The sequence below is a fragment of the Rhodococcus sp. GQ147 genome (genome assembly GCF_059759155.1).
The window spans coordinates 56,434-159,729 of record NZ_JCAXDU010000015.1 but is presented as its reverse complement, the minus strand read 5'-3'; the positions used below and the strand labels follow the sequence as shown (position 1 = coordinate 159,729).

Annotated in this window: 94 protein-coding genes, 2 tRNA genes and 2 pseudogenes (1 of these 98 only partly in view); 38 read left to right on the top strand and 60 right to left on the bottom strand. The window is 68.1% G+C overall.

What is annotated here, in order from left to right:
- Positions 1–407: 407 nt before the first annotated feature.
- The 3 genes from AC6CID_RS17885 to AC6CID_RS17875 all read right to left on the bottom strand — a co-directional run bounded on the left by AC6CID_RS17885 (position 408) and on the right by AC6CID_RS17875 (position 2,196).
- A complete protein-coding gene (locus tag AC6CID_RS17885) occupies positions 408–605 on the bottom strand; it encodes a hypothetical protein (protein WP_006552400.1) in 198 nt (65 codons plus the stop codon).
- A gap of 265 nt (positions 606–870) precedes the next feature.
- A tRNA-Thr gene (locus AC6CID_RS17880) sits at positions 871–946 on the bottom strand.
- A 62-nt stretch (positions 947–1,008) separates the two neighbouring features.
- Positions 1,009–2,196, bottom strand: coding sequence for a DNA polymerase III subunit delta' (locus AC6CID_RS17875; protein ID WP_006552401.1), 1,188 nt, complete (start codon positions 2,194–2,196; stop codon positions 1,009–1,011).
- Positions 2,197–2,286: 90 nt separating this feature from the next.
- On the opposite strand from AC6CID_RS17875, the gene AC6CID_RS17870 reads away from it, so the two are divergent.
- A complete protein-coding gene (locus AC6CID_RS17870; RefSeq protein ID WP_232512430.1) occupies positions 2,287–2,454 on the top strand; it encodes a VOC family protein in 168 nt (55 codons plus the stop codon).
- A 166-nt stretch (positions 2,455–2,620) separates the two neighbouring features.
- Here the strand turns inward: AC6CID_RS17870 and AC6CID_RS17865 are convergent.
- From AC6CID_RS17865 to AC6CID_RS17850, 4 genes and pseudogenes are all read right to left on the bottom strand, one after another.
- Positions 2,621–2,797 (bottom strand): annotated as a pseudogene (locus AC6CID_RS17865) (DUF6597 domain-containing transcriptional factor); the annotation flags it as partial.
- Positions 2,798–2,916: 119 nt separating this feature from the next.
- Entirely contained in the window at positions 2,917–5,886 is a 2,970-nt protein-coding gene (topA, locus tag AC6CID_RS17860) for a type I DNA topoisomerase (RefSeq protein ID WP_415915320.1), read from the bottom strand.
- A 93-nt stretch (positions 5,887–5,979) separates the two neighbouring features.
- Positions 5,980–6,585: a hypothetical protein gene (locus AC6CID_RS17855; RefSeq protein WP_019290213.1), complete on the bottom strand. Its 606-nt coding sequence runs from the start codon at positions 6,583–6,585 to the stop codon at positions 5,980–5,982.
- A 162-nt stretch (positions 6,586–6,747) separates the two neighbouring features.
- On the bottom strand, positions 6,748–6,951 hold the full coding sequence (locus tag AC6CID_RS17850; protein WP_003935252.1) for a cold-shock protein: 204 nt from the start codon (positions 6,949–6,951) through the stop codon (positions 6,748–6,750).
- 435 nt (positions 6,952–7,386) lie between these two features.
- On the opposite strand from AC6CID_RS17850, the gene AC6CID_RS17845 reads away from it, so the two are divergent.
- The gene (locus AC6CID_RS17845; protein ID WP_498354264.1) at positions 7,387–9,735 is read left to right on the top strand and encodes a DEAD/DEAH box helicase; all 2,349 of its coding nucleotides are present in this window, start codon (positions 7,387–7,389) and stop codon (positions 9,733–9,735) included.
- Between the two features lie 164 nt (positions 9,736–9,899).
- Here the strand turns inward: AC6CID_RS17845 and AC6CID_RS17840 are convergent, their stop codons facing one another.
- The 7 genes from AC6CID_RS17840 to ssd are packed head-to-tail and all read right to left on the bottom strand — an operon-like array spanning position 9,900 to position 14,510.
- Complete coding sequence (locus tag AC6CID_RS17840; RefSeq protein ID WP_024102822.1) at positions 9,900–10,259, bottom strand: Rv3654c family TadE-like protein; 360 nt, start codon at positions 10,257–10,259, stop codon at positions 9,900–9,902.
- Complete coding sequence (locus AC6CID_RS17835; RefSeq protein WP_100167921.1) at positions 10,256–10,630, bottom strand: TadE family type IV pilus minor pilin; 375 nt, start codon at positions 10,628–10,630, stop codon at positions 10,256–10,258. Before AC6CID_RS17835 ends, AC6CID_RS17840 begins: the two co-directional genes overlap by 4 nt.
- Positions 10,631–10,639: 9 nt before the next feature.
- Positions 10,640–10,858 (bottom strand): DUF4244 domain-containing protein, encoded by a 219-nt coding sequence (locus tag AC6CID_RS17830; protein WP_050993523.1) that lies wholly within the window; start codon positions 10,856–10,858, stop codon positions 10,640–10,642.
- Between the two features lie 46 nt (positions 10,859–10,904).
- On the bottom strand, positions 10,905–11,480 hold the full coding sequence (locus AC6CID_RS17825; protein ID WP_039586754.1) for a type II secretion system F family protein: 576 nt from the start codon (positions 11,478–11,480) through the stop codon (positions 10,905–10,907).
- Entirely contained in the window at positions 11,477–12,274 is a 798-nt protein-coding gene (locus AC6CID_RS17820) for a type II secretion system F family protein (protein WP_064061131.1), read from the bottom strand. The genes AC6CID_RS17825 and AC6CID_RS17820 overlap by 4 nt, the downstream gene beginning before the upstream one ends.
- Positions 12,271–13,443 carry a TadA family conjugal transfer-associated ATPase gene (locus AC6CID_RS17815; protein ID WP_498354263.1) on the bottom strand — a complete coding sequence of 391 codons (1,173 nt, stop codon included), beginning with the start codon at positions 13,441–13,443 and terminating at the stop codon, positions 12,271–12,273. The genes AC6CID_RS17820 and AC6CID_RS17815 overlap by 4 nt, the downstream gene beginning before the upstream one ends.
- Entirely contained in the window at positions 13,440–14,510 is a 1,071-nt protein-coding gene (gene ssd, locus AC6CID_RS17810; protein WP_064061132.1) for a septum site-determining protein Ssd, read from the bottom strand. The genes AC6CID_RS17815 and ssd overlap by 4 nt, the downstream gene beginning before the upstream one ends.
- A 341-nt stretch (positions 14,511–14,851) precedes the next feature.
- Between ssd and AC6CID_RS17805 the strand changes: the two genes are divergently transcribed.
- On the top strand, positions 14,852–15,706 hold the full coding sequence (locus AC6CID_RS17805) for an HAD family hydrolase (RefSeq protein WP_498354262.1): 855 nt from the start codon (positions 14,852–14,854) through the stop codon (positions 15,704–15,706).
- A gap of 448 nt (positions 15,707–16,154) precedes the next feature.
- Here the strand turns inward: AC6CID_RS17805 and AC6CID_RS17800 are convergent, their stop codons facing one another.
- Entirely contained in the window at positions 16,155–16,904 is a 750-nt protein-coding gene (locus tag AC6CID_RS17800) for a Fic family protein (protein ID WP_033097956.1), read from the bottom strand.
- Between the two features lie 198 nt (positions 16,905–17,102).
- Between AC6CID_RS17800 and acs the strand changes: the two genes are divergently transcribed.
- The gene (acs, locus tag AC6CID_RS17795) at positions 17,103–19,034 is read left to right on the top strand and encodes an acetate--CoA ligase (protein ID WP_006552416.1); all 1,932 of its coding nucleotides are present in this window, start codon (positions 17,103–17,105) and stop codon (positions 19,032–19,034) included.
- A 60-nt stretch (positions 19,035–19,094) separates the two neighbouring features.
- Here acs and AC6CID_RS17790 read toward each other — a convergent pair whose 3' ends face one another.
- On the bottom strand, positions 19,095–20,465 hold the full coding sequence (locus AC6CID_RS17790; RefSeq protein WP_006552417.1) for an MFS transporter: 1,371 nt from the start codon (positions 20,463–20,465) through the stop codon (positions 19,095–19,097).
- Between the two features lie 200 nt (positions 20,466–20,665).
- Between AC6CID_RS17790 and nhaA the strand changes: the two genes are divergently transcribed.
- The 3 genes from nhaA to AC6CID_RS17775 are packed head-to-tail and all read left to right on the top strand — an operon-like array spanning position 20,666 to position 23,359.
- Positions 20,666–21,892: a Na+/H+ antiporter NhaA gene (gene nhaA, locus AC6CID_RS17785; RefSeq protein WP_041803540.1), complete on the top strand. Its 1,227-nt coding sequence runs from the start codon at positions 20,666–20,668 to the stop codon at positions 21,890–21,892.
- Positions 21,892–22,407, top strand: a complete 516-nt coding sequence (locus AC6CID_RS17780; protein WP_006552419.1) for a phage holin family protein — start codon at positions 21,892–21,894, stop codon at positions 22,405–22,407. The genes nhaA and AC6CID_RS17780 overlap by 1 nt, the downstream gene beginning before the upstream one ends.
- Before the next feature lie 16 nt (positions 22,408–22,423).
- The gene (locus AC6CID_RS17775; RefSeq protein WP_498354261.1) at positions 22,424–23,359 is read left to right on the top strand and encodes an alpha/beta fold hydrolase; all 936 of its coding nucleotides are present in this window, start codon (positions 22,424–22,426) and stop codon (positions 23,357–23,359) included.
- A 27-nt stretch (positions 23,360–23,386) separates the two neighbouring features.
- Here AC6CID_RS17775 and AC6CID_RS17770 read toward each other — a convergent pair whose 3' ends face one another.
- From AC6CID_RS17770 to nth, 4 genes are read right to left on the bottom strand one after another with little or no spacing between them, the layout of a single operon-like run.
- Complete coding sequence (locus AC6CID_RS17770) at positions 23,387–24,574, bottom strand: MarP family serine protease (protein ID WP_064061134.1); 1,188 nt, start codon at positions 24,572–24,574, stop codon at positions 23,387–23,389.
- Positions 24,571–25,269, bottom strand: a complete 699-nt coding sequence (locus AC6CID_RS17765) for an NUDIX hydrolase (RefSeq protein ID WP_498354260.1) — start codon at positions 25,267–25,269, stop codon at positions 24,571–24,573. Before AC6CID_RS17765 ends, AC6CID_RS17770 begins: the two co-directional genes overlap by 4 nt.
- Positions 25,266–25,937: a TlpA family protein disulfide reductase gene (locus tag AC6CID_RS17760; RefSeq protein WP_064061135.1), complete on the bottom strand. Its 672-nt coding sequence runs from the start codon at positions 25,935–25,937 to the stop codon at positions 25,266–25,268. Before AC6CID_RS17760 ends, AC6CID_RS17765 begins: the two co-directional genes overlap by 4 nt.
- 4 nt (positions 25,938–25,941) lie before the next feature.
- Positions 25,942–26,736, bottom strand: a complete 795-nt coding sequence (gene nth / locus AC6CID_RS17755; protein ID WP_006552424.1) for an endonuclease III — start codon at positions 26,734–26,736, stop codon at positions 25,942–25,944.
- 72 nt (positions 26,737–26,808) lie between these two features.
- Here nth and AC6CID_RS17750 point away from each other — a divergent pair, with 72 nt between their 5' ends.
- Together AC6CID_RS17750 and AC6CID_RS17745 are read left to right on the top strand one after the other, a co-directional pair.
- A complete protein-coding gene (locus AC6CID_RS17750) occupies positions 26,809–27,081 on the top strand; it encodes a hypothetical protein (RefSeq protein WP_183070632.1) in 273 nt (90 codons plus the stop codon).
- A 191-nt stretch (positions 27,082–27,272) separates the two neighbouring features.
- The gene (locus AC6CID_RS17745; protein ID WP_006552426.1) at positions 27,273–27,947 is read left to right on the top strand and encodes a Crp/Fnr family transcriptional regulator; all 675 of its coding nucleotides are present in this window, start codon (positions 27,273–27,275) and stop codon (positions 27,945–27,947) included.
- An 82-nt stretch (positions 27,948–28,029) separates the two neighbouring features.
- Here AC6CID_RS17745 and AC6CID_RS17740 read toward each other — a convergent pair whose 3' ends face one another.
- From AC6CID_RS17740 to sp36, 3 genes are read right to left on the bottom strand one after another with little or no spacing between them, the layout of a single operon-like run.
- Complete coding sequence (locus AC6CID_RS17740; RefSeq protein ID WP_120281217.1) at positions 28,030–28,818, bottom strand: MBL fold metallo-hydrolase; 789 nt, start codon at positions 28,816–28,818, stop codon at positions 28,030–28,032.
- Between the two features lie 58 nt (positions 28,819–28,876).
- Positions 28,877–29,341 carry a RidA family protein gene (locus tag AC6CID_RS17735; protein ID WP_159416880.1) on the bottom strand — a complete coding sequence of 155 codons (465 nt, stop codon included), beginning with the start codon at positions 29,339–29,341 and terminating at the stop codon, positions 28,877–28,879.
- Positions 29,342–29,344: 3 nt separating this feature from the next.
- Positions 29,345–29,509 (bottom strand): Sp36 family protein, encoded by a 165-nt coding sequence (gene sp36 / locus AC6CID_RS17730; RefSeq protein ID WP_006552429.1) that lies wholly within the window; start codon positions 29,507–29,509, stop codon positions 29,345–29,347.
- 50 nt (positions 29,510–29,559) lie between these two features.
- Here sp36 and bagA point away from each other — a divergent pair, with 50 nt between their 5' ends.
- Both bagA and bagB read left to right on the top strand, forming a co-directional pair.
- Positions 29,560–30,576, top strand: coding sequence for an ATPase BagA (gene bagA, locus AC6CID_RS17725; protein ID WP_372474249.1), 1,017 nt, complete (start codon positions 29,560–29,562; stop codon positions 30,574–30,576).
- Positions 30,573–31,703: an ATPase BagB gene (gene bagB, locus AC6CID_RS17720; protein ID WP_060653845.1), complete on the top strand. Its 1,131-nt coding sequence runs from the start codon at positions 30,573–30,575 to the stop codon at positions 31,701–31,703. The genes bagA and bagB overlap by 4 nt, the downstream gene beginning before the upstream one ends.
- Before the next feature lie 47 nt (positions 31,704–31,750).
- Here the strand turns inward: bagB and AC6CID_RS17715 are convergent, their stop codons facing one another.
- Entirely contained in the window at positions 31,751–32,074 is a 324-nt protein-coding gene (locus tag AC6CID_RS17715; protein ID WP_006552432.1) for a WhiB family transcriptional regulator, read from the bottom strand.
- A gap of 293 nt (positions 32,075–32,367) precedes the next feature.
- Here AC6CID_RS17715 and AC6CID_RS17710 point away from each other — a divergent pair, with 293 nt between their 5' ends.
- Entirely contained in the window at positions 32,368–34,794 is a 2,427-nt protein-coding gene (locus AC6CID_RS17710) for a penicillin-binding protein (RefSeq protein WP_120281215.1), read from the top strand.
- A 20-nt stretch (positions 34,795–34,814) separates the two neighbouring features.
- Here AC6CID_RS17710 and AC6CID_RS17705 read toward each other — a convergent pair whose 3' ends face one another.
- The gene (locus AC6CID_RS17705; RefSeq protein WP_120281214.1) at positions 34,815–35,291 is read right to left on the bottom strand and encodes a GatB/YqeY domain-containing protein; all 477 of its coding nucleotides are present in this window, start codon (positions 35,289–35,291) and stop codon (positions 34,815–34,817) included.
- Between the two features lie 66 nt (positions 35,292–35,357).
- Between AC6CID_RS17705 and AC6CID_RS17700 the strand changes: the two genes are divergently transcribed.
- The 4 genes from AC6CID_RS17700 (at position 35,358) to AC6CID_RS17685 (ending at position 39,592) form a co-directional block, all read left to right on the top strand.
- Positions 35,358–36,311 (top strand): metallophosphoesterase, encoded by a 954-nt coding sequence (locus AC6CID_RS17700; RefSeq protein ID WP_120281213.1) that lies wholly within the window; start codon positions 35,358–35,360, stop codon positions 36,309–36,311.
- A 54-nt stretch (positions 36,312–36,365) separates the two neighbouring features.
- Positions 36,366–36,439 (top strand) — tRNA-Pro (locus AC6CID_RS17695).
- Positions 36,440–36,913: 474 nt separating this feature from the next.
- Positions 36,914–37,435 (top strand): YdcF family protein, encoded by a 522-nt coding sequence (locus AC6CID_RS17690; RefSeq protein WP_498354265.1) that lies wholly within the window; start codon positions 36,914–36,916, stop codon positions 37,433–37,435.
- A gap of 138 nt (positions 37,436–37,573) precedes the next feature.
- A complete protein-coding gene (locus AC6CID_RS17685; protein ID WP_498354259.1) occupies positions 37,574–39,592 on the top strand; it encodes a TerD family protein in 2,019 nt (672 codons plus the stop codon).
- A gap of 18 nt (positions 39,593–39,610) precedes the next feature.
- On the opposite strand, the gene AC6CID_RS17680 is transcribed toward AC6CID_RS17685, so the two are convergent.
- The 11 genes from AC6CID_RS17680 to AC6CID_RS17630 all read right to left on the bottom strand — a co-directional run bounded on the left by AC6CID_RS17680 (position 39,611) and on the right by AC6CID_RS17630 (position 52,853).
- A complete protein-coding gene (locus AC6CID_RS17680) occupies positions 39,611–41,359 on the bottom strand; it encodes a cholesterol oxidase substrate-binding domain-containing protein (protein ID WP_498354258.1) in 1,749 nt (582 codons plus the stop codon).
- A 76-nt stretch (positions 41,360–41,435) separates the two neighbouring features.
- The gene (locus AC6CID_RS17675; protein ID WP_230792513.1) at positions 41,436–42,269 is read right to left on the bottom strand and encodes a metal-dependent hydrolase; all 834 of its coding nucleotides are present in this window, start codon (positions 42,267–42,269) and stop codon (positions 41,436–41,438) included.
- A 331-nt stretch (positions 42,270–42,600) separates the two neighbouring features.
- Complete coding sequence (locus AC6CID_RS17670) at positions 42,601–44,061, bottom strand: catalase (protein ID WP_498354257.1); 1,461 nt, start codon at positions 44,059–44,061, stop codon at positions 42,601–42,603.
- Between the two features lie 94 nt (positions 44,062–44,155).
- Positions 44,156–44,590 carry a Fur family transcriptional regulator gene (locus AC6CID_RS17665; protein WP_024102806.1) on the bottom strand — a complete coding sequence of 145 codons (435 nt, stop codon included), beginning with the start codon at positions 44,588–44,590 and terminating at the stop codon, positions 44,156–44,158.
- A 59-nt stretch (positions 44,591–44,649) separates the two neighbouring features.
- Entirely contained in the window at positions 44,650–45,282 is a 633-nt protein-coding gene (locus tag AC6CID_RS17660; protein WP_455409454.1) for a hypothetical protein, read from the bottom strand.
- Positions 45,275–46,987, bottom strand: a complete 1,713-nt coding sequence (locus tag AC6CID_RS17655; RefSeq protein WP_192378616.1) for an FAD-dependent oxidoreductase — start codon at positions 46,985–46,987, stop codon at positions 45,275–45,277. Before AC6CID_RS17655 ends, AC6CID_RS17660 begins: the two co-directional genes overlap by 8 nt.
- On the bottom strand, positions 46,984–48,489 hold the full coding sequence (locus AC6CID_RS17650; RefSeq protein ID WP_498354256.1) for a flavin-containing monooxygenase: 1,506 nt from the start codon (positions 48,487–48,489) through the stop codon (positions 46,984–46,986). The genes AC6CID_RS17655 and AC6CID_RS17650 overlap by 4 nt, the downstream gene beginning before the upstream one ends.
- Entirely contained in the window at positions 48,486–49,064 is a 579-nt protein-coding gene (locus tag AC6CID_RS17645) for a TetR/AcrR family transcriptional regulator (protein WP_159416888.1), read from the bottom strand. Before AC6CID_RS17645 ends, AC6CID_RS17650 begins: the two co-directional genes overlap by 4 nt.
- Before the next feature lie 142 nt (positions 49,065–49,206).
- Positions 49,207–50,238 carry an aspartate-semialdehyde dehydrogenase gene (locus AC6CID_RS17640; RefSeq protein ID WP_159416889.1) on the bottom strand — a complete coding sequence of 344 codons (1,032 nt, stop codon included), beginning with the start codon at positions 50,236–50,238 and terminating at the stop codon, positions 49,207–49,209.
- 2 nt (positions 50,239–50,240) lie between these two features.
- Positions 50,241–51,506, bottom strand: coding sequence for an aspartate kinase (locus tag AC6CID_RS17635; protein ID WP_120281204.1), 1,266 nt, complete (start codon positions 51,504–51,506; stop codon positions 50,241–50,243).
- A gap of 78 nt (positions 51,507–51,584) precedes the next feature.
- Entirely contained in the window at positions 51,585–52,853 is a 1,269-nt protein-coding gene (locus tag AC6CID_RS17630) for a glycoside hydrolase family 183 protein (protein ID WP_159416890.1), read from the bottom strand.
- Positions 52,854–53,198: 345 nt separating this feature from the next.
- Here AC6CID_RS17630 and leuA point away from each other — a divergent pair, with 345 nt between their 5' ends.
- Positions 53,199–55,010, top strand: coding sequence for a 2-isopropylmalate synthase (gene leuA / locus AC6CID_RS17625; protein WP_120281202.1), 1,812 nt, complete (start codon positions 53,199–53,201; stop codon positions 55,008–55,010).
- A gap of 233 nt (positions 55,011–55,243) precedes the next feature.
- Positions 55,244–55,618, top strand: a complete 375-nt coding sequence (locus tag AC6CID_RS17620; RefSeq protein ID WP_159416891.1) for an SHOCT domain-containing protein — start codon at positions 55,244–55,246, stop codon at positions 55,616–55,618.
- 22 nt (positions 55,619–55,640) lie between these two features.
- Here the strand turns inward: AC6CID_RS17620 and AC6CID_RS17615 are convergent, their stop codons facing one another.
- Positions 55,641–56,537 (bottom strand): LysR family transcriptional regulator, encoded by an 897-nt coding sequence (locus AC6CID_RS17615; RefSeq protein WP_498354255.1) that lies wholly within the window; start codon positions 56,535–56,537, stop codon positions 55,641–55,643.
- Positions 56,538–56,609: 72 nt separating this feature from the next.
- On the opposite strand from AC6CID_RS17615, the gene AC6CID_RS17610 reads away from it, so the two are divergent.
- The 3 genes from AC6CID_RS17610 to AC6CID_RS17600 are packed head-to-tail and all read left to right on the top strand — an operon-like array spanning position 56,610 to position 59,498.
- Positions 56,610–57,647 (top strand): EamA family transporter, encoded by a 1,038-nt coding sequence (locus AC6CID_RS17610; protein ID WP_159416893.1) that lies wholly within the window; start codon positions 56,610–56,612, stop codon positions 57,645–57,647.
- Positions 57,542–58,795 carry a Mur ligase family protein gene (locus AC6CID_RS17605; RefSeq protein WP_230792119.1) on the top strand — a complete coding sequence of 418 codons (1,254 nt, stop codon included), beginning with the start codon at positions 57,542–57,544 and terminating at the stop codon, positions 58,793–58,795. The genes AC6CID_RS17610 and AC6CID_RS17605 overlap by 106 nt, the downstream gene beginning before the upstream one ends.
- Positions 58,788–59,498, top strand: a complete 711-nt coding sequence (locus AC6CID_RS17600) for a type 1 glutamine amidotransferase (protein ID WP_230792118.1) — start codon at positions 58,788–58,790, stop codon at positions 59,496–59,498. The genes AC6CID_RS17605 and AC6CID_RS17600 overlap by 8 nt, the downstream gene beginning before the upstream one ends.
- 4 nt (positions 59,499–59,502) lie before the next feature.
- Here the strand turns inward: AC6CID_RS17600 and AC6CID_RS17595 are convergent, their stop codons facing one another.
- The 3 genes from AC6CID_RS17595 to AC6CID_RS17585 all read right to left on the bottom strand — a co-directional run bounded on the left by AC6CID_RS17595 (position 59,503) and on the right by AC6CID_RS17585 (position 61,696).
- A complete protein-coding gene (locus AC6CID_RS17595; RefSeq protein ID WP_159416896.1) occupies positions 59,503–60,345 on the bottom strand; it encodes an alpha/beta fold hydrolase in 843 nt (280 codons plus the stop codon).
- A gap of 224 nt (positions 60,346–60,569) precedes the next feature.
- Positions 60,570–61,040: a rhodanese-like domain-containing protein gene (locus tag AC6CID_RS17590; protein WP_120281195.1), complete on the bottom strand. Its 471-nt coding sequence runs from the start codon at positions 61,038–61,040 to the stop codon at positions 60,570–60,572.
- Entirely contained in the window at positions 61,037–61,696 is a 660-nt protein-coding gene (locus tag AC6CID_RS17585) for a TetR/AcrR family transcriptional regulator (RefSeq protein ID WP_060653889.1), read from the bottom strand. The genes AC6CID_RS17590 and AC6CID_RS17585 overlap by 4 nt, the downstream gene beginning before the upstream one ends.
- 233 nt (positions 61,697–61,929) lie before the next feature.
- On the opposite strand from AC6CID_RS17585, the gene AC6CID_RS17580 reads away from it, so the two are divergent.
- The gene (locus AC6CID_RS17580) at positions 61,930–62,865 is read left to right on the top strand and encodes a metal-dependent hydrolase (protein WP_271038771.1); all 936 of its coding nucleotides are present in this window, start codon (positions 61,930–61,932) and stop codon (positions 62,863–62,865) included.
- Entirely contained in the window at positions 62,865–64,013 is a 1,149-nt protein-coding gene (locus tag AC6CID_RS17575) for a DUF7802 domain-containing protein (protein WP_498354254.1), read from the top strand. Before AC6CID_RS17580 ends, AC6CID_RS17575 begins: the two co-directional genes overlap by 1 nt.
- A gap of 48 nt (positions 64,014–64,061) precedes the next feature.
- Here the strand turns inward: AC6CID_RS17575 and AC6CID_RS17570 are convergent, their stop codons facing one another.
- From AC6CID_RS17570 to AC6CID_RS17555, 4 genes are all read right to left on the bottom strand, one after another.
- Entirely contained in the window at positions 64,062–64,610 is a 549-nt protein-coding gene (locus AC6CID_RS17570) for an Rv1363c family protein (protein ID WP_159416899.1), read from the bottom strand.
- A 146-nt stretch (positions 64,611–64,756) separates the two neighbouring features.
- Positions 64,757–66,355 carry a fatty-acid--CoA ligase FadD5 gene (gene fadD5 / locus AC6CID_RS17565; protein WP_159416900.1) on the bottom strand — a complete coding sequence of 533 codons (1,599 nt, stop codon included), beginning with the start codon at positions 66,353–66,355 and terminating at the stop codon, positions 64,757–64,759.
- A 309-nt stretch (positions 66,356–66,664) separates the two neighbouring features.
- Complete coding sequence (locus AC6CID_RS17560) at positions 66,665–67,444, bottom strand: enoyl-CoA hydratase (RefSeq protein WP_159416901.1); 780 nt, start codon at positions 67,442–67,444, stop codon at positions 66,665–66,667.
- The gene (locus AC6CID_RS17555) at positions 67,441–68,430 is read right to left on the bottom strand and encodes an NAD(P)H-dependent flavin oxidoreductase (RefSeq protein ID WP_120281189.1); all 990 of its coding nucleotides are present in this window, start codon (positions 68,428–68,430) and stop codon (positions 67,441–67,443) included. Before AC6CID_RS17555 ends, AC6CID_RS17560 begins: the two co-directional genes overlap by 4 nt.
- A 254-nt stretch (positions 68,431–68,684) precedes the next feature.
- Between AC6CID_RS17555 and AC6CID_RS17550 the strand changes: the two genes are divergently transcribed.
- From AC6CID_RS17550 to AC6CID_RS17540, 3 genes are read left to right on the top strand one after another with little or no spacing between them, the layout of a single operon-like run.
- Positions 68,685–69,962: a TetR/AcrR family transcriptional regulator gene (locus AC6CID_RS17550; protein ID WP_498354253.1), complete on the top strand. Its 1,278-nt coding sequence runs from the start codon at positions 68,685–68,687 to the stop codon at positions 69,960–69,962.
- On the top strand, positions 69,959–71,083 hold the full coding sequence (locus AC6CID_RS17545) for an NAD(P)-dependent alcohol dehydrogenase (RefSeq protein ID WP_230792116.1): 1,125 nt from the start codon (positions 69,959–69,961) through the stop codon (positions 71,081–71,083). Before AC6CID_RS17550 ends, AC6CID_RS17545 begins: the two co-directional genes overlap by 4 nt.
- The gene (locus tag AC6CID_RS17540; RefSeq protein ID WP_120281186.1) at positions 71,080–71,556 is read left to right on the top strand and encodes a DUF4334 domain-containing protein; all 477 of its coding nucleotides are present in this window, start codon (positions 71,080–71,082) and stop codon (positions 71,554–71,556) included. Before AC6CID_RS17545 ends, AC6CID_RS17540 begins: the two co-directional genes overlap by 4 nt.
- 66 nt (positions 71,557–71,622) lie before the next feature.
- Here AC6CID_RS17540 and AC6CID_RS17535 read toward each other — a convergent pair whose 3' ends face one another.
- Together AC6CID_RS17535 and AC6CID_RS17530 are read right to left on the bottom strand one after the other, a co-directional pair.
- Positions 71,623–72,480, bottom strand: coding sequence for an oxygenase MpaB family protein (locus AC6CID_RS17535; RefSeq protein WP_159416904.1), 858 nt, complete (start codon positions 72,478–72,480; stop codon positions 71,623–71,625).
- Positions 72,481–72,560: 80 nt separating this feature from the next.
- Entirely contained in the window at positions 72,561–73,310 is a 750-nt protein-coding gene (locus AC6CID_RS17530) for a GntR family transcriptional regulator (protein ID WP_225623698.1), read from the bottom strand.
- Between the two features lie 130 nt (positions 73,311–73,440).
- On the opposite strand from AC6CID_RS17530, the gene AC6CID_RS17525 reads away from it, so the two are divergent.
- Together AC6CID_RS17525 and AC6CID_RS17520 are read left to right on the top strand one after the other, a co-directional pair.
- Positions 73,441–74,976: an aldehyde dehydrogenase family protein gene (locus AC6CID_RS17525; protein ID WP_064061161.1), complete on the top strand. Its 1,536-nt coding sequence runs from the start codon at positions 73,441–73,443 to the stop codon at positions 74,974–74,976.
- Between the two features lie 4 nt (positions 74,977–74,980).
- Positions 74,981–75,946, top strand: a complete 966-nt coding sequence (locus AC6CID_RS17520) for an oxygenase MpaB family protein (RefSeq protein WP_006552468.1) — start codon at positions 74,981–74,983, stop codon at positions 75,944–75,946.
- 97 nt (positions 75,947–76,043) lie between these two features.
- Here AC6CID_RS17520 and AC6CID_RS17515 read toward each other — a convergent pair whose 3' ends face one another.
- The 5 genes from AC6CID_RS17515 to AC6CID_RS17495 form a co-directional block, all read right to left on the bottom strand.
- Positions 76,044–77,522: an MFS transporter gene (locus AC6CID_RS17515; protein WP_064061162.1), complete on the bottom strand. Its 1,479-nt coding sequence runs from the start codon at positions 77,520–77,522 to the stop codon at positions 76,044–76,046.
- A 95-nt stretch (positions 77,523–77,617) separates the two neighbouring features.
- A complete protein-coding gene (locus AC6CID_RS17510; protein ID WP_498354252.1) occupies positions 77,618–78,217 on the bottom strand; it encodes a TetR/AcrR family transcriptional regulator in 600 nt (199 codons plus the stop codon).
- Entirely contained in the window at positions 78,214–78,822 is a 609-nt protein-coding gene (gene recR, locus AC6CID_RS17505) for a recombination mediator RecR (protein WP_019290261.1), read from the bottom strand. The genes AC6CID_RS17510 and recR overlap by 4 nt, the downstream gene beginning before the upstream one ends.
- A gap of 9 nt (positions 78,823–78,831) precedes the next feature.
- Positions 78,832–79,155, bottom strand: a complete 324-nt coding sequence (locus tag AC6CID_RS17500; protein ID WP_019290262.1) for a YbaB/EbfC family nucleoid-associated protein — start codon at positions 79,153–79,155, stop codon at positions 78,832–78,834.
- Positions 79,156–79,259: 104 nt separating this feature from the next.
- Complete coding sequence (locus AC6CID_RS17495) at positions 79,260–79,694, bottom strand: SRPBCC family protein (protein ID WP_006552473.1); 435 nt, start codon at positions 79,692–79,694, stop codon at positions 79,260–79,262.
- 148 nt (positions 79,695–79,842) lie between these two features.
- Between AC6CID_RS17495 and AC6CID_RS17490 the strand changes: the two genes are divergently transcribed.
- Positions 79,843–81,303 carry an FAD-binding oxidoreductase gene (locus AC6CID_RS17490; RefSeq protein WP_033097925.1) on the top strand — a complete coding sequence of 487 codons (1,461 nt, stop codon included), beginning with the start codon at positions 79,843–79,845 and terminating at the stop codon, positions 81,301–81,303.
- Positions 81,300–82,607 (top strand): class I SAM-dependent methyltransferase, encoded by a 1,308-nt coding sequence (locus AC6CID_RS17485; protein ID WP_019290265.1) that lies wholly within the window; start codon positions 81,300–81,302, stop codon positions 82,605–82,607. The genes AC6CID_RS17490 and AC6CID_RS17485 overlap by 4 nt, the downstream gene beginning before the upstream one ends.
- Before the next feature lie 93 nt (positions 82,608–82,700).
- On the opposite strand, the gene AC6CID_RS17480 is transcribed toward AC6CID_RS17485, so the two are convergent.
- The 4 genes and pseudogenes from AC6CID_RS17480 to AC6CID_RS17465 all read right to left on the bottom strand — a co-directional run.
- On the bottom strand, positions 82,701–84,848 hold the full coding sequence (locus AC6CID_RS17480) for a 3-hydroxyacyl-CoA dehydrogenase NAD-binding domain-containing protein (protein ID WP_019290266.1): 2,148 nt from the start codon (positions 84,846–84,848) through the stop codon (positions 82,701–82,703).
- A gap of 23 nt (positions 84,849–84,871) precedes the next feature.
- The gene (locus AC6CID_RS17475) at positions 84,872–86,086 is read right to left on the bottom strand and encodes an acetyl-CoA C-acetyltransferase (protein WP_231782119.1); all 1,215 of its coding nucleotides are present in this window, start codon (positions 86,084–86,086) and stop codon (positions 84,872–84,874) included.
- Positions 86,061–86,723, bottom strand: a complete 663-nt coding sequence (locus AC6CID_RS17470; protein WP_064061164.1) for a hypothetical protein — start codon at positions 86,721–86,723, stop codon at positions 86,061–86,063. Before AC6CID_RS17470 ends, AC6CID_RS17475 begins: the two co-directional genes overlap by 26 nt.
- Before the next feature lie 41 nt (positions 86,724–86,764).
- A pseudogene (locus tag AC6CID_RS17465) lies at positions 86,765–87,758 on the bottom strand (FAD-dependent oxidoreductase); the annotation flags it as partial.
- Between the two features lie 16 nt (positions 87,759–87,774).
- Here AC6CID_RS17465 and AC6CID_RS17460 point away from each other — a divergent pair.
- Complete coding sequence (locus AC6CID_RS17460; protein ID WP_498354251.1) at positions 87,775–88,491, top strand: GntR family transcriptional regulator; 717 nt, start codon at positions 87,775–87,777, stop codon at positions 88,489–88,491.
- Positions 88,492–88,499: 8 nt separating this feature from the next.
- Here AC6CID_RS17460 and AC6CID_RS17455 read toward each other — a convergent pair whose 3' ends face one another.
- From AC6CID_RS17455 to AC6CID_RS17445, 3 genes are all read right to left on the bottom strand, one after another.
- Complete coding sequence (locus AC6CID_RS17455; RefSeq protein WP_498354250.1) at positions 88,500–89,150, bottom strand: response regulator; 651 nt, start codon at positions 89,148–89,150, stop codon at positions 88,500–88,502.
- Positions 89,147–91,078 (bottom strand): sensor histidine kinase, encoded by a 1,932-nt coding sequence (locus tag AC6CID_RS17450; RefSeq protein WP_498354249.1) that lies wholly within the window; start codon positions 91,076–91,078, stop codon positions 89,147–89,149. Before AC6CID_RS17450 ends, AC6CID_RS17455 begins: the two co-directional genes overlap by 4 nt.
- Positions 91,079–91,148: 70 nt before the next feature.
- Positions 91,149–91,844, bottom strand: a complete 696-nt coding sequence (locus AC6CID_RS17445) for a hypothetical protein (RefSeq protein WP_498354248.1) — start codon at positions 91,842–91,844, stop codon at positions 91,149–91,151.
- 623 nt (positions 91,845–92,467) lie between these two features.
- On the opposite strand from AC6CID_RS17445, the gene AC6CID_RS17440 reads away from it, so the two are divergent.
- Positions 92,468–94,066 (top strand): FUSC family protein, encoded by a 1,599-nt coding sequence (locus tag AC6CID_RS17440; protein WP_033097930.1) that lies wholly within the window; start codon positions 92,468–92,470, stop codon positions 94,064–94,066.
- A gap of 40 nt (positions 94,067–94,106) precedes the next feature.
- Here the strand turns inward: AC6CID_RS17440 and AC6CID_RS17435 are convergent, their stop codons facing one another.
- Positions 94,107–95,753 (bottom strand): TRAP transporter large permease, encoded by a 1,647-nt coding sequence (locus tag AC6CID_RS17435; RefSeq protein WP_033097931.1) that lies wholly within the window; start codon positions 95,751–95,753, stop codon positions 94,107–94,109.
- A 326-nt stretch (positions 95,754–96,079) separates the two neighbouring features.
- Here AC6CID_RS17435 and AC6CID_RS17430 point away from each other — a divergent pair, with 326 nt between their 5' ends.
- On the top strand, positions 96,080–97,552 hold the full coding sequence (locus AC6CID_RS17430; protein WP_498354247.1) for an MFS transporter: 1,473 nt from the start codon (positions 96,080–96,082) through the stop codon (positions 97,550–97,552).
- Here AC6CID_RS17430 and AC6CID_RS17425 read toward each other — a convergent pair.
- Positions 97,539–99,191: a PucR family transcriptional regulator gene (locus tag AC6CID_RS17425; protein ID WP_498354246.1), complete on the bottom strand. Its 1,653-nt coding sequence runs from the start codon at positions 99,189–99,191 to the stop codon at positions 97,539–97,541. The two genes, AC6CID_RS17430 and AC6CID_RS17425, sit on opposite strands and share 14 nt — an antisense overlap.
- Positions 99,192–99,519: 328 nt before the next feature.
- Between AC6CID_RS17425 and AC6CID_RS17420 the strand changes: the two genes are divergently transcribed.
- The 5 genes from AC6CID_RS17420 to AC6CID_RS17400 all read left to right on the top strand — a co-directional run.
- The gene (locus AC6CID_RS17420; RefSeq protein WP_498354245.1) at positions 99,520–99,969 is read left to right on the top strand and encodes a GlcG/HbpS family heme-binding protein; all 450 of its coding nucleotides are present in this window, start codon (positions 99,520–99,522) and stop codon (positions 99,967–99,969) included.
- A gap of 41 nt (positions 99,970–100,010) precedes the next feature.
- Positions 100,011–100,730, top strand: a complete 720-nt coding sequence (locus AC6CID_RS17415) for an iron-containing redox enzyme family protein (RefSeq protein ID WP_006552489.1) — start codon at positions 100,011–100,013, stop codon at positions 100,728–100,730.
- Between the two features lie 84 nt (positions 100,731–100,814).
- The gene (locus AC6CID_RS17410; RefSeq protein ID WP_051121625.1) at positions 100,815–101,201 is read left to right on the top strand and encodes a Rieske (2Fe-2S) protein; all 387 of its coding nucleotides are present in this window, start codon (positions 100,815–100,817) and stop codon (positions 101,199–101,201) included.
- A complete protein-coding gene (locus AC6CID_RS17405) occupies positions 101,198–102,421 on the top strand; it encodes an NAD(P)/FAD-dependent oxidoreductase (RefSeq protein WP_039958159.1) in 1,224 nt (407 codons plus the stop codon). Before AC6CID_RS17410 ends, AC6CID_RS17405 begins: the two co-directional genes overlap by 4 nt.
- Positions 102,418–103,296 carry the 5' portion of an aldehyde dehydrogenase family protein gene (locus AC6CID_RS17400; RefSeq protein WP_041803530.1) on the top strand. The gene runs 576 nt beyond the window's last position, so the window shows 879 of its 1,455 coding nt (coding positions 1–879); the start codon lies at positions 102,418–102,420; its stop codon lies beyond the right edge, outside the window. The genes AC6CID_RS17405 and AC6CID_RS17400 overlap by 4 nt, the downstream gene beginning before the upstream one ends.

Here is a 103,296-nt window from a genome sequence, read left to right as displayed (position 1 = left end):
TGATCATCCCAGACGGAAGAATGAGACGATCAGCAAATACCCACCCCATCGAAACGATGGAGCGGAGTACCAAAAATATTTGGCACTGACATTCATCGGCACACTGTTGAGTTCTCAAAGAACACGCACACACCATCGCTCCCGAACCTTCCGGTTCGTTCACTCCGGGGTGACTGTTCATCCAAGGGCCTTCCGGCTCTCGGGCACGGCTCCAAACCTTACCAGAAGGTTTCGAACCAGTGAAATCTGCAGGCGCCTTCGTCCAACCTCGTTGTCCCGTTCCTCTCGGCCCGGGTCGGTGTCCGTGTCGCTCTGACCTGGAATAAGTTACGCGAACATCTCCGAGAACACCAAATCGCCAGGTCAAAGCTGGTTTATCGACTTACGAAGCGTCGTTGTGAGGGTGTTCAGGGGACCCAGTACTTCGCCGCGAGGTGCTGGACGATCGGATCGTCCTCGCCGGCCTGCTCCAGCATCGCGAGGTCGCTGCGGAGATCCATGAGGCGAGGGTCGTCCCCTTCGGCGTCGCCGATCGGCCGGCCTCCGTCCTCGGCGCGCTGCCGCAGGATCTTCTCCCGAACCCGGTCCTTCAACGACTCAGCCATGAGAGAAGCATGCTGCGCGGTGACGGGGTTGTCGAGGATTTCGGCGCCGTGTCCGAGACCGCTCTCGTGCGCGCCGATAGTCGCGGTCGCTTCGCGTCAACGGTCCTTGTCCCGGAAGACCCGGACGGCCATGGGCAGCACCACGGCGAGAGCACCGATGATCAGGACCAAGGAGAACAGTTCCATCAACATGTCTCCATCATCCGTGCGAATCGCACAGCGCGCAGAAACGTCGAAGGCCCCTCACCGTGGTGAGGGGCCTTCGTGGAGCTGCCTGTCGGAATCGAACCGACGACCTTTTCATTACGAGTGAAATGCTCTACCGACTGAGCTAAGGCAGCGAGCCTTTCGGCGTCCGAAGTCTAGCGGACTACCCCCACCCCGACGCAAACCGGCACTTCGGCTACCGGAACGCCGAGCTCAACCGGGCTGCGAGCGCCGCGAGAGCGAAGCGGGGTTTGACGTTCTGGGCGAGCGCCTCCCGGCAGTCGAGGATGGCCTCGATGCACTCGAGCAGCGACTCCGGCCGGGTCCTCGACGCGAGGTCGACCGCACGATCCGACATGTCCGGATGGTTGAGCGTGACCCGCGATCCGAAGGCGTGCACCAGTGCGTCCCGGTAGAGACCGGCGAGATCGATCAGGGCTCGGTCCATGATGTCGCGCTCGGTTCGCGTCTTCCGCGACTTCTGAGTGCGTTCGAGTTCCTTGAGGACCCCGGCCGAACCGCGAAGCGCACCCGCGGCACCCTTGCCGGTACCGCCGGCACCGAGCGCGGTCTTCAGCTCTTCGGTCTCGTGCTCGTCGCGCTCCGCACTGATCTCCTTCGCCTCGGTCTCGGCGCTGCGGCCGAGGTCGTCGGCTGCGGAGTAGGTGGTGGCGGGGCGAAGGACCGCGCCGGCGACAGCGAGGGCACGTGCCCGGTTGTCGCGGGCGCCCTCGTCGGTGGCCAACCGTCGGGCCCGGCCGACGTGGCCTGCGCTGACGGATGCGGCCCACTGCGCCGTCTTCGGATCGATGCGGTCGGTGGCCTCGAGGACGCGCGCGATGGCGTCGGCGCTGGGAGTGACCAACCCGATGTGACGGCAGCGCGAGCGCAGCGTCACCGAGATGTCCTCTGGATCGACCGACGGCGCACACAGGAGGAAGACCGTTCGCTGCGGAGGTTCCTCGACCACCTTCAGCAGCGCGTTCGCGGCGCCTTCGGTGAGACGGTCGGCGTCCTCGATCACCACGACCTGCCATCGGCCCGTGCTGGGACGCCGCGACGCGACCTGCACGATGTCGCGCATCGACTTGACGCTGATCGTCAGTCCCTCGGGCACGACCCGCCGTACGTCGCCGTGGGTGCCGGCCATCGTGGTGGTGCAGGCGTGGCATCGCCCGCAGCCGGAAGTTTCCTCGTCGGTGCACTGCAGGGCGGCGGCGAAACACAGCGCCGCGACCGAGCGACCGGACCCGGGAGGACCGGTGAACAGCCACGAGTGCGTCATCGCCGACCCGGTGTCGCCCCGACGGGCAGCTACCGCGGCCGCGACGAGTTCGGTCTCGACATCGCGTTGACCGACGAGACGATCGAAGACCCCGGGCATGCGCTCAGCCTAACGACCGGGTCCGACGGGTCCGGATCACGTGTCCGAAACGTTCAGGACGGCTGCACGTCCTCGGTCCCATCGTCGGCCATGACCATTCATTTCTCCGCCGTGGGGCTCGCCGTCGCCGATCTCGATCGGTCCTTCGCGTGCTATCGCATGCTCGGCCTCGACCTGCCCATCGAAGCACCCGAGGTACCGCCGAGCGACGACGCAGTGTCCTGTCGCTCCAGCCGAGGGTCGCGGCGACTTCCGTGACGGCCGTGCCGGCGGCCAGCGCCCGCGCGAGGTCGGCCATCGGATCGTGTTCGTCGACCGCGCCCCGCACGGCGTCGACCAGTGCAGCGACGGGATCGTCCTCGGCTCGAACCGCGAGGAGACGCACACGACGTGACGGCCACAGATCGTCGAGCGGAACCCGTCGATCGGTCAGCTCGCTCGCGTCGACACCGAAGAACCGCGGCCCCAGGCCGGGTTCGAACCGGACGGCCGTCAGCGGTCGATCCGCCATCAGATCGGAGAACTGGGACGTCGTGTCCGGGCCGGCGACGAGGAAGCCGTCGGCGTGCCGAATGAGGTCCATGTAGCCGTCCGGCAGCACGTGGGTTCCGCCCACGCGGGCACCGGACGGCCCGGACCGCCACAGTGTGACGCCGAGGATTCCCGACGGCAGTTCGCGGTACACACCGTGAGGCTATCCGCGTACCCCGACGGGAACCGTCAGTCCGTCGTCTTCTTCGCGGCAGCCTTCTTCGTCGTCTTCTTCGCCGCCGTCTTCTTGGCGGTGGTCTTCTTGGCGGTGGTCTTCTTGGCGGCAGTCTTCTTCGCCGCTGTCTTCTTCGCGGTCTTCTTGGCCGGACCGCGTGCCCGACGGTCGGCGAGCAGTTCGGATGCCCGCTCGTCGGTGATGGACTCGACCTCGTCGCCCTTGCGCAGGCTCGCGTTCGTCTCACCGTCGGTGACGTACGGGCCGAACCGGCCGTCCTTGATCACCATCTGCTTGCCGCTGACCGGGTCGGTGCCCAGCTCGCGCAGCGGCGGCGTGGCGGCGGCCTGCCGGCCGCGGCGCTTCGGCTCCGCGTAGATCTTCAGCGCCTCGTCGAGCGTGATCGTGAAGATCTGCTCCTCGTTGGCGAGCGACCGCGAGTCGCTGCCCTTCTTCAGGTACGGACCGTAGCGGCCGTTCTGGGCGGTGATCTCGTCGCCGGACTCCGGATCGACACCCACCACGCGCGGCAGCGACAGCAGTTTCAGGGCGTCTTCCAGGGTGACCGTGGACAGGTCCATCGTCTTGAACAGCGAACCCGTGCGCGGCTTCGGACCGGTCTTCTTCGCGGGAGCCTTCTTCGCCGCCTTCTTGGCGACGGCCTTCTTGGTGGCGGTCTTCGTGCCGCCCTCTCCCTCCGAGCCGAGTTCATCGACGGGGATGGGCGTGACGTCCGGCTCCGGTTCGGGCTCGGGTTCCGGATCGGGGATCAGCTCGGTCACGTAGGGACCGAAGCGACCCTCCCGCGCGACGATCTCGTAGCCGGTCGACGGATCGACACCGAGGACACGTCCCTCCTGCGGCGTCGAGAAGAGTTTCTCGGCGTACTCGAGGGTGAGCTCGTCCGGCGGCAGGTCGTCGGGCAGGTTCGCGCGCTGCGAGGTCGGCTCGGCGTCGGGGTTGTTCGGGTCGGTGACCATCCGTTCGAGGTACGGACCGAAGCGGCCCACACGCACGTGGATCTCGCGACCCTCGGAGTCGTCGAACAGGCGGATGGAGTTGATCTCGCGGGCGTCGATGTCCTCGAGGTTCTCCCCCACCAGCTTCTTCAGGCCGCCCTTGCGCGCGACCGACTCCTCGTGACCGTCGTCGCTGCCGAAGTAGAACCGCGTCAGCCAGTCGGTGCGCTGCCGGTGACCGGAGGCGATCTCGTCGAGATCGTCCTCCATCCCGGCCGTGAAGTCGTAGTCGACGAGCTGGGCGAAGTGCGCCTCGAGCAGGCCGATGACGGCGAACGCCACCCACGACGGGACGAGCGCGCTGCCACGCTTGTAGACGTAGCCGCGGTCGAGGATGGTCTTGATGATCGACGCGTAGGTCGAGGGCCGGCCGATCCCGAGCTCTTCGAGCGTCTTGATCAGGCTCGCCTCGGTGTACCGGGCCGGCGGGTTGGTGGAGTGACCGTCCGGATCGAGCTTCGTCGCGGTGACCGAGGCACCCTCGGACAGGTTCGGCAGGCGCGACTCCGCGTCGTCCGACTGACCACCGGCTTCCTCGTCGACACTCTCGACGTATGCCTTGAGGAAGCCCGGGAACGTGATGGTGCGGCCCGACGACGAGAAGGTGCACTCCTCGCCGGTGCCCGCGGTGCCGGTGATGCGCAGCGTCAGCGTGGTGCCCCGCGCGTCGGCCATCTGGGAGGCGACGGTGCGCTGCCAGATGAGCTCGTAGAGCTTGAACTCGTCGCCGTCGAGGCGCGCGTGCAGCTCGCCGGGGGTCGCGAAGACGTCGCCGGCGGGACGGATCGCCTCGTGTGCTTCCTGCGCGTTCTTGACCTTACGGGTGTACTGGCGCGGCGTCGGATGGACGAACTCGGCACCGTACAGCTGGGTGGCCTGTGCGCGGGCCGCCGCGATCGCCGACTCGGACAGCGTCGTCGAGTCGGTACGCATGTAGGTGATGTAGCCGTTCTCGTACAGACGCTGCGCGGTGCGCATGGTGCGCTCGGACGAGAACCGCAGCTTGCGGCCCGCCTCCTGCTGCAGCGTCGACGTCATGAACGGCGCGTAGGGCTTGCGGGTGTACGGCTTGCTCTCGGCCGACGACACCGTCAACGCGACACCGGCGAGTGCCTCCGCGAGGCGGCGGGCGCGGTCCTCGTCGAGGACGACGACACCGTTCGACTTCAGGTTCCCGTCGGGCCCGAAGTCGCGACCCGAGGCAACACGGGAACCGTCGACGCTGACCAGGCGGGCACCGAACGACCGGGGGCTCGCGTCGGCGCCGGCGTCCATCGTGGCCGCGATGTCCCAGTACTCGGCGGACTTGAACGCCATGCGCTCGCGTTCGCGCTGCACGATCACGCGGGTCGCCACCGACTGCACACGACCCGCCGACAGACGGGGCATGACCTTTTTCCACAGCACGGGACTGACCTCGTAGCCGTAGAGACGGTCGAGGATGCGGCGGGTCTCCTGCGCGTCGACCAGGTCGTTGTCGAGGTCGCGGGTGTTCTCGGCGGCCGCGCGGATAGCGGGCTCGGTGATCTCGTGGAAGACCATGCGCCGGACCGGCACCTTGGGCTTCAGGGTCTCGAGCAGGTGCCAGGCGATGGCCTCGCCCTCGCGGTCGGGGTCGGTGGCGAGGTAGAGCTCGTCGGCGTCCTTGAGCAGGCTCTTCAGCTCCGAGACCTTGGTCTTCTTGTCGGCGCTGACGACGTAGAGGGGTTCGAAGTCGTGATCGACGTCGACACCGAGGCGCGCCCACGACTCGCCCTTGTACTTGGCGGGGACGTCCGCGGCACCGCGCGGCAGGTCGCGGATGTGACCGACCGATGCCTCGACGACGTAGTCGCGGCCGAGGTAGGGGGCGATCTTCCTCGCCTTGGTCGGGGACTCGACGATCACGAGCCGACGCGTGCCCGACGAACCGCCCGCAGTGCTCTTCTCCCGTGCTGCCACCGTGCCGCCCGCACCTTCCCTCATTGCCGACATGTCGCCTTGTTCGAAGACATGTATACCGACCCGTTCCCCAGACGCGGCCACACACAGGGTCGCACATCCTCGGGGAACGGCTCTTCACAAGTGATGATCACCCGGTTCCACGTGCGGCCAGATCCGTCGTGCCGCGTCGGCGTCCGGAGGTGCACCGATGTTCTCGACGAGCCTCGTCAGACGCCTCCGGCCGGAGATCCTCAACCCCGGTCCACCGGTGCCGTGCGTACCGATCAGGGTCGGTGCGATGCCGGCGCGCATGAGCGCCTGCGCCAGAACTGCATGAGTGTCGGGAGCCGTCGCATCCAGACCGAGAACATACTGTGCTCCCTCGACCTCCATGCGACCGGACGCGAGGAACCACGCCCGCTGGGCCCGCGAGGACGGGACCCAGCCGGTCGGGACCGTCTTGCCGTCGTCGCTGCTCCACTGGGTCGCGAGCGGGACGAGAGCGGGGTCGACGGATGTGCTGACGGTGAACAGCTCGCCGTCGACGGCGATGTCCGCCTCGACTCCCGTGTCGGTCACGAGCTGCCCGATCGCACGGGCGCGCCATTCGGCGTCGACCTCCACGGTCAGCACCGCGCCGTCGTCGGTGAGACGCGCACGTCCGTGTGCCGCGAGCAGGCCGCTCAGGTCGGCCAGGGCCGGCGGCATCGTGTCGGCCCCGAAGAAGGACAGTTGACTCACGGGTCCTCCTCTCCCGGCTCCGTGAGCGCGACGAGGCGGTGAGGTCCCACGACCGGTTCGCGCACACGTCCCGGAAATGCATCGTCCCCCATCACCTGAGGCGACGGGGGACGATCGGGCGAGGTGGTTGACCTTGCCCGGTTGCTCGCTCGAGCGGGTGGATCAGAGTGCGCGCACGCCGGTGGCCTGCGGGCCCTTGGTGCCCTGACCGACCTCGAACTCGACTCGCTGGTTCTCCTCGAGGGTGCGGAAGCCGGAACCCTGGATCTCGGAGTAGTGAACGAACACGTCGGCGGAGCCGTCCTCAGGAGCGATGAAGCCGAAGCCCTTCTCCGCGTTGAACCACTTCACAGTGCCCTGTGCCATGCTTTTCCTTCTCTTTCTAACACCGGATTCGACGAACCGCCGGGTACGCGATCCGCCAGGTCCCGGTTCCGACCGCTGTACTTCTCGAGTCCCCCGTTGGAAGAGCTAAAGCACCGCGCTCGCAACCATCGATCCTGCGAGCGTGCACTTTTCCAAGTCTACGAACACAGAAGCTGCGACCGGGTGTCAGTCAACCACGTTCTGGGCACGCGCAACAGTAGGAATGGGCACAAACGTGCCAATTCCCTGATCTTGTTCATGTCTCGGTAGCATTACCCACGGGTAGCTGTTGCTCCCATGTTACGGGAGGCCACTGTGGCCCCACTCGTCCCGGACCCGGGTCTCCCGCATCCGACACAGCCTCGCCGTATCCGACACATTCCTATCCGACAGACGTTTTCGACAGACACCTCGTCCGACCCAGCGGAGTACTGCGTGACCGGCTCGCCCTTCCTCCACAACGGCGACGCCACCGCCCCCACCTACGGTCGCGAGCTGCTCGACCGGCTGCTCGCCGGCACCCCGACGGGCGAGTCACCGCTGACCCACGTCGCAGAGATCCCGGCCCGGCCCGCCCACCACAGCGACTGGCCGCAGTGGGCGCACGAGGACGTCGTCCGGGCCTTCCGCGACCAGGGCGTCGAGCGTCCCTGGCACCACCAGGCGAGCGCCGCCGACATCGCGGCCGGCGGGGAGAACGTGGTGGTGTCCACCGGCACCGCGTCGGGCAAGTCGGTCGCCTACCAGCTGCCCGTCCTGAGCGCGCTCGCCGACGACCCGCAGGCCACCGCTCTCTACCTGTCGCCCACCAAGGCTCTCGGCGCCGACCAGCTGCGCGCGGTCACCGAACTGACCTCCGACATCGACGGCCTGTCGACCGTGTGCGCGTGTGCCTACGACGGCGACACCTCCACCGAGATCCGGCAGTGGACGCGCCGGCACTCGCGCTGGATCTTCACCAATCCCGACATGCTGCACCTGTCGCTGTTGCCCGCCCACGCACGATGGGCCCGGCTGTGGCGCCGCCTGCGGTACGTCGTCGTCGACGAATGCCACTCCTACCGGGGTGTGTTCGGCTCGCACGTCGCCCTGATCCTGCGTCGGCTCCGGCGCGTGGCCCGCCGGTACGGCGCCGATCCCGTCTTCGTCCTCGCCTCCGCGACGACCGCGGAACCGGGGGCAGCGGCGTCCCGGCTCATCGGAGCACCCTGCCGCGAGATCACCGAGGACGGCTCGCCGCACGGACCCCGCACGGTCGCGATGTGGGAGCCGCCCCTGCTGCGCGAACTCACGGGCGAACACGGCGCCCCGGTGCGGCGGGCCGCCGGGACCGAGGCCGCGCGCCTTCTCGCCGACCTCGTCGTCGAGGGTGCCCGCACCCTGGCGTTCGTCCGGTCGCGTCACGGCGCCGAGCTCACGGCCATAGGTGCACGTCGGCTTCTCGCCGAGGCGGCACCGGATCTCGTCGACCGGGTGGCGGCCTACCGGGCGGGCTACCTCGCCGAGGACCGGCGCGACCTCGAGGCCGCGCTCTCCGACGGCCGTCTGCTCGGCGTCGCCAGCACCAACGCCCTCGAACTCGGCGTGGACATCGCCGGTCTGGACGCGGTGATCGTCGCCGGATTCCCGGGCACGGTCGCGTCCTTCCGTCAGCAGGGCGGTCGCGCCGGTCGCCGCGGGCAGGGTTCGCTCGTCGTGCTGGTCGCGCGGGACGATCCGCTCGACACCTATCTCGTGCACCATCCGCAGGCACTGCTCGACCGGCCGGTCGAGGCGACGGTCACCGATCCGAACAATCCGTACGTGCTCGGGCCCCAACTTCTCTGCGCCGCATCGGAACTGCCGATCAGCGATGCCGAGGTCGAGGAGTTCGGCGCGCTCGACGTCCTCACGGACCTCGCGGAGCAGGGACTGATCCGCCGCCGCCCGCACGGCTGGTTCGTCACCCCGGGAACGCAACCGCACGGCGATGTCGAGATCCGCGGCGGGATCGGCCGCCAGGTCTCGATCGTCGAGGGCGACACCGGTCGCATGCTCGGCACCGTCGACGCCGCCCGCGCCCCCGCGACCGTCCATCCCGGAGCTGTGCACCTGCACCAGGGTGAGACCGTCGTCGTCGACGAGTTGTATCTCGAGGACGGCATCGCCCTCGTGCACGCCGAGGACCCGGAATGGTCGACGAGCGCACGCGAGATCACCGACATCTGTTGCATCTCCGTCGACGAACACCGCGAGTTCGGACCCGTCACCGTCGCGTCCGTGGGCGTCGAGGTGACGCACCGGGTGGTCGGCTATCTGCGCCGCCTGCCGTCCGGAGAGGTGCTCGACCAGATTCCCCTCGACATGCCCGAGCACACGCTCGACACCCGCGCGGTGATGTACACGATCGACCCCGACCTGCTCGACCGGATCGGGGTGACCCCCGATCGCGTGCCCGGGGCACTCCACGCCGCCGAGCACGCCGCGATCGGCCTGCTCCCCCTGCTCGCGACGTGCGATCGGGGCGACATCGGCGGCGTCTCCACCGATCTGCATCCCGACACCGGGCTGCCCACCGTCTTCGTCTACGACGGACAGCCCGGCGGCGCCGGATTCGCCGACCGTGGTTACCACCGGATCGTCGAGTGGCTCAGCGCCACCCGCGATGCGGTCGCGGCCTGCGAATGTGCCGCCGGATGCCCGTCGTGCGTGTACTCCCCCAAGTGCGGGAACGGCAACGATCCGCTCGACAAGACCGGGGCGGTCGCCGTCCTCGATGCCGTCCTCGCTGCGATCGAGGGGTGACGGCGATTCAGGCCACCGGCGCGCCTACTCGGCCGGATCCGGGACGGGAACGGCTGCCAGCAGCCGCTTCGTGTACGGGTCGGGCGGCAACCGCTGGATGCGAGCACAGGCAAGCAACGAGCGCGAATGCGCTGGATACGGCCGCGAGCGACCGCCGACGGGCCTCATCGGGCAGGACCGGCTCGCGCGACGGCCGTCGCCTCCTTCCCGCCGAAGAGAGCCGACACCTCAGCGGTGACCTCGACGAGCGCATCCCACTCTTCGATCTCGCAGCGCCGCAATCGTACTCGCATCCGTGTGGTGATCGCCTCGCTCGCCTCGCAAGCCTCCACGACCCCGCGGTCCAGTGCCGAGGCGACCGCCACCGCCGCCAGGTCGGCCGCCGCCTGCGCACGATGACGTGCGACGACGACCGACCCGACGTGCAGCAACGTGGCCGTGATCGCGATGAGTCCGGCCATCACGGCGCAGCCGATCACACTCGCGCTCCCGTCGTCGCCGAGGAGGGACGGGCCCGACCTCATCGCGTTCCTTCCGGCTCGCGCACCGCCACCGCCTCGGCCGTGAGGGTCAGCAACGGGAGCAGCGGACTCTCCGCGGTCACGACCGCCACGATCAGATCTCCTTCCTCGCGTACCGCCACGCGTGCGTCCGGAGGCGCGACTCGCGTAGCCACATCGACCGCCCTCGCTTGATCTCCCCGCGCGGCGAGGCGGGCGGCTTCACGGGCGGCGTCATGGCACCGCACCTGGTACGCGATGCCCAGCACCGCGCCGAGGCACAGCACGAGCACCGTGACCAGGCTTGCGACGGCGAGAGCCGCTTCGACGGTGACCCCGCCTTCGTCCTCACGAACGAAAGCGCGTAACCAGCGTCGTCCGAGCATCTTTCGCATGCGTCGGTATCACACCGCCGTGTTCAGGGCACGCTCGACGATGCCCGTCAGCGCGGACACGATCGAATCGCCGGTCACCACGGTGTACAGCACCGCCCCGAAAGCCGCCGCCGCAATGGTCCCGATCGCATATTCCGCCGTCGACATGCCGTCGTCCTGCACGACGAGCCCGCCGAGGCGACCACGCAGACCGTGTGCGAACGCTTCGGTCACTGTTCGTTTCCCCATCTTCCGCCCCTCCCATCCGAGCGGCGCGGACCGTCCGCGCCGACGTTCACATCAGCCCCGCACCCAGGACGTCCCGCGCCAGGCCGACGACGACCGGCACGATGCCCAGGCACACGAAGGCAGGCAGAAAGCACAGACCGAGCGGCCCGCTCACGAGTACTCCGGCCCGATCGATCTCGGCGGCGACCCGGTCCTCCGTCTCGGCGCGATGCCGGACCGCGAGTTCGGCGACGGTGTCCGACAGGGGCGCACCGGATTTCGCGGATCGTCGTGCCGCGCGGGCGAAATCGTCCAGCGCGTCGACCGCTCCCGAACCTCCCCACGCATCGGCCGGATCGGCTCCGAGCGCCAATCGGTCGGCACCTCTCCGCAACGCCGCCGCGAGGTCGGGTGGAGCGGATTCCGCGACGACCCGCGCCGCAGAACCGGCGGGCATCCCTGCGCGCAGGCACGCCGCGAAGAGATCGAAGGCAGCGGGAAACGCGTGCGGGTCGGTCTCGGGTTTAGTTGTATCCGACTCGGCAGCAAGGGTTCTCGTGGAGAACAAGCGGGTGGTTCCACGAGGGGTCGGTGCGACGACGAGAGAGGCCGCTCCCAGCAACACCGCCCACGTCGCGCTCATGCCCTCACCCGTGCCGCGATCCGGTCCGTCCACAGCAGACCCGCACAGACCAGCGCAGTGCCGACCACGAGCATGATGCCGCCGAGCCCACCGGCGAGGAGGATGCCGAGCGGAGCAGCGCCCATGAGTTGCCCGAGACCCACCCCGAGCACCGGCAGTCCCGCCAGAACCGTCGCCGTGGCCCGAGCACCGGCAAGTCCGGCCTCCGTACGGGCACGGATCCGCATACGCGCGGCCAGATCGATACGCGCGGCCCCGAGCAGTTCGGCGAGGGCGAGACCGTGGCGGTCGGAGACGGCCCACGCATCGGCGACACGACCCAGACTGTCGGCGACACCATTCGAGGATGCTGTGGCCGAACGTAGTCCGTGTGCCGCCGACCCGCCGAGTCGCGCCCGGGCCGCAGCGACCCGGAAGGCACCGGCGACGGACCCGGCCGTCTCCCGGGCCGCCGTCTCGCACGCGTCGGCGGGATGCGTCCCCACCCGCAGATCGGCGATCACGGTGTCGAGTCCCGACAGCAACATCCGTCGTTGCCGATCGAGCTCAGCAGCGCGGCGCCGGGCTCGGCGACGCCACACCGCGGTCGTCGCGACGGTCGCGCCGGCCACAGCCGGTGTGATTCCCGCCCACACCACAACCGTCGCGAGCACGACGACCATCACCCCGACGACTAGGGCGCGCGGTATCGGGCGCGGCGCCGCGTCGGGCACCCCGCGTCGCAGTCGACGGCGGGCCGAGGACGACGGCAGGACGAACAGCGCCGCCGCGAGGCACAGGATCGTCGCGTTCACGGCGCATCCCGTCGACGCAGGATCCGCTCGAGGGCGTCCATGCCGTGCTCGTCGCCCCTGTCGTGGGTCCATGCCGGTGTGACGATCACGCCTGCGACGGGGTCTCGCTCGACCACGCCGATCCCCACGAGACGTCGCGCTCCGTCGCTGCCGCGGTGGACGTGCAGGATCACCTGCACCGCGGCGACGAGCTGGCTGTGCAGCGCCGCTCGATCGAGGCCGCCGAGTGCGGCGAGAGCCTCGAGTCGCGCGGGCACCTCGTCGGGCGAATTGGCGTGCACGGTCCCTGCGCCGCCGTCGTGACCCGTGTTCAGCGCGGTCAGAAGATCGACGACCTCGGCGCCTCTCACCTCGCCGATGACGATGCGGTCCGGTCGCATCCGCAGCGCCTGCCGCACGAGATCGCGGACGGTGACCTCGCCGACGCCCTCCACGTTGGGTGCCCGTGCCACGAGGCGCACCACGTGCGGGTGGGCCGGGACCAGTTCGGCGGCGTCCTCGACACAGACGATGCGTTCGGTCGGATCCACCGCGCCGAGCAGCGCCGCGAGCATCGTCGTCTTGCCCGCACCCGTGCCACCGACGACGAGGAAGGCCAGGCGCGCGCGGACGATGCGCAGCAGCAACCGATAGGCGACCTCGGAGACCGCACCGCGATCCCGCAGTGCTTCGAGTCCCTGGGTCGTGGGCCGCAGGACCCGCAGTGACAGGCACGTCCCGGCCTGCGCGACCGGGGAGAGCACCGCGTGCAGCCGGACACCGAACTCACCGTGCCCGGGCAACCTGCCGTCGACCCACATCTGGGCGTCGTCGAGCCGACGCCCGGCGAACAGCGCCAATCGCTGCGCGAGTCGTCTGACCGCGGCCTCGTCGGGGAAGGTGACCTCGGTCAGGTGCAGCCCGTTGCCACGATCCACCCAGACGCGATCGGGCGCGGTGACGAGCACGTCGGTCACGGCCGGGTCTGCCAGCAGATCCTCGAGCGGGCCCGCACCGGTCAGTTCGGTCTGCAGATGCCGCAGTGCCGCAAGCAGATCGCAGTCTCCGAGTACTCCACCGGATTCCGCGCGCAGGGCTGCGGCGACGCGGGTCGGAGTGAGCTCCCCGGTCTCGTCGGCCAGCCGGTCGCGGACCCGCGAAAGGAGGTCGTCCCCGAGGGTCCCGGTCATGCCGCACGTCCCGGGCCGGCGCGGTCGGCCCCGACGGCCGCCAGCACGTCGTGCGCCGCACCGAGCAACGGCGAGCGTGACCGCAGCCGCAGGCCCCCGCGTTCGAGCATCTCGCTCAAGCCCGGCTCGGGACGCATCGAGGTGAGCACGTCCAGGCCCACCGCGTCGGACACATCGACGGCTCGCAAGCCACCGGGTGCGGGCCCGCGGACGACGACTCCGGCCGGTTCACCCCGCGCCGCGAGCGTGCGGGCGACCCGGGCAGCGGAGAGCACCGCACCGATCCGGGCCGGCACGACGACGACGGTGAGGTCGGCCAGTGCGATCACCGCGTCGGCGACCGGGTCGAAGCTGCGCCCCACATCGCAGACGACGGTTGCTCCCGCTCCGCGCACCCCGTCGACGACCGACTCTGCGGCGACGGCGGTGAGCCGATCGGTGTTCTCGCGGTCGGTGGACAGGACGCCCACCCCGGATGCCCATACGGGCACGGCGTCGCGCAGGGCACGCGCCGAGACCCGTCCGCCGTCGACGGTGAGACCGGACCACCGCACTCCCGGACACTCCTCGAGACCGGTCAGGACGTCGAGTCCCGCGCCGAACGGATCGGCGTCGACGAGCAGGGTGTCGCGTCGTTCGTCGTTCCCCGCGGCCCAGGCGAGTGCGGCGGCGAAGGTCGACGCGCCCGCTCCCCCGCATCCTCCGACGACCGCGAGGACGGTGCCGGCACCCGTCGAGGGCTCGTCAGCGGCCGCGACGATCGAGAGCAGTTCCACCTCCTCGGAAGGGAGGGCGAGGACGTGTTCGGCGCCGACGGTCGCGGCGGCCTGCCAGTCCGCCAGGCCGGCCGTCCCGCTGCACACGAGGATCACGCCGGGGCGGCGGGGATATCCGGCCGCGCATGCCGCTGCGGCGGACGCATCGAGGACGACGATCGCCGCGTCGGTCCACGCCCTGCGGGGCACCGGCACGGACATCTCGTGCAGTGTGCGGTCGGCCGCCGCGACCACACGATGGAGGTCGGCGACCAGCGCGGGATCGTCGACCAGTCCGAGGATGTCGTTCATGCCCGACAGGCTGCCCCGCTACGGGGTCGTGAGTGTCGCGGAAACGGCCTCGGAAGCCCCGCCTGTGGATGGATCAGGGGCCTGTGGACAACCCGGCCATGCGCACCCTCGTCGCACCTGTGCGCAGGTCGGCGGGTGTAGAAGACAGTACGGAGACGTGCGGAAAAGGCCTCGGAAAGCGACAGCCCTCGCCAGGGGGGAGGAGGCGAGGGCCGTCTGCGTTCAGCCCCGGGGGGTCGGGCTGAACACAACCCGAGTATCGACCCGGGCATTCGCGATAGTACACCGCTAGGCGCGACTGCTTGCAACTTCAAACACCGGCGCGGCGCGCCCCTATTGTGGTGGTCGTGACCGATACGTCCGTGAATCCGTCCCGACCGGCCCCGTCGACGGGGGGCTCACCGGACTCGGCTCGCATCGCAGCGTTCTTCGATCTCGACAAGACCGTCATCGCCAAGTCGAGCGTGCTGGCGTTCACCCGGCCGTTCTTCGAGGAGGGTCTCCTCAGCCGCCGGGCCGTGCTGCAGAGCACCTACGCCCAGCTCCTCTACCTGTTGTCGGCGGCCGATCAGGGCCGGGTGGACCGGATGCGAGAACACATCGCGCACATGTGCAAAGGATGGGATGTCGAGCAGGTCGGATCGATCGTCGAGAAGACCCTGCAGGACGTCGTGACACCGCTCGTCTACGCGGAGGCGAAGGATCTGATCGCCGATCACCGGGCCCGCGGTCACGACGTGATCATCGTGTCCGCATCCGGCCAGGAAGTGGTGACTCCGATCGCCCGGACACTCGGTGCCTCCCACAGCACGGGGAGCCGGATGCGGATCGTCGACGGCCGCTACGCCGGCGAGCTCGAGTTCTACTGCTTCGGGGAGGCGAAGGCGGTCGCGATCCGCGAGCTCGCCGAGCAGTACGGTTACGATCTCTCCCGCAGCTACGCGTACTCCGATTCGGCCACCGACCTGCCGATGTTGCTGGAGGTCGGCAATCCGCGCGCGGTCAACCCCGACCGCCCGCTGCGCCGGGAAGCAAACGAAAACGGTTGGCCTGTTCTCACTTTCGCCCGGCCCGTACCGCTCGGACGTCGTGCCCGTCCGTCGCCGCGCGCCCTGGCGACGCTCGCCGCGACCCTTGGAGCGACCGCACTGATACTGGGTGCCACCCGCCGACTGGCCGAGCGCCGGATGCGTTGACACTCAGGGTCACTCGCCGCGAAATCGAGAACAAACATTGCCGTCGGGGGCTTGCCGACATCTCGTGGACGGGGTAGAAAGGAGTTACGGAAGGACGGAAGGCCAAGACCGAATCGGAAGAGAAGATTCGATCTCCCGACTGTTCTTCCCAGCACGGACACCGAGTACCCACGCGAAGCCGATGCCACTATAAGGGCACGAGTGTTGTGGGCCTGCGAGTTCCGGATTTTCGAAGACGAGTACCCCGCACCCGTTGCGAGGACGAATCGACGATACCCGGATCATCGCCGAGGCCGTTGAATCACAACCCATTTCAGCACGCATGGTAACTCGGACCGCCCGTGCTAGCGGGTGGCGGAATCGATCTCGATCGATATGCCACCCGCTTTCGCGTGCAGGGGGTTTCGCGCACAGGCCGCGATTCGGCCGGCGAAGCCCCGCCCGGCACTCAGCCGGCGAACGCCTCGGCGATCGAGCCGGCCTCACGAGCCCCGGCCTCGAGCGACCCACAGCAGAAGAGCACCCAGCCGCCGACGCCCTCCACGGTTCCCGCCCCGAATCCGGCGACCCCGTCGCGGTAGGCCTGCAACCGGCGCATCCAGTGGACCTCCGGTACGCCCAGATTGCGCGTATCGAGTCCGGACGCGACGCACACGAGCCGGGACGCGGCCCGCGCCACGATGCCGTCGGCGACCCCGAAGGGCTTCAGGACGGACAGTTCACCGTGCACGACCGCAGCGAGAACGGGCGCCGGGGCGTTCGTCCCCCCGGTGACGAGTTGCGCGAGCCCGTCGAGACGCTCGGCGACCCCCGGCTCCGTCCGCGGACGACCCAGCTCCTCGGCGTCCTCCACGAGATCCGCGGCAGCGAGAAGGTGCAGGCGGGCCAGTGCCTGAAGCGGGGCACGTCGCCACGTCGCGACCATGTTGTCGAGCGCGTCGCCGTCGAGCGACTGCGCGACCCGCAGCGCTCCGGCCAGGATCGGATCGCCACTCTCCCCCGGCTGCGGAAGTTCCATCGACCCGCCGTCGATCGACGCCGAGGCGCGGGCGGCCCGCACCGATGCCTCCGCGGCGGTGTTCGCCCAACCACGCCGATTGGTTCGATGACGATGCACCTCCGCGAGCGCGTCGCGGGCACGGTCGGCGGCGTCGCGTACGCCCGGAAGGTCGACGAGAGGCTGAAGAGGGTCGGTCACGCCGACGACGGTACCGGCGCACACGCGGTGGACGGACGAGAGGTTCACCGGTCGTGCCCGAATGCCGTTCGTCGCTCGAATTCGACCGATGAGCGAAAGTGACGGGGTTGCATATCGATGCAACGGTGCGGCGCCGGTCACAGATGATTACGCTCACAAGAGCCCGAATGGAACCATCCCGGAAAGAGGCCCTGCACCATGACGAGCGCAGCCCAGGAGCACGAATCGAAGGCGTACCCGCCGAGCCCGGAGTTCACCGCCACGGCCAACGCCGGTCCGGAACTGCAGGCCGCGGCCGACGCCGATCGGCTCGGATTCTGGGACGAACAGGCGAAACGACTCGACTGGGCGGAGCCCTGGACGGAAGTGCTCGACTGGTCGAACGCTCCGTTCGCGAAGTGGTTCGTCGGCGGCAAGCTCAACGTCGCCTACAACTGCGTCGACCGGCACGTCGAGGCCGGTAACGGCGATCGGGTCGCCATCCACTTCGAGGGCGAGCCCGGCGACAGCCGGTCGCTGACCTACAACGACCTCCTCGCCGAGGTCTCCCGCGCCGCGAACACCTTCACCGAGCTCGGCCTGGTCGCCGGCGATCGCGTCGCGATCTACATGCCGATGATCCCCGAGGCCATCGTCACCATGCTCGCGTGCGCGCGCCTCGGCCTGACCCACTCGGTGGTGTTCGGCGGCTTCTCGTCGTCGGCGCTGCGGTCGCGCATCGACGATGCGCAGGCCAAGCTGCTCGTCACCGTGGACGGGCAGTGGCGGCGCGGCCAGGCCGCGCCGCTCAAGAACGCCGCCGACGAGGCCGTCGCCGACGCAAAGTCGATCGAGCACGTGCTGGTCGTCGCGCGCACCGGCATCGACGTGGAGTGGACCGAAGGGCGAGACCTGTGGTGGCACGAGACCGTCGAGAAGGCCTCCCCCGAGCACGAAGCGCAGCCGTTCGACTCCGAGCACCCGCTGTTCATCCTGTACACCTCGGGCACCACGGGTAAGCCCAAGGGCATCATCCACAGCTCGGGTGGCTACCTGACGCAGGCGTCGTACACCCACCACTACGTCTTCGACCACAAGCCGGGCAAGGACGTCTACTGGTGCACCGCCGACATCGGCTGGGTCACCGGCCACAGCTACATCGTCTACGGCCCGCTGAGCAACGGTGTCACCCAGGTCGTCTACGAGGGCACCCCCAACTCGCCGAACGAGCACCGGCACTTCGAGATCATCGAGAAGTACGGGGTGTCGATCTACTACACCGCCCCGACGCTGATCCGCACGTTCATGAAGTGGGGTCGCGAGATCCCCGACGCCCACGACCTGTCGTCGATCCGTCTGCTCGGCAGCGTCGGCGAGCCGATCAACCCGGAGGCGTGGCGCTGGTACCGCGAGGTCATCGGCGCGGATTCGGCCCCGATCGTCGACACCTGGTGGCAGACCGAGACCGGCGCGATCATGATCTCGCCGCTGCCCGGCATCACGGCCACCAAGCCCGGCTCGGCGATGGCGCCGCTGCCCGGTATCTCCGCGAAGATCGTCGACGACGAGGCCACCCCGCTCGGCGCGGGCGGTAACGGCTACCTGGTGCTCGATCAGCCGTGGCCGGCGATGCTGCGCGGCATCTGGGGCGACGAGCAGCGTTACCGCGAGACCTACTGGTCGCGCTACGCCGAGCAGGGCTGGTACTTCGCCGGCGACGGTGCGCGTTACGACGACGACGGAGCGCTGTGGGTGCTCGGCCGCGTCGACGATGTCATGAACGTCTCCGGTCACCGCATCTCCACCTCGGAGGTCGAATCCGCGCTCGTGTCGCACCCGTCTATCGCCGAGGCCGCGGTCGTCGGCGCGGCGGACGAGACCACCGGCCAGGGCATCGTCGCGTTCGTGATCCTGCGCGAGCACGTCGAGAACACCGGCGACACGCTCATCAAGGAACTGCGCGATCACGTGGCGGTGGAGATCTCCCCGATCGCCAAGCCCCGTCAGATCACCGTTGTGCCGGAACTGCCGAAGACCCGGTCGGGCAAGATCATGCGCCGCCTGCTGCGCGACGTCGCCGAGGGCCGCGAGCTCGGCGACACCTCGACGCTCGTCGATCCGGCCGTCTTCGACGCGATCCGCGGCAAGTAGCCGACCGCGAAAGGCCCCTTCCGGATCGGATCCGGAGGGGGCCTTTCGCGGTCGGTACGACTACACCTCGTCGAGCGACCGGTCGCGGGTCTCCTTGACGACGAGCAGCGCGACGAAGGTCGTCGCCGCGGCGATCAGCAGGTAGATGCCCACCCAGCCGACGCCGTAGCTCGTGGCCAGCCACGTCGCGATGAAGGGGGCCACCGCGGCACCGAGGATGCTCGACACGTTGTACGAGATTCCGGAACCCGTGTAGCGGACGTTGGTCGGGAACAGCTCGGGCAGGATCGCACTCTGCGGCCCGAAGGTCAGACCCATGAGCAGCATGCCGACGATGAGGAAGAACAGCATGCGTCCGGAGCTCATGCCGTCGCTCGACAGCAGGAACTGGAAGCACAGGCCGAACACCATGATCGCGCCCGTGACGACCAGCAGGGTCGAGCGGCGACCGTAGCGGTCGGCGAGCCACCCGGCGACGGGAACCGCCGCGGCGAAGAACAGCACCGCGACCAGCTGCAGCACGAGGAAGTCCGCGTACTGGAAACCGGCACCGTGGCCACCTTCCTCGGGGGTCTTGCCCGTTCCGAAGCTCAAAACCCAGGTGGTCATGATGTAGAAGAGCGTGTACGTCGCGAGCATGACGAAGGTGCCGATGATCAGCTCACGCCAGCTGTTCTTGAACACCTCGGCGAGAGGCGTCTTGACCTTCTTGCCCTCGGCGACGGCCTTGGCGAAGACCGGCGTCTCTTCGAGCTTGAGCCGCACGTACAGCCCGATGATCACCATGATCGCGCTGAGCAGGAACGGAATGCGCCAGCCCCATTCGAGGAAGGCGCTCGACAGGTCGGGGTCGCCGTTGTCGTGGCCGAGCGCCAGCGTGATGATCAGGAACAGGCCGTTGGCGCCGATGAAGCCGATGGGTGCGCCGAGCTGCGGCCACATCGCCGCCCAGGCGCGCTTGCCGGGTTCGGCCGTCTCGGTGGCGAGCAGCGCCGCACCCGACCACTCCCCACCGAGACCCAGGCCCTGGCAGAAGCGCATGAGCGCCAGCAACGCCGGTGCGATGAGCCCGGCCTGGTGATAGGTCGGCAGCAGGCCGATGAGGAAGGTCGCGATGCCCATCGTCAGGAGCGAGCCGACGAGCGTGACCTTGCGGCCGATGCGGTCGCCGAAGTGCCCGAAGACGACGGATCCGACCGGGCGGGCGACGAAAGCGATACCGAAGGTCGCGAGGGAGGCGAGCAGCGCGGTCGTGCTGTTGCCCTGCGGGAAGAACAGGTGCGGGAAGACCGAGACGGCGGCTGTCGCATAGATGTAGAAGTCGTAGAACTCGATGGACGTGCCGACCATGCTGGCGACGACGATGCGCCGGCGCGGAACGCCTGCGACGAGCGAGGAACCCCCGTCCTCGACTCCGACCGATGTGCTCACTGAACCATCCCCACTACTCCACTCACATTCTGAGACCAGATCCCACTTACTAGGAAAGTGAACACCCGAGTTTCCGCCCACCGCAAATCGGACACCCCTACGGACGCCCTCCGTCCGGCGTTAGACTCTTCCCCGGTGTACCGGGAAGTCTGGTCGGCGACGGTTCGCCCGTGCCCGTATCCGCCCAGCGAAAGACGCCCGTGTCCGACACCTCCTCACCCACCTGGACCGCACCTCTGGGTCGCTTCCTCCGCACCGAGACGGTCGGCGGTTCACTGCTGCTCATCGCCGCAGCGATAGCGCTGATCTGGGTCAACTCCCCCTTCGGCGACTCCTATCTCGCTCTGCGGGACTTCGAGATCGGCCCGGAGTTCCTGCACCTGCACCTCTCGGTCGGCGACTGGGCCAAGGACGGCCTGCTCGCCGTCTTCTTCTTCGTCGCGGGCCTCGAACTCAAGCGCGAACTCGTCACAGGCGAACTCGCCGATCGCAGGAAGGCGATCCTGCCCGTGATCGCCGCATGCGGCGGCGTGATCCTTCCTGCCGTCATCGCAGCCGTCGTGGGCTGGGGTGCGCCGGGAATGGACCGGGGTTGGGCGATCCCCGTCGCGACCGACATCGCCTTCGCTCTCGGCGTGCTCGCCCTCACCGGTTCGCGCATCCCCACCAGCGCCCGGGTGTTCCTGTTGAGCCTGGCGGTCGTCGACGACCTCATCGGCATCGCGCTCATCGCGATCCTGTTCACCTCGGGACTCGCCGTCGCGTGGCTGCTCGCCACAGTGGCCGCAGCGGCGGCATACTGGTTCGCGCAGCAGAAGCGCATCACCACGCCGTGGTTGTATGTGCCGCTCGCACTGTTCACCTGGTACGCCATGCACAACGCAGGCATCCACGCGACCGTCGCCGGGGTCCTCCTCGGCCTGCTCACCCGTGTCCGCACCGATCCCGGGGAGGACTACGCACCCGCCGAGCGGCTGGTCCACCACATCCAACCGTGGTCCGCCGGTCTGTGCGTCCCGCTGTTCGCCCTGTTCGCATCCGGTGTACCCATCGGTGCGGAGATGCTCGGCCAGGTGTTCACCGATCCTGTCGGCCAGTCCGTCGTCCTCGGACTGCTCCTCGGCAAGACCGTCGGGATCTTCGGCGCCACCTGGATCTCGATCCGGCTCGGTCTCGCCACCCGCCCGACCGGGCTGATGTGGGGAGACGTGCTCGCGCTCGCCGTGATCGGCGGCATCGGGTTCACGGTGAGCCTGCTCATCGCCGAACTTTCGCTCGGCGACATCCACGGTGGCGAGCCCGCCGAGATCGCCAAGGCCGCCGTGCTGGTGACATCATTGATCGCCTCTGTCCTCGGGTCGGCGCTACTGTTACGGCGTGGGCGCGCCCACCGCCAACGGAACGAACCAACCGAAGGGGTCGAGTAGTGAGCGTGACGAACGCGAATCGTCCGGAGAACGGAGTCCCGTCGAGCATTTCGGGCATCCCGTTGACGAAGGTGGACGCTCCGACACCCCGCGATGCCAGTGTGGGCGAACTGGTACGCGACGCAGCGACACAGCTGTCCACACTGTTCCGCGCCGAAGTCCAGCTCGCCAAGGCCGAGGTGACCGGCGAGGTCAAGAAGGGCGTGCAGGGCAGCCTGTTCTTCATCCTCGCGCTCGCCGTGCTGACCTTCAGTTCGTTCTTCTTCTTCTTCTTTCTCGCCGAACTCCTCGATGTCTGGGTGGCGCGCTGGCTCGCCTTCCTCATCGTCTTCCTGATCATGCTGGTGGTGACGGGCCTGCTGGCCCTGATCGGCTATATGCGGGTCCGGAAGCTGCGCGCACCGAACAAGACCATCGACTCGCTCAAGCAGACCGCGTCGATCCTCCCGAGCAGCCAGGACGGACACGATGCGGACGGCCCGCGCCACGCCGCGCCGCGCCGCGTCACCCGCTGACGAACCGGAAGAGCCAGTGCCCGTCCCCGACCCGTCCACGGTCCGGTATCCCGGACCGTGGACGCATCGAGACATCCACGCCAACGGCATCCGCTTCCATGCCGTCGAAGCCGGTCCGCACGACCCGGACACACCTCTCGTGGTGTTCGTGCACGGCTTCGCCGACCTGTGGTGGTCGTGGCGTCACCAGCTCACCGCCTTCGCCGATCTCGGCTACCGGGCGGTCGCGGTGGACCTGCGTGGTTACGGCGACACGGACAAGCCGCCCCGCGGATACGACGGCTGGACGCTCTCGAACGACATCGCGGGACTGATCCGCGCGCTCGGGCACACCGAGGCGGTCCTCGTGGGCCATGCCGACGGGGGCCTCGTGTGCTGGGCGACCGCGGTGATCCATCCGCATGTCGTGCGGGCCATCGCGGTCGTCGACTCCCCGCACCCCATCTCGCTGCGCGACGCGACCCTGCGCGACCGCGCGCAACGCAAGGCTCTGGTGCCGACCTTCCTCGCCTACCAGCTGCCGTGGCGTCCCGAACGGAAGCTGGTTCGCGACAATGGCCTGGAGATCGAACGGCTGATGCGTGTGCGGTGCGGCCCGGACTGGCGACGCACCGACGAGTTCGCCGATGTCGTCGACCGGCTGCGCACCGCGATCCGCATCCCGGGCACGGCGCACCTGACCCTCGAATACCAGCGCTGGGCGTTCCGCAGCCAGTGGCGTCCCGACGGTCGCCGCTTCATGAAGGCCATGGACGTCGAGCTCACCCTGCCGATCCTGCAGCTGCACGGCGCGCTGGATCCCTACGTGCTCGCCGCGACCCTCCGACGCTGCGTGCGGCACGCCCCCGGACGGATCCTGAGATTCGTCGACGGGGCCGGCCACTACGCCCATCAGGAGAAGCCCGAAGCGGTGACGGCACTGCTCGCCGACTTCGTCCGCGGACTCGACTGATCTGCCCGTCTTCCGGACGGGCCGGCGTCAGACGATGCAGGCGCCGGTCGCGACCGGCTGATTCACCCCGGCCATCTCCAGCTGCCGGCTCACCTCTGCACCGGTGAGAACGAAACCGGTGTCGGTGTTGTCGACCGCCGCGCCGAAGACCATGCCGAGGACATCGCCGGACGGATCGACCAGCGGACCCCCCGAGTTGCCCTGCCGGATCGTGCCGCGCACCGTGTACACCTCGCGTTCGACGGTGCCGCCGCGGTAGATGTCCGGGCCCTGCAGGTCGAGCGTCTCGCGGATCCGCGCCGCGCTCGCTGTGTACGGACCGCCGCCCGGGTAGCCGAGCACGATCGCGTCGTCACCCGACTCCGCCGGCTCCGGGGCGAAATCCAGCGGCTGCGCGGTCAGTCCCGGCACCGCGAGGATCGCGACGTCCACCTCCGGATCGAACAGCACGACGGTCGCTTCGAGCGGGCCGCCGTCCGTATCGACGGTCACCGCTGCGGTTCCGGCCACGACGTGCGCGTTCGTCATCACCCGTTCGGGGGCCACGACGAAACCGGATCCTTCCAGTGCCTTCTGGCAGCTGGGTGCGACACCGTTGATGCGCAGCACGCTCGTCTGCAGCCGGGCCGGGACCGATCCTTCGAGGAGACCGCCGTCGGGTGCCTCCACCTCGGCGATCGGGGTACGCCCGAACGGCCCGATCACCTCGGGCAGACCCGAGGTGTCGAGCAACGCCGAGAACTCGTTGGGGATCGCACGCATCCAGTCGGGGGCGACATCGTCGACGGTCCCGAGCACCTGGGATCCCCGCACGGCTGCGGAGACGGCGGGCTGGGTCGTGGCGGTCAGCGGGATGGCGAGCAGCCACGCGGCGACGAGCACCGCGACCGATTGCAGACCGGCACCGACGACGCTGTCGACCGCCCGCGCACCCGGACTGTGGATGCCGCTGCGCGCGGCACGTCCGAGCACCATGCCGGCCACCTCGCCGATCACCACCAGCACCACGATCAGACCGATGCCGGCAAGGATGCGCATGCGCGCATCGTCGATGTGCACGAGCACGTGCGGGGCGATGAGGATGCCCGCGACCGCACCGAGCAGCACACCCAGGAAGGCCAGCGCCGAGGCGACGGCGCCCTGCCGGAGCCCGGAGGACGCGGCGATCAGGACGATCACCACGATGATCAGATCGATCCAGCCCGATCCGGTCATGATTCGACCACCCCCGTCTCCAGTTCGGCGAGTACGACGTCGAGGTCACGGACGTCGTGGTGATCCCACTCGATCTCCCACCCCGATACCGCGAACAGACCCGCGAGCACACCCGCGGTGAAACCCCAGACCAGCATCCCGTCCACCTGGAAGGCCGGGCCCTGATAGCCCAGACGGTGCCGGACCTGGAAACGGTTGTCGGGGTCGAGCAACTCGTGCAGCGACACCCGGACCACGCGGGTCGCCTCCTTCGGATCGACCACTCCGACCGGGCTCGGGGTCTCCCAGTAGGCGACCACGGGAGTCACGTCGAAGCCGGAAGGCGGGATGAACAGTTCGGGGAGCACGGCGAGCGGCCGGACCCCGGACGGATCCAGGCCGGTCTCCTCCTCCGCTTCACGAAGTGCGGTGTGGATGGCGCCGTAGTCCTCGGGATCGGCGGCGCCTCCGGGAAAGGCCACCTGCCCGCTGTGCTGCCGCAGCGTCGCGGCGCGCTGGGTGAGCAGGACGTCGGCGTCGGCGGGAAGTCCGCCGCGGGCCATCGGATCGGCCTCCGGCGACCCGCCGAACAACACCAGCACCGAGGCCTGCCGCACCCGCGCGTCGCGCGGGGCGCGACGGTTCAGGATCGGGTTGAGACCGTGCGGGTCGGTCGGCGACACCGAGGCGACACGCCGGAGCCATTCGGGGATCATGCGGCCACCCCCAGATGCTCCTCGACGACCGAGGCGACCTCGTCGGCCGACCGGAACGGGATGGGGAGCACGGCGGCGACCGACCCGTCGGCGCGGAGCAGCACCGTCACGGGAAGGACGGCGGGCGCGCCGACCGCGGCCTGTACGCGACCCGAGCCGTCCTGCACACCCGGCAGGTGCACGTCGTAGTCGGCGAGCCGGCCGAGGGCGTTCGACTCGTTCGGGTCGGTGTGGACGGTGACGACGGTGACCTCCTCGCCCACCCGGGCGGCGTAGTCCTGGAGGACCGGCAGTTCCTCGGCGCAGGGAGCGCACCACCAGGCCCACAGGTTCACCACGGCGGGCTTTCCGGCGAGGGCGGCCGCGAGGTCGACGGAGGATCCGTCGCTCACGCACTCGAAGACCAGACCGGCGAGCGGACCGGCGGGAGCGGGCGTGGACCCGCCCGGCTGCGGGCACGGATCGAGTGCGGCGGTCTCCCGCAGCGGAGCGAGGGCCTGCGCGCCGTCCTGGGGCCGGCGGTCCATGGGTGCGGTCGAGGGTGCGGCCGGTCCCGGGCCGGTGGCCGGCGGAGGGTCGCTGCGGTCGCGCGGCCAGATGGCGACGATCAATGCGATGACGACGACGAGAGCTGCCAGGCTCCAGCGGCCTGCTGTGGAAGGACGCACTCCGTCACCGCCCGGCCAGCTCGAGCAGGTGCTCGGTCTCCGGTCCCTTCACCAGCGTGGCCGCGGTCTGCGGATCGGTGGGCCCGGTCCCGTAGGAGGGGCAGTCCTTCGCGAGGACACACACCCCGCATGCCGGCTTGCGTGCGTGGCACACGCGCCGACCGTGGAAGATCACGCGATGGGACAGCAGCGTCCATTCCTTGCGCTCGATGAGCACACCCACCGCGTGCTCGATCTTGACCGGGTCGGTCTCGTCGGTCCATTCCCAGCGACGCACGAGCCGCTGGAAGTGGGTGTCGACCGTGATACCCGGCACATCGAAGGCGTTACCGAGGATGACGTTGGCGGTCTTGCGGCCGATGCCGGGCAGCGCGACGAGATCCTTCAGCCGGGCCGGAACCTCGCCGTCGTGCCGCTCGAGCAGAGCCTGGCCGAGACCGATGAGCGAGTTGGCCTTGTTGCGGTAGAAGCCGGTCGAGCGGATGTACTCCTCGAGCTCGGCGCGGTCCGCCTCCGCGTACGCGCGGGCGTCGGGATACCGGGCGAACAGAGCGGGGGTCACCTGGTTGACCCGCACATCCGTGCACTGCGCCGACAGGATCGTGGCGACGGCGAGCTCGAGCGGATTCGTGAAGTCCAGTTCGCAGTAGACGTGCGGAAAAGCCTCGGCGAGGCGCCGGTTCATCCGTCGCGCGCGACGGACGAGGGCCAGTCGCGACTCCGGTCCGCGAGCCTTTCCGTTCACTCGGCGCGGGGCCGTCTCGGGGCTCTCGGACTGGGAGGCATGCACCTGATCCACTCTACGTAAACACTCTCCCCAGGATCCGGCCCCGTGTCTCTTCCGAGATCTTTCCGGTGTTTACTTCCGGGTATGCAAGCTCTTGCTGTCGTCCTCTTCCCGGTGCTGCTCATGTTGTTCGCACTGTCCATGGAACGTGTCGAAGCGCGCTTGAGTCGGTTGTCCGTCCGTGAGCAGGAAGTGGAGGAGTTCCTCGACAAGGCGGACCAGGCCGATGTCGCGGCACTCGCTCGGGAAGGTTTCCCCGGGGCCCTGGCCCGCTTCCAGCGTCGCCGGCGCCGCGGACCGAGCGCCGACGGAGCGGATGATTCGGACGACCATCTCCGCGCGCGCCGCGCCAGCTGAACGACTACCTGCCGGTAGCCTCGAAGTGCCGATGATCGGTTTCGTCGACCGCTTCCGTGGTATCGGTCACTCACTCGTGCAGCGCGCACGATAGACTGGGCGCTCGTACGCCTGACAGGTGACCTGCCCGGGAAGTCCGTCGACGTGCAGACCCGGCAGTAGATGACGAATCATTCCCAAAAGGAGCGCACGTGGACGAGGTCCTGGCCAGAGCAGGCATCTTCCAAGGAGTCGAGCCCTCGGCGGTTGCGGCGCTGATCAAAGAGCTTCAGCCTGTAGATTTCCCGCGCGGCCATGTCATCTTCAACGAGGGTGAACCCGGCGACCGGCTGTACATCATCGTCTCCGGCAAGGTGAAGCTCGGGCGTCGCTCGCCCGACGGCCGCGAGAACCTCCTGACGATCATGGGCCCGTCCGACATGTTCGGCGAGCTGTCGATCTTCGACCCGGGTCCACGCACCTCCACCGCCACCACCGTCACCGAGGTGCGTGCCGTGAGCATGGACCGCGACGCGCTCAAGGCATGGATCGACCAGCGCCCCGAGATCGCCGAGCAGCTCCTCCGCGTGCTGGCCCGTCGTCTGCGTCGCACCAACAACAGCCTCGCCGACCTGATCTTCACCGACGTCCCCGGTCGTGTCGCCAAGGCGCTGCTGCAGCTCGCTCAGCGTTTCGGCACCCAGGAGGCCGGCGCCCTGCGTGTCACGCACGACCTGACGCAGGAAGAGATCGCGCAGCTCGTCGGCGCGTCCCGCGAGACCGTGAACAAGGCCCTCGCCGACTTCGCGCACCGCGGCTGGCTGCGTCTCGAGGGCAAGAGCGTGCTGATCTCCGACTCGGAGCGTCTGGCGCGTCGCGCTCGCTGACCCACGGATCGCCGAAAGGCCGGGACGCTCTGCGTCCCGGCCTTTCGTGTGTCTCACCTCAGCCGGCCGTGGTTGCTCCGGTTCAGCTGTGGCTGCGCAGGTACTCCAGCTGCACGTTGACCGACTTCTCCGCCGCACCCCACAGCGAGGGGTCGACGTCGGCGTAGACGTGCTCGACGACCTGCCGCGCGGAGGCGTCGGTGCCGAGGGTTCGCAGTGCACCGCGCACCTGCTCGAGCCGGCCTTCCCGGTGTGCGAGGTACTCCCGCGCGATCGTCTCGAGGTCGGGCAGCTCGGGGCCGTGCCCGGGCAGCACCGTGTAGCCGCCGCCGAGTCCGATGAGCGACCTCAGCGACCGCAGGTAGTCGCCGAGGTCGCCGTCGGAGTCGTCGAGCACGGTCGTACCGCGGCCGAGGATGGTGTCGGCAGTGAGCACACTGCGGTCCTGTTCGATCACGAACGACAGCGAGTCGGCGGTGTGCCCCGGGGTCGCGACGACCCGGATGCGCAGACCCGCCGCCTCGACGACGTCGCCGTCGGACAGTTGCTGCCCACCGCCGTGGCGGTGTTCCGGCAGCACCGCGTGCACCGGGCATTCCGCGAGCTGCGAGAAACGCTCGGCACCCTCGGTGTGGTCGAAGTGGCGGTGACTGATGAGGGTCGCCGCCACCGGCACCTGCGCGATCCGCTCGAGATGCCCTTCGTCGAGGGGACCCGGATCGACCACGACGCACTCGTCGCTGCCGGGCGCCCGGAGGATCCAGGTGTTCGTTCCCTCGAGGGACATGATCGAGGGGTTCTCGGCCAGGATCACCGCGGCGTTCTCGGTGACCTGCCGCAACTGCGCGTAGGCGGGGTGGACCAGCGCCATCACTTGTGCCTCTCGTGTCGGGTCCGTCGGGAGCCGCCCTCGGTCGGGGAGGGTGGCGTCAGCGTACTTCCACCATCAGCTCGACCTCGACGGGAGCGCCGAGGGGCAGTTCGGCGACGCCGACGGCCGAGCGGGCATGCGCACCGACCTCACCGAAGATCTCCCCGAGCAGTTCCGACGCGCCGTTGATGACGCCGGGCTGACCGGTGAAGCCCTCGGCGGACGCCACGAAGCCGACGACCTTCACGACGCTCGCGATGTTGTCGAGTCCGACGAGAGCATCAACGGCGGCGAGCGCGTTGAGCGCGGCGGTGCGGGCCGCGGTCTTCGCCTCCTCCGCCGACACTTCGGCACCCACCTTGCCGGTGTGCGTCAGCTTCCCGTCGACCAGCGGCAGCTGACCGGAGGTGTAGACGACGTCGCCGTTGCGGACGGCGGGCACGTAGGCCGCCACCGGGGCGGCGACCGGCGGCAGGGTGATGCCGAGTTCGGTCAGGCGTGCGCTCCAGGTGTTGTGCGACACGGGTCAGCCCTTCGGACGCTTGAGGTAGGCGACGTGCTGCTCACCGGTGGGGCCGGGCAGGACGGTGACGAGCTCCCAGCCGTCGGCACCCCACTGGTCGAGGATCTGCTTGGTCGCGTGCGTGAGCAGCGGCACGGTTGCGTATTCCCATGTGGTGGTTTCACTCATGTCCTGACCCTATCCGGCACCGTTCACCGTCCACGACTTATAGGCTCGTGATCGTGGCATCTCCGACATCACATTCCGGCGAATGGCCGGCAGGCGCCGCCCAGGCGCGACTGCACTTCGTGTCCGGCAAGGGTGGCACCGGGAAGTCCACCGTGGCCGCGGCGCTCGCGCTGGCGCTCGCCGCCGGAGGTCGCAAGGTCCTGCTCGTCGAGACCGAGGGACGTCAGGGCATCGCGCAGCTGTTCGACGTGCCGCCGCTCCCGCCGGTCGAGACGAAGATCGCGACCGCGCCGGGTGGCGGGGAGGTGTCGGCTCTCGCGATCGACATCGAGGCGGCCTTCCTCGAATACCTCGACATGTTCTACAACCTCGGATTCGCAGGTCGCGCGATGCGACGGATGGGGGCGATCGAGTTCGTGACCACGCTCGCGCCGGGTCTGCGCGACGTGATCCTCACCGGCAAGATCAAGGAGACGGTGGTGCGGACCGACGCGTCGGGTACCCCCGTCTACGACGCGGTCGTCGTCGATTCCCCGCCTACCGGCCGCATCGGCAGCTTCCTCGACGTCACCAAGGCCATGGCCGATCTCGCGAAGTCCGGTCCGATCCGGTCGCAGAGCGAGGGCGTGGTCCGGCTGCTGCACTCCGACCAGACCGTGGTCCACCTGGTGACCCTGCTCGAGGCTCTGCCGGTGCAGGAGACGGCCGACGCGGTGGACGAACTCGAGGCCGCCGATCTCCGGATGGGCACGGTGATCGTCAACCGCACCGCCCCCGAACACCTGCCCGAGGAACTCGTCGACGACGTCGCCGCCGGCCGCATCGCGGGGCCCGCGGTCCGGACGACCCTGGAGAAGGTGTCCATCAAGCTGTCCGACGACGATTTCGCCGGCCTGCTGACCGAGACCATCGAGCACGCCGCGGTACTCCAGGCGCAACAGGTGAGCGCCGCTCAACTCGACGAAGTGAAGGTGGCACGCATGTCCCTACCGGCCCTGGCCGACGGTGTCGATCTCGGTGGCCTCTACGAACTCGCCGACGCCCTCGCCGAGCAGGGTGTCCGATGAGCGCACCGATCCGGAAGGCCCTCGACGTCGGCCGCATCCTGGACGACCGCTCGTCCCGGGTGATCGTGTGCTGCGGATCGGGAGGTGTCGGCAAGACGACCACCGCCGCGGCGCTCGCGTTGCGCGCGGCCGAGCGGGGCCGCAGCGTCGTGGTGCTCACGATCGACCCGGCGCGGCGACTGGCGCAGGCCCTCGGGGTCGCCTCGCTCGACAACTCCCCGCAGAAGGTGGAGCTCGGGCCGGAGGCGAAGGGCGAGCTGCACGCGATGATGCTCAACATGCGTCGCACCTTCGACGACATGGTGCTCGAGCACTCGACGCCGGAGAAGGCGCAGCAGATCCTCGACAACCCCTTCTATCAGACCGTGGCGTCGTCCTTCTCCGGCACGCAGGAGTACATGGCGATGGAGAAGCTCGGTCAGCTCGCGCAGAGCGACGAGTGGGATCTCATCATCGTCGACACCCCGCCGTCCCGGAACGCGCTCGACTTCCTCGACGCTCCCCAGCGACTCGGAGCCTTCCTCGACGGCCGGATGATCCGGATCTTCACTGCACCCGGGCGTGGCTTCGGCCGCCTGGTGACCGGCGCGATGGGGCTCGCGCTCAAGGCGGTCTCGACGATCGTCGGGAGCCAGATGCTGTCGGACGCGTCGGCCTTCGTGCAGTCGCTGGACTCGATGTTCGGGGGCTTCCGCGAGCGCGCCAACCGCACCTACCGGTTGCTGCAGCAGCCGGGAACCCATTTCATGGTGGTCGCGGCACCCGAACCCGATGCGCTGCGCGAGGCGTCGTTCTTCGTCGAGCGACTCTCGGGCGATCGCATGCCGCTGTCGGGCCTGGTGCTCAACCGCACCCATCCGACACTGTCGGCGCTGCCGTCCGATCACGCCCTTGCCGCAGCGGACCAGCTCGCCGAGGAGGAGGGCGTGGACGCGAAGGCCGCGGAGGCCGTTCTCCGCATCCACGCGCACCGGGCCGTGATCGCCAAGCGGGAGCTGCGGTTGCTACGCAACTTCACCGCGGCGAATCCCGCCGTCCCCGTGGTCGGGGTGCCCTCGCTGCCCTTCGAGGTCTCGGATCTCGAGGCGCTGCGGGCGGTGGGTGAGCAATTGACCCGCGAGGCGTGATGTCTCGCGGGTCATGATCTCGGCGGTTCGTACCGGTGAGGTGGTGACTAGACCGCGCTCTGGTGCTGTCGCTGCGCCTGGAAGAAATCGGCCCAGGACTCGACCTCGGGATGCTGCTTGAGGAGAGCACGACGCTGCCGCTCCGTCATGCCTCCCCACACGCCGAACTCGACACGGTTGTCGAGGGCGTCCGCCCCGCACTCGAGCATCACCGGGCAGTGCCGGCAGATCACCGCAGCCTTGCGCTGTGCTGCGCCACGCACGAACAGTTCATCGGGATCGACTTCGCGGCAGCGAGCCTTGGAGACCCAAGCGATGCGCGCTTCGGCCTGATCGACGTCGAGTCGGGTCGTCGGGGTGGTCATGTGCATTCAGTTGCCCCTTTACTTTCCGAACGCCGGTTCGCGGTGTTCGAGGTCTGCGCCGCCCGTGTGCCGCGACGGCGCGAAACCTGCCCGTCAAGGTGTTATCTGCGTCACACTGATGTCTCAATCTAGGTAAACTGATGCCCACGCGCAAGGCGAACGAAACCTTTTCTGGTACGTACGTACAAAGTTGCACGTCGGAGGCGTTTTCACAGCGCCCGTCGTGCCACGCCCGCTCCCTGGAAACGGCCGGCCGGTCCCCCGCCACGTAGTGTGTAGGCGTGTCGATCCGAAGAACGGTGGCGAAGCTCGCTGGTTGCACGGCCCTCGGCGGCGTTCTCGTAGCAGGGATGCTCTTCCCCGCAGCGGGTGGATTCGGGTACGTCTCGAACCGCGCCGCGGACACCGTCGACAACAGTTCCGCAGAGCTCGTCGAAGGTGTCGTCCCAGCCGTGACGACCATGGTCGACAAGGCGGGCGAGCCGATCGCGTGGCTCTACGACCAGCGTCGCTTCGAGGTGCCCAGCGACCAGATCTCCAACGAGATGAAGCTGGCGATCGTCTCGATCGAGGACAAGCGGTTCCCCGAGCACCAGGGCGTCGACTGGCAGGGCACGATCCGCGCGTTCCTCACCAACACCACGAGCGGTCAGGTCGAGCAGGGCGCCTCCACGATCGACCAGCAGTACGTCAAGAACTACCTGCTGCACGTGATCGCGAAGACCGACGCCGAACGCCGCGCGGCGATCGAGACGACGCCGGCCCGCAAGATCCGTGAGATCCGCATGGCGCTGACCCTCGACGATCAGCTCACCAAGGACGAGATCCTCACCCGCTATCTGAACCTCGTCCCCTTCGGCAACGGGTCGTTCGGCATCCAGGACGCCGCCCAGACCTACTTCGGCATCGACGCGAAGGACCTGAACATCCCGCAAGCCGCGATGCTCGCGGGCATGGTGCAGTCCAGCTCGGCGCTGAACCCGTACACCAATCCCGACGGTGTGCTCGCCCGTCGCAACATCGTGCTCGACACGATGATCGACAACATTCCGGAGCGCGCCGACGAGATCCGCGCTGCGAAGGAACTGCCGCTCGGCGTGCTGCCCGAGCCCAACACGCTCCCCCGCGGCTGCATCGCCGCCGACGACCGCGGCTACTTCTGCGAGTACGCGCTGCAGTACCTCGAGAACTCCGGCCTGTCGCGCGAGCAGATCGACCGGGGCGGATATCTCATCCGCACGACCCTCGACCCCGAGGTCCAGAACTCCGTCAAGGAGTCGCTCGACCGGTTCACCAGCCCCACCGTCGACGACGTGGCCTCGGTGATGAACGTGATCGAGCCGGGCCAGGATTCGCACAAGGTCCTCGCCATGGGGTCGAGCCGCAAGTTCGGTCTCGACGCCGAGGCCAAGGAGACGGTCCAGCCGCAGCCCTACTCGCTGGCCGGTCACGGCGCCGGGTCGATCTTCAAGATCTTCACCGTCGCCGCCGCCATGGAACAGGGTCTCGGCACCTCTGCCGTGCTCGACGTCCCGTCCCGCTACAACGCCCGCGGTCTGGGCGACGGCGGTGCCCGCGGTTGCCCGGCCAACTACTACTGCGTCGAGAACGCCGCCCCCTATCCGTCGCGACTGTCGGTGACCGACGCGCTGGCACAGTCGCCGAACACGGCGTTCGTCAAGCTCATCGAGGCCACCGGCGTCGACGCGGTTGTCGACATGTCGGTGCGCCTGGGCCTGCGGTCGTACCTGCAGCCCCGCACCTCCGGCTTCGGCGACCAGTCGATGGCCGAGATGCAGAAGGACCAGCACCTCGGGTCGTACACGCTCGGCCCGACGTGGATCAACGCGCTGGAGCTGTCGAACGTCGCGGCGACACTCGCCTCGCACGGCAAGTGGTGCCCGCCCAGCCCGATCGAGGAAGTGTTCGACCGCGAGGGCAAGCCCGTGCCGATCACGCAGCAGGCGTGTGAGCAGGTGGTCGAGCCCGGCCTCGCCGACACCCTCGCGACGGCGATGAGCAAGGACACCTCCGCCGGCGGTACCGCTTCGGGTGCCGCGGGGTCGGTGGGCTGGAACCTGCCGGTCGCGGCGAAGACCGGTACGACGGAGTCGCACATGTCGTCGGCCTTCCTCGGCTTCACCAACCGGTTCGCCGGTGTGGTCTACACCTACGGCGACTCCCCCACCCCCGGCCAGATCTGCTCGGGTCCGGTCCGCCCCTGCTACGACGGCAACCTCTTCGGCGGTACCGAACCGGCGCGGACGTGGTTCTCGGCGATGCTGCCGGTGGCGAACAAGTTCGGTTCCATCGAGCTGCCCGCCCCCGATCCCCGGTACGTCCGCGGCGCGGGCAACGCCCAGGTTCCGGACGTGACGGGCCTGTCGAAGGACCGCGCTGTGCAGCGACTGCAGGACGCCGGATTCTCGGTCTCGGAGGCCACGATCGCCGGTGAGGAACGCGCCGGAACGGTGACGGGTACGTCCCCGAGCGGCTCGGCCGTCCCGGGATCGACGGTCACGCTGTTCATCAGCGACGGATCGGTCCGCGTGGCTCCCACCACGAGCGCCACCCCGGCCCGCCCGCGCGACCGCGAGGTGCCCGACACGACCCGCCGGTCGACGCCCGCGCCCATCCCGGGACGTGAGCTCGAGCAGAGCGAGTCGAGTCCGCCGGCGGAGGAGGAGTCCACTCCCACGACGACACCGAGCCGCCCCGACAACTGAGCCGCAGGGCTTCCGTTCGGTTACAGGCGTGAACGCACGGCTGCGGACAGGCGCTTGCCGTCGGCCTTGCCTGCCGCGATCTCGGTAGCGGCCTTCATCACCTGGCCCATGTTCTTCGGACCCGGCCGCGCGCCGAGTTCCTCCGCGACGCGCGCGAGGGCGGTGTCGACGACATCGACGAGCTCGGCATCGGTCAGCGGGGTGGGCAGGTACTCGTCGATGATCCGCGCCTCGGCGTGCTCCTTGGCCGCGAGCTCGCCGCGTCCGTTCTCGGTGTAGATCTCGGCGGCCTCGCCGCGCTTCTTCGACTCCTTCGCGAGGACCTCGAGCACCTCGTCGTCGGACAGCTCACGCGCCTCCTTGCCGGACACCGCCTTGTTCCGGATCGCTGCGAGCAGCATCCGGAGCGTCTCGGTCCGCAGCTTGTCCTTGTCCTTCATCGCTGCGGTCAGGTCCGTCCGCAGCCTGGATTCGAGGGAGGATGTGGTGTCGCTCATGCCGGAAACGCTACGCGGGGCAGGCGAACCACGTGCGAGGTCCACGCACGGCGGTACGCTGGAGAAGTGCCTGACCTGTCTGCAATTCGCCGCGTAACCCTCGGTGCTGCCGGCGCCGCCGCTCTCGGCCTCGGTTACGCCACGCTGATCGAACGGAACGCGTTCACTCTTCGCGAGGTCACGGTGCCGGTGCTCGCGCCCGGCGCGTCGACACTGCGGGTCCTGCACATCAGCGACCTGCACATGACTCCCAACCAGAAGCTGAAACAGAACTGGTTGCGCGAGCTCGACGGCCTCGAGCCCGACCTCGTCGTGAACACGGGCGACAACCTGTCGCATCCGAAGGCCGTTCCGGCCGTCGTCCAGGCGCTGGGCGGACTCCTCGCCCGCCCGGGTCTGTTCGTCTTCGGGAGCAACGACTACTTCGCTCCCGTGCTGAAGAACCCGCTCGCCTACTTCGACAAGGAGCACGACCGCGTCTACGGTCCTCCGCTCCCGTGGGGCGACCTGCGTGCGGCGTTCACCGAGCGTGGCTGGCAGGACATGACGCACGTGCGCCGCGACATCGAGGTCGGCGGCGTGCGCATCGCCGTCGGTGGTGTCGACGACCCGCATCTCGACCGCGACCGGTACGAGACGATCGCCGGCGCGGCCGATCCCTCGGCCGATCTGCGGCTGGGCATGACGCACTCCCCCGAGCCGCGGGTGCTCGATCGCTTCGCCGAGGACGGCTACGACCTCGTCCTCGCGGGCCACACCCACGGCGGTCAGCTGTGCCTGCCGTTCTACGGCGCGCTGGTGACCAACTGCGGGATCGACCGGTCGCGGGTGAAGGGCGCGTCGCGCTGGGGTGCCCGCATGCGACTGCACGTCTCTGCGGGCATCGGCACCTCGCCGTTCGCTCCTGCCCGGTTCTTCTGCCGTCCGGAGGCCACTCTGCTCACCCTCGTTCCGGCCTCGCGCGACACCGCGCAGCAGGCCAGCGGTGATGCGGCCGAGCGCGCCGGGTTACGTCGCTGACCAGCCGATTTAATCTTCTGCGGCCTCGTGTTGTAAGCTGACCGAGGTTCAATACGGGGTGTGGCGCAGCTTGGTAGCGCGCTTCGTTCGGGACGAAGAGGTCGTGGGTTCGAATCCCGCCACCCCGACTCGTGGAAGAACTCGTCAGGGCACTTTCTCCTCACGGAGAAGGTGCCCTGACTGCATTCTCGGTCCCGACGTGACTTCCGATGAATCCGAGTGACAAGAGCGGTCTCGACCGATGGGCGACGAATGGCGGATCGTTCACGAACATCAATCCGTCCCGTTCCTCTTGGACGGTTCGTTCTTCGCCGCCATCGCCTCACGGAGTAGCCCTCTCGATCTGCGCCCGCGAGGAAAGCGAGCACCGTTCATCAGCAAAAGATTCTTCAAGTTTGTTTTGAGCCTGAAAAACAGACTTATATGCCCTAAACTGAAACGCGGCACCGCACTCGCGAGACGCTCCGGCTCCGGTCGGGGGGAACGGAAATCAGCGGATGACGCGACGACACAGGGCCTCCCAGCAGGACGCGCCGGAGAACTCCGGAGGTTCCACCCTCACCAGGCCACGACCACGGCGACGACGGTGGCTCGCCGTCCTCGTGCTCGTCGCGTGCGCGTTCGTCGCCGCGGGAGTGCCCGTCTACGTGGCCCCGCAGATCGAGATCGAGAACCTCAGCCCGTATCGCCGGGCCGATGCGATCTTCGTCCTCGGCGGTGCGATCTACGAGCGCTATCCCTACGCGCTCGAACTCGCACTCGAAGGCTTCGCACCCGAGGTCGTGGTGTCGAATCCCAACGGCACGAAGGACGTCTGGTTGACGGACCTGTGCGACCACCCGCGTTACGAATTCCCCGTCACGTGCTTCGAGCCGGATCCGCCGACCACGCGCGGTGAAGCGATGGAACTGCGTCGACTCGCGGAGCAGCGCGGCTGGGAGAGCGTCATCGTCGTGACCTTCGTGCCGCACGTCTCCCGCGCACGCTTCATCCTCGACCGATGTTTCGACGGCGAGCTCATCATGGCCGCCAGCCCTGCCGACATCGCCCTGTCGTACTGGGCGTGGGCGTATGCCTACCAGACCGCCGGCTATATGCGGGCCTTCTCGCACACGGGGTGCTGAGGCAGGCCGACTGCTGCGGCGCATCCCGGTCCTGACGAGCTACTCGCGTGCACCGTGAAACATCGGAGCCGTTCCCTTCGATGTGTCCGTAGCGCTCGATATCGCGCGCACGACCGACACTGGAACGAAGGTGCCCCGATGGATTTCCCGGTTCTCGTCAAGGGGCAGAACATGCCGCTTCCGACAGACGTCTCGCAAGTCGACATCGTCCTGGGATGGACGGAAGCGGACACCGAGGTCGATGCCTCGGCGTTGCTCCTCGCGGATTCGGGCAAGGTGAGGTCCGACGCGGATTTCGTCTTCTACAACCAGCCGGAATCGGCCGACGGTTCCGTCCGTTTTCTGGGGAACGGAGCGACGGAGGAAGGCGCGCAGGCACGTATCAGCATCGATCTCGCGACGGTGCCCGACGATGTACACACGATCGCCTTGGCAGGAAGCCTCTACGGCGGCACCTTCGGCGACCTCGGCAAGCTGACCCTGCGGGTCGTGGATCCGACAGGTCGCCCCGTGGCCGAGTACATCACTGCGGACGCGAACACCGAATCCGCATTCGTGTTCGGCGAGGTCTACCGCCGGGACAGCGTCTGGAAGGTCCGTGCGATCGGACAGGGATGGGCATCCGGTCTGGCCGGACTGGCACAGGACTACGGCGTGGAGGTGGACGACGCCACCGAGGACGACGACCGGACTCCTCCCTCGACGACTTCGGTCTCGTCAGATGAGGAAATCACCGTTCCTCCGCAGACTCCCGAGCCCGCTCCTGCCGCGACGACCGCCACTCCCGCACGAAAGCAGTCCGGCGTACGTACGACCAAACGAGCTGCCCGGAAGCCGAAGCCGATCACCTTCTCCCAAGCCGAGCAGGAGAGCTGGCAACCCGCGCGCCTCTTCTCCGTAGCCGGAATCGGTGCGGGTGACGAACAGGAACGTAGAGCGACTTCCGCGCTCGTCGCGACCATGCAGGCAGTGCCCCCGTTCGCTCGTGCCGTGTGCCTTCGTCTCGGCGCTCCCGCCGGCGCTTTCGAGGGTTACTTGGAGGTGCCGTACGAGCGAGGAGAATCGCGGGTGGTACCCGATGCGGTACTCAAGGTCGCGCGAGGAAACCGACGGTGGACGGCCCTGGTCGAGGTGAAGACGGGCAACGGCAAACTCAAGCGTGAACAGCTCGAGAACTACCTCGATGTCGCGCGTCGCAAGAAGTACGACGTCGTCGTCAGCATCTCCAACGACATTCCCGCGTCTGCGGGGGAACTGCCCGTCGCAGTGGACCGGCGCAAGCTCACCAAGGTCTCGCTTCGGCACATCGCATGGGCGGAGATCGCTCACGAAGCACGCATGGTGCTGTCCCACGGCGAACTGGAGAGCGATCTCCAGGACTGGATCCTGCGTGAGTTCCTGCGCTATATCGATCACCCTCGCAGCGGGGTCTCGGAATTCGTCGATATGGGACGCCACTGGGTCGCTGTTCGCGACGCCGTCACCGCGGGCACACTCCGGGCCGGTGACTCCAAGGCGCTCGCCGTTGCGAGCACCTGGGTCGCGTTGGCTCGCCACCTGGCGCTCCGGTTCACCGCAGAACTCGGCGTCCCGGTGACCCATGTGCTGCCGCGCCGCTTCGCGACCGATCCGGACGCACGGAACGCCCACGTCGCCGACCGCCTCGCGACCGACGGAGTCTTCGAAGCCGTGCTGCGAATTCCGGATACCGCAGGTGATCTCGTGGTCTCGGCGGACCTGCGTACCAACAAGGTCCGCTGTCGCACGACCGTCGATGCACCTGACGAAGGGACATCACGCAAGCGGGTGTCGTGGCTGGTCAAGCAGTTGAAGACCGCACCTGGGAACGTGCAGCTCGAAGCGGTGTTCTCCGAGCGTGGCAACGAAGCGTGTGAACATCTCGACACCGTGCGTACCGACCCTCGAGTCCTCACCGAGGGTCGCGCCGGCGACATCGTGTCCTTCACTCTCGAGCAGACGTTCCCGCTGGGCAGCCGCCGCTCGTCCGGTACCGCGACCGGCTTCATCACGAGCGTGACGTCGTCGGCCGACGCCTTCTACGGCGAGGTGGTGCAGCCGCTACGGGTATGGGTTCCCGCCGCTCCCCAGCAGACGGAGCAGCCGGGACCGTTACCGATGGACTCCGACGAGGACTGATTCATCGTTCGTCGACGATCAGGGCAGCAGGCGGTCGAGGAACCGGTTGCTGAACACCCGATGCGGGTCGTACTGCTCGAAGGCCGCGAGCGCGGCGTCCCAGCCCTGCCCGGACGGCAATCCGGTGCGGTACATGGCCGGCACCGTGTCCCCGAGGAAATCGGGGTCGCGGTAGCCGCCCTGATCGTCGAACGCCCAGCCCTTCGACCACTCGGACCGGAAGGTTGCATAGTCGCCCGAGTAGTGGGCGGCCATCCACTGCTCCATCTCGCGGAAGAAGGCCGGCATCCCGGCCGTTCCGGGGATCGAGACCACGTTCATCCAGATCGCGGTGTCCCAGTCGGGCCGGTCGGGGCGGGGACGCACCGGCGACAGGTCGGGCACACCGGCGGCGTCGACGAGCACCTCGTCGGCGTCGTCGACCTTGCACAGACGTACCTCGAACGGCATGTTCACCGGGTACTGACCGAGCGAGGCGTAATGCGTCATCCGCTCGTGCAACCACGTCGTGAACTCGTTGATGACGCGGGCGATGTTGTCGCGTCTTGTCACGACGACACCGCCACCGGCGACCACGCGCAGGGTCGCGGCGCGCAGGTAGAACAGCAGGTCCTTGGACCAACCCCACAGATCGCTCGTGCCGGTCGCTGCGAGTCCCGCGGCCACTGCACCGAACTGCGACGCACCGAAGGCCGGTGTGACGCCCTGGGCACCGCGCACGACCTGGCCGAGCAGGTCGGTGAGTTCCTCGGGCAGGCTGTCCGAGAAATAGTAGTTGTACGGGCCCTGCACCTCACGGGAGGCGGCGGGCTTCTCCGGGGAGACCGACCAGATCTTGAGCCAGGGCGTCTCGGTGAAGGGGAACCAGATCGCCTCGACCCGCCCGTGCTCCTCGACGTAACGCTCGAAGGTGCGTCCCGGCGAGCCGGGCGGTGCGAACAGTTCGCGCCACGGGATGTCGGTGAAGCTCTGGCAGCGCACCCGGTAGTTCGCTCCGGCCTGCAGCGTCACCGAGGTGACGAAGGTGCGTCCGAGGTGGGCGAGCAGGGGTCCGATCTCCGGGTCGGCGCGGCGGAAGTCGCGGAGTTCGTAGGCACCGGCCGACGGGTTCCACACCACGGCGGTCAGGGCCAGGACGAGATTGGACAGGGAGCCGAACGACTGGCCGGGGATCACCGTCTCCCCCGCTGCCGGATAGGTGGCGCCGTGGGCACCGATCGACAGTGCCCCTGCGATGGAGATGTCGCCGATGGCGGGCGAGTTGGCCCAGCCGAGTCCGTTGGCTTCGAGCGCGGTGAGGATCGCTTCGATGCTCGCGCCACCGCCGGCCGTCACGCGCGGAGGTGCGGCGCCCGCGTCGACGACGACCTGGTTCAGCTGCGACATGGTGTCGACCAGCACGACGTTCTCGATGTCCTGCCCGGCCTCGAGGGTGAGCGGACTCCAGCTGTGCATCGATCCTCGGGGACGGATCCGGAAGCCGTGGGCGTGTGCCCAGTTCGCGAGGCGGACGACGTCGTCGGCGGTGCGCGCGGTCGCGGTCCACACCGCGTCGAACCGGATGGTCTTCGCCCAGTTGACGAACTGTTGCTGCGAGAGCGGGATGTCGGCCGGGAAGTCCGGCGGCGCGGGGATCGTCGCGGCCGGGTCGCCGAGCGGTACCGCACCCGCGAGCGTCCATCCCGTGCCTGCAAGGACAGCTGCTCCTGCGGCTGCTCCGAGAAGACCGCGACGACTGACGGTGGGACCAGAGGCTCGAACGCTCACGAGGGCGGGTTCCGTTCTGTTCTGCGGGCACGGACTCCGCAAAAATAGAACAAGTTCCCTTTATTCTCCAGCACCGCTACCGGTGTGCGGCACCTTCGCTCCAGAACGACAGGCCCGACGCCTCCAACGTGCCGAGGATGTGTTCGGGCGCGCCGTCGACCGACCAGACCGCCATCGCGACCGCCGCCACGGTGAGGGCCGGACCGAGGATGCCGAGTTCGAACGGGCCACCCGCACGGATGGACAACGCCGACGGCAGCTTGATCTCCCACCAGCGCGACCCGCGCCAGGGCACGAACGGCGCGAGGAAGGGGATGCCCTCCTTGGTGATGGCGTCGCCGAGACAGTGCGTCGCGCATCCGAGGGCCACCGCGACCCCCAGGCCAGTGGACGCGACCTCCTGCGGGAACCACGTCCACGACAGGATCGACAGTGCCGCCGCGCTCAGGGTGACGACCACCCATCCGCGCTTCTTCGCCCACGACCCGAACAGCCCGCGCAGCGCGAGACCGAGAGTGACGAACAGGACCCCGATGATCGCTTCCCTGCCGAAGCTCGCGACGAGCGCCGAGACTCCGGCGCCGAGCAGCGCCGCGAACAGCGCGGTGTGCGTCATGGTGCGGTGCCCGCCGCGCCGCTTCCGGTCGCGGCTGCCCTTGGTGAGCGAGTAGTAGCCGAGCGAGACCGCGTCGATGCCCTTGGCGAAGGTCTGGCTCACGGGTCCGAACGACCTCGCGACCGTCGACTGCGCCGTGTCGAGATCCGGAAGCAGGGCCGCCCCCGAACACACCGCCGCGAAGGCGAAGGTCTCCGCGGTGGATGCGGGTGCACCCCAGTCGGGAGGAAGCAGATCGGCGACGACGAGCCCCACCAGCGCCCCGGATACTGCATGGGTAGGACCCATCACCATGTCGGACAACACCTTTCGACGAACTAGCGCGAACACGGCCCCGCGTGACGACGCCGGCCCGGATCTCCAACCTAACAACCACAGCCGACACAGCTGTCACACGCGTGTTCGAACAGCCGATATGTTCGGCAGGCGCCGGCAGGGCCGCCCACCGTAAGAGGTGGACGGCCCTGCCGTCTGTGCCGAATTCCTCGTTTGCGAGGAAGATGGAGTTGTTGCCGTCGGATGGAGGGAGAGCGACATGGACACCACGCTGATCGTGCTGGCGCTGGCAGCCCTGATCTACTGGTGGGGACTGCTCTGATCCCGCCCCATCTCCCCCGGTGACGGGTCAGGCTCCGGCGCGCACGCCCGCCTCGACCCGCTTGCCGAGCTCCTCGTCGACATTGCGCCAGTACTCGAAGATCCGCTCGTAGAGCGCCTCCGAGGTACCGCCGAGGACGTGTCCGACGATGTTGTTCACGAGGCGTTCGCGTGCCGCGTCGTCCATCACGTCGCGGACGAGGGTGCCCGCCTGACCGAAGTCGTCGTCCTCGGGATGCTGCACGTATCCCGCACGCACGGCCTCGGTTCCGAAGTTCCACAGACCTTCGTCACCGGCCCGCTCGGGATCGGCGTGCGGACCGCCGAAGCTGTTCGGTGCGTAGACCGGAGTCTGCGGATCGTTGAAGGTGTAGGCCATGTTGCCCTCCTTGCTGTAGGAGTCGACACGGGCGGCCTTCGCGGAGTTCACCGGCAGCTGTGCGTGGTTGACGCCGATGCGGTAGCGATGGGCGTCGGCGTAGGAGAACACGCGGCCGAGCAGCATCTTGTCGGGCGAGAAACCGATGCCCGGCACGACGTTCGACGGGGCGAACGCGGCCTGCTCGATCTCCGCGAAGAAGTTGCGCGGGTTGCGGTTCAGGGTCATCGTGCCGACCTTGATCAGCGGGTAGTCCTTCTGCGACCACACCTTGGTCAGATCGAACGGGTTGAACCGGTAGTTCTCCGCCTCCGCGACCGGCATGATCTGCACGTGGAGCGTCCAGCTCGGGAACTCGCCGCGCTCGATCGACTTGTAGAGGTCGGCGCGGTGGTAGTCGGGATCCGAGCCGGCGAGGCGGTCGGCCTCGTCCTGGGTGAGGAACTCGATGCCCTGGTCGGTCTTGAAGTGGTACTTCACCCAGAAGCGCTCACCGTCGGCGTTGATCCACTGGTAGGTGTGCGAACCGAAGCCGTCCATGTGGCGCCACGTGCGCGGCAGGCCACGGTCGCCCATCAGCCAGGTGACCTGGTGTGCCGTCTCGGGACGCAGGGTCCAGAAGTCCCACTGCATCGTGTGGTCGCGCAGGCCGGAGCCGGGCAGACGCTTCTGCGAGTGGATGAAGTCGGGGAACTTGATCGGGTCCTTGATGAAGAAGATCGGCGTGTTGTTGCCGACGAGGTCGTAGTTCCCGTCCTCGGTGTAGAACTTCAGGGCGAAACCGCGCGGGTCGCGCCAGGTGTCGGGGCTGCCCTGCTCACCGGCGACCGTCGAGAAGCGTGCCAGCATCTCGGTTTTCGCGCCCGGCTGGAACAGCTTCGCCTTCGTGTAGGCGGAGACGTCCTCGGTGACGACGAGCTCACCGAACGCGCCGGCGCCCTTGGCGTGCACGACACGCTCGGGCACCCGCTCGCGGTTGAAGTGTGCGAGCTTCTCGACCAGGTAGTGGTCGTGGAGCAGGATCGGTCCCTGGGTACCCGCGGTCAGCGACTCGTTGTCGCTGGCGACGGGGATACCGACGTTGTTCGTGGTGTAACGGGCATTCGTCATGATGACCTCCGAATACGTGTGTTCCGGGTCTCGGGACACGAAGCCGGTGGTTCGGCCCGCGGAGGGACCGGACCACCGGTGAAGCGAGTGGGCGCTAGTCGGCGCGACAGTCGGGGCACAGGCCCCAGAAGGTGACCTCTGCTTCGTCGATGACGAAGCCGTGGTCGTCGGACGGCGTCAGGCAGGGTGCGGCCCCGACGACGCAGTCGATGTCGACGACCGTGCCGCAGGCGCGGCACACGAGGTGGTGGTGGTTGTCGCCGATGCGGGTTTCGTACCGCGCGGGTGATCCGGCCGGTTCGATCCGGCGGAGCAACCCGTTCCCCACGCATGCCTTGAGTACGTCGTACACGGCCTGCGTCGACACCGAGCCGAGTTCGTCGCGCACGTGGGCGGCGATTCCATCCGCATCGGAATGCGGATGCTCGGCAACGGTTCTCAGTACGGCAACGCGGGGAGCGGTCACCCGCAGACCCACGGAGCGCAGTTGCTCCTTGGGGTCGAAGTGATGCTCGTGTCCTTGTTGCATGACACCAAGTATGCCCCTTTTCTGGAATAAGTCAAGAAAAGGATCGGTGCGGCGCTGACCTACATGCGCGACACGACTCGCGACGCGCCCGTGGACATCCGCCCGGAGGTGATGACGATGCCGTGGTGGGTGCCCGGGCGCAGCCAGTGGCTCAGCGTCGGTCCCTCCGCCGCGACGGTCACCCGCGCGTAGCGGAACTTCCCCCGCAACCGGGCGGTGGCACGTTCGACGGCGCCACCGGGGATCGGCTGGGCGAAGGTCAGCCCACCCGCGATCGGCAGTTCCGGACCCTTCGGCGCGGCCGAGGTGGCCACGCTCCATCGGGCGCCGGTCGCGGAGAAGTCGCCGAGGACGTCGCCGTCGAACTTCGCGAGCACCTTCGGCAGCTTCCAGTGCTCGCGACCACCGTGCACCGACGGCTCGGAGTCGACGGCGATGAACGGCACCGCCATCGCCGGGATCAGGCCGCGACGCAGCACCGGGCTGGCCAGCACCTCGCGGTACGGCCCGACCGGCGAGTCGAGATAGTCGACCATCATCGCGAGCGTGATGGGCAGGATCGCGCCGGTCGGCCCGTACTGGGCGGCATCCGGGGTGCTGCGATGCCACCACAGGGTGGCCCGCACGGCGGCCGGCCAGGGTGGTGGCGGCGAGACCGGATAGTCGGTGCGTTCGTCCTCGCTCTCAGGCACTGTCCAGAGCACGGGCGCTCTCCTTCCGAACGGGGGTGATGGGCAGTCGCAGCGCCGCCGGAGCCTCGACGGGCACGGCCGGTCGCACGGGCGGCACGGGCTGCACGGGTTCGTAGGCCGACCCCAGCGGGGGGCGGTTGTCCTTCTCCCCCTTGTTCGGCCACAGCGCCAGCGCACGTTCGGCCTGCGCGGTGATCGTGAGGGACGGGTTCACGCCGAGGTTGGCGCTCACCGCGGAGCCGTCGACGACGTGCAGACCCTCGTGTCCGTAGACCCGCAGGTACGGGTCGACGGTGCCGGTACGCGGCGAATCGCCGATCGCGCACCCGCCGAGGAAGTGCGCGGTCATCGGGATGTTGAACAGATCGGCGATCGAACCGCCGGCGTCACCGTCGATCTTGTCGGCGACGCGGCGAACCGCCTCGTGGCCCACCGGGATCCATTCGGGCGGCGGGGTGCCCGGTCCCTGCTTGCTGGTCAGGCCGCGGCCGATCGGCGTGCGCCGGGTCGCGAGCTCGAGCGAATTGTCGTCGGTCTGCATCACGAGAGCGATGACCGTGCGCTCCGACCAGTTCCGCACCGACAGCGAGCGGAGGAAGGCAGCGGGATTCTTCGCGGCGACACCGAAGAACTTCAGCAGTCGCGGCATCCGCGTGCCACCGTCGACGAGCAGCGCCTGCAGCAGGCCGATCAGGTTGCTGCCCTTGCCGTACCGCACCGGTTCGATGTGGGTGTGGTCGTCGGGGTGGAAGGACGACGTGATGGCCACACCCTGCGTGTAGTCGACGACGCGGTCCTGCGCGGTCGCGGCGAGCACCGCCTCGGAGTTGGTGCGCACCACGGTGCCGAGAGCCGGCGACAGGTTCGGCAGGTCGCCGGTTTCGCGGCTCGCGAGCAGCAGGCGCGCCGTGCCGTAGGTACCGGCCGCGATCACCACCTGGTCGGCCGTGAAGATCTTGCGGCGCTTCCTGATGCCGTCGGTGCTGCGGGTGTGGACCTCGTACCCGCCGCCGGCACGGGGCACCACACGGGTCACCGTCGTGAGGGCGTGGATGTGCGCGCCGGCCTTCTCCGCGAGGTAGAGGTAGTTCTTGACGAGCGTGTTCTTCGCTCCCACACGGCAACCCGTCATGCAGCTGCCGCACTCGGTGCAGCCGGTGCGGTCGGGGCCGGCTCCGCCGAAGAACGGGTCGGGCACCGTCTTACCGGGTTCGTCGAAGAACACACCGACCGGGGTGGTCGTGTAGGTGTGGCCGACACCCATCTCGTCGGCGACCTGACGCATCACCTCGTCCGCGGGCGTGGTGCTGGGATTGGGACGGACGCCGAGCATCCGTGCCGCCTGGTCGTAGTACGGGGTCAGTTCCGCTTCCCAGTCGGTGATGTGACCCCACTGCGGGTCGCGGAAGAAGGGCGTCGGCGGCTTGTACAGGGTGTTGGCGTAGTTCAGCGACCCGCCACCCACACCCGCTCCGGCCATGACGAGCACGTTGGGCAGCAGGTGCATGCGCTGCACCCCGTAGCACCCCAGCTGCGGAGCCCACAGGTACTTGCGCAGCCGCCAGCTCGTCTCGGGCAGCTCGTCGTCCTCGAAGCGCCGCCCGGCCTCGAGAACTCCTACCTTGTATCCCTTCTCCGTGGCGCGCAGTGCTGCCACGCTGCCGCCGAATCCGGATCCGATGACGAGGACGTCGTAATGGGTCATGCGCTCGCTCCTGCCGTCGCGCGGTACTCGGTGTAGCTCTCCGGGTCGAACTGCTTGGTCCTCGCCCGGTACTGCCACGTGAAGGTCGGCCACATCACGGAGTTGCGGCCCTTCTCGTCGATGTACCAGCTGCTGCAGCCACCCTGGTTCCAGACCGTGTTGTTCAACGCCGGGTCGAGTTCCGCGGTGTAGCGGCGCACCGCGTCGTCGCGCACCTCCACGGCCGAGATTCCGCGACGCTCCATCGTGCGCAGCGCGTCGGAGATGTAGTTGGCCTGGGATTCGAGCATGTACACGATCGAGCTGTGGCCGAGATTGGTGTTGGGGCCGTACATGAGGAACAGGTTGGGGAAGCCGGGCACGGTGATACCGAGATAGGCCGAGGGGCTGCCGTCCCACGTCTCGGCGAGGGTGCGGCCGTCGCCACCGCGGATATGATGTGCGACCGGCGGTTCCGTCGGCGTGAAACCGGTACCGAAGATGATGGTGTCGACCGGATACTCGGTGCCCTTGTCGTCGACGACACCGTTCTCGGTGACCGCCGTCAGACCGGAGGACACCACGTCCACCTTCGGGCGGGTGATGGCAGGGAACCAGTCGTTGGACAACAGGATCCGCTTGCAGGTGATCGCGAAATCGGGGGTCAGGCGCTTGCGCAGTTCGGGATCGCGCACGCTCTTGCGCAGCACCCGGCGAGCCCGGACCTCGAACAGCGGGAGGAAGTACTTGCGGGCGAAGGACTTCGTCATGCCGACGACGTAGATCTCCTTCTGTCCGTACACGAATCCGCGCATGAGCTTCTGGGCCACGGGGAGGCGCCGGTAGAGCGTGCGGACCGACCGCGCGATGACGTGGTCGTGCTTGGGCATCACCCAGGAGGCGGTGCGCTGGAACAGCGTGAGATGTTCGACGCGGTCGACGATCGCCGGCACGAACTGGATGGCAGACGCTCCGGTACCGATGACGGCGACACGCTCACCCGTGAGGTCATGGTCGTGATCCCACTCGGCCGAGTGGAACTTCTTGCCGCGGAACAACTCCAGGCCGGGAACCTTCGGGTATGTGGGTGTGGAGAGGGCGCCGGTCGCGGCGACGAGCACGTCGGCGGTCAGGTCGCCGCGGGAGGTGGAGATCCGCCACACGGCACGCTCGGCGTCCCACTGGGCCTCGCGCAGTTCGCATCCGAACATCGTCCGGTCGGTCACGCCCTGCTCACGTGCAACACGGCGAAGGTACGCGTAGATCTCCTCCTGGGTGCCGTGCGCTCGCGACCAATCGGGTTCGGGCGCGAAGGAGAACGAGTACAGCGCGCTCGGAACATCGCATGCGGCACCGGGATAGGTGTTCACGCGCCAGGTTCCGCCGACGTCGTCACCGCGCTCGAGGACGAGGACGTCGGCGTCGGGGTTCTCGCGCAACAGTGTTGCAGTCATACCGATGCCGCCGAAGCCCGCGCCGACGACGAGCGTGTGCACGTGATCGGGACGCAGTGCGAGACTCATTTCATCACCAGCGCCTTCCAGACCGGGAGCAGGCGCTCCCGGAATTCTCGATCGGATTCGGGGGTACGCATGAGGGCCGAGACGGCGAAGCCCCGGGCGATTTCGATGCTGAGGTCGATGTGCTCGGGCGAGACCCTGTCGCCCATGATCTCCAGGCAACCCGTGCGGAGCGCGTCCGACACCTTGCGTTCGAGCGGGATCATCGCCTCGTGCAGGGACGAATCGGTCCGCGCCGCGACCCACAGTTCGAGCGCTGCGGCGAAGAGCGGGCCGGAGAAGGCGTCCATGAGCGCTTCGAAGCCGTGCTCCGGGTCGGGTCGTGTCTCGAGGATCTCCTGCAGCCGCTTGTCGACGAGGTGCTCGACCGCCGCGACGACGAGGCTCTCCTTCGTCGGGAAGTGGTGGAGTTGGGCGCCTCGCGAGACTCCGGCACGTTTGGCGATGCCCTGCGTGCTGGTTCCCGAATAGCCGTGCTCGACGAGCGAGTCGACCGCGGCGTCGAGCAGCTTGGCTCGCGTCGCGGCTGTGCGTTGCGCCTGGGTGCGACCACCGTTCGGCGCAGTGTCCTGGATCACGCTTCGCAGCGTAACGGGAAAACAACAAACAGTCCAGACTGCTTGTAAATATTTCTCGGGCCTACCGGATCAGGCCCGAAACGCGACGGAGCGGGTGGACCCGAAGAGGTCCACCCGCTCCGTCGAGCAGGTCCGAAGAGCCTTAGACGAGCAGCTCCGCGATCTGGATGGTGTTGAGAGCAGCGCCCTTGCGCAGGTTGTCGCCCGAGACGAAGAGCGCGAGACCGCGGCCCTCCGGAGCACCCGGATCCTGGCGGATGCGGCCCACGAGCGAGACGTCGTCGCCTGCTGCGGCGAGCGGGGTCGGCACGTCGACGAGGCGGACGCCCGGAGCGTTCGCGAGCAGCTCCTGTGCACGCTCGACCGACAGCGGCCGCTCGAACTCGGCGTTGATCGACAGCGAGTGGCCGGTCACGACGGGAACGCGCACGCACGTGCCCGACACGAGCAGGTCCGGCAGGCCGAGGATCTTGCGCGACTCGTTGCGCAGCTTCTGGTCCTCGTCGGTCTCACCCGTTCCGTCGTCGACGATCGAGCCGGCGAGCGGCACGACGTTGAACGCGATGGGCGCGACGTACTTGTTCGGGGCCGGGAAGTCGACGGCGTCGCCCGCGTGGACGAGCTTGTCGGCCTCGTCGGCGACGGCACGCACCTGGCCGACGAGTTCCTCGACGCCCGCCAGGCCGCTACCGGAGACCGCCTGGTAGCTCGACACGATCAGGCGCTGGAGCCCTGCCTCGTCGTGCAGCGCCTTGAGCACCGGCATCGCGGCCATCGTGGTGCAGTTCGGGTTGGCGATGATGCCCTTCGGCGGGTTCTTCACCTGCTCCGGATTGACCTCGCTCACGACGAGCGGGACCTCGGGATCCTTGCGCCACGCCGACGAGTTGTCGACGACGATCGCCCCGGCGGCCGCGAAGCGCGGAGCCTGCTCCTTGGAGAGAGTGCCACCGGCCGAGAACAGCGCGATGTCGATGCCCTTCAGATCCTCGTCGGAGGTCGCCGCGACGTCCTCGACCACGATCTCCTCACCGCGGAACGGCAGCTTCTTACCGGCCGAGCGGGCCGACGCGAAGAACCGAACCGTGTCGGCCGGGAAGTTGCGTTCCTCGAGGAGGGTGCGCATGACGATGCCGACCTGCCCCGTGGCGCCTACGACTGCAATGGTGGTCACGATTACCGCCCCGTTCCTGCGTGCACGACGGCCTCTTCGTCGCCGCCGAGCTCGAATGCCGCGTGCAGAGCGCGCACGGCGTCGTCGAGTTCGTTGTCATCCACGAGCACGGAGATGCGGATCTCCGACGTCGAGATCAGGTCGATGTTGATGCCGGCGTCGGCGAGGGCCTCGCAGAACTTGGCCGTGACGCCGGGGTGGCTCTTCATGCCGGCACCGACGAGGGAGACCTTGCCGATGTGGTCGTCGAAGAGGACCTGAGTGAAGCCGATGTCGCCCTGCTGCTTGGTGAGGAGTTCGACCGCGCGCGGGCCGTCGCTCTTCGGGCAGGTGAAGGTGATGTCGGTCTTGCCGGTCTCGACCTTCGAGATGTTCTGCAGCACCATGTCGATGTTGATCTCGGCGTCGGCGACGGCGCGGAACACCTTGGCGGCGTAACCGGGGGTGTCGGGGATACCGACGACGGTGATCTTCGCTTCGCTGCGATCGTGCGCAACGCCGGTGATCAGGGCCTCTTCCACAGGGATGTCCTCCATCGATCCGGACACGATGGTGCCGGGCTTGGTGGTGTACGACGAACGAACGTGCACGGGCACGTTGTAGCGGCGGGCGTACTCCACGCACCGCAGCATGAGAACCTTCGCGCCGCACGCGGCGAGCTCGAGCATCTCCTCGAAGGAGACCTTCTCGAGGCGCTGCGCGTCCTTGACGATGCGCGGGTCCGCGGAGAACACGCCGTCGACGTCGGTGTAGATCTCGCAGACGTCCGCGTTCAGCGCGGCGGCGAGTGCGACGGCGGTCGTGTCCGAACCGCCACGACCGAGAGTCGTGATGTCCTTGCTGTCCTGGCTCACACCCTGGAAGCCGGCGACCAGCACGATGCTGCCCTCGTCGAGGGCGGTGCGCACGCGGCCGGGGGTGACGTCGATGATCTTCGCCTTGCCGTGGCTGCCCGTGGTGATCACGCCGGCCTGGGAACCGGTGAACGACCGGGCCTCGGCGCCGAGCGAGTGGATCGCCATCGCGACGAGGGAGTTGGAGATGCGCTCACCGGAGGTGAGGAGCATGTCCATCTCGCGGGCCGGCGGGGCCGGACACACCTGCTGTGCGAGATCGAGGAGTTCGTCGGTCGTGTCTCCCATGGCCGAGACGACGACCACGACGTCGTTGCCCGCCTTCTTGGTCTCGACGATCCTTTCAGCGACGCGCCGGATCCGCTCGGCCGTCGAGACCGAGGATCCTCCGTACTTCTGGACGACGAGTGCCACGCTGGCCAACCTCCGGGTTTCGGGAACAAGTCCAGTGGCCCAGCTTACCGACCGCGGCTTCCATCGACCCGGGGCGTCTCAGGAAAGTGTCGTGCGCAACAGCATGACGTTGTAGTCGCCCCACCGTGAGGCGGTGAAGTAGAGGTCCGTATCCGTGGACCACGGGTGGATGAACGGAGCGTAGAGACCACCGATCTGACGGTGGGTGACCAGCACGCGGGCCTCGCTCCACGGCCCCTCGGGTCTCACGGACGTCCTCATCTCGATCGTGCCGTTCGCCTCGTTGCCGTAGAGCATGACGAACTCGCCGCCCAGGAACTGCACCGACATCTCCCCGACGGCGGGTGGCACGACCGGGGTGGCCGCGGCGGCGTCGCCGGGCACCCAGCCGTCGCCGCTCCAGTACTCGTAGGCGGCCAGATCCAGCAGAGCGGTCTCGGGAACGCGCGAGACGAAGGCCGCGCCGAACCGGCCCTGCGGTGTGCCGAAGTCGTAGACGTATCCCTCGTGGCGGATGTAGGCGTGCTGCTGGAAGTTCTCGTTCCCGGTGGACAACTGCTGCACCGTGGGCACGTCGAGCGGCAGGTTGATCCGCGCCGTCGCCGGGTCGAGCTGCCAGGTCTCCCCGTTGTCGGTCGAGGTCGCGATCATCGACGCGTTGGTCCACCACTCGCCGTGGTCGCCCCACGACCGCACCGACATGAAGTTGACGTATTGAACGCCGTCGACGGCGATGCCGGCCGTGGGGATCACGGTGATCTCGACGCCGTCGAGTGCGAGGCTGCCCACGAGTTCGCGGGAGATGTCGGGCGCGGAGGGCAGGACGGGGGAACCCGCACGTGGGTCGCCGGGCACCGGATCGGGCACGTCGATGCCGTCGGAGAGATCGGCGTCGGTGGTGCGCATGAGGACGTTGTGGCGCCACTGCTGGTCGGGCAGCGAGCAGTCGCCGAAGGTGTCGCCGAAGGCCATGAGGACCTGACGGTCCTCGCCCTGCGCACCGTTGTCCCACATGATGCCGAGGTCGGTTCCCGAGATGGAGAACCTGTCGTAGGTCCTGTTGGGGCTGCGCGGGCCGGTCACCCAGGCGACGGTGCTGGTGGGGCCCGGGCCGAGTGCCGGTAGCGGTCCCTGCGGGCCTTCGGGTGCGAGTCCTCCACTCCCCGATCCGCTGCTTCCGAGCCGCGGTCCTGATGATCCCGTGCCGAAGGATCCGGAGCCCGAACCCGAGCCGGGGAGTCCCGAGTCGCAGGGTTCGCCGTGCGCGGCGGGGGCGGAGACCGCCATGAGTCCGAGTGCGAGCAGTGCACTGCACGATCCGGCAATCGCCGTGCGCAACGATCCCATCGATACGCCCTTCACCCATCGTGTTACCGGAGATACCGGTGTTACTGATGTTGCGGGAGTTACGTTCGGTAACGCTAGGGGCGCAAGTACCGCTCTGTCAGGCGCGTTCGTATCGATCGGGTCACGACATCACCGCTGCCCGGTCACACGGAACGCATGCGTGTGGGAGGTGCCACTTGGTCGAGGTGGGGTATGGCGCGATACACTGCAGGGCATGCAGCGCGTGCTTCTCCTCGGCCGCCGCGGCGGGATCTGACCAGACCGGCTTCCCGTCGCGGGGTTTCGACGCGCCGGTCGATATTCGATCTGGGCCCACAGGTCCCCTTTTCTCTTTGGAGTTACGTCATGTCACCCGCCGACGCTTTCACCTCCGGCTCGCGCACCATCACCCCGCCGAGCAAGCCGGCCCCGGCCGACCAGCCGTCGTGGAACAAGCAGAAGAACTCGTCGATGCCGACCTATCGGTACCGGCCGTTCGCCGAGGAAGTCGAGTCGATCTCGCTGCCCGACCGCACCTGGCCCGACAAGATCATCGATCGCGCCCCGGCGTGGTGCGCCGTGGACCTGCGCGACGGCAACCAGGCGCTGATCGACCCGATGAGCCCCGCCCGTAAGCGGCGCATGTTCGATCTGCTCGTACGCATGGGTTACAAGGAGATCGAGGTCGGTTTCCCGTCCGCGAGCCAGACCGATTTCGATTTCGTCCGCGAGATCATCGAGGACGGCGCGATTCCCGACGATGTCACCATCCAGGTGCTGACGCAGTCCCGCCCCGAGCTGATCAAGCGCACCTTCGAGGCGTGCGCCGGGGCGCAGAACGTGATCGTGCACTTCTACAACTCGACGTCGATCCTGCAGCGTCGCGTGGTGTTCCGCGCCGACAAGGAGACCGTCAAGAAGATCGCGACCGACGCCGCCGAGCTGGTGCTCGAAGAGGCGAAGAACCACCCCGACACCAACTGGCGCTGGGAGTACTCCCCCGAGTCGTACACCGGAACCGAGCTGTCGTACGCCAAGGATGTCTGCGACGCGGTCGTCGAGACCCTGGGCGCGACCCCCGAGAACCCGGTGATCATCAACCTGCCGGCCACGGTCGAGATGGCCACCCCCAACGTCTACGCCGACTCGATCGAGTGGATGCACCGCAATCTGGCGAAGCGCGACTCGATCATCCTGTCGCTGCACCCGCACAACGACCGCGGCACGGGCGTCGCCGCTGCCGAGCTGGGCTACCAGGCCGGTGCCGACCGCATCGAGGGCTGCCTGTTCGGCAACGGTGAGCGCACCGGCAACGTCTGCCTGGTGACCCTGGGCATGAACATGTTCAGCCGTGGTGTCGACCCGCAGATCGACTTCTCGAACATCGACGAGATCCGCCGCACGGTCGAGTACTGCAACCAGCTGCCCGTCCACGAGCGCCATCCTTACGGTGGCGACCTGGTCTACACCGCCTTCTCCGGCAGCCACCAGGACGCGATCAACAAGGGCATCGACGCGATGAAGGTCGACGCGGAGGCCGCCGGTGTCGACGTCGACGACCACACCTGGGCCGTGCCCTACCTGCCGATCGACCCGAAGGACGTCGGCCGCACCTACGAGGCCGTGATCCGCGTGAACTCGCAATCCGGCAAGGGCGGCATCGCGTACATCATGAAGCACGACCACGGCCTGAACCTGCCGCGTCGCCTGCAGATCGAGTTCTCGCAGGCCGTGCAGAAGGTCACCGACGGTGAGGGTGGCGAGGTCAGCCCCAAGGAGATGTGGGACATCTTCCACGAGGAGTACCTGGCCCCGGTCTCGCCGCTCGAGCGTATCCGGCAGAAGGTCACCGCGGCCGAGACCGACGACGGTGAGGACACCATCTCCGCCGTGCTGAAGGTCGACGGCGTGGAGAAGGAGATCTCCGGCAGCGGCAACGGCCCGCTGGCGGCCTTCGTCGACGCCCTCGAGTCGCTGGGTTACCAGGTGGCCGTCCGCGGTTACGCCGAGCACGCCATGTCCGCCGGCGACGACGCCAACGCCGCGGCCTACGTCGAGGCCGACGTCACGCGTCCCGACGGCACGACCGTCCTGGTGTGGGGCGTGGGCATCGCCCCGTCGATCACCACGGCGTCGCTGCGCGCGATGGTCTCCGCGGTGAACCGCTCGCACCGCTGATCCGTCTCCGAACCGGATGCGGTGGGCCCATCAGGGTCCACCGCATTCGTCGTTTTCGGGAATTTTCACCCCGACAATTCATCTCGCAAATACCGTTTCGGGCAATTACCGCACTCTCCGGAAAGATACAGTTCCGAATGTTCGACGAGAACGAACCCGTTCACGGGTGATATCCGTCGAATTCCGCAATTCTCGTCCCGCAGAGTCGTTCTGCTCGAACCCGGAGTGTGCGTATGGAATTCATGGACATCATCTGGTACATCGTCGTCTGCTTCGCATTCATCGCGTACCTGATCATGCTGTGGATGATCATCGGGGATCTGTTCCGCAACCGCGAACAGTCCGGCTGGGTCAAAGCGATCTGGATCGTCTTCCTGTTCGTCTTCCCGTGGCTGACGGGCCTGATCTATCTGATCGTCCACGGCACCGGAATGGCCGAGCGGTCCGCGAAGGAGGCCGCGCAGTACAAGGCCGTGCAGGACGACTACATCCGCTCGGTCGCCGGCAAGTCGCCCGCCGAGCACATCGCCGACGCGAAGAAGCTGCTCGACGAGGGTGTCATCGACCAGACCGAGTTCGACGCACTGAAGGCCAAGGCACTCGCCTGATCCCGCGCGATGACCCGTTCGTTCACATCGACAGCTTCCGTGCCGCCGCGGCCCGGAAGCTGTCGAGCACTGCACCCACGGCGGGCCGGCGCGCCGCCCCCGGGCGGGTGACGAGCTCGTAGATCCGCGCCGCACGCACACCGGCCAGCGGCAGACGCACCAATGCCGGATGCAGAACCGAATACCGCGGCAACAGGGCCACCCCGTGCCCCGCCGCGACAAGTTCCTCGATGACACGGAAGTCGTTGATGCGGTGCACAACCCGCGCTCGGATGCCCGTCACCGCCGCGACGGAGAGCAACACGTCGTCGACGGGGAAGCCACCCCGCACGCTGATCCAGCCCTCCCCCACCAGTTCGTCGACCTGCACGCGGTCCTGCGCCGCGAGCCGGTGCCCGGGAGGGAGGACGACATCGATCGGTTCGCGCATGAGCGTCTCGACGTGGACACGTGGGCCGGACAGCGGCGCCGAACGCTCGTCGCGGTGGGTGAGCACCACGTCGTAGTCGGCGAGCAGGGCGGGTGCGGCCGAGGCCGGGACGTCCTCGTCGCTCACGTCCAACTCGACGCCGATCGCCCCGGCCGCCTCGAGCACGGCCGGCAGCAGGAGCGCCGCTCCGGAGGGGAACGACGCCACGCGCACCCGTCCGCGGGGCGACCGCGCATAGGCGGTCATCTCGTCGGCGGCCCGATCGAGGGCGTCGAGCACCTCGTCGGCGCGCACCACGAGCGCACGACCCGCATCGGTGAACCGCAGACGCCGGCCGTCGGGTTCGAGCAGGGGCACTCCCGCCTCCCGGGCGAGCACCTTGAGCTGCTGTGAGACGGCCGACGGTGTCATCGACAACGCTGCGGCGGTCGCGGCCACGGTTCCGCGGTCGGCGAGTTCGCGCAGTATCAGCAATCGCACGACATCCATGTAGTAAAGCTACACATTTTCTTCAGAAACATTCGCTTGTCCTGATTGTTTCCTGAGCAAAGAATTGACGGCATGTCGTTCCGGGACCGTCTGCTCGCACTCACCGTCGTGGTGCTCTGGGGATGCAACTTCCTCGCGATCAGACTGGGTCTCGACCACTTCCCGCCGTTCTTCTTCGCCGGCCTGCGCTTCGCGATCATCGCCGTCCCGGTCCTGCTGTTCGTCCCGCGACCCGCCGTTCCCCTGCGTTGGCTCCTGCTCTACGGCGCCGGGTTCGGCTTCGCCCAGTTCGCCTTCCTGTTCTGGGCGATGGAGGCCGGTCTACCCACGGGCCTCGCGTCCCTTGTACTGCAGTCGTCCGCGCCCTTCACCGTCCTGCTCGCCGCACTGTTCCTGCGCGAACGGCTCGACGGAATCCGCCTCGCCGGTCTCGTCGTCGCCGTGTCCGGCATGGTGATCGTCGCCGTGGGGCAAGGCGCCGCGGACGCGAGCCTGCTCCCCATGACCCTCGCGTTGCTGGCCGGTCTGTCGTGGGCGGTCGGCAACATCGCGACCCGCAAGGCGGGCGCCTCCGACCCCATGCGCCTGATGCTGTGGATGTGCGTCGTGCCCGTGCTCCCCTTCTTCGGGATCTCCTGGTTCGTCGAGGGCCCGCAGGCCTGGTCCACCCTCGGCAGCGCCGTCACCACCGTGGACGGAGGCCTGGCGCTGGCCGGACTCACCTACGTCGTCCTGGCGGGCACGATCGCCGGCACCGGCATCTACGCCTCGCTGCTGTCGCGCTATCCCGCCGGGACCGTCGCTCCGCTCTCCCTCATGGTGCCGGTCGTCGGGTTCACCGTCGCGTGGATCACGCTCGGCGAGCGCCCGGCACCGTCCTCCCTGATCGGCGGTGTGATCGTCATCGTCGGAGCCCTCGCCGCCCAGGGCGGACACCGCAGTGTGACGAGCAGGACGCTCCTCCGGCGACACAACGCTCCCACGCCTGTGGAACACTCGCCGACGTGGGAACCAGCACAGGAATCACCGCACGTGGACGGCTCGCACTGCGCGCAGCCCGAGCCGCCGCGTGGGCGTCCCAGAAGGCCGGACGCGGTAAGGGCTCGATGATCGGAGGGCTCGTCGCCCTGAAGATCGACCCGGCACTGATGAAGCAGCTCGGCCACGGCCGGCAGACCGTGCTCGTCACCGGGACGAACGGCAAGTCCACGACGACCCGCATGACCGCAGCCGCGCTCGAGACGATCGATGCGGTCGTCACCCAGGCCGACGGCGCGAACATGGACGCCGGGATCGTCGCCGCGCTCGCCACCGACCTCCGGGCGCCGCTCGCCGCGATCGAGGTCGACGAACTCCATACCCCGCATGTCGCCGACGCCCTCGCGCCCCGCGCGATCGTGCTGCTCAACCTCACCCGCGACCAGCTCGACCGGGTCGGCGAGATCAACATGATCGAGCGGAAGCTGCGCGAGGGCCTGAAGCGGCATCCCGACGCGGTGATCGTCGCGAACTGCGACGACGTGCTCGTCACGTCCGCCGCCTACGACAACCCGAACGTCGTGTGGGTCGCCGCCGGCGCCGGCTGGGCCAACGACTCGGTGAGCTGCCCGCGCACGGGCGAGCCCATCGTCCGCGAGGGCGACCACTGGTACAGCACGGGCTCCGACTTCGCGCGGCCGACACCGGACTGGTGGGTCGACGACGAGAACCTGTACGGGCCGGACGGCCTCGTCCTCCCGCTGAAGCTGACCCTGCCCGGTCGCGCCAACCGGGGCAACGCCGCCCAGGCGGTCGCGGCCGCCGTCGCCCTCGGCGCCGATCCGGCGAAGGCCGTCGCGGCCGCCTCGGTCGTCGAAGAGGTCGCCGGTCGCTACAAGACCGTGCAGGTCGGGCCGCACTCGGTGCACATGTTGCTCGCGAAGAACCCCGCCGGCTGGCAGGAGGCCCTGTCGATGATCGACCCGACCGTCGACGGCCTGGTGATCGCCGTCAACGGTCAGGTGCCCGACGGCGAGGACCTGTCGTGGCTGTGGGACGTGCGCTTCGAACACTTCGAAGGCGTGCAGGTGGTGGCAGCGGGCGAACGCGGCACCGATCTCGCCGTCCGCCTGACCTACGCGGGTGTCGAGCACACACTGGTGCCGGATCCGCTGAAGGCCATCGCCTCGTGCCCTCCCGGTCGTGTGGAGGTGCTCGCCAACTACACCGCGTTCCGCGATCTCAACACTGCCATCGCCAGGAGAGCTGCCCATGTCTGAGTCGACCGTCCGCATCGGACTCGTCCTGCCCGACGTGATGGGCACCTACGGCGACGGCGGCAATGCCCTGGTGCTGCGCCAGCGCCTGCGGATGCGCGGTCACGACGCCGAGATCGTCGAGATCGGACTGAACGATCCCGTCCCCGAGTCCCTCGACCTCTACACCCTCGGTGGTGCCGAGGACGCCGCGCAGCGACTGGCCACGCGGCACCTGCAGCGTTATCCGGGACTCCAGCGCGCCGCCGAACGCGGAGCGCCCGTGCTGGCCATCTGCGCCGCGATCCAGGTGCTCGGCCACTGGTACGAGACGTCCTCGGGCGAACGCGTCGACGGTGTCGGCATCCTCGACGCGACCACCTCGCCGCAGCAGACCCGCGCGATCGGCGAGATCGTCATCCGCCCCACGCTGTCCGGCGTCACCCAGCCACTGACCGGCTTCGAGAACCACCGCGGCGGAACGACTCTCGGAGCCGACGCCACCGGGCTCGGCCGCGTCGACCGCGGTGTCGGCAACGGTGTGGGCGACGGACTCGAAGGTGCCGTACAGGGTTCGGTGATCGGCACCTATCTGCACGGTCCCGTGCTCGCCCGCAATCCCGAGCTCGCCGATCATCTCCTGATGCGCGCTCTGGGAGTCGACTCGCTGCCGCCGCTGGATCTGCCCGAGGTCGATCTGCTGCGGCAGGAACGGTTGCGCGCCTGAGTGATCAACCGTGCGCGGCGATGTGTTCGAGGACCAGCCGCGCGAGCTTCTCCGGCTCCTCGTCGGGAATCCAGTGGCTCGTACCGACGAGCGTTTCCCGTCGGTACGGCCCACTGACGTAGCGGGCGGTCGCGTCGACCCCGGCGGATCCGATCGCAGTGTCCTTGTCGCTCCACACCATGAGTGCGGGCACGGTGATCTTCCCGAAGGACGACTTCGGATTCGACAGGGGCACCGCCCGATACCAGTTGATGCCGGCCCGCACCGCGGCGCGGTCCTTCAACCGCGCGACATCGCGGTCGGTGGCGGCGGACGGCTGGCCGGTGCCGTGCAGCAACTGCCGCGCGACCTTCTCCCTGCTCAGCAGGGTCTCCGGGATCCAGGGCAGCTGGAAGACGAGCATGTACCACGAGCGCAGCAGCTGACCGCTGGTGACGAACGAGCGCATGAACGCCGCCGGATGCGGAACGGACACCGCCGTCATGGTGCGGACGAGATCGGGACGCTGCTCCGCGAGCGCCCACGCGACGGCGGACCCCCAGTCGTGGCCGACGACGTGCGCGCGACCACCGGGCACCGATTCGATGAGCGCCGCGACGTCGTCGACGAGCAGGTCGAGGCTGTAGTCACGGCGGCGGGGTGGTCGGGCACCGGGCGAGTAGCCGCGCTGATCCGGGGCGAAGGTGCGATACCCCGCGGCGTGCAGGTGAGGTGCGACCGCCTCCCAGGATCGGGAGTCCTGCGGGAATCCGTGCAGAAGAACGATGGGTTCGCCGTCGATCGGCCCGTCGTCGCGGATGTCGAACCGGAGTCCGTCCCTCTCGACGGTCGTGATGCGCTCCCCCACCCCGTCCCCTTCTGTAGTCGCGGTGATCGGTACCGACCCGGGATTCGACCGCGAATCCTCCCCTGAACAGGGGTTCGGCCCGGTGATTCGCTTTACGCGTTCTCCGGGCCGGATCTCTGCTTCACGAGCTTCTCTCTGTCGTCCGCGGACGTCTTATAAGCTCGATTCGCACCTTCGATGTTAGATACGTCACAGTGCGAACGCAAGCCTTTTCCGCGACCCGGTCAGACCGAGGCGAGGGGGAAGCCCAGAGTCGCCCAGTCGTGCAGCCCTCCGCGGTAGTAGGCGAGCGCGGACGCGGGATATCCGGCATCGATCAGCTTCCGGATCGCATCGGGCGACTGAGGGCACTGGGGACCGTTGCAGAAGACGATCGTCGTCCGGGCGGTGTCGAGCTCGCCCTTCCTCTCGACGATGTCGTCGTGCGGGATGTTCACGGCGCCGGGGAGGCTCACTCCGCTCCGGGAATCGGGCACCCGCGTGTCGACGAGCGCAGCGCCCCGGTCGAGCAGTTCGATCACCTCGAGTTCACCGACGGTCGCCACGCCCGCCGCCACCTGCAGTGGCTGCACCTCACCCCAGGTCGTCTCCACCACCATGCGGTCGGCTTCACCCTCCAGCGGGCGGGGAATGTTCTGCGGGTCGCCGTCGCGTGTGCGATCGGCACGCCTGATCTGCTGCTCGTCGCTCGTCACGAACCGGACTCTACGGGAGAACGGTCGCCCTCCGCGGGGTTGTCGGGATCCCACCCGCGCTGGGCGAGGATCGCCGTCCCCATCCATCGCCGCAGGTAGCGGCGCAGATCGTCGTCGGAGCGTGGCGGCGTTCCCGGTGAGACGAAGAACGACTGCATCGTGCGCAGCACGTATTCGACCAATTCCGCGAGGGAGTCGTCGTCGTAGCCGTGTTTCTCCCAGTCGACGTCGAACCGCTTGATCATCGCCATGCCGAACATCCACGCCTCTTCCGACGCGATCTCCTCGGGATGCGGGTTCGAGTAGGTGCTCGACAGCAGGATGCCGAGGTGCGGGGTGCGACGCACCTCCGCGAGCGTGTAGACCACGCCTTCGGTCATGGCCTCGACCGGATCGTCGAGGCCCGCGACCTGCCGGGTCAGTCGTTCCAGGAACCCTTCGACCGATGCGATGGCGGCCGCGCGCATGAGGGCGTCGGCGCTCGGGAAGTAGCGGTAGACCGTCTGGCGGATCACGCCGAGGGACTGGGCCACGTCGGCGATGCTGATCTCCGCGCCGGTCCGGTCGATCAGGTCGACGGCAGCGGCAACGATCCGCTGCGACGCTTCTTCGTCGTCGGCGGGAGGACTCCCGCCCCACCCACGTCTACGTGCCACTTCGCGCTTCCTCGAACCGTCGCCTGGAGAGGGCCCGACGGTAACACGGCCGACCTCGGTGGATGTGGTCCGAAACGGACTCCCGTGAGCGGATGGGACACCTATCATACACATGACGCATTTCGTGTATGGTCACTCCGATCGGGGCCTCCCGGCTCTTCCGAGGTCCTCCCCAACCGTGTCCCAACCAGGTCCACAACCAGCCCGGTGTCGACGAGACGAGGTACCGCCCCATGACGAACCTGCAGGTCCGCAAGATGCGCTTCGCATTCGCGGATTACGACGTGCCGTTCCTGTGGAACGAGGAGAATCCGGCCTTCTCGAGCATGGCCAACGCCGTCTCGTTCCTCGCGATCGGTTTCGAGAAGATGATCGTGAACATGATCCGTGAGATCACCCCGCGCATCACCGATCCCGAGGTCCTCGAAGAGGCCAACGCCTTCATGTACCAGGAGGGGCAGCACTCCACCGCCCACCGGCAACACGTGAAGGGTCTGATCAAGAGCTATCCGGGACTGCAGGAGACGCTCGACGACGTCATCGGCGCCTTCGACAAGCTCACCGCCGAGACCTCCGCCGAGTACCGCCTCGCGTACACCGCCGACCTCGAGGCGACCTTCACCCCCGTCTTCAAGCTCATGCTCGACAACGACTCGGCTCTCTTCCGCCCCGGCGACGACCGGGTCGCGTCGTTGTTCATCTGGCATTTCGTCGAGGAGGTCGAACACCGCAGTTCGGCGCTCATCATCTTCGACGCGGTGGTCGGCAGCGATCTGTACCGCATGCGTCAGGCCCCCTCGGTGTTCAAGCACGTGCTCGACGTCATCGCCATCGCATGCGAGGGATTCAACAAGCATGTGCCGCTGGAGGAACGGAAGATCGACGCGATGTCGATGTTCGCGTCGTACCGCCGTAAGCAGAACCTGCGGCGCCGGTTGCCGTTCCTGCAGTACCAGGACCACGGCCCGATGCCGCGCGCCTTCGACGTCCTGCCGCTCGGCGAACAGCTCGTCGCGCTGGTGGGCATCGTCCGCAGCCAGATGCCCAAGCACAATCCCGACCACGAGAAGCTGCCGGCGCTCGCCGACGTGTGGTTCCGTCGATTCGACGAAGGCTACGACGTCTCGCACTGGTACACGGCGGAAACCGTGGGCGGGAGGAACAACTGATGTCCGACCTGTGTTCGCCCACCTTCGAGGACCTCTCGACCCGTCTCGGATTCTCGTGCGACGAAGCCGGTGGGATCTTCGAACTGCGCAGTCCGTTCGCGCTGGAGAACTGGACGCTGCCCGTCCTCGAAGCGACCATCGTGCTCGGGGCGGTGCTGATGCTCGTGTACGCGATCGTCCGGCTGCGGCGCACCGGTGACGCCACGAACCTCGTCGTCTGGCTCGGTACGCTCGCGTTCCTGTTCATCATCGAACCGCTGCTGTACTTCCCCGACGCCTTCGGCGTGGAGGACTACCTCGACACGATGTTCGCGCACAACGTGTTCACCGTCGAGTTCATGTGGGGACGCCTGCCGCTGTACATCATCGCCATCTACCCGATGATGGCGACGATCGCGTTCGAAATCGTCCGGATGCTCGGGGTGTTCCGGCAGTACGGCACCGTCGTCGGCGCCGTGTGCGTGGGCTTCGTCCACCACGCCTTCTACGAGATCTTCGATCACCTCGGACCACAGTTGCGGTGGTGGGAGTGGTCGCTCGACAATCCGATCAACCAGCCCTTCTTCGACTCCGTTCCGCTTCCGAGCGTCGTGGTCTTCGCTGCTCTGTGGCCGATGTCGCTGGCATTCTGCGCGCAGTTCTTCGTCGGCCGGCACATCGACGCCGGTCGCACCTTCGGCGGACTCGAACTGACCTGGCGCACGATCACCGTCGGGCTTCTCGCGTCCGTCGGTGTGGTGATCCTCCCGGCGCCGGCGACCGTGATCGGCATGGGCAGCACGACGGTGCGGGCGACGATCTACGCGGCCGAACTCGTGATCCTGTCGATCGTGGCGATCTACGTGCTCTCGCGCCAGTGGTCCCGGCTGCGGAACACACCCACCGATCGGCTCTATTCGAACGACCTCGTCCGCTGGTACGCCATCGCCTATCTCGCCGTGATGGCCGTGCTGTGGATCAGCGCTCTGCCCGACTGGTTCTCCGCCGTCGACGGGGTCACCGAGGCAGGCGACCCGATCGGCAGCCTGTGGTATACCGTGGCGTGCTTCGTCGTCGCGATCGCCTCTGTCGCTGCGACCTTCACCGTCCCGCGCGAGGCCGATGCGAGTCCGGATGACACGGCATCGAAGACGCTCACCGAGGCCTGACCGCTCCCGGCACGCTCGATGTTCCGCTACGACGGAGCCGGGCCCGCGCTACCGCGCGTCGGCCCCGTCGAGCAACCACCGGTCGTCGACCCGCTTCAACGTGATGACGAAGCGGGTCGCGTCGGTGCGTCCCTCCGGTACGACGACGTTCTTCACGTCCTGATCGAGGAAGACCAGCACCGTCGCGACATCGCCGTCGAAGCTCTCGAGACCGGCATGCTCGGCACGCGCCGCCGACGTGCCCTCCCCGTTCGCGACGAGTTCTCGCAGGTCTCCGGCGACCTCCTCGTACCGGGAGGCGAATTCCTCGGTGGCGTTGGACGTCACGGCGGTGAGGTTGTCGTCGAACGAGCGGTAGTCGTAGGTGCCGAGGGCCACTGCGTACTCGCGGGCCTGCGCGATCGCGTCGTCGCACAGCGCGGCGTCCTGTTCGGCCTGCCACCAACGGAATCCGAAGAAACCGGCGGCCGCGAGCAGCACCACGACGACCGCGGCGGTGACCCACCGGCCCGCGCCGGATCGGGTGATCGCAACAGCATCGCGCGACTCCGCTGCGGATTCGGTGTCGTTCCCGGTGGGGGCATCGGTCGGTGTCATCCGCCCAGTCCTTCCAACAACTTCTTCCAGTAGTTCAACGGTTCTCCCGACGCGGCCTCACCGATCCGCCGCCGAACGACGACGAACGGGGACACGGACCGTAGTGGTCCGGTCCCCGTTCGTTCGTACGAGGAGTGCGCCGGGGATCAGCCCTGGGTAACGGCGGGGAGACCGCCGCGGAGCTCACCCTTGACGACCTTGCCGCTCGCGTTGCGCGGCAGGGCGTCGACGATCACGACCTCCTTGGGGTGCTTGTACCGCGCGAGGTGCTCGTTCAGGTACGGCTGGAGCTCGTCGAGGGTGAGGTCGTCGTTGCCGGGCTTCAGCGCGACGACGGCGACGGGCACCTCGCCCCACTTCGCGTCGGGGCGACCGATGACCGCGGCCTCGAGCACCTTGGGATGCCCGAACAGGACGTTCTCGACCTCGGCGCAGTAGATGTTCTCGCCGCCCGAGATGATCATGTCCTTCTTGCGGTCGACGACGTAGACGAAGCCCTCTTCGTCCACGCGCACGAGGTCGCCGGAGTGGAACCATCCGCCGTAGAACGCTTCGCTGGTGGCGGTGGGGTTGTTCCAGTACTCGCGCATCATGGTGGGACCGCGGTAGACGATCTCGCCGACCTCGCCAGGGGCGACGTCGTTCATCTCGTCGTCGACCACACGCGCCTGGATGGTGGGGATGACCCGGCCCACGGAGCCGAGCTTGCGGATGGCGTCGTCGCCGTCGAGCACACAGGTGATGGGCGACATCTCGGTCTGGCCGAAGACCGCCACGTTGAAGGCGTCGGGGAAGGTCTCCGCCATGGCCCGCAGGATCGTGTCGGAGCTCGGTGCCGCACCCCAGGAGATGTTGCGCAGCTTCAGCTTCCGCGGCTTGGCCTGCTGCGCGGCACACATCGCCTGCCACTGCACCGGCACGAGGAACAGGCTGGTGACGTTCTCGGCCTCGAGCACGTCGAGCAGTTCCTCCGGGTCGAAAGCGCCGACCGGGTGGATGACGGTGGGCGTGCCGAGCATCAGGCTCGGCGCGATCGAGCCGAGGGCCGCGATGTGGAACATCGGCGACGCGCAGAAACCGATGCCCGATTCGTCGAACAGGCGGAAGGCCCGGATGCAGGTGAGCGACTGCGCTTCGAGATTGGAGTGGGTGAGCACGGCGCCCTTGGGCCGGCCCGTCGTGCCCGAGGTGTACATGATGAGCGCGGGCGTGTCGTTCGGGATCTCCACCGGCGGGTGGGGTTCGCCCTCTTCGGCGACGAGTGCCTCGTAGGAGAGCGAGTCGCCTTCCGGCTCGACTCCGACCGTGATGGACAGTTCGATGCCCTCCGCCTGGCCACGCGCGGCGGCGGCGAGCGGGACGAGCGGCCCCTCCGCGACGATCGCCTTCGCGCCGGAATCACCCACGAGGAAGGCGACCTCGGGTGCGGTGAGGCGGAAGTTCACCGGCACGGCGATGGCACCGAGGGCGTTGGCCGCGAGCACGATCTCGACGTACTCCGGACGGTTGAGCATGAGGATGATGACGCGGTCGCCGAAGCCGATGCCGCGACGCGAGAGTGCATCGGCGAGCTTCTCGACACGCGTATTCAACTGCGACCAGGTGATGGTCTCGCCGCGGAATCGGAAGGCCGTGCGATCGGGAATCATCAGGGCGTGGCGCGCCACCTGATTGTTCCAGTTGTTGCTGCGGAAGCGGGTGGCGTCGGAGCCGACCGCTTCGGAAACGACAGAGGGGGGAACCATCGATGATCCTCTCGTGACGGGGCGGGAGTGCGGGCACGGCCTGTGCCGAGCCGTCGATGTGTGAGGCACATTACAGGCCCGGAACGGATTGGGCCAGAGCTTTTGTTAACGGAGATTCCGCGAATACGGACCGACTCGCTCCAGGCGTCGACGCCGAGCGAGAACGGGTGAACGAGGCAGAAAATACTGGTCGAGCGTTGGGTTCACCGGACGGGAGCGGGTGTTCCGACGGCACGTCGGTCCCTGCTCCCGTCCGGGAAGTTCCTTGTCGATCCCCCCGAGAACCATGCCCCGGGAAGGATCGTCCGGTCAGGCGAAGCGGGCGGGACGCTTCTCCAGCATCGCCATGGCACCCTCCGCGAAGTCGGCGGAGCCGAGGAGTTCGACCTGACCGTCCTTCTCCCGCGCGAGCGCCGCGTCGAGTTCGCCGAGCGTCGAGGCGTTGAGGGCCCGCTTCGTCAGTTCCAGGGCACGTCGCGGGCCGGATGCGGTCCGCGAGGCGACGGCGTCGACGTGTGCGGCGAGTTCGGCGTCGGGCAGGGTGCGGGCCACCAACCCGAACCGGTCGGCGTCCTGCGCGGACACCCGCTCACCGAGCAGTGCCATCTCGGCGGCCCGGGCCCGCCCGATCGCGGCCGGAACCAGCAGGCTCGCGCCGCCGTCGGGCATCAGTCCGATGTTGACGAAGGCGAGCAGGAAGTACGCGCTCTCGGCCGCGTAGGTGAGATCGGCCGCGAGGGCGATCGAGACGCCGACGCCCGCGGCGGGACCGTTGACCGCCGCGATGACGGGCACGGGGACGGATGCGATCGTCCGGACCAGTTCGTTGGCGGTGTCCATGACGACACCGGGGTCCTGTGGATCCGCTGCTCCCGCAGCCAGATCCGCACCCGTGCAGAACGCCGATCCCTCACCGGTGACGACGATCGTACGGACGCGTTCGTCGTCGCCGGCCGCCTTCACGGCCTCGCTCAGCGTCTTCATCGTGGTCAGGTCGATCGCGTTCATCCGGCGCGGACGCGTGATGGTCAGTCGCAGGATGCCGTCGGCGAGTTCGGACCGCAGGCCCTCGGTGGTGGTCGAGGTCATGCGCGCACCGCCCGGTCGGCACCGGCGATGTCGTTCAGGCGGCCCGTGATGATGGCCTCCGCTTCGGTGACCATGCGGTCGACCAGTTCACCGACGGTGGGGATGTCGTGGATGAGCCCCTGGCTCTGTCCGGCCGTCCAGATGCCGGCGTCGAGGTCTCCGTCCTCGAAGACCTTGCGGCCGCGCGCTCCGGCGACCAGGTGGGCGATGTCGCCGAATTCGGCTCCGCGCGATTCGATCTCGACGACCTCTTCGCTCACCGCGTTGGTGGCGACACGAGCGGTGTTGCGCAGCGTGCGGAAGATGAGCTTCGTGTCGAGTTCGGTGTTGCGGACGATCTGCTCCTTGACCTCGTGGGCCACGGGCGATTCGACCGTGCACATGAAGCGGGTGCCCATGTTGACGCCGTCGGCGCCGAGCGCGAGTGCCGCCACGAGCCCACGGGAATCGGCGATGCCACCCGAGGCGATGACGGGGATGCCGAGCTTGCTCGTCGCGGCGGGGATGAGGATCAGGCCCGGGACGTCGTCTTCACCCGGGTGCCCGGCGCACTCGAAGCCGTCGATGCTCACAGCGTCCACGCCGATGCGCTCGGCCTTGACCGCGTGCCGCACGCTCGTGCACTTGTGGATCACCTTGATGCCGGCGTCCTTGAAGTGCGGCAGGTGGTCGGCCGGGTTGAAGCCGGCGGTCTCGACGATCTTCACGCCCGAGTCGATGATCGCCTGGCGGTACTCGGCGTACGGCGGCGGATTGATCGACGGCAGGATCGTGAGGTTGACGCCGAACGGCTTGTCGGTGAGTTCGCGCGTCCGTTCGATCTCGCGGACGAGATCCTCCGGGGTGGGCTGGGTCAATGCGGTGATGAAGCCGAGCGCCCCCGCCTCCGCCACGGCGGCCACGAGTTCGGCGCGGCCGACCCACATCATGCCGCCCTGGACGATGGGATGCTCCACCCCGAAAATCTCGGTGAATCGGGTTCTCACGAGTCCTCCTCGGTCCTTCGAAAAGTGCCGCTGTCGTGACGGTTCCGTATGCGCCCAGCGGTGACGCAGCTGAAGAATTGGTGTTAACTTTGCGGTCTGGGTGCTGGTTTGTCAATACGTTCTGTCCTGCAGTTTTGGCGATTCTTACCCGAAAGTAGTGTTTCTTCGCAGGGGGTGCGACTGTTACCTTTGAGGCCGACGAACATTCACCGCGACATCGCGGCAGGAAACAGGATCCACGACGAGGAGGCAGGGTGCCCGAACAAGCGCAGGTCGGGGCACGCACAGCCGCGAAGACCGGCACCCCGACCCCCACCGTGCGGCGCCGGCCGAAGAACCGCAAGGCACAGATCGCCACGGTCGCGGCCGAGGCGTTCAGCGAACGCGGCTACCACGGCGTGAGCATCGACGAGATCGCCACTGCCGTCGGCATCTCCGGCCCCGCCCTGTACCGGCACTTCCCGAACAAGTACGCCCTGTTCCACCATGCCGTGGTCACCCTCGCCGACGCCCTCGGCTCCGCCCTCGCGGAGTTCGACGAACAGAGCGGAGCGAAGGGCACCGGACTCGACGCCGCCGAGGAGCTCGAACGCAAACTCCTCGCGCTCATCCGCACCACGATCGAGAACCGCCGGACGGGCGGGTTGTACCGCTGGGAACGCCGCTACCTCACGGGTGAGGACCACAGTGAGATCCGCTCGAAGATGCGGGCACTCAACCGCCATCTCGCCCGCACGGTCGCGCGGCTGCGGCCCGATCTCACCGACGACGACTACGTGCTGCTCAGCAGCGCGATGCTCAGCGTCATCGGCTCCATCACCACACACCGCGTCCCGCTGTCCAACCGGCGCCTGCAGCAGCTGCTGCTCGACGCGTGCACAGCGGTCGCAGCAACCGACCTGGTGCCCGACATCGACGAACCCGCACCGACTCCCGAGCCGGGTGGGCTGTCCGTGGCGAACAAGCGTGAGGTCCTCCTGCACGAGGCCGTGCTGCTCTTCGACGCCCGGGGCTATCACGAGGTGAGCATCGAGGAGATCGGTGCTGCGGCAGGTATCAACGCGTCCGGCGTCTACCGTCACTTCGCGAGCAAGGCCGATCTGCTCGCCGCCGCCTTCCACCGGGCCGGTGATCGCGTCGCGATGATCATCGGCGAAGCGCTCGCCGACTCGACGACCTCCGCGCAGGCCCTCGACGTCCTCACCGAGGCGTATGTCCGGATGTCGTTCGAGAACAGCGAACTGATGTCGGTGTACTTCGCCGAGGTCGGCAACCTGCCCGCGCATCATCGCAGCGACCTGCGGAACATCCAGCGGCTCAACATCGAGGAATGGGCCCGTCTGGTCGGGGAGCTCCGCCCCGAGCTGCCCGCCGTCGAATGCCGCTTCCTCGTGCACGCCGCGCTCAACCTCGTGCTCGACACCGGCAACCTCGTGCACTTCCTGCCCACCCCCTCCCGGCAGCGCAGGGTGCAGCAGCTGATGCTCTCGGTGCTGCTCGGCGACACCGGTTCGTCCGAGGCGGTGGGATGACCCGCACCGCGACCGCAGCGGTACTCCGCGAGTACGGTGCACCGCTGCGGCTCGAGACCGTGACCGTGCCCGAACTGCGCGACGACGAAGTGCTCGTACAGATCCACGGGGTCGGGATCTGCCACACCGACCTCACCGCCGCCGCGGGCGGCGTTCCCGTCCCGACGCCCGTCGTACTGGGACACGAGGGTGCCGGAGTCGTCACCGAAGTGGGCTCGGCGGTCACCGCTCTCGCGGTCGGCGACCGAGTCGTCCTCGGATTCGACTCGTGCCGCACGTGCCGCAACTGCGCCCGGGGACGGCACGCCTACTGCACGCGATTCGCCCCGCTCAACTACAGCGGTGTGCGCACCGACGGCTCGGCCGTGCTCCGCGACGCCGACGGAGCACCGGTGCACGGCAACTGGTTCGGACAGTCGTCGTTCTCCTCGCTCGTCGTGGCCACCGAACGCAACGCCGTGCGTCTGCCGGCGGATGTTCCGGTGGCACTGGCGGGTCCGCTCGGGTGCGGCCTGGCGACCGGCGCCGGAACCGTTCTCGAGGTGTTGCGACCGGAACAGGGGTCGACGATCGTCGTCTTCGGTCTCGGCGCCGTCGGCACGGCCGCGGTGATGGCAGCGCGTATCGCCGGGTGCGAGAGCATCATCGGCGTCGACCCGAATCCGCGACGGCACGGCGTCGCGCGATCGCTCGGGGCCACCGAGGTCCTCTCCCCCGACGATCACGACGACCTCGGACGCCATCTGCGTCGTCTCACCGGCGGTGGTGCCGACTACGCGGTGGAGGCCGTGGGCACCGAATCCGTGATCCGGCAGGCACTGTCGTCTCTGACCAGTCCCGGTGTCTGCGCCACCCTCGGACTGCGTGCCGGCCGCAATCCCGTCTCGATCGACCAGACCCATCTGTTGTCCGGTCGCACGCTGACCGGAGTCATCGAGGGCGACGTCGATCCCCACCGGTTCCTTCCCGAGCTGGCCGCGCTGTGGCGCGACGGGCGTTTCCCCGTCGACGAACTCGTGCAGACCTTCGATTTCACGAAACTCGACGACGCTCTCGCCGCTGTCACCTCCGGCGAGGTCGTCAAAGCCGTACTCACCTTCGACATCCAGGGGAACACATGAACGTCGTCCAGCGACTCGAGGAACTGCGCGCCCGCACCGACCGGATCGATCCTCGCGAACTCGATGCCCTCTGGGAGCATCTCGCTCCGGCACGCATCGACGATCTCGTCGGATACCGGTGGAAGGGCTTCAGTTTCGACACCGGGCACCGCACCCATACGCTGCTCGGCACGTCGCGGTGGTACGGAAAGACGTTCGCGTCGGTGTCCGAGGTCCAGCCGCTCGTGTGCTACGGCGAGGACGGCGAGTTGTTCTCCGACACGAAGACCGGACGCGGCGAGGCGAGCCTGTGGGAGATCGTCTTCCGCGGTGAGGTGACGGCGACGATGGTCTACGACGGCATGCCGGTCTTCGACCACTTCAAGAAGGTCGACGACGACACCGTCGTCGGGGTGATGAACGGCAAGGGTTCGCTGGTGTTCGACGACGGCGAGCACTACTGGTTCGGTCTCGAACGCGACAGCGCCGTGTGATCGTCGGACGGGAAACGCCGAGTGGCCGGACGTACGTCCGGCCACTCGGCGTTCTCGCTGGAGAACTCAGATGACGTGTCCGTGCGCCTTCATCCGGCGGCGCATGTCGTTGAGGTAGTAGGTGGCCGACAGCTGGCGGATCGGCCTGGGCACCGCGCGGTAGATCGGCGGGACCACCTTCCAGAACAGGTCGAAGCGCCGCTGGTCGCGCGGGCTCCACGGCAGCGCGAATTCGTCGCGCATGCGTTGCGGGAGAAGGCCGATCGTCATAAAGCGCTGCAGCGGCATGAGGGCGCGAACGGGAAGCGGGGCGTCGCCGCCGGTGAGGAGATTGCGGGTGAAGGAACGCACCTTCCGGTCGACCTCGAAGGTCGCGATCATCTCGTCCCAGTACCTGTCGAACTCCTCCCGCGTCTTCGGCCACATGTCGTCCTTGACCTGCAGAGCCGTGCCGTAGACCGCGGACTGGCGGTAGATGCGTTCGATGTCGGCATCGGTGAGAGGCCCGAACATCCGCCGGTACATGTCGACACCGTTGCGGTACAGCGTTGCCGCGACCCACAACTGGAGTTCGGGATCGAAGGCGTTGTAGGTCTCCGAACGCACCGGGACGTGCGCCTTGTTGACCATCCGGACGATCTGCTTCTTCTCCTCGGGAGTCCCGAGCGTGACCGCGTAGACGTAGGTCATCGTGGTGCGCAGCCGGTCGAGCGGCCGCTGCAGGGTGGAGCTGTGATCGGCGACGCCGTACCCGACACCGCGCGATGCCAGCTGCAGGAGGACCGTCGCACCGGCTCCGAGCAGAAGCATCGACTCACCGACGAAGTCGGCCAGTTCGACCGAGCCCGCCGGAAGCGGAGCGGGGATCGCCTCCGGTTCGTCGGTGGTGACGGCGGGGACGCGCTCTTCGGCGTGGGTCGTCATCGGAGGTCTCCTGATGGTGAAAGTACGGGTGCAGCACTGTCATACAAATTGTGCACACCCGTACTCAGATAGGCAAGTGCCTATCCGGAAGGCGAATCGACACCCGCTCGCTCACGGTGGGCGACCAGCCGCGCGGCCGCGTCCTCGAACTGCACCAGCGTCTGCGTGATCACTTCGCTGTGGTCCTGCGCAGCGATCGCCTCGATCAGCTTCGTGTGCGACCGGATGGCGAGCGTTCCCCACTCGGCGTCCCGCGCGTAGAGGCGGTACGGAATCGTGCGCGCGGCGGTGTTGAGGAACCACGCGAGCTTGGGGCTGTCGGCGATGCGGTTGAGCTCGCGATGGAAGTCGAACTCCGCGTCGGCGATCCGCTCGATGTCGGGTGTCACTCCCTCCGGAATGACGACGAGCATGCGCAGCCTCTCGTTGAGTTCGGCCAGACGCTCGAGGTCGGCCGGCGTGGCACGGTCGACCGCTCGGAGCGCGAGCTCGACGGCGATCTGTCCCTGCAGCCAGAAGATGTCGTCGATGTCGCCGCGCGTGAGAGGAGAGACCCGGTAGCCGCGGTTCGGGGCGGATTCGACCATTCCCTCCCCGCGCAGCGTCAGCAGCGCCTCCCGGACGGGGGTGACGCTGACGCCGAGTTCGACCGCGGTCTCGTCGAGCCGGATGAAGTCGCCCGGACGCAACGCGCCGGACATGATCGACCCGCGGAGGTGGCCGGCCACCTCGTCGGAAAGCTGCGGACGGCGCCGCACGGCCCCCTCCGAACGTCGGGATGCCGCAGCGTGATCCGCCGCTGTCCCGGGGCTACGTGTCGGTGCCGCCATCGTGTCTCCTGTAGGAATCCGGACAACTGCGCACGGGGGTTGTCCAATTGGCCCGCGAACGCCTAATGTGATGTCCACTACAGCTATCACATCAAATATATGTGATGTGGTTCACCAGGAAGTGTCGAACATGACCCAGAACCTCACCAGTCCGAAGAACGCGAAGAGCAGCTCGGACAAGGCATCCACGGCAGCAAGCACCGACACCTTCGCCAGCCTCGACCCCCGGAACGGCGAGGTGATCGCCGAGTATCCGGTCGCCGACGAGGCCGCCGTGGGCGCGGCCGTCGAGCGCGCCCGCGTCGCCGCGCGCTGGTGGGAGGCGCAGGGCTTCCGCGGCCGCCGCGACTGGCTCCTCGAGTTCAAGAAGGCCATCGCATCCGACGCGACCTCGCTCGCATCGGTGGTGGCGAAGGAGACCGGTAAGCCCTTCGGCGACGCCTTCCTCGAAGTCATGCTGGCGGTCGAGCACCTCGACTGGGCGGCCAAGAACGCCAAGAAGGTGCTCAGGCCCCGCAAGGTGCCCTCGGGCGTCGCGAGCTTCAACCAGGCCGCAACCCTCGAGTACAAGCCCCTCGGTGTCATCGGCGTGATCGGCCCCTGGAACTACCCCGTGTACACCCCGATGGGTTCGATCGCCTACTCGCTGGCCGCCGGCAACGCCGTCGTCTTCAAGCCGAGCGAGCTCACCCCCGGTGTTGCGAAGTGGCTCGAGGACAAGTGGAACTCGATCGCCCCCACCCAGCCGGTCTTCCAGGTCATCACCGGTCTCGGTGAGACGGGTTCGGCGCTCGTGCGTTCGGGTGTCGACAAGGTCGCCTTCACCGGCTCCGGCCCCACCGCCCGCAAGGTCATGGCGGTGTGCGCCGAGTCGCTCACCCCGCTCGTCGCCGAATGCGGCGGCAAGGACGCGATGATCGTCGCGGCCGACGCGAACATCGACGAGGCCGTCGAGTTCGCCGCCTTCGGCGCCTTCGGCAACGCCGGCCAGACCTGCGCGGGCGTCGAGCGCATCTACGTCGAGGAGCCTGTCTACCGCGAGTTCCTCGACAAGCTCACCGCCACCGTCCGGCGCGCGAAGCCGGGCGGCGACGAGGACTCCACCTACGGCCCTATGACGCTTCCGCGCCAGGTCGACATCGTGCGCAGTCACATCGAGGACGCCCTGAAGTCCGGTGGCAAGGCCGTCCTCGGCGGACTCGATTCGGTGCAGGAGCGCATCGTCGAGCCCGTCATCCTCACCGACGTGCCCGAGACCTCGGCCGCGGTGTGCGAGGAGACCTTCGGCCCGACGGTCGTCGTCAACAAGGTTCGCGACCTCGACGAGGCCGTCGAACGCGCGAACGGCACGAACTACGGTCTCGGTGCGTCGATCTTCACGCGCAACAAGAAGAAAGGCCGTCAGCTCGCCGAGCGCCTGCGCAACGGCATGGTGTCGGTCAATTCGGTGCTCGGCTTCGCCGCCATCGCCTCGTTGCCCTTCGGCGGCATCGGCGAGTCCGGTTTCGGCCGCATCCACGGCGCCGACGGCCTGCGCGAGTTTAGCCGTCCCAAGTCGGTCACGGTGGCGAAGTTCAGCTCGCCGCTCAAACTCATGAGCCTCGAGCGTCCGGAGCGCGATCTGAAAATCTCGCGAGCGATGCTCCAGTTCATGCACGGAAGGTGAGCCGATGACGACCACTCCCCCGCGCACTCGCAGCCGAAAGGCCGCCGTCGTCGCGAAGCCCGAGGCACGCATCGAGAAGGCCGGTACGTTCCCACCCCCGAACAGGGACCCGCACCCGAAGCGTGGGCGGATGGGCTGGGTCGAGGTGATCGAGGAGCTCGACCCGGTCACGCAGCACCAGGACATCGTGCGGATCACCGCCGGTTACGAGTTCCCGTGGGACTACCAGCGGTCGCTCGAGTTCGCCCTCTTCCGCACGTACTGTGTGCCCAGCATCTCGGAGTTGCTCGCCCGCACCGGCGAGTTCGAGAAGCGGCCGCAGAAGCGGTACGACGACACGGCGCTGCTGATGGCCGAGCTGGTCGAGCACGGCTACGACGCCGAGCGGGGACGCGAGTCGCTGCGCAACATCAACCGGATGCACGGCAAGTACTCGATCGACAACGACGACATGCTGTACGTCCTGTCGACCTTCGTGTACGACCCGCTCGACTGGATCGACCGCTACGGGTGGCGTCGCCTGCACCCGAAGGAGCGGCTGGCGTCGTTCTACTTCTACCGCCAGGTGGGCATCCGGATGGGCATCAAGGACATCCCGGAGTCGTTCCAGGAGTTCCACCGGTTCAAGCTCGAATACGAGCGCGAGAAGTTCACCTACAGCGACGACAACCACGCCATCGGCACCTACACGCTGCGCCTCTTCCAGTCGTGGTACCCGAAGGTGCTGAACAAGGGCATCGAGAAGGTCGTTTTCGCGCTGATCGACGACCGCATGGCGTCGGCGTTCGGTTTCCCGAAGAGCTCACCGCAGGTGACGGAGATCGTCGAGGGCGCGCTGCGGGCACGGTCGGCGTTCGTGCGGCGACTGCCGAAGCGACGCGTGTCGCTGTCGGCGGGCAACGCCACCAACCGGACGTATCCGGGTTACCCCCTCGGTTACCGTCCGAACGATCTGGGCGTCGAACACTGACGCACCGACAGACCTGGGGGACAGGAGGGGCGGCCCCGCATTCCGGTTTCACCACCGGGGTGCAGGGCCGTAACTGTTCCGGGAGGGCGGGCCGGGGTCAGTTCTCGACGGGCCGCAGGGCCTGCTTCGACGGGAGTGCGAAACCCGAGACGAAGACGACCACGGCGCAACCGGCGCACACGAGGTAGGCGATCACGAAGCCCGCGGTGCCGATGCCGAGCCCGCCCCCGAGGGTGTGAGCCGCGAGCACCGAGGCGACGACCGCGCTGCAGACGGTGCTGCCCACGGTGCGGAGCAGGACGTTGACGCCGTTCGCCGCGGCGTTCTGCGACAGCGGCACCGCGCCGAGGAGGAGCACCGGCAGCGTGCAGTACACGAGCGACGTGCCGATCGCCGCGACGAAGATGGCGGCGACGACGAGCCACAGCGGCTTGCCGGGCACCGCGTGGACGCTGTAGCCGGCGAGCAGGAAGACCGCTCCGGTCATGATCGTGATCTTGGGTCCGAAACGTTCGGTGATCCGGGAGGCCACGATCGCGAAGATCATCATCGCGAAGCTCGCGGCGAGCTGGCAGGCCGCGGCCTGGAGGATGGTCAGGTCGTATCCGGCTCCGTGCCCGGACGGCGCCTGCAGCAACTGTGTGGTGATGAGGGTGTTGCCGTAGAAGGCGAACCCGACGAGCAGTGCCGACAGGTGCGGCGCGAGGACGGAACGGCGGGCCGAGACACGCAGGTCGACGAGCGGGTTGCGGTTGCGCAGCTGCTGCACTCCCCAGAGCACGAACAGCAGCACCGACGCGGCGAACGAGAGCAGCACTGCGGGGCTCGTCCAGCCCCACGTGCTGCCCTGGGTGATGGGCACGAGCAGGCACACCAGGGCGGCGGACAGGCCGGCGGCGCCCACGGCGTCGAAGCGACCGCCGGTGCGGGTGTCCGATTCCGGGATGACGATCCACGCCGCGAGGGCCACACCGGCGCCGATGGCGGCGGTGGTCCAGAAGAGCAGGTGCCAATCGGCGAACTGGACGATGGCGGCAGCGAACGGGATACCGACCGCGGTGCCGATGCCGAGGGTGGAACTGAGCATCGCGATCGAGCGCTCCACGTGCTCACGGGGCAGGACCTCGCGAAGGATCGCCATGCCGATCGGCAGCACCGCCGCGCCGGCGCCCTGCAGGCCACGGGCGACGATGAGCAGTCCGATGTCCGAGGTCAGCGCGCAGATCAACGAGCCGAGTGTCATAAGCGAGAACGCGATGAGCAGCATCCGCTTCTTGCCGATCATGTCGGCGAGACGGCCGAAGATGGGCGTCATCACCGCACCGACCAGCAGGGTGCTCGTCACCAGCCACGAGACGGCGGTGGTTCCGGCGCCGGTGAAGCCCGGCATGCTCGGCAGGAGCGGCACCATGACGGTCTGCATGATGGCCTGGAAGACGGCTCCCACCGCGAGGACCGGGAAGACGAGGTGCCCCGGGTCGCGTCGCTTCTTCTCCGCAGCTCCCGACGCCGAGCGCGTCGGAGCGGAGGCGTACCTACCCGGTACGTGCAGGCGCAGAGGGAGCGAGATCGACATCGACGCCCTCCTCACCGAATAGGTAAATAGCCGTTCACCACATTAGGTGAACGGCTATTTACCCTCAAGGGGAGTGACCAAAGTCATTTCTGTGGCTAAGAACCGTCTCCGTCGAGCAGTCGCTGCACCAGCGGCGCGTACAGCGCCACCACATCCTCGACTCTGCCGGTCGCGCGTTCCTGCATCATCCGACGACGCATGATCGCCAACCCCATCACCGCCGACATCGCCAGCTCGGCCCGGAGACGGGCATCCGGCCCCGGAAGACGCGCGGCGAGCGCGTCGATCATCTGCGCGGAGTAGTTGTCGCGGAGCATGCGATTACTCTCCTCGCTGCCCCCGCTCATGAACAGAATGTTCATCGACAACGGCTTGTAGGGCTCGAGCGGGCGAGCGAGCATCGCCACCATCCGCTCGCCCAGACTCTCAAGTGGACCGTCGAACAGCACCTGCGCGCCGTACTGGAAGTCGACGAGCTCCTCGTACAACTGCTCCTTCGAGCCGAAGTACTTGATGATCAGCGGGGCGCTGACCCCCGCTTCCTCCGCGATGTCCTTGAGCGTGATGTCGCGGTAGGGGCGCGTCGCAAACGCCTTCCCCGCAGCCTCGATGATCAGCTTCCGGGTCTCGTCGGAAGTCCGGCGACGCTTCTCGGGCTCACCCCGGTGCGATGCCTCCGTGCTGCGCACGGTCACATCGCCCGCCTCCCCGACAACGCTCGCCCGAGCGTCAGCTCGTCGGCGAACTCGAGATCGCCGCCCATCGGCAGACCCGACGCGAGGCGGGTGACGCTCAGCCCCGGGAAGTCGCGCAGCATACGCACCAGATAGGTGGCCGTCGCCTCGCCCTCCGTATTGGGGTCGGTCGCGATGATCACCTCGGAGACGTCGACGCCGTCCTCCTGGTTGCCGATGCGGGTGAGCAGTTCGCGGATGTGCAGCTGGTCGGGGCCGACGCCATTGAGCGGGTCGAGCGCACCACCGAGGACGTGATAGCGCCCCCGGAACTCCCGGGTGCGTTCGATCGCCTGCACGTCCTTCGGTTCCTCGACCACGCAGATCACCGTGCGGTCGCGGCGAGGATCGGAGCAGATGCGGCAACGCCGCTGGTCGGAGACCGTTCCGCAGACCTCGCAGAACTGCACGCCGTCGCGGATCCGCTGCAGCGCCGCCTGCAGGCGGTCGATCTCGGGCGGCTCGACCGAGAGCAGATGGAACGCGATGCGCTGGGCACTCTTCGGGCCGACGCCCGGAAGCTTGCCCAGCTCGTCGATGAGGTCCTGTACCGGTCCTTCGTACAACGCCGACCTCTAGAAACCGGGCAGGCCGGGGATTCCGCCGCCGAGCCCACCCGCGAGCGGACCGAGCTTCTCGGCCGCGATCTCCTGGGCCTTCGCCGAGGCGTCGGCGATCGCACCGACCACCAGATCCTGCAGGGTCTCGACGTCCTCGGGGTCGACGACCTTCGGATCGATCTTCACGGACACGACCTCGCCCGTGCCCTTCACCGTCGCGGTCACGAGGCCACCGCCGGCCTGGCCGGTGACCTCCGCCTGCGCCATCTCGTTCTGCGCAGCGACGAGTTGCTGCTGCATCTGCTGGGCCTGAGCGAGGAGTTGCTGCATGTCGGGCATTCCACCACCGGGTTGCACGGCACGTCCTTTCTGCACGTTTGTGATGCCAGCCTAGTCGCCGCGCATCGGGGTGGACACAGACGCCGAGGTCGACCGAACCGGGCTCAGTCGACTTCCTTCTTCAGGTTCTCGAGCACCTGCTGCTGGATCTTCTTCAGGCCGAGCGGCGCGAACGTCTTCTCGAAGAAGCCCTTGACGCCACCGGCACCCTTCCACTGAGTGAGCACGACGACCGTCGAACCCGTCCCGTTCGGCACGACGCTGTAGGTCGTCACGAGCGTCGAGTTCGCGTCCGTCTCCGTGACGGTACTGCCCTTCACCGACACGGTGGCCTGCACGTCGCGCTGACGCTTCTCCGTGGCCTGGAGGATCCAGTGCACGACGGTGCCGTCGCCGCGACCACCGGAGATCACGCGGTAGTCGCGGTAGTGCTCGGTGAGGATGCGCGGGCGCACGGTCTCGTAGTCGGCCAGGGCGGTGAGCACCACCTCGGGAGCTGCCGCCAACTGGATCGAACTGCTTGCGCTGACCTGTGCCATGAACGACTCCTTCTGCTTCTTCCGCGCTGATGCGGGCTCGAATGTGCCTGTGACGACAGCATCCATCCTGCCCTGCGCGTTCCGGGACGGATGCGACCGCCGGGTCTATTGTGGACGTGCCACTGATGCGCCGCTCCGGAGGAGTCGAATGCAGATGCCGAGATCGTCAGGTGTGAAGGTCCCGTACGGGGAGGCGGTACACCGCCAGGGTGTAGACCGCCTGCTGCGCTCGTACAGCGCGATTCCGGCCGACGCGCCCGTGCGACTCGCGAAGAAGACGTCGAACCTCTTCCGGGCACGCGCCGCGGCGAACGCGCCGGGGCTCGACGTCTCCGGTCTCGGCGGTGTCATCTCCGTCGACCCGCAGGCCCGCACCGCCGACGTCGCCGGCATGTGCACCTACGAGGACCTCGTCGACGCGACCCTGCCCTACGGCCTCGCACCGTTGGTCGTCCCGCAGCTGAAGACGATCACGCTCGGCGGCGCCGTCACCGGGCTCGGCATCGAGTCGACGTCCTTCCGCAACGGCCTCCCCCACGAGTCCGTGCTCGAGATGGACATCCTGACCGGGTCCGGCGAGATCATCACGGCCCGCCCGGAGGGTGAGCACGCCGATCTGTTCCACGGCTTCCCCAACTCGTACGGTTCGCTCGGGTACGCCACGCGCCTGCGCATCGCACTCGAACCGGTGAAACGTTTCGTCGCACTGCGTCACCTGCGTTTCGACACGATCGCCGATCTGCAGTCCGCCCTCGCGCGGATCGTCGACGAACGGACCTGGGACGGCACACCGGTCGACTATCTCGACGGTGTCGTCTTCTCCGCGACCGAGAGCTACCTGACGCTCGGCACACAGACCGACGAGCCGGGTCCCGTCAGCGATTACACCGGGCAGGACATCTACTACCGGTCGATCCAGCACGTCTCCGTCAACCGACCCAAGGAGGATCGGCTCACGATCCGCGACTATCTGTGGCGGTGGGACACCGACTGGTTCTGGTGCTCCCGGGCTTTCGGCGCCCAGAACCCGAAGATCCGCCGGATGTGGCCGAAACAGTTGCTGCGCAGCAGTTTCTACTGGAAGCTCATCGCGCTCGACCACAAGTATTCGGTGGCCGACCGGATCGAGGCACGCAAGGGCAATCCACCCCGCGAGCGCGTCGTGCAGGACATCGAGGTCCCGCTCGAACGCACGCAGGAGTTCGTCGAGTGGTTCCTCGACGAAATTCCCATCGAGCCGATCTGGTTGTGCCCCTTGAAGTTGCGCGACATCGAGTCGTCCCCGGACGCCGGCCGTCCGAGCACCTCGGACGCCCAGCGTCCCTGGCCGCTGTACCCGCTCGAGCCGAAGCGCGCCTATGTGAACGTCGGGTTCTGGTCGTCCGTTCCCATCGTGCCCGGCGCCGAGGAGGGCGCCGCCAACCGGCTGATCGAGAAGAAGGTCGCCGAACTCGACGGGCACAAATCGCTCTACTCGGACTCCTACTACTCGAAGGACGAGTTCGAGAAGCTCTATTACGGCGGCGGTGAATACCCCGCTCTCAAGCAGAAATACGACCCTCGGTCCCGTCTACTGGACCTGTTTTCGAAGGCGGTGCAACGAAAGTGACCATATTCAGGACCGAGAACGATCGGTCCACCGAGGACAAGCTCGCACTCGCCCAGATCGTGGAGATCGTGACCGGCGGCGACATGCCGTTGCGCTTCACGGCCTACGACGGATCGGCGGCCGGTCCCGAGGACTCTCCCTACGGTCTACATCTCGCGTCGCCCAAGGGCGCGACGTACATCGCCACGGCCCCCGGCGATCTGGGTATGGCACGGGCGTACATCTCGGGCGATCTCCAGGCGAAGGGAGTGCATCCCGGCAACCCCTACGAGTTGCTCGCCTCGCTCGGCGACCTGCACTTCGAGCGTCCCCCGGCACGTATCCTCGCGCAGATCGCCCGGTCGCTCGGCACCGAACTGCTCAAGCCGATCGCACCGCCGCCGCAGGAGCACCTGCCGCGCTGGCGCCGCATCGCTGAGGGTCTGCGGCACTCGAAATCGCGCGACGCCGAGGTCATCCATCACCACTACGACGTGTCCAACGAGTTCTACGAGTACGTTCTGGGCCCCTCGATGACGTACACCTGCGCCGTCTTCGAATCCGAGAATCAGAGCCTCGAGGACGCCCAGGAGAACAAGTACCGTCTGGTCTTCGAGAAGCTGCGGTTGAAGCCGGGCGACCGCCTGCTCGACATCGGTTGCGGCTGGGGCGGGATGGTGCGTTACGCCGCTCGGCGCGGTGTGAAGGCCCTCGGCGTGACGCTCTCCAAGGAACAGGCCGAGTGGGCGCAGAAGGCCATCGTCGAGGAGGGCCTGAGCGACCTGGCGGAGGTCCGGCACTCCGACTACCGCGACGTGCCCGAGGAAGGATTCGACGCCATCTCGTCGATCGGCCTGACCGAGCACATCGGTGTCGCCAACTATCCGGCCTACTTCCGGTTCCTCCACGGCAAACTGCGGGTGGGCGGTCTGCTGCTCAACCACTGCATCACCCGGCCGACCAACAACACCCGCGCCAAGGCCGGCGGGTTCATCGACCGGTACGTCTTCCCCGACGGGGAACTCACCGGTTCGGGTCGCATCATCACCGAGGCGCAGAACATCGGCTTCGAGGTGATGCACGAGGAGAACCTGCGCGAGCACTACGCCCTGACGCTGAAGGGCTGGTGCGAGTACCTCGAGAAGCACTGGCAGGCCTGCGTCGCCGAGGTCGGTGAGGGCACGGCCCGCCTGTGGGGCCTGTACATGGCAGGCTCGCGCCTCGGCTTCGAACGCAACGTGGTCCAGCTGCACCAGGTGCTCGCGGTCAAGCTCGGCGACGACAAGAAGCCGCAGACGCCGCTGCGCCCCTGGTGGGTCGCCTAGCCGACCCCATCGGCACGAAAACAGAAGAGCGCGAACGGGAAGGGCTCCCGACGCCGTGGCGTCGGGAGCCCTTCCGTGCAACCGTCGTGTGCGTCAGCTGCGCAGCGACGCCGGCGGGTTGAAGCGCTCGCCGTACTTGGCGGCGAGTTCCTCGGCGCGCTTGACGAAGCCTTCCTTGCCACCCGGGTAGCCGACGATGTACTGAGCGACACCACCGGTCCAGGCCGGGAAGCCGATGCCGAAGATCGAGCCGATGTTGGCGTCGGCGGTGGTCTCGAGAACACCTTCGTCGAAGCACTTCTGGGTCTCGATCGCCTCGGCGAAGAGCATGCGGTCGATCAGATCCTGCAGCGGCACATCGAGGGTCGCCTCGGTCTTGAAGTGATCGCGCACACCCTGCCAGATGCCCTGACGCTTGCCGTTCTCGTCGTACTCGTAGAAGCCGGCCTTCTCGAGACGACCCGGACGACCCTGCTCGACCATCCAGTCGACCACGTCGAGTGCGGGATGACGCGTGGTGCCGAGCTTGGTGTCGCCCTGCTTGGCGGCCTCCTCGGATTCCTTCGCGATCTTCTGCATGAGCTTCATGTTCAGCTCGTCGGTCAGCTGCAGCGGCGGAGCCGGGTAACCCGCCTGCGAACCGGCCTGCTCGATGGTCGCGGGCTCGATGCCCTCGCCGAGCATGGCGATGGCCTCGTTGACGAAGGTGCCGATCACACGCGAGGTGAAGAAGCCGCGACTGTCGTTGACGACGATCGGAGTCTTGCGGATCGCGAGCGTGTAGTCGAACACGCGGGCCAGGGCCTCGTCGGAGGTCTTCTCACCCTTGATGATCTCGACCAGAGGCATCTTGTCGACCGGCGAGAAGAAGTGGATACCGATGAAGTCCTCGGGACGCTTGACGCCGGTCGCGAGACCGGTGATGGGCAGCGTCGAGGTGTTCGAGCCGAGCAGCGCGTCGGGATCGACGATGTCTTCGATCTCCTGGAACACCTTGTGCTTGAGCTCGGTGTTCTCGAACACTGCCTCGATGACGAAGTCGACGCCCGCGAAGTCGGCGGGGTCGGCCGTCGGCGTGATGCGGTCGAGCAGAGCCTTCGACTTCTCCTCGGTGGTCTTGCCACGCGAGAGAGCCTTCGTCTCGATCTTCTCCGAGTAGTTCTTGCCACGCTCGGCGGCCTCGAGGGTGACGTCCTTGAGGACGACCTCGTAACCGGCCTTGGCGGAGACGTAGGCGATGCCGGCGCCCATCATGCCCGCACCGAGAACGCCGATCTTCTTGATCTCGCGCTTCGGCACGTCCTTCGGACGCGAAGCGCCCGAGTTGATGGACTGCATGTCGAAGAAGAACGCCTGGATCATGTTCTTCGCGACCTGGCCGGTGGCGAGTTCGACGAAGTACCGCGACTCGATGGTCGACGCATTGTCGAAGTCCACCTGCGAGCCCTCGACGGCGGCGGCCATGATGGCGCGCGGAGCCGGCATCGGGGCGCCCTTGATCTGCTTGCGCAGGTTCGCGGGGAAGGCCGGAAGGTTCGCGGCGAAGGCCGGGCTGGAAGGGGTGCCGCCGGGGATCTTGTAGCCCTTGACATCCCACGGCTGGATGCCGCCCTCGGGGTTGGCCTTGATCCATTCCTTGGCGGCCGGAACGAGTTCCTCGACGCTACCCACGACGTCGTGGACCAGGCCGATCTCCTTGGCCTTGACCGCGTTGTACTTGTTGCCCTGCAGCAGAACCGAGAGCAGCGCCGTCTGGATGCCGAGCAGGCGCACGGTGCGGGTGATGCCACCGCCACCAGGGAGCAGGCCGAGGCTGACCTCGGGCAGACCGATCTGCACGCCCTTGACATCGGCAGCGATGCGGCGATGCGTCGCGAGGGCGATTTCGAGGCCGCCACCGAGAGCCGCGCCGTTGATGGCGGCGACGACGGGCTTACCGAGGGTCTCGAGACGACGCAGGTCGGCCTTGATGCCCTGAACCTCGTCGAACGCGACCTGCGCGTCGTCGGGGCCGATCGCGATGATGTTGCGCAGGTCGCCGCCGGCGAAGAAGGTCTTCTTCGCGGAGGTGATCACCACACCGGTGATGGAGTCCTGCTCCTCGTACAGACGGTCGACGGTGGCCTTCATCGACGCCTTGTACAGCTCGTTCATCGTGTTGGCGCCCTGGTTCGGATCGTCGAGTGTCAGCACAACGATGCCGTCGGCGTCCTTATCCCAGGAAATCATGTTGTCGCTCACTGTTTTTCGAATTCCTTCCGGTGTCAGACGCGCTCGATGATGGTGGCCACACCCATGCCGCCACCGATGCACAGGGTGACGAGGGCGCGCTTGGCTCCGCGGCGCTCGAGCTCGTCGATCATGGTGCCGGTGATCATGGCGCCGGTGGCGCCGAGCGGGTGGCCCATCGCGATGGCGCCGCCGTTGACGTTGAGCTTCTCGTCCGGGATGTTCAGGTCCTTCTGGAACTTCAGGACGACGGAGGCGAACGCCTCGTTGATCTCGAACAGGTCGATGTCGTCGACCGTCAGGCCCGCCGAAGCGAGAACCTTGTGCGCGGCCGGCGTGGGGCCGGTGAGCATGATCGTCGAGTCGGCACCGGAGGTGGCCGTGGCGACGACGCGGGCACGCGGGGTCAGACCGAGGTCCTTGCCGGCCTGCTCGGAACCGACGAGCACGAGTGCCGCGCCGTCGACGATGCCCGAGCTGTTGCCGCCGTGGTGGACGTGATCGATCTTCTCGACGAAGTGGAACTTCTGCTGCGCCACGGCGTCGAAGCCGCCCATCTCACCGATGGTCGCGAACGACGGCTGCAGCTTGGCCAGACCCTCGAGGGTCGTGTCCGGACGCATGTGCTCATCCTGATCGAGGATGGTCAGGCCGTTCTGGTCCTTGACCGGCACGACCGACTTGGAGAAGTAGCCGCCCGACCAGGCTGCCGCCGCGAGCTGCTGCGAACGCAGTGCGTAGGCGTCGACGTCCTCGCGGGTGAAGCCCTCGATGGTCGCGATGAGATCGGCGGAGATGCCCTGGGGAACCAGGTAGCTGTCGTAGTTGGTGGCGGGATCGAGCATCCACGCGCCACCGTCGGAGCCCATGGAGACACGCGACATGGACTCGACGCCGCCGGCGAGAACGAGCTCGTCCCAGCCGGAGCGGACCTTCTGCGCAGCCATGTTGACGGCCTCGAGGCCCGACGCGCAGAACCGGTTGATCTGCACGCCGCCCGTGGTGGCCGGCAGGTTCGCGATGGTGACAGCGGTGCGGGCGATGTCGGCACCCTGATCGCCGACGGGGCTGACGACACCGAGGATCAGGTCGGAGATACGGTTCTCGTCGAGATCGGGGAATCGAACACGCAGCTCGTCGATCAGGCCCGTAACCAGGGAGATCGGCTTGACGGAGTGCAGCGAGCCCGTCTTCTTGCCTCGGCCGCGTGGTGTTCGGATGGCTTCATAGATGAATGCCTCGGTGGTCACAGTGCGCAGGTTCCTTCCCGTGCTTGCGGAGCGACGGCACCCACGGCCCTGCAGAGGGCCGCCGTGCCCAACCTCTCCTACGGTAGAAGCGGGCACCCCTCGGCCGTAAGGACCGAAGCGATCGGTGTCCGTGACCGAACCGAACGTCCGCAAACCCCTTACGGGACCACCGCCGCCCGAAGGCGCGGCGCCGCATACAGGACTTCTCGCAGCGCATCGAGGGGGACGAGGGTGCCGACGAGCCCGCGAGCACGAGGCGCCCGCCCACATCGAGGCGCGACACCAGCGACGCGATCGCATCCGCCGAACCCGAGAAGTCGAGAGCGATACCGGCAGGACCACCGTCGTCGAGAACCGCGCCGAACCGGTCGGCGCGTGCCGCGTGCTGCGGGTCGGTGTCCATGATCATGACGTCGGCGCCGGCTTCGGCACACATGGCGACCGCCGTGACGCCGAGCATCCCGGCACCGCACACCACGACCCTGCGGCCGTCGAGATCGCCGGCCGTCTCAACCACCGCGACAGCCGTCGCGGTCGCACACGAGGCCGGAGCTGCGACGACGTCGGGCACCGCGGCCGGGACGGGCACGGTCGTCACGCCCGCGGGTAGCACGATGTACTCGGAGTAGGTACCCACGTCGCCCTGGCCGACGAATCGGGGCGTCCGGTTCCGGGATGTCAGAGGCCGAGCAGGTCGGCGGTCTCCTCGCCGAGATAGAGGCCGAGGGTCATACCGCGGCCACCCGGGCCGGCGACGACCCATACGTCTTCGTCGGCCTTCGCGCGGTGCACGAGCGCGTGGGGTCGACGCACTGGCTGTACACACCGGCCCAGCGCCGGACGACGCGCGGCAGTCGGCGGCCGAGGAACTCCTCCGTCACTGTGACGAGGTGGTCGTAGGGTTCTTCGCCGACGTCGAAGTCGAACGGTTCGTCGTAGGCGTGGGTGTCGCCGATGGTGAGGCCGCCGTGCAGACGCTGGACGCACAGCAACTGCATGCGATGCTGCGCGGCGACGGGTCGTTGCTCCTCGGAGGCGGTGAGCTCGTCGAGGGCGGTACCGGCGAATCCCGGGTAGTAGCGCAGGCTGTCGCCGTCGGCGATCGACGTGGTGAGGTCTTCGCCGAGCGGTGCGGTCTGCATCATCTGCAGCCGGACCCTGCGCAATGACAGGTCGCGGGCGAGGCCACCGAGTGTCGCGCCGGGACAGACGAGAACGAGGTCGGTCTCGTGCACGGTGCCGTGGTCGTCGCGCACTGCACGGTCCCGCGGGCCGTGCGGGAGACGTCCCGGGCCTCTGTGGACAGCAGGAACCGGTAGCGGCCCGAGATGGCGAGATGTTGCCGGATCGCCGGGAGCGCGATGCGGGATTCGACGGCAGCGTCCGTGCTGCAGTGCAGTGCCGCGAGGAAGTTACCGCGTAGCGCGGGGTTACGGCGGCGCGTCTCGTCCGCATCGAGCAGGGCGAATCCCCGTCGCTGCGCGTCGTCGCGTGCGACCGCTTCCTCCGCGACGGCGACCTCGGCGGCGGTGCGCGGCAGCGTCAGCGAACCGTTCGCGAGGAAACCGACGTCGGGAACGCGGGCGCCGAGGTCCTCCCACAGCTCGCGGGACCGCAGGGTTAGGGCCGGTTCGTCGAACTCCCGGTGAAACAGTTGGTGTAGACCGGAATTCGGTTACGCTGGATGTGTGGCCACCGTCGTTCGCGAAGCGCGCATCCTCAAGCACCAGATCGTGCGCCGCCAGGTCGAGTGCCTCCTCGACCAGCTCAGCGTGGGAGATCAGGTCCCCTCCGAACGCGATCTCGCCACCCGGTTCGACGTCGCCCGCGAAACCGTCCGCCAGGCACTGCGAGAACTGCTCGTCGACGGCCGCATCGAACGGCGGGGCCGCAGCACCGTCGTCGCCGGCCCGAAGATCGTCCAGCCCCTCGTCATCGGTTCCTATACCGAAGCCGCCCTGCTCGAAGGGCGCAGCGCTGGGCGTGTGCTCGTCGCGTGGACCGACCTCGTCGCCGACGACGAACGGGCCTGCCGCCTCGGTCTCGAACCCGGCGATCCCGTCCTCGAACTCGAACGTGTCCTGCTCGCCGACGGAGTGCATGTCGGACTCGAACGCACGCGCCTTCCCGCACACCGCTTTCCGGATCTGCGCCGGACGCTCGATCCGTCGTCGTCGCTGTACGCCGCGATCCGTTCCTACGGGATCACGTTCGCGCGGGCGGTCGAGCGGATCGAGACCACGCTGCCGGATGCGCGCGAGGCGGCGCTGCTCGACGCCGACACCCGCACACCGATGCTGCTGCTCGAGCGGATCTCCTACGACGAGAACGACGTCCCGATCGAGCATCGCCGGTCGCTCTACCGCGGCGACCGGATGTCGTTCGTCACGACCGTCACTCCCTGAGCAGCAGGTCAGTCGACGCCCAGGCCTGCTTCCCGCGCACGGACGATCGCGCTCGCCCGGTCGGCTGCACCGATCTTGCCGAGGATGTTGGACACGTGGTTGCGCACCGTCTTCTGGCTGAGCACGAGTCGGCGGGAGATCGCGGCGTTGTCGAGTCCGCGGGCCACGAGGTCGAGGATCTCCCGCTCCCGTCCGGTCAGATACGGGAAAACCGCCGACGTGTTGCGGGAGTTCGCGACCGCCGCAAGGGCTTTCGCCGCGACCGCCGCACCGACGATCATCTCACCGTCGGCCACGGCCCGGATCGCCCGTTCGACCCCCGACGGATCGGCCCCTTTGACGAGATAACCCGAGGCACCGGCACGGATGGAGGCGATGAGGATGTCCTCGTCCTCGTGCATCGTGACCATCAGGATGCGGGTGCCCGGCGACTTCCGGAGGATGCTGCGGGTCGCGTCGATCCCCGATCCGTCGCCGAGTTCGATGTCCATGAGCACGACGTCGACATCGCCGATCACGACCTCGAGGGCCTCCCCCACCGAACTCGCCTGGCACACGACATCGATCCCGTCGAGAGTGCCCAGCAGTGCCGCCATACCGAGGCGGAAGACGGGATGGTCGTCGACGACCGCAACGCGTATCGCTCCGTTGTCGCTCATGATTCGGACCAGGGTAGCCGCGCCCGCACCACGACACCGCGCGGGTCGCCGGGTTCGATGCCCACCGTTCCGCCGACCTCCCGGGCCCGTTCCCGCATGCTCTGCGTCCCCACACCGATTCGTGCGTCGGTCGCGAGTCCTCGCCCGTCGTCGACGATGTCGAGGGCCAGCACGTCGCCCTCCGCCGCGACCCGCACCGTGCATTCGTCGGCACCGGAATGCCGTCGCGCGTTGATGACCGCCTCGGAGGCGATGCCGTAGGCGGCCCACGCGATCGGCCCGGACATCCCGGCGGGGAGGTCGGACCGCAGGTCGACGCGGAATCCCGCGCGGGCGTGGGTGATCACGAGTTCATCGAGTGCGGCGGTGAGGCCGAGTTCGTCGAGAACCGGGGGCAGCAGACTGCGCGAGAGCTCGCGGACACCGTCGACTTGCCGATCGAGTTCGCGGAGCAGTTCGTCGACGAGTCCGGCCGCGGCGTCCGGGTCGGTGGTGACGAGATTGCGTGCGCCCTGCAGGCCGAGCCGCACCCCGGCGAGCGACGGGCCGAGACCGTCGTGCAGTTCGCGGCGGATGGTGCGGCGTTCCTCGAGTCTCACCTCGGTGAGGCGGCGACGCGCGTCTTCGAGGTCCTCCGCCGACCGCAGTACGACGAGCCCGGCGTCGACGACGGTCGCGAGTTCGGTGAGCGCCCGCCGGCTGCGTTCCCCGAGCGATTCGCCCGGAGGTGCGGTGACGGCGAGGGTGGCGTCGCCGTTACCGACCGGAACCTCCTCGACGGGTCCGGTCGCGGTCCCCCAGCGTGCGATCACGTCGCCGCCGCGGCGCACCTCGACCGATTCGAGACGCAGTGCGATGCCGATTCCGGCGGCGAGTTCGCCCAACAGCAGGTCGGGCGAATCGGCACCGGCGAAGTGCCGCCCGAGGATCCGGACGGCGCGTGCCGGGTCGACGCCGTCGCCGTAGACGAGGCGGTGCACCTTCCGGCCGAGCCACATCCGCACCGGCTGCACGGCCAGGGCGACGGCGGTGGCGGCGACCGCCTGGGCGAAGACCGATTCGTTCGGGAGCACCAGCGACACCGCGACCGTCACCGCGAGATAGGAGGTGACGAGCACGGCGGTGAGACTGCCGGCGAGCGCGGCGCGACCCACCGCGAGGTCGATGCCCCAGAGTCGTTGGCGCAGCACGACGGCGAGGATCGCGACGGGATAGAAGGCCTGCGTCGCGAGGTGGAGCAGCGGTGTGAGCATCCACGGCACGTCCGGGACCGCCAACGGGATGTACGAGGCTGTCATCAGGGCACTGCCGAGCGCGAGCCATCCCGTCCCGGATAGTTCGCCCGCCGAGGCGTGACGGCGACGCCACTCGACGTGCCCGGAGGTCAGGAAACCCACGGCCACAACGGGCCCGACGAACCAGATGTCGGCGATGTCGGTGAAGGTGCGCGCCCAGAAGAACCAGGCGATCGTCAGGACACCGACGCCGATCCCGGCCCGCACCACGGGATCGGCCGGACGGTCGCGGACGAGCCACGGCACCACCAGGAACAACGCGAGTGTCCCGGGGATCCAGGTGGTGTTCTGCAGCGGACCGAGGAATCCGACGGGCAGTTCGGGGCGGACGAGGGCGAGCTGGGTCCAGCTGTAGGACATCGCTGCCACACCGACGCCGATCGACGCGACGGCCAGCAGGATCGGCACGGCGTGGACCCGGCGGGCGAGGATCACCCCGGCGACCGTCCCGTAGACGGCGGCTCCGACGACGTCGACGAGGAAGAACAGCTGGTCGGAATCGAGCGCGGGCCGTGCCGCGACGAACACGACGACGGCCGCCACGGCGAGCAGCCAGGAGACGACGGCCACGACGGCGGCGGGTACCGGAGCCCCGGTACCCGCCGATCCGGTCGTCGTGACGGTGTCCTTCATGGTGCGGTGAGTATGCACCGCCGTGTCCTTGACGCGGCAGGTATACGCCGCTGGGCCGCTCGCAGTGGCACTAACGTGCACGCCGGTCCGCGAGGGCGAAGCCGACTCCGGCCACCAGCACCCACATCGGGCCGGTGAAGCCGGCCATGTACTGCAGTGGGGAGATGCCGAGGAGCAGTGTCAGACCACCGAGGACGATGCTCGCCCAACCGATCCACCGGGGCGCCGCGCGGTGATGCAGGACCGCGACCGCGACCGCGACGCCGCTGACACCGGCACCGACCCACAGCCATGGGATGGTGCCCATCCAATGCGAGGCGAAGACCGCCACCTCGGGCACCATCTGATCGGTGTTGCCGAGGCCGAACAGCAACTCGGTGTCGAGTCCGGTGCCCATGAGGGTCGCGACCGAGGTGAGCACGAGACCGAATGCCGCGACCGTCGGCACGAGGCTGAATTCCGGAGTGCCTGCGCGCAGTCGGCGCTGCAGTCCGGCGGCGAAGACGAGCAGCAGCATCGTCGACACCATCAGCGTCAGGTGCATGACGAGCATGGGCGTGCGCTGCCCGGCGAACTCGGTCATGATCGCCACCGCGTTGCCGGCGGTGCGCTCGTTGTATGCCGCGCTCGTCGCCATGCTCGCCTGGATGCCCACGACGCCGGCGAGGCCGGCGACCGCACCCGTCCACGCCCAGAGCGAACCGGGGCCACGACGATCGGGAGCGATCGGCGCGAGGGGTTCGGTCTCGGTGCCGAGAGTGTTCATGAAGGTCCCTTCGGATCGATGCGACGCCCTGCGCGTCGTAAAGGAACGATCCGGTGCCCGATGTCCCGGGTGGAAGGGACGACTGTCCCGACCTTCCGGGATCGCCGCCGGCGTCCCTCGTCGGGCAGACGTCGTGCACCTACCACAACCGAGGGGAGGTTGTGTGCGATTCTCCCGACGGAAACGCACACAACCTCCCCCACGACCGAGGATGCCGACGCGGATATTTCCGCGGGCTGCCGGATCCGCGCCGCCCCGAATTCACTCAGGGATTTCGGGTGCGGCGCTCGTCCGCCGAATGAAGAGCGGCGACGGACGCGAAGGCCGCAGCCAGTACCAGTAACAACAACACAACATTGAGTGCCATGGAATGTCCTTTCACGGGGCCGGGTGAATTTCTCCCGACTTCGAAACAGGCGCTCCCCTCTTCTATCCTATTTACGAGAAATATGCGAGTCGACGCATTTTCCACCGGCGAATTCGATACGTTCGCAATTCGCACGCCGCGGAATTCCGGATCGGATATTCCGTGGGGAAATGCGGCGGATCAGCCCAGTGACCTGCGCCTCATGCGCGCCTGCCGGCGGTAAGCAGTGCCCCGTCGGTTCCTAGGGTGGTACGACGTGGCGGAAGCGAGCGGAGATCATCGGGTCGTCGACCTTCCGCTGCCCACCCCCGCCCCGTTGCGGACGGCGATGCTGTCGGTTCCCCGGCAAGGACGCCGGTGGCCCGGCGCCGCGCGCGCAGCCGCCACGGTCGCGGTGCCCGGTCTCGTGGGCGTCGCTCTCGGATTCGGCGCCGTCTCCGCCATCGCCACACTCGGCGCTTTCGCCGTCGTCTACGGCGAGCAACGCCCCTATCGCGTCCGTGCCCGAGCGGTCGCCGTCATCGGGACGGTGCTCGTGACACTGGCGACGATCGGCGCCCTAGCAGGTTCGGTCGTCCACCACGAACTGGCCGCGGGCGGGTCGGCGTGGTGGTACCTGGTGGTCGTCGCGGCGATGACCGCGACCGTCGCGGTGTGCGCCTTCGTCGTCGACGCCCTGCGGATGGGTGCGCCCGGCGCCTTCCTGATGTTGCTGTCCCTCGAGATCGCATCCGCTCTCCCCGCGCTGGGAGTGTCCGTCCCGACGGTCTCGGCGTGGACCGCGATCGGCGCCGGAACGGCCGTCGTGGCCTCCATGTCCGGTGCCCCGTTCCGGCCGCGAACCCCGGAACGCACCGCCGTGGCCGCGGCGGTCGCTGCCGTCGACGCGGTCTTCGAGGAGAACTCACCCGGCAATCGCCGCGCCGCGGTCCACGATCTGCACGCGGCCTGGCAGTGCCTGCACGACGCCGGACTCATCGATTCGGGGCATCCGCTGGAGCAGACGCTGCGCGCGGCGCACCTCCGATGCGCGGAGACACTGGACGAGCGTCCGCGGGACGAGGCAGTTCCCGAGGACGATCTGCGACTGCGGACCCCGCTGCGACGCCCCTCCGTGCGGTACCGCCTCGCGCGCGCCGCGCACCTGCGCAGCCGGTCGGCGACGATCGCGGTGCGCCTGCTCGTCGCGGGACCTCTCGCCGGGACGATCGCCATCGCGCTGGGCGTCGGACGTCCCGACTGGGCGGTCATCACGGCCGCGATGATCCTGCATCAGGGACCGGATCGGATCCTCGGCTCCTACCGGGCGGCGCACCGCTTCCTCGGCACCGTGCTCGGACTCGTCCTGGTGGCCTGCCTGACGCCTTTCCATCCCGGTGGTGTCGCCCTCGTCGTGGTGCTGGCCGCGGTGATGGCCGGCACGGAAATGTTCCTGGTGCGGAACTACGGCCTGGCGATGGTCTTCATCACCCCACTCGTCGTCGTCCTCGGCGGGTTGGGTGCCCCCGGCGATCTGGTGACGGTCGCGCGCGACCGCTTCCTCGAGACCGTTGTCGGCGTCCTCGTCGCGCTCGCGGTGCTGTGGGGCGTACTTCCCCGGGCCCACCGTCGCGTCCTCGACTTCGCCGACGGCCGCGTCCGCGACGCCGTCACGAGAATCGCCGCGTCGACGGACGTCCGCGAGCTGCCCGAACTGCGCCGCGACCTCGAGTTCGACCTCCACGCATCCACCACCGCGGCCGTCATCGCCGCGCACACCGAGCCGGCGTGGACCCGGGAACGCTGGATCGAGCACCGCCGTCTCCACGAACTCGGCTACCGGATCCTGACCCTCCCGGAACGACCGGGCCCCTGAAGCAGGGACCCGGTCGCTTCCGTCGGAATACGCGCCGTCGTCAGAACACCAGGACTGCGAAGACGGTCGAGAGGATCAGCCCCGCCATCACCGGCAGGAAGCACTTGCGGGCGAGATCGAGCACGGGCACCCGGGCGAAACCGGCCACCGCGACCAGCGAGGACCAGGCGATGATGACGCCGCCACCGGCCCAGATGTTGCCCATCTGACCGATCGCCGCGAGCGTCGAGGGGTCGACGTCGACGGCCGGTCCGAGAGCACCCGACAGCGCACCGGTGAGGGGCAGTCCGCTGAATCCGGACCCGTCGAGCCCGGCGACGAGGCCGATGAGCAGGATGCCGAAGGACGTGATGAAGGCGTTCTGCGGAAGGTGCGACTGCACCGTGGTCACGAGGTCGAACAGGATAGCCGGGCCTGCGGCGTCGGCGGAGATGCCGAGGATCGGTCCCGCGAACTCCGGATTGCCGATGAAGAAGAAGCCGGCGATCGGGAGGACGCAGCCCATGGCCTTGAAGGCGAAGACCAGGCCGTCGACGAGATGGTCCGAGGTGGTCTCGAGGAAACCTCCGCGGTCGGTCGACGCTGCGGCGGCGAACAGGATCAGCGCTGCGATCCCACCCACGATCGCGGCGGCGTCACCACCCTGCAGTGGCGGCACGACCTCGGTGAACTTGCCCAGCATCAAGTAGACGATGAACGCGAGGTAGGCGAGCGGCACGAGCATCGCGAACGCCTTCGCGGTACCGCGGCGTTCCTTCTCCGCCGCGGAGTCGGGGTCGGCGATCGGGTCGGACGGCGCCACGAGCACCGCCGTGGCCGTCGCCGCCTGCTCTCCGCCGCCGCTGGGGCCACCGGCGGGTTCCGGCCGACGCGGAGGACGGGAGCCACCCCCGTCGCCCGAGGAGTCGCCACGGGTCTCACCGATGCCGCGGTCGGCTGTGTCACCGATGCCGCGGTCGGCTGTGTCACCGATGCCGCGGTCGGCTGTGTCACCGATGCCGCGGTCGGCTGCGGCCTCCCACTCGACGAGGAGGTCGGGGGACGGTGCACGCCAATGCCGCTTCTGCACGAGGTAGGTGATCAGCAGAGCCGTGCCGCCGACGATCAGGGACAGGACCATGGCTTTGTCCGCCACGGCGTCGGCCTCGACGCCGGCCGCCGATGCGGAGATACCGGGCGCCACCTTGATGATGTAGTCCGAGGACAGCGCCATGCCCTGGCCGCAGATCGCGATGACCATGCCCACCGACAGCGGGGACATGCCCGCGCGGATCGCGACGGGGATGAGCACCGCGCCGACGAGGGGCACGGCCGGGGTGGGCCAGAAGAACAGGGAGATCACGTAGGTGACCGCGGCGAGGACGAGGAAGCTGCTGGTGCCCGCACGCATGACCCGCCGGAACGGCGCGACCATCATCCGGTCGGCGCCGAGCTGGCGCAGCGCGCCGAGCATGGCCGTGACCATCGCGATGATGAGGAAGATGTTGAACAGTTCCTTCGCCGCGACGAGGCTCGCATTGAAGATGGCCGACAGTCCCGTGACGATGCTGCCGGAGAACGTCAGTGCGGTCAGGAAGGTTGCGACGACTGCAGGAACGACGATGTTCTTCCGCAGGGCCATGGTGGCCAGGATGACGAGGATGCCGGCCAGGTAGACCCAGTGCGCGGCGGTGAGTTGTACGTCCAAGGCGATTCCTTCGACAGGGGGTGGAACGAGTCGGGCTGTGTTCGTGGACGGTGAATGGGAACTCGATGTATTGGGGGAACTTTCCGCTACGGCCCGTGCTCGGTCAACGAGAACGGTGCACAGTGCCCGCCACGCTAGTTGTGCACTGTGTTCCACTTTTGCGATTTCGTGACGACGAAGCGCTCCGGTGTGAAATATTGCTACGAACATGTGTCGCGCGCCCCGCGCCGCCCTCACGACGTCGTCGAATATGCACCCTGCACCGGCTTACGCGGATCCGATGTGCACCTTCACTCCGCGATGGCGATGCATCCGACGGTAGCGCAGTGCGAAAGTGGTTCGACGGTACGAACCGTGCCGCGCAGTTCCCCGAGGTTCCGGAGAGTTCGATGACCACTCGCACCGATACACCGGCAGCGCCGGCAGCCGAGACGGATACGGGCACTCCCCTGGCCCTGTCCGCCCTGCTCGCCGGAACCCTCGTCGGGACATTAAGCAACAACATCATCAATGTCCCACTGCCACAGATACTTTCCGACTTCGACGCGAGCCTCGAAGACGGCGCACTCCTGGCCGTCGGCTTCCTTCTCACTTTTGCTGCGACAATGCCCCTTGCAGGGTACATCGGTGACCGATACGGTCGGCGTCGCGTCTACTGCGGTGCCCTGCTCGGCACCGCGATCTGTGCGGCCGGAGCGGCGACGGCGCCGACCCTCGAGATCCTCGTGGCCTGGCGCGCCCTCGGCGGAGTCGCGGCGGCTGCATTTGCGCCTGCTGTCATGGGGTTGATCGCGTGGCTGTTCGGCGCGCATCGACGCGCACGCGCGGTGGGCGCGTGGGCCACCATGAACGGACTCGGTCAGGCCATCGGCCCCACCCTCGGCGGTTTCGTTGCGGGACATTGGGGTTGGCGATGGGTATTCGTCCCGATGATCCCGATTGCACTGATCGGTCTTGCCGGGACGTTGCGCTGGATCCCGATCTTCCCCGGCCGCCGGATGACCCTCGACGTGCCCGGTGCGATCGCACTGACCCTCGGTTCCGCCGGAGTCGTGCTGGGACTGAGTATGTTCGGACAAGCAGGTGTTCCCACGTCCGTCGCGGGGATCGCCCTGGCGGTCTCGATCGTCGTACTGGTCGGTTTCGTCGTGCACTGCCTACGCGCGGACGTGCCGTTCGTCGACGTCCGACTGTTGGTCGAGAGCAGATTCGCGCGGAGCGCGGCCGCCGCCTTCGCGCAGATGTTCTGCCTGGGCGCCGCTCTGCTGGCGGTGCCGCTGCGGTTGCACGCGACGGGCGCGTCGACGGCCACGGCCGGGGCGATCCTGTTCGCACTGCCCGCAGTCATGGCGGTCCTCGCACCGGTGGCCGGCCGCACTGTCGATCGCGTCGGCGGACGGCACATGTTGCGGGCGGGACTGGTGGTGCTGCTCGTCGGTCAGATCGCGCTTGCCGTCGTCCTCTCGGCGGACGAACCGCGGCTGTGGCTCGTCGCGACCGTCCTGGCGATCACCGGTGCCGGCATCGCCGCCGTGCAGACCCCCGCGGCGGCCGGCTCGACGCGGTCCCCGGCGGGCGAGCGCGGGACGGGCCTGGGGGTGTTCAACCTGATCCGCTTCGGCGGCTCCGCCGTCGGGGCCGCGTGGGTGACCGTCGCGCTCGGTTCGTGGACGGTCGGACCGCTCTTCGCGGTGTGCGCCGTGGTCGTGTGCGCGGGGTTCGCCGCGTCGTTCCTGGGGGCCGACCCCGAGGATCACGCACCGACCGGCTCCGAGTCGACCGCTCTCAGCGGTAGTTGATCTCGTTCTCGACCGAGGTGCGCAACCGGTCGAGAAGCTCGAGGCGGACGGCGAGCCAGGCCGTGAACTGGTTCTCCGGCAGCCGGACGTCCATCCCCATCGCACGGGAGATCCGGTCCAGCTTCGACAGCATCGTGTTGCGGTGGACCGACAGCTCCCGCGCCGCCGCGTTGACGTTCCCGCCGGCCGCGAGATAGGCCAGCAGAGTGTCGTACAGGTCGGTGCCGGGCTTGAGCGTCCCGAATACGTCGCCGACGAATCTGCGGCTGCGATCGGTCTCGGCGACCAGCTCGAGCACACCGTAACCCCGCAGGTCGCGGTAGGCCACCGAACCCGACATCCCGAGCCGCTGCCCGATGCCGAGCGCCACGCGGGCCTGCCGGTAGCTCTCCCGGATCTGGTCCGCGCCGACGGCCGGAGCGCCGTGGGCGACGGGCACCGGACGCACGCGCCGGCGGGACAGGTCCTGCGACACCGCGTCGGCGTATTCGGCGATCTCGAGTTCGACGTCGCTGGGGTCGCGGTAGCGGAGCGACCGCACCACCACCAGGACGTCGCCGATCACCGTGACATACGCGCGCACCGACGGGTGGGGCAGGACGCTCGCGGCGTACCGGGCCAACCGCAACAGTCCACCGGATTCGTCGCCACCCGCACCGGCCGGGTTCTCCCCGTAACCGGGCGCGACGAAGACCGCGAACGACGAGGTGAGATCGATGTCGTGGTACTCGGCGCGCGCCTGCATGTCGTGCTGGCTGGTGAAACTGCCGTGCACCAGCGCCTGCACGAAATCGCCGCGGGCCCGTTCCTCGGCCTCGTCGACACTGCGTTGCCGCAGCATCTCCGATCCGATGATCGCCGTCGCCTGTTCGGTGACGACCGCGTGCTGGGCCAGCTCGTGCGGTCCGGGAGACGCGCCCGAGGCGAGCACGACCACCCAGCCCTCGAACCGTTTGCCGAGCCGGATGGTGCTGGCCGTGCACGTCCAGGGTGTGCCTCCGACGACCTCCTCCAGCACGCGAGTGTCGTGGGGGGCGTGACGTTCCGCGGCCGTCACCGTCGACAGCTGCTTGTGCAGTATCTCCGAGATCTCTTCCGCCCGAACGGCATCCACGCCGTGTAAGGCGACGGCCTGACCACGTGCATCGAGTGCGATCGCCGGATGCTGTGCGAGCGCCGAGACCTCCTTGACGAGCAGGGTCAGTCCCGCGCCGCGGTGCAGCAGACCGGCGAGCGTCGAGTGCACGTGCGCGGAATAGCGCATGACGTGCACTTCCTGCATCAGCGACCGCTCGGCGAGCAACCGGTTGAGTGCCGCGAATCCGACGGGCAGGTCGAGTTCGATCACCACCAGTCCTGCCGGCCAGCACATTCCGGCGGGCATTGCGCCGTCGACGACCAGGGCCGCCGCGTCGCGGGCCGCGAGCGCGGACAGGGCGTACGCGCTGTCGGCCAGTGCCTCCGGCCGCATGTACACGGCGACGCCGGTGAGATCATCGAATCGGCCGACGACCTCGCCGAACGGCAGCACCCAGGTGAGCGCCCGGTCGAGATCGGCCTCCCGATCCACGACCCGGGCGCCCTCCATGAGCGGTTCGTCGAGCAGCCCTCGGACTGTCAGACGCGGGCTCGATTCCATGGGGACCTGCTTCCATCGGGAGCATCGGCGGGCTGTGAGGGGGTGGGCCCGTCGACACCGTGGCGGTGTGCACTTTCTACACCAGATACCAGAGTCATGCGTCCCAGACGCATGTGCACTGTGTACACCGAATCCCGAAAACGACGGTGATCCTGACCGTCCCCATCGGCGCACGGCCCTGTTAGAAATGAGCCACGCCGGACACACCGCTCCACCGCTCCGGCACCCGCCGACACTTCAGCGACGCGACATCGGCGGGACGCACACGGATCCCGACGCGGACCAGGAATCGTCCGACTCTCCGACCCGACTCCGAAAGTGGAGACCAATGCATCGAATCCACCGCATCACCCTCGACGACGCACTCCCCCTGCTGGCCGCCGGCCGCGCGAAGGCCGAGGAGATCGGCGTGAAGCAGACCCTCTGCGTCTGCGACGAGAGCGCGAACGTCATTGCTCTGCACCGGCTTCCCGGCGCCCGCCTCACCGGCGTCGAGATCGCCATGGCGAAGGCGTTCACCGCCGCCGGCCACGAGCGCGCCACCCACCTGTTCAACGAGGGTCCCCACGGACCCGCACTCCCCGGCAACGAAGCGTTCGGCATCAGCCACATGCTCCCCGGGAAGTTCGCGATCTTCGTCGGCGGCTTCCCCCTCGTCTACGACGGACAGATCGTCGGCGCCGTCGGCATCAGCGGCGGCAACGGCGAGCAGGACAAAGCGGTCGGCGCCGCCATGATCGCCGAATTCGAAGCCCTGACCTCCGCGATCAACGCCTGATCGCATCCCCCCGCACGACCTCCTCATCGAAAGGCATCATCATGACCGAACTGCTCGGACGCGACGAATTCCGCGCCGCACTCGAAGACGCCATCAAGGGACGCGAAGCGAAGAACGCATCGTTCAGCAAGGCGTGGGCCGAGGGCAAGCTCGAGAAGCACCACTTCGCCCGGTGGGCCGAGAACCACTACCACTACGTCGGCCCCTTCGCCGACTACCTGGCGAACATCTACTCCAACACCCCCGATCACTTCACCGACGCCAAGGACTTCACCCTCCAGAACATGTACGAGGAGGAGCTGGCCGACATCCGGCACACCGACCTGCTCATCAAGTTCGCCGAGGCGTGCGGCACCACCAAGGAGCGCGTCGAGGATCCGAACAACATGAACGCGGTCACCCGCGGACTGCAGGCCTGGTGCTACGCGGTGTCGCAGCGCGAACACTTCGTCGTCGCCACCGCGGCCCTGGTCGTGGGCCTCGAATCGCAGGTGCCGAGCATCTACAAGAAGCAGATCGTCCCGCTCCGCGAGGTGTACGGCTTCACCGAGGACGAGATCGAGTTCTTCGACCTGCACATCACCTCGGACGTGGTGCACGGTGAGCGCGGCTACCAGATCGTCCTCGACTGCGCCGACACCCCGCAGCTGCAGCAGCGCTGCCTGCAGCTCGTTCGCTGGGGAGCGGAGATGCGTTTCTCGTACACGAAGGGCCTGTACGACACGTACGTCGCCCCCGATCTGGAGCTGGCGTCCGCCTGATCCGATGCGCGGGAGCGGAAGTCGCTCGCGGCTTCCGCTCCCGGTCTCGCACACGAGCGAAGGAGAAGCATGTCCACCGAAATCATGGGCAGCGGGACCGCCGGCACCGACACCGCCGCGGAGTCCCCGACCTGGGTCGCCGTCGCCACGGTGAAAGAGGTGACCCGCCGCCGCAAACTCCGCGTGGAGGTCGACGGCCTCGCGATCGCACTGTTCCATGCGAACGACCGCATCTACGCCTTCGCCGACCTGTGCATCCACCAGGACCGTTCGCTCGCGAAGGGCACGCTCTTGCACGGCCGGGTCATCTGCCCCGGCCACCAGTGGCGCTTCGATCTCGAGACCGGATACGAAGAGGACCAGGACCTCTGCCAGCCGGTCTATCCCGTCCTCGTGCGCGACGAGACCGTCCTCGTCGACCCCACCCCGCGTCCGGCACCGGCCGCATCCGGAAAGGAGTGCTCGGCATGACCGTTCGCACCGTAGTCACAGTGGGCGCCGGCCAGGTCGCCGCCGTCGCCGCACGCACCCTGCGCCGCCGCGGCTTCGACGGACGCATCGTGCTGCTCGGCGACGAGCAGCACGCCCCCTACCAGCGCCCACCCCTGTCGAAGGAATTCCTCGCAGGCCGCGAAGGAGTCGACTCCCTCGCACTGCTGACCCGGAAATGGCTCGACGCCAACGACATCGACATCCGAACGGGTGTGTCGGTTCAGCGCATCGACACCGCGACCCGCACCGTCGAGTTCGACGGCGGCGAGATCGCCGCCGACGCGATCGTCCTCGCCACGGGCGGACGCCCCCGCACCCTCACCACCACCGGATCCCGGCCCGATCTCGTCCACTACCTGCGCACCCTCGACGACGCGACCGCCCTCGCAGCCCGCCTGACCCCGGGTTCGAGTCTCGCGATCGTCGGCGGCGGCTTCATCGGACTCGAGATCGCGGCGACCGCAAGATCTCTCGGCGTGACGGTGACGGTCCTCGAACAGGCCGAACACCTCCTCGGAGGCATCCTCGGCGAGCAGGTCGGCCGGCACTGCGCCGAACTGCACCACCGCAACGGTGTCGACCTGCGCGCCGGCACGGGCGTCGCCTCGGTGACCACCTCCGATGATGGCGTGCGGATCGAGACCACCACCGGGATCGTCGAGGCCGACGCCGTGGTCGTCGGCATCGGCATCGTCCCCAACACCGACATCGCGGCGGCGAGCGGACTCGCCGTCGACGGCGGGATCGTGGTCGACGCCACCGGGCGCACCTCGGTCGAGAACATCTACGCGGCAGGCGATGTCGCGAAGCGGTTCTCTCCGCGCGAAGGCCGGCACGTGCGCGTCGAACACTTCGACAACGCGAACCGCCAAGCCGCGGTCGTCGCCGACGCGATCGTCGGGCGGCAGTCGCTCTCCGACGACCCGCACTGGTTCTGGTCCGATCAGTACGACACCAACATCCAATTCGCCGGATCAGCTTCCGGAACAACCGAACTCGTCGTCCGCGGTGACACCGACAGCGGAGAGTTCTCGGTCTTCTACCTCGCCGGCGACGTTCTGACCGCTGCCTTCGCGATGGACCGCGGCGAGGACATCATGGCGGCCCGCGAACTCATCGGCCGCAGGGTCGACGCAGCGCTGCTCGCCGACGAGGACACCGATCTGTGGGAGATGTACGAGGAGGTCGAGCCCGCATGACGATCACCGGACTGAACCACATCGACGGCAACTGGGTACCGGCCGCCTCCGGCGCGGTCTTCGAACGCCGCAACCCCGCCGACGAGACCGATCTGATCGGCACCTTCCCGGACTCCGACGCCATCGACGTCCGCAACGCCGTCGATGCTCTCGACAAGGCCGCGCCCGAATGGGCCGCCACCCCGCCCGAACGCCGCGCCGCGATCCTCGAAGCAGCCGCCGACCACCTCGCCGCACACTCGGCCGAACTCGTCGACGAACTGATCCGCGAAGAGGGCAAGACCCGCGCCGAGGCGTCGATGGAGGTGACTCGCACCCCCATGAACCTGCGCTTCTACGCAGGTGAGGCACTGCGCGCCACCGGTGCGACCTTCCCGGCACCGGGCTCCACGACCATCTACACCGTGCGCGAACCGATCGGGATCGTCGGTGCGATCACGCCGTGGAACTTCCCCCTCAACATCCCCTCCCGCAAGCTCGGGCCCGCGCTCGCCGCCGGCAACACGGTGCTGTTCAAGCCGTCCGAGATCACCCCACTGATGGGACAGCGACTCGTCGAGGCCCTACTCGCCGGCGGTCTGCCGGCGGGCGCGATCGCGCTGATCCAGGGCGACGGCAAGGCCGGTGCGGCGGTGTCCGGCGACGAGCGGATCGCAGCGGTGACCTTCACCGGGTCCACCGAGGTCGGACGCGCCATCCACCGCAGCGTCGGCCCCGACCGGCGCGTGCAGCTGGAGATGGGCGGCAAGAACCCCGTCGTTGTCCTGGACGACGCCGACCTCGACGCGGCGGCCGCGCTGATCGTCAAGGGCGCCTTCGGATTGTCGGGCCAGGCGTGCACCGGCACCAGCCGGGTCGTCGCCGTCGACGCGATC

What these genes read in the sequence shown, in the direction of transcription:
- AC6CID_RS17885 (WP_006552400.1), bottom strand. Translation starts at nt 605, where the DNA reads ATGGCTGAGTCGTTGAAGGACCGGGTTCGGGAGAAGATCCTGCGGCAG.
- AC6CID_RS17875 (WP_006552401.1), bottom strand. Translation starts at nt 2,196, where the DNA reads ATGCCCGGGGTCTTCGATCGTCTCGTCGGTCAACGCGATGTCGAGACC.
- AC6CID_RS17870 (WP_232512430.1), top strand. Translation starts at nt 2,287, where the DNA reads ATGACCATTCATTTCTCCGCCGTGGGGCTCGCCGTCGCCGATCTCGAT.
- topA (WP_415915320.1), bottom strand. Translation starts at nt 5,886, where the DNA reads ATGAGGGAAGGTGCGGGCGGCACGGTGGCAGCACGGGAGAAGAGCACT.
- AC6CID_RS17850 (WP_003935252.1), bottom strand. Translation starts at nt 6,951, where the DNA reads ATGGCACAGGGCACTGTGAAGTGGTTCAACGCGGAGAAGGGCTTCGGC.
- AC6CID_RS17840 (WP_024102822.1), bottom strand. Translation starts at nt 10,259, where the DNA reads ATGAGGTCGGGCCCGTCCCTCCTCGGCGACGACGGGAGCGCGAGTGTG.
- AC6CID_RS17835 (WP_100167921.1), bottom strand. Translation starts at nt 10,630, where the DNA reads ATGCGAAAGATGCTCGGACGACGCTGGTTACGCGCTTTCGTTCGTGAG.
- AC6CID_RS17830 (WP_050993523.1), bottom strand. Translation starts at nt 10,858, where the DNA reads ATGGGGAAACGAACAGTGACCGAAGCGTTCGCACACGGTCTGCGTGGT.
- AC6CID_RS17825 (WP_039586754.1), bottom strand. Translation starts at nt 11,480, where the DNA reads ATGAGCGCGACGTGGGCGGTGTTGCTGGGAGCGGCCTCTCTCGTCGTC.
- AC6CID_RS17815 (WP_498354263.1), bottom strand. Translation starts at nt 13,443, where the DNA reads ATGACCGGGACCCTCGGGGACGACCTCCTTTCGCGGGTCCGCGACCGG.
- ssd (WP_064061132.1), bottom strand. Translation starts at nt 14,510, where the DNA reads ATGAACGACATCCTCGGACTGGTCGACGATCCCGCGCTGGTCGCCGAC.
- acs (WP_006552416.1), top strand. Translation starts at nt 17,103, where the DNA reads ATGACGAGCGCAGCCCAGGAGCACGAATCGAAGGCGTACCCGCCGAGC.
- AC6CID_RS17770 (WP_064061134.1), bottom strand. Translation starts at nt 24,574, where the DNA reads ATGACCGGATCGGGCTGGATCGATCTGATCATCGTGGTGATCGTCCTG.
- AC6CID_RS17765 (WP_498354260.1), bottom strand. Translation starts at nt 25,269, where the DNA reads ATGATCCCCGAATGGCTCCGGCGTGTCGCCTCGGTGTCGCCGACCGAC.
- AC6CID_RS17750 (WP_183070632.1), top strand. Translation starts at nt 26,809, where the DNA reads ATGCAAGCTCTTGCTGTCGTCCTCTTCCCGGTGCTGCTCATGTTGTTC.
- AC6CID_RS17740 (WP_120281217.1), bottom strand. Translation starts at nt 28,818, where the DNA reads ATGGCGCTGGTCCACCCCGCCTACGCGCAGTTGCGGCAGGTCACCGAG.
- sp36 (WP_006552429.1), bottom strand. Translation starts at nt 29,509, where the DNA reads ATGAGTGAAACCACCACATGGGAATACGCAACCGTGCCGCTGCTCACG.
- bagB (WP_060653845.1), top strand. Translation starts at nt 30,573, where the DNA reads ATGAGCGCACCGATCCGGAAGGCCCTCGACGTCGGCCGCATCCTGGAC.
- AC6CID_RS17715 (WP_006552432.1), bottom strand. Translation starts at nt 32,074, where the DNA reads ATGCACATGACCACCCCGACGACCCGACTCGACGTCGATCAGGCCGAA.
- AC6CID_RS17705 (WP_120281214.1), bottom strand. Translation starts at nt 35,291, where the DNA reads ATGAGCGACACCACATCCTCCCTCGAATCCAGGCTGCGGACGGACCTG.
- AC6CID_RS17685 (WP_498354259.1), top strand. Translation starts at nt 37,574, where the DNA reads ATGGATTTCCCGGTTCTCGTCAAGGGGCAGAACATGCCGCTTCCGACA.
- AC6CID_RS17675 (WP_230792513.1), bottom strand. Translation starts at nt 42,269, where the DNA reads ATGGTGATGGGTCCTACCCATGCAGTATCCGGGGCGCTGGTGGGGCTC.
- AC6CID_RS17670 (WP_498354257.1), bottom strand. Translation starts at nt 44,061, where the DNA reads ATGACGAATGCCCGTTACACCACGAACAACGTCGGTATCCCCGTCGCC.
- AC6CID_RS17665 (WP_024102806.1), bottom strand. Translation starts at nt 44,590, where the DNA reads ATGCAACAAGGACACGAGCATCACTTCGACCCCAAGGAGCAACTGCGC.
- AC6CID_RS17655 (WP_192378616.1), bottom strand. Translation starts at nt 46,987, where the DNA reads ATGACCCATTACGACGTCCTCGTCATCGGATCCGGATTCGGCGGCAGC.
- AC6CID_RS17650 (WP_498354256.1), bottom strand. Translation starts at nt 48,489, where the DNA reads ATGAGTCTCGCACTGCGTCCCGATCACGTGCACACGCTCGTCGTCGGC.
- AC6CID_RS17630 (WP_159416890.1), bottom strand. Translation starts at nt 52,853, where the DNA reads ATGGGATCGTTGCGCACGGCGATTGCCGGATCGTGCAGTGCACTGCTC.
- leuA (WP_120281202.1), top strand. Translation starts at nt 53,199, where the DNA reads ATGTCACCCGCCGACGCTTTCACCTCCGGCTCGCGCACCATCACCCCG.
- AC6CID_RS17620 (WP_159416891.1), top strand. Translation starts at nt 55,244, where the DNA reads ATGGAATTCATGGACATCATCTGGTACATCGTCGTCTGCTTCGCATTC.
- AC6CID_RS17615 (WP_498354255.1), bottom strand. Translation starts at nt 56,537, where the DNA reads ATGGATGTCGTGCGATTGCTGATACTGCGCGAACTCGCCGACCGCGGA.
- AC6CID_RS17610 (WP_159416893.1), top strand. Translation starts at nt 56,610, where the DNA reads ATGTCGTTCCGGGACCGTCTGCTCGCACTCACCGTCGTGGTGCTCTGG.
- AC6CID_RS17600 (WP_230792118.1), top strand. Translation starts at nt 58,788, where the DNA reads ATGTCTGAGTCGACCGTCCGCATCGGACTCGTCCTGCCCGACGTGATG.
- AC6CID_RS17580 (WP_271038771.1), top strand. Translation starts at nt 61,930, where the DNA reads ATGACGAACCTGCAGGTCCGCAAGATGCGCTTCGCATTCGCGGATTAC.
- AC6CID_RS17575 (WP_498354254.1), top strand. Translation starts at nt 62,865, where the DNA reads ATGTCCGACCTGTGTTCGCCCACCTTCGAGGACCTCTCGACCCGTCTC.
- AC6CID_RS17570 (WP_159416899.1), bottom strand. Translation starts at nt 64,610, where the DNA reads ATGACACCGACCGATGCCCCCACCGGGAACGACACCGAATCCGCAGCG.
- fadD5 (WP_159416900.1), bottom strand. Translation starts at nt 66,355, where the DNA reads ATGGTTCCCCCCTCTGTCGTTTCCGAAGCGGTCGGCTCCGACGCCACC.
- AC6CID_RS17560 (WP_159416901.1), bottom strand. Translation starts at nt 67,444, where the DNA reads ATGACCTCGACCACCACCGAGGGCCTGCGGTCCGAACTCGCCGACGGC.
- AC6CID_RS17545 (WP_230792116.1), top strand. Translation starts at nt 69,959, where the DNA reads ATGACCCGCACCGCGACCGCAGCGGTACTCCGCGAGTACGGTGCACCG.
- AC6CID_RS17540 (WP_120281186.1), top strand. Translation starts at nt 71,080, where the DNA reads ATGAACGTCGTCCAGCGACTCGAGGAACTGCGCGCCCGCACCGACCGG.
- AC6CID_RS17535 (WP_159416904.1), bottom strand. Translation starts at nt 72,480, where the DNA reads ATGACGACCCACGCCGAAGAGCGCGTCCCCGCCGTCACCACCGACGAA.
- AC6CID_RS17530 (WP_225623698.1), bottom strand. Translation starts at nt 73,310, where the DNA reads ATGGCGGCACCGACACGTAGCCCCGGGACAGCGGCGGATCACGCTGCG.
- AC6CID_RS17525 (WP_064061161.1), top strand. Translation starts at nt 73,441, where the DNA reads ATGACCCAGAACCTCACCAGTCCGAAGAACGCGAAGAGCAGCTCGGAC.
- AC6CID_RS17520 (WP_006552468.1), top strand. Translation starts at nt 74,981, where the DNA reads ATGACGACCACTCCCCCGCGCACTCGCAGCCGAAAGGCCGCCGTCGTC.
- AC6CID_RS17515 (WP_064061162.1), bottom strand. Translation starts at nt 77,522, where the DNA reads ATGTCGATCTCGCTCCCTCTGCGCCTGCACGTACCGGGTAGGTACGCC.
- AC6CID_RS17500 (WP_019290262.1), bottom strand. Translation starts at nt 79,155, where the DNA reads ATGCCCGACATGCAGCAACTCCTCGCTCAGGCCCAGCAGATGCAGCAG.
- AC6CID_RS17495 (WP_006552473.1), bottom strand. Translation starts at nt 79,694, where the DNA reads ATGGCACAGGTCAGCGCAAGCAGTTCGATCCAGTTGGCGGCAGCTCCC.
- AC6CID_RS17490 (WP_033097925.1), top strand. Translation starts at nt 79,843, where the DNA reads ATGCAGATGCCGAGATCGTCAGGTGTGAAGGTCCCGTACGGGGAGGCG.
- AC6CID_RS17455 (WP_498354250.1), bottom strand. Translation starts at nt 89,150, where the DNA reads ATGAGCGACAACGGAGCGATACGCGTTGCGGTCGTCGACGACCATCCC.
- AC6CID_RS17450 (WP_498354249.1), bottom strand. Translation starts at nt 91,078, where the DNA reads ATGAAGGACACCGTCACGACGACCGGATCGGCGGGTACCGGGGCTCCG.
- AC6CID_RS17445 (WP_498354248.1), bottom strand. Translation starts at nt 91,844, where the DNA reads ATGAACACTCTCGGCACCGAGACCGAACCCCTCGCGCCGATCGCTCCC.
- AC6CID_RS17425 (WP_498354246.1), bottom strand. Translation starts at nt 99,191, where the DNA reads ATGGAATCGAGCCCGCGTCTGACAGTCCGAGGGCTGCTCGACGAACCG.
- AC6CID_RS17420 (WP_498354245.1), top strand. Translation starts at nt 99,520, where the DNA reads ATGCATCGAATCCACCGCATCACCCTCGACGACGCACTCCCCCTGCTG.
- AC6CID_RS17415 (WP_006552489.1), top strand. Translation starts at nt 100,011, where the DNA reads ATGACCGAACTGCTCGGACGCGACGAATTCCGCGCCGCACTCGAAGAC.
- AC6CID_RS17410 (WP_051121625.1), top strand. Translation starts at nt 100,815, where the DNA reads ATGGGCAGCGGGACCGCCGGCACCGACACCGCCGCGGAGTCCCCGACC.
- AC6CID_RS17405 (WP_039958159.1), top strand. Translation starts at nt 101,198, where the DNA reads ATGACCGTTCGCACCGTAGTCACAGTGGGCGCCGGCCAGGTCGCCGCC.